76 protein-coding genes, 1 pseudogene and 1 riboswitch (1 of these 78 only partly in view) are annotated in these 105293 nt (G+C 71.8%); of the genes and pseudogenes, 28 read left to right on the top strand and 49 right to left on the bottom strand.

From position 1 onward, the window contains the following. The 8 genes from ACIQV3_RS19500 to ACIQV3_RS19465 form a co-directional block, all read right to left on the bottom strand. The coding region (locus tag ACIQV3_RS19500) for a winged helix-turn-helix domain-containing protein (RefSeq protein ID WP_403713649.1) at nucleotides 1-416 on the bottom strand (416 nt) is incomplete at its 3' end. A 96-nt stretch (nucleotides 417-512) separates the two neighbouring features. Next, nucleotides 513-1022 carry an RHS repeat domain-containing protein gene (locus ACIQV3_RS19495; RefSeq protein ID WP_403713636.1) on the bottom strand — a complete coding sequence of 170 codons (510 nt, stop codon included), beginning with the start codon at nucleotides 1020-1022 and terminating at the stop codon, nucleotides 513-515. A gap of 237 nt (nucleotides 1023-1259) precedes the next feature. Beyond that, nucleotides 1260-1763: a hypothetical protein gene (locus ACIQV3_RS19490; RefSeq protein ID WP_403713635.1), complete on the bottom strand. Its 504-nt coding sequence runs from the start codon at nucleotides 1761-1763 to the stop codon at nucleotides 1260-1262. Further along, nucleotides 1760-6379, bottom strand: a complete 4620-nt coding sequence (locus ACIQV3_RS19485; protein ID WP_403713634.1) for a putative T7SS-secreted protein — start codon at nucleotides 6377-6379, stop codon at nucleotides 1760-1762. The genes ACIQV3_RS19490 and ACIQV3_RS19485 overlap by 4 nt, the downstream gene beginning before the upstream one ends. Then, nucleotides 6380-7024 carry a hypothetical protein gene (locus ACIQV3_RS19480; RefSeq protein ID WP_403713633.1) on the bottom strand — a complete coding sequence of 215 codons (645 nt, stop codon included), beginning with the start codon at nucleotides 7022-7024 and terminating at the stop codon, nucleotides 6380-6382. Further along, nucleotides 7021-7509 carry an SseB family protein gene (locus ACIQV3_RS19475; RefSeq protein WP_403713648.1) on the bottom strand — a complete coding sequence of 163 codons (489 nt, stop codon included), beginning with the start codon at nucleotides 7507-7509 and terminating at the stop codon, nucleotides 7021-7023. Before ACIQV3_RS19475 ends, ACIQV3_RS19480 begins: the two co-directional genes overlap by 4 nt. Before the next feature lie 744 nt (nucleotides 7510-8253). After that, the gene (locus tag ACIQV3_RS19470) at nucleotides 8254-8922 is read right to left on the bottom strand and encodes a hypothetical protein (RefSeq protein WP_403713632.1); all 669 of its coding nucleotides are present in this window, start codon (nucleotides 8920-8922) and stop codon (nucleotides 8254-8256) included. Next, the gene (locus tag ACIQV3_RS19465) at nucleotides 8919-12479 is read right to left on the bottom strand and encodes a CHAT domain-containing protein (RefSeq protein WP_403713631.1); all 3561 of its coding nucleotides are present in this window, start codon (nucleotides 12477-12479) and stop codon (nucleotides 8919-8921) included. The genes ACIQV3_RS19470 and ACIQV3_RS19465 overlap by 4 nt, the downstream gene beginning before the upstream one ends. 143 nt (nucleotides 12480-12622) lie before the next feature. Here ACIQV3_RS19465 and ACIQV3_RS19460 point away from each other — a divergent pair, with 143 nt between their 5' ends. Further along, nucleotides 12623-12973 (top strand): CorA family divalent cation transporter, encoded by a 351-nt coding sequence (locus ACIQV3_RS19460; RefSeq protein WP_403713630.1) that lies wholly within the window; start codon nucleotides 12623-12625, stop codon nucleotides 12971-12973. Nucleotides 12974-13414: 441 nt separating this feature from the next. Here the strand turns inward: ACIQV3_RS19460 and ACIQV3_RS19455 are convergent, their stop codons facing one another. From ACIQV3_RS19455 to ACIQV3_RS19430, 6 genes are read right to left on the bottom strand one after another with little or no spacing between them, the layout of a single operon-like run. Then, a complete protein-coding gene (locus ACIQV3_RS19455) occupies nucleotides 13415-14092 on the bottom strand; it encodes a contact-dependent growth inhibition system immunity protein (RefSeq protein WP_403713629.1) in 678 nt (225 codons plus the stop codon). A 10-nt stretch (nucleotides 14093-14102) separates the two neighbouring features. Continuing rightward, nucleotides 14103-14402 (bottom strand): RNase A-like domain-containing protein, encoded by a 300-nt coding sequence (locus tag ACIQV3_RS19450; protein ID WP_389433350.1) that lies wholly within the window; start codon nucleotides 14400-14402, stop codon nucleotides 14103-14105. A 9-nt stretch (nucleotides 14403-14411) separates the two neighbouring features. Continuing rightward, on the bottom strand, nucleotides 14412-14969 hold the full coding sequence (locus ACIQV3_RS19445) for a hypothetical protein (RefSeq protein WP_403713628.1): 558 nt from the start codon (nucleotides 14967-14969) through the stop codon (nucleotides 14412-14414). 28 nt (nucleotides 14970-14997) lie between these two features. Then, a complete protein-coding gene (locus ACIQV3_RS19440) occupies nucleotides 14998-16674 on the bottom strand; it encodes an RNase A-like domain-containing protein (RefSeq protein ID WP_403713627.1) in 1677 nt (558 codons plus the stop codon). Beyond that, the gene (locus ACIQV3_RS19435) at nucleotides 16674-16979 is read right to left on the bottom strand and encodes a WXG100 family type VII secretion target (RefSeq protein ID WP_403713626.1); all 306 of its coding nucleotides are present in this window, start codon (nucleotides 16977-16979) and stop codon (nucleotides 16674-16676) included. Before ACIQV3_RS19435 ends, ACIQV3_RS19440 begins: the two co-directional genes overlap by 1 nt. A gap of 12 nt (nucleotides 16980-16991) precedes the next feature. Continuing rightward, a complete protein-coding gene (locus ACIQV3_RS19430; protein WP_403713625.1) occupies nucleotides 16992-17393 on the bottom strand; it encodes a WXG100 family type VII secretion target in 402 nt (133 codons plus the stop codon). Between the two features lie 441 nt (nucleotides 17394-17834). Between ACIQV3_RS19430 and ACIQV3_RS19425 the strand changes: the two genes are divergently transcribed. After that, complete coding sequence (locus ACIQV3_RS19425; protein ID WP_403713624.1) at nucleotides 17835-17951, top strand: TerD family protein; 117 nt, start codon at nucleotides 17835-17837, stop codon at nucleotides 17949-17951. A 271-nt stretch (nucleotides 17952-18222) separates the two neighbouring features. Continuing rightward, nucleotides 18223-18465: pseudogene (locus ACIQV3_RS19420) on the top strand (CorA family divalent cation transporter); the annotation flags it as partial. Between the two features lie 510 nt (nucleotides 18466-18975). Here ACIQV3_RS19420 and ACIQV3_RS19415 read toward each other — a convergent pair. From ACIQV3_RS19415 to ACIQV3_RS19405, 3 genes are read right to left on the bottom strand one after another with little or no spacing between them, the layout of a single operon-like run. Then, nucleotides 18976-20022 (bottom strand): ABC transporter ATP-binding protein, encoded by a 1047-nt coding sequence (locus tag ACIQV3_RS19415; protein WP_403713623.1) that lies wholly within the window; start codon nucleotides 20020-20022, stop codon nucleotides 18976-18978. Then, nucleotides 20019-21614 carry an ABC transporter permease gene (locus ACIQV3_RS19410; RefSeq protein WP_403713622.1) on the bottom strand — a complete coding sequence of 532 codons (1596 nt, stop codon included), beginning with the start codon at nucleotides 21612-21614 and terminating at the stop codon, nucleotides 20019-20021. The genes ACIQV3_RS19415 and ACIQV3_RS19410 overlap by 4 nt, the downstream gene beginning before the upstream one ends. Before the next feature lie 6 nt (nucleotides 21615-21620). Further along, the gene (locus ACIQV3_RS19405) at nucleotides 21621-22640 is read right to left on the bottom strand and encodes an iron ABC transporter substrate-binding protein (RefSeq protein ID WP_403713621.1); all 1020 of its coding nucleotides are present in this window, start codon (nucleotides 22638-22640) and stop codon (nucleotides 21621-21623) included. A 216-nt stretch (nucleotides 22641-22856) separates the two neighbouring features. Between ACIQV3_RS19405 and ACIQV3_RS19400 the strand changes: the two genes are divergently transcribed. Beyond that, nucleotides 22857-25412: an AMP-binding protein gene (locus ACIQV3_RS19400; protein ID WP_403713620.1), complete on the top strand. Its 2556-nt coding sequence runs from the start codon at nucleotides 22857-22859 to the stop codon at nucleotides 25410-25412. 168 nt (nucleotides 25413-25580) lie between these two features. On the opposite strand, the gene ACIQV3_RS19395 is transcribed toward ACIQV3_RS19400, so the two are convergent. The 10 genes from ACIQV3_RS19395 to ACIQV3_RS19350 all read right to left on the bottom strand — a co-directional run bounded on the left by ACIQV3_RS19395 (nucleotide 25581) and on the right by ACIQV3_RS19350 (nucleotide 44567). Further along, entirely contained in the window at nucleotides 25581-26345 is a 765-nt protein-coding gene (locus ACIQV3_RS19395) for a thioesterase II family protein (protein WP_403713619.1), read from the bottom strand. 68 nt (nucleotides 26346-26413) lie between these two features. Then, nucleotides 26414-27721: an MFS transporter gene (locus tag ACIQV3_RS19390; protein ID WP_403713618.1), complete on the bottom strand. Its 1308-nt coding sequence runs from the start codon at nucleotides 27719-27721 to the stop codon at nucleotides 26414-26416. Continuing rightward, the gene (locus ACIQV3_RS19385; RefSeq protein ID WP_403713617.1) at nucleotides 27718-28983 is read right to left on the bottom strand and encodes an ATP-grasp domain-containing protein; all 1266 of its coding nucleotides are present in this window, start codon (nucleotides 28981-28983) and stop codon (nucleotides 27718-27720) included. Before ACIQV3_RS19385 ends, ACIQV3_RS19390 begins: the two co-directional genes overlap by 4 nt. Nucleotides 28984-29066: 83 nt before the next feature. Continuing rightward, a complete protein-coding gene (locus tag ACIQV3_RS19380; RefSeq protein ID WP_403713616.1) occupies nucleotides 29067-30320 on the bottom strand; it encodes a cytochrome P450 in 1254 nt (417 codons plus the stop codon). Further along, on the bottom strand, nucleotides 30317-35524 hold the full coding sequence (locus tag ACIQV3_RS19375) for an amino acid adenylation domain-containing protein (protein WP_403713615.1): 5208 nt from the start codon (nucleotides 35522-35524) through the stop codon (nucleotides 30317-30319). The genes ACIQV3_RS19380 and ACIQV3_RS19375 overlap by 4 nt, the downstream gene beginning before the upstream one ends. A 27-nt stretch (nucleotides 35525-35551) precedes the next feature. Then, entirely contained in the window at nucleotides 35552-38698 is a 3147-nt protein-coding gene (locus tag ACIQV3_RS19370; RefSeq protein WP_403713614.1) for an amino acid adenylation domain-containing protein, read from the bottom strand. 29 nt (nucleotides 38699-38727) lie between these two features. Beyond that, a complete protein-coding gene (locus ACIQV3_RS19365) occupies nucleotides 38728-39984 on the bottom strand; it encodes an ATP-grasp domain-containing protein (protein WP_403713613.1) in 1257 nt (418 codons plus the stop codon). Beyond that, the gene (locus ACIQV3_RS19360) at nucleotides 39981-43007 is read right to left on the bottom strand and encodes an amino acid adenylation domain-containing protein (RefSeq protein ID WP_403713612.1); all 3027 of its coding nucleotides are present in this window, start codon (nucleotides 43005-43007) and stop codon (nucleotides 39981-39983) included. The genes ACIQV3_RS19365 and ACIQV3_RS19360 overlap by 4 nt, the downstream gene beginning before the upstream one ends. An 8-nt stretch (nucleotides 43008-43015) precedes the next feature. Then, nucleotides 43016-43840, bottom strand: coding sequence for a mycofactocin-coupled SDR family oxidoreductase (locus tag ACIQV3_RS19355; protein WP_403713610.1), 825 nt, complete (start codon nucleotides 43838-43840; stop codon nucleotides 43016-43018). Nucleotide 43841: 1 nt separating this feature from the next. After that, entirely contained in the window at nucleotides 43842-44567 is a 726-nt protein-coding gene (locus ACIQV3_RS19350; protein WP_403713609.1) for a thioesterase II family protein, read from the bottom strand. 1529 nt (nucleotides 44568-46096) lie between these two features. On the opposite strand from ACIQV3_RS19350, the gene ACIQV3_RS19345 reads away from it, so the two are divergent. From ACIQV3_RS19345 to ACIQV3_RS19335, 3 genes are all read left to right on the top strand, one after another. Then, nucleotides 46097-46738, top strand: coding sequence for an LmbU family transcriptional regulator (locus ACIQV3_RS19345; RefSeq protein ID WP_403713608.1), 642 nt, complete (start codon nucleotides 46097-46099; stop codon nucleotides 46736-46738). A gap of 205 nt (nucleotides 46739-46943) precedes the next feature. After that, entirely contained in the window at nucleotides 46944-47360 is a 417-nt protein-coding gene (locus ACIQV3_RS19340; RefSeq protein ID WP_403713607.1) for a VOC family protein, read from the top strand. A gap of 338 nt (nucleotides 47361-47698) precedes the next feature. Beyond that, nucleotides 47699-48040, top strand: coding sequence for a HopJ type III effector protein (locus tag ACIQV3_RS19335; RefSeq protein ID WP_403713606.1), 342 nt, complete (start codon nucleotides 47699-47701; stop codon nucleotides 48038-48040). A 54-nt stretch (nucleotides 48041-48094) separates the two neighbouring features. Here the strand turns inward: ACIQV3_RS19335 and ACIQV3_RS19330 are convergent, their stop codons facing one another. Both ACIQV3_RS19330 and ACIQV3_RS19325 read right to left on the bottom strand, forming a co-directional pair. After that, the gene (locus tag ACIQV3_RS19330) at nucleotides 48095-48475 is read right to left on the bottom strand and encodes a CPCC family cysteine-rich protein (protein WP_403713605.1); all 381 of its coding nucleotides are present in this window, start codon (nucleotides 48473-48475) and stop codon (nucleotides 48095-48097) included. Between the two features lie 274 nt (nucleotides 48476-48749). Then, entirely contained in the window at nucleotides 48750-49382 is a 633-nt protein-coding gene (locus tag ACIQV3_RS19325) for a hypothetical protein (protein ID WP_403713604.1), read from the bottom strand. Nucleotides 49383-49995: 613 nt separating this feature from the next. On the opposite strand from ACIQV3_RS19325, the gene ACIQV3_RS19320 reads away from it, so the two are divergent. The 7 genes from ACIQV3_RS19320 (at nucleotide 49996) to ACIQV3_RS19290 (ending at nucleotide 56639) form a co-directional block, all read left to right on the top strand. Then, nucleotides 49996-51231, top strand: a complete 1236-nt coding sequence (locus tag ACIQV3_RS19320; protein ID WP_403713603.1) for an ATP-binding protein — start codon at nucleotides 49996-49998, stop codon at nucleotides 51229-51231. Continuing rightward, nucleotides 51228-52088, top strand: a complete 861-nt coding sequence (locus ACIQV3_RS19315) for a roadblock/LC7 domain-containing protein (protein WP_403713602.1) — start codon at nucleotides 51228-51230, stop codon at nucleotides 52086-52088. The genes ACIQV3_RS19320 and ACIQV3_RS19315 overlap by 4 nt, the downstream gene beginning before the upstream one ends. Continuing rightward, nucleotides 52081-52473, top strand: a complete 393-nt coding sequence (locus tag ACIQV3_RS19310; protein ID WP_403713601.1) for a DUF742 domain-containing protein — start codon at nucleotides 52081-52083, stop codon at nucleotides 52471-52473. Before ACIQV3_RS19315 ends, ACIQV3_RS19310 begins: the two co-directional genes overlap by 8 nt. A gap of 3 nt (nucleotides 52474-52476) precedes the next feature. Further along, on the top strand, nucleotides 52477-53037 hold the full coding sequence (locus ACIQV3_RS19305) for a GTP-binding protein (RefSeq protein ID WP_403713600.1): 561 nt from the start codon (nucleotides 52477-52479) through the stop codon (nucleotides 53035-53037). A gap of 10 nt (nucleotides 53038-53047) precedes the next feature. Then, on the top strand, nucleotides 53048-54457 hold the full coding sequence (locus ACIQV3_RS19300) for a cytochrome P450 (protein WP_403713599.1): 1410 nt from the start codon (nucleotides 53048-53050) through the stop codon (nucleotides 54455-54457). 104 nt (nucleotides 54458-54561) lie between these two features. Next, complete coding sequence (locus ACIQV3_RS19295) at nucleotides 54562-55809, top strand: cytochrome P450 (protein WP_403713598.1); 1248 nt, start codon at nucleotides 54562-54564, stop codon at nucleotides 55807-55809. Next, nucleotides 55806-56639, top strand: coding sequence for an enoyl-CoA hydratase/isomerase family protein (locus tag ACIQV3_RS19290; RefSeq protein WP_403713597.1), 834 nt, complete (start codon nucleotides 55806-55808; stop codon nucleotides 56637-56639). The genes ACIQV3_RS19295 and ACIQV3_RS19290 overlap by 4 nt, the downstream gene beginning before the upstream one ends. Before the next feature lie 86 nt (nucleotides 56640-56725). On the opposite strand, the gene ACIQV3_RS19285 is transcribed toward ACIQV3_RS19290, so the two are convergent. Next, nucleotides 56726-61504, bottom strand: coding sequence for a HEAT repeat domain-containing protein (locus ACIQV3_RS19285; protein ID WP_403713596.1), 4779 nt, complete (start codon nucleotides 61502-61504; stop codon nucleotides 56726-56728). A 66-nt stretch (nucleotides 61505-61570) separates the two neighbouring features. Further along, entirely contained in the window at nucleotides 61571-61696 is a 126-nt protein-coding gene (locus ACIQV3_RS19280; protein ID WP_403713595.1) for a hypothetical protein, read from the bottom strand. A gap of 131 nt (nucleotides 61697-61827) precedes the next feature. Here ACIQV3_RS19280 and ACIQV3_RS19275 point away from each other — a divergent pair, with 131 nt between their 5' ends. Then, complete coding sequence (locus tag ACIQV3_RS19275) at nucleotides 61828-63087, top strand: NAD(P)/FAD-dependent oxidoreductase (RefSeq protein ID WP_403713594.1); 1260 nt, start codon at nucleotides 61828-61830, stop codon at nucleotides 63085-63087. Nucleotides 63088-63215: 128 nt separating this feature from the next. Here ACIQV3_RS19275 and ACIQV3_RS19270 read toward each other — a convergent pair whose 3' ends face one another. Beyond that, nucleotides 63216-63353 carry a hypothetical protein gene (locus ACIQV3_RS19270; RefSeq protein WP_403713593.1) on the bottom strand — a complete coding sequence of 46 codons (138 nt, stop codon included), beginning with the start codon at nucleotides 63351-63353 and terminating at the stop codon, nucleotides 63216-63218. 389 nt (nucleotides 63354-63742) lie between these two features. Here ACIQV3_RS19270 and ACIQV3_RS19265 point away from each other — a divergent pair, with 389 nt between their 5' ends. From ACIQV3_RS19265 to ACIQV3_RS19255, 3 genes are read left to right on the top strand one after another with little or no spacing between them, the layout of a single operon-like run. Further along, entirely contained in the window at nucleotides 63743-66130 is a 2388-nt protein-coding gene (locus ACIQV3_RS19265) for a protein kinase (protein ID WP_403713592.1), read from the top strand. Between the two features lie 59 nt (nucleotides 66131-66189). Beyond that, complete coding sequence (locus ACIQV3_RS19260; protein ID WP_403713591.1) at nucleotides 66190-67455, top strand: VWA domain-containing protein; 1266 nt, start codon at nucleotides 66190-66192, stop codon at nucleotides 67453-67455. After that, nucleotides 67455-68276, top strand: coding sequence for a hypothetical protein (locus tag ACIQV3_RS19255; RefSeq protein ID WP_403713590.1), 822 nt, complete (start codon nucleotides 67455-67457; stop codon nucleotides 68274-68276). Before ACIQV3_RS19260 ends, ACIQV3_RS19255 begins: the two co-directional genes overlap by 1 nt. Before the next feature lie 139 nt (nucleotides 68277-68415). Here ACIQV3_RS19255 and ACIQV3_RS19250 read toward each other — a convergent pair whose 3' ends face one another. The 4 genes from ACIQV3_RS19250 to ACIQV3_RS19235 form a co-directional block, all read right to left on the bottom strand. Next, a complete protein-coding gene (locus ACIQV3_RS19250) occupies nucleotides 68416-72096 on the bottom strand; it encodes an SAV_2336 N-terminal domain-related protein (RefSeq protein WP_403713589.1) in 3681 nt (1226 codons plus the stop codon). Beyond that, nucleotides 72093-73211: an AAA family ATPase gene (locus tag ACIQV3_RS19245; RefSeq protein WP_403713588.1), complete on the bottom strand. Its 1119-nt coding sequence runs from the start codon at nucleotides 73209-73211 to the stop codon at nucleotides 72093-72095. The genes ACIQV3_RS19250 and ACIQV3_RS19245 overlap by 4 nt, the downstream gene beginning before the upstream one ends. A 310-nt stretch (nucleotides 73212-73521) precedes the next feature. Beyond that, nucleotides 73522-75750, bottom strand: a complete 2229-nt coding sequence (locus tag ACIQV3_RS19240) for a hypothetical protein (RefSeq protein ID WP_403713587.1) — start codon at nucleotides 75748-75750, stop codon at nucleotides 73522-73524. Continuing rightward, entirely contained in the window at nucleotides 75747-77108 is a 1362-nt protein-coding gene (locus tag ACIQV3_RS19235) for a hypothetical protein (RefSeq protein ID WP_403713586.1), read from the bottom strand. The genes ACIQV3_RS19240 and ACIQV3_RS19235 overlap by 4 nt, the downstream gene beginning before the upstream one ends. Before the next feature lie 207 nt (nucleotides 77109-77315). On the opposite strand from ACIQV3_RS19235, the gene ACIQV3_RS19230 reads away from it, so the two are divergent. Continuing rightward, nucleotides 77316-77456 (top strand): hypothetical protein, encoded by a 141-nt coding sequence (locus tag ACIQV3_RS19230; RefSeq protein ID WP_403713585.1) that lies wholly within the window; start codon nucleotides 77316-77318, stop codon nucleotides 77454-77456. On the opposite strand, the gene ACIQV3_RS19225 is transcribed toward ACIQV3_RS19230, so the two are convergent. The 5 genes from ACIQV3_RS19225 to ACIQV3_RS19205 form a co-directional block, all read right to left on the bottom strand. After that, entirely contained in the window at nucleotides 77453-78622 is a 1170-nt protein-coding gene (locus ACIQV3_RS19225; protein ID WP_403713584.1) for a hypothetical protein, read from the bottom strand. The genes ACIQV3_RS19230 and ACIQV3_RS19225 overlap by 4 nt on opposite strands. A gap of 166 nt (nucleotides 78623-78788) precedes the next feature. After that, nucleotides 78789-79166, bottom strand: a complete 378-nt coding sequence (locus tag ACIQV3_RS19220) for a VOC family protein (RefSeq protein WP_403713583.1) — start codon at nucleotides 79164-79166, stop codon at nucleotides 78789-78791. A gap of 75 nt (nucleotides 79167-79241) precedes the next feature. Beyond that, nucleotides 79242-80759 (bottom strand): NAD(P)/FAD-dependent oxidoreductase, encoded by a 1518-nt coding sequence (locus ACIQV3_RS19215; RefSeq protein WP_403713581.1) that lies wholly within the window; start codon nucleotides 80757-80759, stop codon nucleotides 79242-79244. A gap of 152 nt (nucleotides 80760-80911) precedes the next feature. After that, nucleotides 80912-82588, bottom strand: coding sequence for an esterase/lipase family protein (locus ACIQV3_RS19210; RefSeq protein ID WP_403713580.1), 1677 nt, complete (start codon nucleotides 82586-82588; stop codon nucleotides 80912-80914). A gap of 108 nt (nucleotides 82589-82696) precedes the next feature. Beyond that, nucleotides 82697-83659 carry an oxidoreductase gene (locus tag ACIQV3_RS19205; protein ID WP_403713579.1) on the bottom strand — a complete coding sequence of 321 codons (963 nt, stop codon included), beginning with the start codon at nucleotides 83657-83659 and terminating at the stop codon, nucleotides 82697-82699. A gap of 156 nt (nucleotides 83660-83815) precedes the next feature. Here ACIQV3_RS19205 and cbiE point away from each other — a divergent pair, with 156 nt between their 5' ends. The 4 genes from cbiE to ACIQV3_RS19185 all read left to right on the top strand — a co-directional run bounded on the left by cbiE (nucleotide 83816) and on the right by ACIQV3_RS19185 (nucleotide 87206). Then, entirely contained in the window at nucleotides 83816-85141 is a 1326-nt protein-coding gene (gene cbiE / locus ACIQV3_RS19200; protein ID WP_403713578.1) for a precorrin-6y C5,15-methyltransferase (decarboxylating) subunit CbiE, read from the top strand. Further along, nucleotides 85138-85887, top strand: coding sequence for a precorrin-4 C(11)-methyltransferase (gene cobM, locus ACIQV3_RS19195; RefSeq protein ID WP_266903575.1), 750 nt, complete (start codon nucleotides 85138-85140; stop codon nucleotides 85885-85887). Before cbiE ends, cobM begins: the two co-directional genes overlap by 4 nt. Continuing rightward, nucleotides 85877-86650 (top strand): cobalt-precorrin-6A reductase, encoded by a 774-nt coding sequence (locus ACIQV3_RS19190; protein WP_403713576.1) that lies wholly within the window; start codon nucleotides 85877-85879, stop codon nucleotides 86648-86650. Before cobM ends, ACIQV3_RS19190 begins: the two co-directional genes overlap by 11 nt. A gap of 190 nt (nucleotides 86651-86840) precedes the next feature. After that, entirely contained in the window at nucleotides 86841-87206 is a 366-nt protein-coding gene (locus ACIQV3_RS19185; protein ID WP_403713575.1) for a hypothetical protein, read from the top strand. A 93-nt stretch (nucleotides 87207-87299) separates the two neighbouring features. On the opposite strand, the gene ACIQV3_RS19180 is transcribed toward ACIQV3_RS19185, so the two are convergent. Genes ACIQV3_RS19180 through cobG form a run of 3 tightly spaced genes read right to left on the bottom strand, consistent with a single transcriptional unit; the run spans nucleotide 87300 to nucleotide 90747 of the window. Next, the gene (locus ACIQV3_RS19180; RefSeq protein WP_403713574.1) at nucleotides 87300-88787 is read right to left on the bottom strand and encodes a precorrin-2 C(20)-methyltransferase; all 1488 of its coding nucleotides are present in this window, start codon (nucleotides 88785-88787) and stop codon (nucleotides 87300-87302) included. Continuing rightward, nucleotides 88784-89431 (bottom strand): precorrin-8X methylmutase, encoded by a 648-nt coding sequence (locus tag ACIQV3_RS19175; protein WP_243338785.1) that lies wholly within the window; start codon nucleotides 89429-89431, stop codon nucleotides 88784-88786. The genes ACIQV3_RS19180 and ACIQV3_RS19175 overlap by 4 nt, the downstream gene beginning before the upstream one ends. After that, on the bottom strand, nucleotides 89428-90747 hold the full coding sequence (gene cobG / locus ACIQV3_RS19170) for a precorrin-3B synthase (protein ID WP_403713573.1): 1320 nt from the start codon (nucleotides 90745-90747) through the stop codon (nucleotides 89428-89430). Before cobG ends, ACIQV3_RS19175 begins: the two co-directional genes overlap by 4 nt. 563 nt (nucleotides 90748-91310) lie before the next feature. Further along, a riboswitch (cobalamin riboswitch) is annotated at nucleotides 91311-91392 on the top strand. A gap of 53 nt (nucleotides 91393-91445) precedes the next feature. Here cobG and cobN point away from each other — a divergent pair. Next, nucleotides 91446-95063 carry a cobaltochelatase subunit CobN gene (gene cobN / locus ACIQV3_RS19165; RefSeq protein WP_403713572.1) on the top strand — a complete coding sequence of 1206 codons (3618 nt, stop codon included), beginning with the start codon at nucleotides 91446-91448 and terminating at the stop codon, nucleotides 95061-95063. Between the two features lie 29 nt (nucleotides 95064-95092). Further along, nucleotides 95093-95566, top strand: coding sequence for a hemerythrin domain-containing protein (locus ACIQV3_RS19160; protein WP_403713571.1), 474 nt, complete (start codon nucleotides 95093-95095; stop codon nucleotides 95564-95566). Between the two features lie 22 nt (nucleotides 95567-95588). Here ACIQV3_RS19160 and ACIQV3_RS19155 read toward each other — a convergent pair whose 3' ends face one another. Next, on the bottom strand, nucleotides 95589-95807 hold the full coding sequence (locus ACIQV3_RS19155; protein WP_403713570.1) for a hypothetical protein: 219 nt from the start codon (nucleotides 95805-95807) through the stop codon (nucleotides 95589-95591). A 221-nt stretch (nucleotides 95808-96028) separates the two neighbouring features. Between ACIQV3_RS19155 and aroD the strand changes: the two genes are divergently transcribed. From aroD to ACIQV3_RS19140, 3 genes are all read left to right on the top strand, one after another. Further along, nucleotides 96029-96766, top strand: coding sequence for a type I 3-dehydroquinate dehydratase (gene aroD / locus ACIQV3_RS19150; protein ID WP_403713569.1), 738 nt, complete (start codon nucleotides 96029-96031; stop codon nucleotides 96764-96766). A 444-nt stretch (nucleotides 96767-97210) separates the two neighbouring features. Next, the gene (iscB, locus tag ACIQV3_RS19145) at nucleotides 97211-98602 is read left to right on the top strand and encodes an RNA-guided endonuclease IscB (protein WP_403713568.1); all 1392 of its coding nucleotides are present in this window, start codon (nucleotides 97211-97213) and stop codon (nucleotides 98600-98602) included. 122 nt (nucleotides 98603-98724) lie between these two features. Continuing rightward, a complete protein-coding gene (locus tag ACIQV3_RS19140) occupies nucleotides 98725-100944 on the top strand; it encodes a germacradienol/geosmin synthase (protein ID WP_403713567.1) in 2220 nt (739 codons plus the stop codon). A 46-nt stretch (nucleotides 100945-100990) separates the two neighbouring features. On the opposite strand, the gene ACIQV3_RS19135 is transcribed toward ACIQV3_RS19140, so the two are convergent. The 4 genes from ACIQV3_RS19135 to ACIQV3_RS19120 all read right to left on the bottom strand — a co-directional run. After that, complete coding sequence (locus ACIQV3_RS19135; protein WP_403713566.1) at nucleotides 100991-102229, bottom strand: GNAT family N-acetyltransferase; 1239 nt, start codon at nucleotides 102227-102229, stop codon at nucleotides 100991-100993. Between the two features lie 90 nt (nucleotides 102230-102319). Continuing rightward, the gene (locus ACIQV3_RS19130) at nucleotides 102320-103627 is read right to left on the bottom strand and encodes a YncE family protein (RefSeq protein WP_403713565.1); all 1308 of its coding nucleotides are present in this window, start codon (nucleotides 103625-103627) and stop codon (nucleotides 102320-102322) included. 120 nt (nucleotides 103628-103747) lie between these two features. Beyond that, a complete protein-coding gene (locus ACIQV3_RS19125) occupies nucleotides 103748-104911 on the bottom strand; it encodes an XdhC family protein (protein WP_403713564.1) in 1164 nt (387 codons plus the stop codon). An 83-nt stretch (nucleotides 104912-104994) separates the two neighbouring features. Next, nucleotides 104995-105293, bottom strand: partial view of an NCS2 family permease gene (locus ACIQV3_RS19120; RefSeq protein ID WP_403713563.1) — the 3' portion only. 1165 nt of this gene lie beyond the right edge of the window; the window shows 299 of its 1464 coding nt (coding positions 1166-1464); the start codon falls outside the window, past its right edge — the gene reads right to left on this strand; the stop codon is at nucleotides 104995-104997.

Genomic DNA, 105293 nt, shown 5'->3' with positions numbered 1-105293 from the left:
GTCTCCTCCAGCCACTGGCGTACTGCCTGCGGATCCTGCTCGACCGCGCGTTTGTCGGGCCGCTGGAACGACAGCCCCCAGCGCCGTAGGTACTTGCCCACTCCCGGCTCGGTCAGCCGGACCCGGTAAAGCTTCGCGATCAGAGCGCCGACCTGGCCACGCGTCCACAACTGCCCTGAAAGCCCCAGCTCGCAAGGACGGTGATCGAGTACCGCCTGGCGCAGGGCTGCCTGCTCGGCCTCGGTCAGCACCTGATGCTCGCCCACGCGTTTGCCCCGCGGGCGGGCGGTAAGAGCCTCACGACCGCCGACCAGCCACTTCGCCCACCAGCCGTCCACCGCCTTCAGCGAGACCTTGAACATCGCCGCGACCTCCTCGCGGCCCCGGCCCTCCACCAGCGCGGCCACCGCCCGCAGCCGTAACGCTTCTTGCGCCGACGGCGACAGATGCCGCGCGTCCCCCACCAGATCGCTCACACCACTACAACGACTCAGAACCCGAACCGTTTCGGATCAATAGGTCTGACGGACGACCGAGCCGTCCACGGCGACGATTTTGACCGGGTTGCCGAGCTCGTCGTACTCGGCCCGTGCCTCCCGGCCGTCGGGCCGGAGGTAGGAGAGCAGGCGGCCCACCTCGTCGTAGGCGCTCAACGCAGTCTTGGATACGGCGCGCAGGGTCGGCAGGTCCTCAGCCGGCATCGAGAATCCGTGGCTGCCTGCATGCTCGACGAATTCCGCCGGAAGTTCGATGTTGTACCGCTCGACGTAAGCGGCGAGGTCCACTCGCCAGACGAAACGGCCGTCGGACAGCAGCGACGATCCGCCGGGCACGCGGAAAGCGCCCCCGATGACGTCAATCGTCAACTCCATGATGTCGAAGATCGGATGTCCGGAGTCGAGGTACCGCTTCACCTCCGCCTTCGGATAGGGCGCCTGATCCCGCACCTTGTCCCTGATGGGTTCGCGGAACACGGCATCGTTCTCCGGGTCCATCTCCCGGTGGAAACCGATCGTTTCCATTCAGGTCATCCTCCTTCCAGCATGGGGAGGAATACCCTCCAGTAGCCGCCCTTGCCGATCTCTGCGAAGCACTACCGGCCCTGTCAAGTGCGCTGTCCTGCGGGCCACACCCCGACGGCCCGCAGGACAGCCCGTCCGACAGTCTCCGCTGGGGATCCGAGAAGGATGGAGCCCATTCAAGGCAGTTGGACGCATGGTGATGCGGGCGCAGCAAGACTGCGGCGGCCCCGCGAGCAGTCACCTCGCACGTACCGGCGCCCACAGGCTGACGCTCCAGATGTCCCCGTGCCCTGCGTGGTAACCCCGCTCCTCCTCATCGTCGTCCACGACGATGACGGAGACGTTGGATGCGGCCGCCCGGTATTCGAGGAAGCCGCCCTGGTCGGTCACCTTGAATTCCGGGGCTCCGGGGACGCGGGCAAGCGCGTTCCGCACATCCTCCCAGGCTACGTAGCGGGGGAACTCGACGCCCATGGTCCGGGCCCATTCCTCTCCCATGTCGTAGCCGGACGCGAGCCGGTGCAACTCGATCGACCCGCCGGACATCACCCACTCCTCGCCGGGGTTGAAGTAGAACTCTACGAATCCGAAATCGCGGCGAAGCGATGCGCCACCTTCGTCGACTACGTCGACGAAGCGGTGTGCGATGGCGCGGTCGACCTCGTCGAGGGTGGAGCCGATGCCGATCCCGTGCAGGCGTCCGGCCGCGATGAAGGAAGCGAGGAATTCGATGCCGGTCACGGCCAGTTCTCCAATTTGTCGATCAGGGCTTGCATTTCGGAGGAGCGGTTCTGCGTGTTGCCCCAGTTGTGGTCGTCCATGTGCTCCTTCGCCGACTTGGCCTTGGCCAGAAGGTCCGCGCGCAGCTTCGGATCGTTGTTCACGGCGTCCACGGCCTGCTGGACGCTCTTGTCCGATGCCCAGCCGTCCTCGAGCCTGATGGGGGCACCCTGGATGTTGCCGTCCTTGTCCACGGTGATGCTTACTTCGTGTTCCTTCCCCTTCTTCAGGGGGATGTGGATGTGCGCGCCCTTGGTGGCCCAGTCGGAGGCGACCGGAGAGACCCGGATCTTGCAGGGTTTGAGCCCCAGAGGGTCGGACCAGGTGTGTGGGTTGTGCACGTAGGTCGTCGGATTGGGTGCGGGGTCGAGCCCGAGGGGATCGTTGCTGAGGTACCGGGCCGTCTCGGGGTCGTAGTGGCGGTGGACGTTGTAGTGGAGTCCCGTCTCGGGGTCGAAGTACTGGCCCGGGAAACGCAACGGGGTGTACGACGCGCTCGCGGTCGCCCACGTCGTCGTACCCCACAGCGTGCTGCGGGTCCGCCAGGCAAGGTCCCCCGACTCGTCGACGAGTTCGGTGGGCGCACCGACGAGGTCGGTCACGATGGCGTAGAAGCGTTCATTCACGGTCTCCTGCGGCGCGTCTTTGTCGAGCATGCGTTCGGTCTGCGAGACGGGACGTAGACCCATGTGCTCCCAGGTGAGCGCGATGGGCAGGGGCAGTGCGGCACCGTGGCTGACCTGCTCGCACAGCGTGGCGCCGTCCCAGGTGAAGGTGGTCTCCTCCAGCACGGTACTGCCGTCATCGGCGAGGCGTTGCTTGGCGATGCGGCGGCCGAGGGGATCGTAGAGGTACCGCCACACCGTGCCGTCCGGCGTGACTGTGGACGCCAATCGGTCCTCCGCGTCCCAGGTGAAGCGCCAGGTGTCCGGCTTGTGGGAGAGCCTCGTCTTCTGCCGCAGCACGGTACGGCCTTGCGCATCGTGCTCGTAGCGGACGTTACCGGCCCGCGTGATGTGGGTGCCGGCGAATGCCCGGGGCCCCGTGGCCTCCTGTCCGGGGTGGTTCGCGGGCCAGGCCGCGTCGGTCTGATTGCCCGCCGCGTCGTAGGCGTACGTTTCCGACCATCCCGAGGCGTGTACGGCGGTGACCCGGCCCATCGCATCGAGGTCAAAGCGGCGGGTCCCGGAGAGCTTGTCCTCGACGCCGATCAGGTGGCCGTCCTCGCGGTAGGAGTACGAGCGGCGCTGGAGGTTGCGGCCCCGGCCGGACAGCTGCTGATCGGCAAGGCGTCCGCTCGCATCGAACCGATGGGCGAGACTCACCGTTTCGCCGATCCTGCGGACGAGTTCGCGGCCGGCCGCGTCGCGTTCGAAGGCGATCGTACGGCCAGATGTCGTGAGCTCGACGGGGCGGCCGGCCCCGTCGTACGTCCGGGTGCTGACCGCACCGCTCGGGGTCGTCCGACCGACGAGCCGGCCGAGCCCGTCGTAGTCGTACGCCAGCTCGCGACCGTTCACCGTCTCCGATTTCAGCCGTCCGTAGCGGTCTCGTAGCCGCACCAGTGTGGCGTCGGCGTTCACCGCGACGGCGAGCTCGTCGAAAACGTCGTACTCGTAGGTGGTGACGGCACCCTCGCTGTCCTTGCGGAGGACCTGGCCCAGTTCGTTGCGCTCGAAGCGGATGGTCTGACCGAGACCGTTCACACGCTCGACCAGCCGGCCGGCCGCGTCGTACCGGTACCGCAGGGGCCGGTCGTCAAAGTCGATCTCGGACACGAGCCGGCCCGCGGCGTCGTACTCGTACTCCCAGGTCAGCCCGAGCGGGTTCGTCACACGGGTGAGCTGAAGGTTGATGTTGTGCTGGAACTCGTGCCGCACCCCGTCCGGCCCGGTCCGGGCCACCAGCAGGTCGAAGTCCGTGTACTCGTACCGGGTGGTCTGCCCCAAGGCGTCGGTATGGGTCAGGCAGTTGCCTTCGCCGTCGTACGTCCATGCCTGCCGAGCGCCGTCCGGTTCGGTGCAGACGGCGATCTGGCTCTCTACGGTCCACCCGAAGCGGGTGACCGCCCCCAGCGGGTCGGCGATCGCAAGGGGACGGCCGAAGGCATCGCGCTCGTAGCGTGTGACGGCGTTCAGAGGGTCCGTGACCTCGACCGGCAGCCCCGCGTCGTTGCAACGCAGGAGTGTGGTGGCACCGAGCGCGTCCGTCACGGAGGCGAGGTGTCCCGCTTCGTCGTAGGTGAAGCGCGTGGTCGCCCCGGAAGCGTCGGTGTACGAGGTGCGGTTGCCGTGCTCGTCATAGGTCTGACGGATGACGGTGCCGTCGGCGTGTACCACGCGCTCGGGCAGGCCGAGCTCGTTGTGCTCCGCGTACAGCTGCCGGCCGTCTGGGCGGACGACCTCCCTCAGTCGGCCCCCGTCGTCGTACGTGGAACGGGTGACGTGCCCGAGAGGGTCGGTCCGGGAGAGCAGCCGGTGGTGGCGATCGTACGTGTAGCGGGTGGCCGCTCCTGTCGGATCGATCTCCGCGACGACTTGGACCCGGTCGTTCACGAGGTACCGGGTGGTGTTGCCCAGCCCGTCGGTGATGGACGTCATGCGCAGGCCGGTGGCCGGGTCGGTTTCGTCCCAGGTGAATCGGGATTCCATGTGGCCGTTGGTCCCTGCCTGGGCCGTACAGCGATGCTGGTCGTCGTAGACGTAGTCGAAGCGGCTGCCGTTCGTATCGGTCCACGAAGTGATCAGACCGTCGGCGTCGTAACCGAAACGCAGCGGGCGGCCGGAGGAGTTCGTCACGTGCGTGAGGTGGCCGTCGGTGTATCCGTACCGGAGGATTTCCTGGTCCGTGCCGTCCCGAGCGGCTCCGGCGAGGTGCAGGGCGGTGACACGGCCGTCGGTGGTCGTCAGTTTCAGGTGATAGCCGCCGTGGTGGACGATCGACGCCGGTGCCCCGGCCTCGTCGTAATCGAACGCGATCCAGCGGCCGTGGCGGTCGTCGATCTGCGTCAGGAGCGCCAGTTCGCCGTCACGCTCGGTGAAGTGCCGCACATGGCCGGTCTCGGGATCGGTGACGGTGTAATTGCCTTGATCACGGTCCAGGGGCCAGGGACGACCGTGCGTCGGCAGTACGGGAACACCCGGCGCCGGATGCGGGTACGCGAGCAGGCTGCCGTCCTCGCAGACGAACACGACCCCTTCGGAGTCGATCTCCAGCCGCTGGTCGACGGTCGACGACCAGGACGGGCCGAACCAGCGGCCCGCGCGGTAGGACGACTCGAAGGTGCGCGCGAAGACCAGGGGGAAGGAGCCCGGCAGTGCTATGTCCGTCTGCGGCAGGACCATCCGGCCGGTGGCCATGTCGACGGGGTCTCCGTCACACGTGAGCTGTTTGCACTCCCGCCCCTTGCCGTCGGGATCGTCGTTGTGTCCGCCACGTCCCTTCCCATCCGGCACGTCGTCCAGGTGCTTGACGCGCGCCAGGGCTTTCAGTCCTCCGGCGCCCTTGGTACCGATGAGTTCGGGAACGAGTCTGCCGAGGAACTCGCTCGGGTCTCCCTTGGCCGCTTCCCACGCGCTCTTCAGTGCCCGGTCCGGGTGTGCTGCCGTGGACGCCAGCCCGGCCAGCGTCATGTTGATGTTCTTGTAGTACTCGGCCGGGTGGGTGATGTTGTACGGGTCGAGCGGGTTGACCGCGCGAACGAAGTTGGTGATGCCCACCACGCCTTTGACTACACCGCCGCCCAGGTGCATCATCTCCACCCCCTCGCCCACGCCCCAGTCGGCCAGGTTGAGCTTGGCCCGGTCCGTGGCCGACGGCATCGCCGGTGCGTTCGCGAGCGCGGCAGCCACCGCCTTGTTCGCCGTGTCGGCCGCCTCGTTGCGCTGGCGGCGCGCGTCGTCCAGGACCTCGTGTGCCCGACCCCGGTCGACCCCGCCCGGGTCGGCGAACGGGTCCGGCTGGGGCAGCGGCTTGTCGCCGGTACGCGCCTCGTTGTAGGCGTCGACTTTCTTGTTGTACGCGTCGACCGCGGTTTTGGAAGCTTCCTGGCCCTTCTTGTAGAGGGCGATGGCCTCCTTCGCCCTGCCCTGTGCCCACGTCACCGTCGTGGCGTACGTCTCCAGGGCCTTGGCCGCGTCCTCGAAGGCGTCCGCCGCGTGCAGCCAGTCCGTGGGGAGCGTCTGGAACTTCTCCCGGAACGCGTTGGCCGCCGCGCCCTTCCACTGACTGGGGTCGAGGCCCCTCATCCCCTGGCCCACCGAGTCGAAGGCGCTCTGGAAGTCCCGCAGGTTCTTGACGCTGGCAGTGATGGCACCGACGTTGCCGTGGATCAGCTCGTTGGCCTCCTCGGTCTGCCCGAGCTGCTGTTCCCCGACCTTCGCTCCCAGCGAGGACCCCGTACGGTCGCCCCAGTCCTCGACGGCGTCCGCCCAGCCCTCGGCGCCTACGTGCTCCAGACCGTCCCCGACGACATCCGTGGCCTTGTCGATGCCCTGGCCGACGATCTCCTTGCCGGCGTCCCACCCGTCTTCGATCTTGCCGAGGCCCTTGTCGACGAGCCCCCCGAAATCCACCACTTACCCGCTCCCCCACACTGGCTGCTTCGCCCGGTCCACCGCTTCCTGCGTCGGCTCCAGCGTCTCCCGCAGTTCCTGGTCCATCAGCCCACGCTGCTGCGCGTCGAGCAGGCCCGAGTTCTCCATCGAGTCCAGCAGCCCGTCCTCGACGTCGTAGGCGGTGTCCTGCCAGTTCTGCTTGACCTCCTTGTGGGCCTCGGAGAACGACTCGCCGCTCCAGTCCGCCCCGTCCCACTGGTGCTGGTCCCGGATCTCGTCCCAGTCCTTGGCCTTGACCTCGTCCTCCGTCAGATGCGGGTTGCCGTTCATGCCGTTCACCGCAATCTTGAAGGTGTCCTTGATGTACTGCTCCTGCTCACTGATCGCACCCGCCGACAGACCGACGGCCTTCGCGAAGCCGTTTCCGCGCATCATCAGGCCGCGTACACCCCACTCCCAGCGCTCGCAGAACGCTTTGAACCCCGCCGCCAGCCCCTCGTGGCCCAGCTGCATCCCCGTCAGCGACAGATCCGAGAATCCGCGCCCGGTGGATGCCTCGCCGATCATGCCGAGGTCCTTCAGCTCACCATGCGCCTTGTTGATGCCGCTCGCTATCAACTGCATGGCTGCGGGGGGTGCTTCGAGATCAGGATCCGAACCGCTCATCGCGCACCTCCGAGATCCACCACTGCCGACTCCGGCACGACGCCCTCGACGGGCGGGAACAGCATGCCGTCGTCACCGCCGACGTCCAGCGCCACTCCGGCGGGGACCCGCAGCATCGGCACCATCACGTCGAGCAGTCGCGCACCGAGGACCGTGCGGTACTCCCATTCCCGCTCCGCGTCACCCTGCGCACGCGCGAACCCGGCCAGCGCCTCCTCGTCCGAGAACGCGCAGATCCACCGGACCCCGCCCGACTCCGCCGTCCACAGGCTGCCGTACGGATCTATCGGCACCAGCACCGCCGTACGCCGGAACTCGCCCAGCAGTACCGCGAACGCCCGGCGGCCTGCGGCTTCCCGGTCCTCGACGGAGTCCGTGGCCTTCGCCTCCGCCATGGCGGGCAGCTCAACCGCGTCAGCCAGATCGGCCAGCCGCACGGGTCGCCTGCGCTGCGGGTCCGCTCCCCCCTGGCTCTCCCCGTTCATCGTCACGACAGCGATCATCACATGTTCGCTTTTTCGACTGCAATCTCAGGTCGCGCCCATCGCGGCAACGCACCTGCCGAAGCGGCCGAATTCAGCCTGCTCATCTCGGGCTTCCCTCCCGGGTCCTCCGACCGTCAGGTCCAAACTTCCCGAACAGGAATCGTCCGCTGGGGAGAATCCGGGGAGAAACGACTGGCGGTCGGCGCCTTGTCCGCCGCAACGAGCCCGCCTGGCTCCCGTTCAACGCGCCCTGCAGAGCCCCCGCCCACCCACCCCTGCGGCACATCGCAGAAAGTGACCACCATGCGCTTGCCGTCCCAAAGACAGGACGAAGTCGTACCGTCCAGCACGAGAGCACACCGGGCGGAGTGGCCTCGGGCCTGCCGCAACCACTCGCGGCCCGCGGGGGCAGAACGCCCTGACTTGCGTGGAGGTGCGAGTCGTCCACGACCAGCAGCGCCTGCTTGTCGCCCGCAAGCTGCCCGACCACCGACCGCACTGCGTTCGCTACCGCCTCGTGCTCGGGTGCCGGGCCGTCGCGCCGACCCAGGACCACGGCCAGCGCATCTCCCACGATCGAATCACGCGAGATTCACAGAAGTAGCCTCCACACAGCAGGAGTTGACGCACTCGACCGCGGGTCAGGCGCACGCGCCGTCGAGGATCAGGTCGACCAGGCGCGGGACCAGGGTGCCCTCCAGCGGTTCGCCGGTGATCAGCACCCGGGCTCGCCCCAGGACCGGGTCACTCCGCCAGCACGATGGTGTGCGGTGTCGGCGCGAGCCGTGCGCGGTATCGGCGGACGCCCCAGCTGCGGTGCTCCAGCTCCGCCGCGACCAGTACCTCGGCCGTGTTCATACGGTCGGGCACGAGCTCCACCAGCGCGGCCACCGGGTGATCACCGACCAGCGGGAAACCCTTGACCCGGCGGAACTCCCACTGCGGGTTCGGCTGGGAAGCGCCGTGGCCCCGCACGATCCACTCCTCCCTCGCCGGTCCGGCTCCTGGCGGCTTCTCCACCCCTACATCCAGCACGCCTGTCGTGACCGTGAAGCTCACGCCCGTCCCGAGGCCGGCGACTGGACGGGTGCGCTCGCCCGGGTCGATCAGGCGCGCGACCGGCTGTACATCACGCTCCGGTGTGGACAGTGCGATGCCCAGGGAGGCGTGGCGGAATACGCCTTTGCCCTCCGGTGTCTCGGGGCGGAACGAGCACACCATCAGCAGGTGACGGAACTCCCGGTCGGGTGTGGCCCTGAGGTAGGACAGCCAGCCCGCCGGCGCACCCGCGTGGTCGGCAGGCAGGAGGTCCCAACCGAAGGTGAGCCTGCCGCGCAGTGGTCCGTCGTCCGCCGGGCTGCCAAGCGTACGCTCCGGTACGAGTTCGACGTCGTGCAGCCGGATCTCGGTCATGCGGCGCCTCCCTTGGTCCTGCCGTGCACATAGGTGAACGCTCCCCAGTCACGGTAGTGGGGATACGTGGCACGCGTGGCGAGTTGGGCTCCGCGGAAGGCCTGCTCCGGGTCCGTGCCGCGCGCGACTCCGTGATGCAGGTGGTGGTAGAAGTACGCGGCTGGCTCCGGGCGCACGGGCCACAGGCACCCGACGACGGCATGCGCTCCTGCGGTGATCAGCGCCGAAGGGATGCCGCGAATGTTGTCACCGCGGTCGAATCGACCGAGCGCCGACTCACAAGCGGCGAGCGTGACAAGGCGAACGCCGCGTAGATCGACATCCAGGAAGTCGTAGGCGAATACGCGGCCATCGTCGTCGCCGTCCGGCGTGAGGTAGAGGCAGTGCATCCATGGTGCGTCCTCGTCCAGTGTCCCGTGCACGGCGATGTGGACGATGTCCGCCGTGGACATCTCCGCGCGCAGCCTGCCGCGAGTGGCCGCACGACCGGTGAGGGCTTCAGCGCCCACCGCCTCGGCAACCTTCCGCGCGTGCTCCTCCAGTGCCGGCTCCGCATGCAGACCGAAGGGAGTACCCCCGGCAGCGGAGGCCAGTACAACGGTGCGGCACTCACGCGCAGCGACTTGGACGGGTGCCAGGGCCTCGAGGCCGGCGATCGTGGTGACCGTCCAGTCGTCAGCGATCAGACGGCCTCCCGTTCGGCACAGCGGTAGGGGCAGGTAGTGCAGAGCGCCGTGGGGCCAGGCCAGGATTCGGTCCTTGCCCTGGGCGCGCCAGTTGTCCCACAGTTCGCTGCCGCCGAGCGGCAGGCCGACCGACTCCAGCAGCCGATTGCCCTCCGGTGTCACGTCGCCGAACAGCGGGTCGCGTTCGATCTCCGTCCGGATCGCCTCGACCCGGTCCGCATCCGGGTGCCGGCCGCCGTTCTCTTCCGCGCCCTCGCCGAGGTGCACCACGAGCTCCCGGCCCTGCCTGGTGACCGCGAGCAGCACGGCCGCGCCGCTCACCGCCGCGGGCAGGAACCACGTCAACAGCACCGTTCGATCGTCCAGCAGATCATGCACCTTGGCCCAGATGCGCTGGTCGTCGATAAGCGGTGCCGAACGCCGACGCAGCTCGTCGTCGATGAACGACGAGATGCGCCACCGTAGATTCCGGGCGATCTGCGTGTTGTCGTGGCCGCCAGGACGATGGCGGCCGGCGTCCACCACGTTCAGCAGGTTCGGCAAGGCGCCGCCGGCGGCGGAGGGCTCCTCCCAGTCGCGCAGCTTCCCGAGGAAATGCTGGATGTGCGCAGGCAGCACGAGCGGGCCTTCAATGCGCCACCACGCGCCCAGCTCCGAACCCTTGCCCGCCTGATGCAGACCGAGTATCAGCCCCATCGGCAGCATCTCGCTTTCCGCGGTGAGCTGCCAGACCGCCGAGTGAACGAGGTCGCGCAGTATCGCGCCGAGTTCGGGCGTGCCGCTCGTGTCGAAGTTCGGCGCATCCACGATGATCGCGTACAGCGCGTTCCTGAGTTCGTCGCCGTGGAGGTTGCCCAGCTGCTGGACAAACGGCATCAGGCTCGCCCGCGCCAATTCCTCGAAGCCTAGCGAGGCGTAGGCGAGCGCCGCGTACGTGTAGTAGCCCCATGGGAACGGGACAGGGCTGGAGACCGGCTCGCCTGCCTCCGCCGACTGGTAGTACAGATCGGCCGTGAGCAGCCGGACCTCTTCGTTCCGGTTGTCGCCCGCCTGGCGCAGGAAGGTGAGCCCCAGCGCTGGCTGCCGCCGGTCTCGGGCGTGTGCAGCCGCATGCAGCAGAGCCGTAGATCGCTGCGCCGGAGTCCAGGACTCCGGGAACGACACCGGGAGCACCTGGTCGGGGCGCGGGCACTCGCTCGGGTCGCCGGGCAAGGCGTGGAGCCGGGCCTCGATCAGCTGCCTGCGGTGGGCAGAGGGCCGCGGGATGTCGAGCTGCCCCGCCCAATCCAACACGGTGCGCAGCAGCCGCCGGTCGGCGCGTTCTCGAGCCAGGTTGACACCCTGGCTGATCACCTTCCCGGTCACCGTACTGCCGTGGGCGGCGACGAAATCGGCCAGTGGCGTCCCAAACACCTCCGCGAGCAGCCCGTCGGTCGTCTCCGGGGACACCCCGTCCACCATCCTGAGGAGGAACAGCGCGAGGTCCGGCTCCTCGGCAGCGGACGAGTTGCGCCATGCCGACAGCGCAGCGCTGGCAGCACCACGGTGAACTCCCTCCTCGTCCGCGAGAATCTGCGCCTGTACCGCCAGCAGCCGGGGCCTCTTCAGCCCACCGTCCAGCTCCAGCGCGCGCACCACCAGGTGTCCCGCTTCCGCCACCAGCCGGTGGGACTCCACCTGGAAGGGCTCCTCTTCGGTGAACCACGTGCGGTACAGGTCCGCGGTCAGCCGAGCGGACCATGTGGTCAGCAGCGGCTCGCGAGCGTAGGCGTCGGCGGCCAAGTCTTCCGGTCCCCGGGTCGCCATCCGTAACCGAGCGGCAGCCAGCAGCGCGGCTTCCAAGTCGCGGGAGCCACTCAGTTCGTCGCTCAGCCGAGCCGCCAAGGTTTCGGACTCCTCGAACACCGCGCGGTCGCACCGGTCCGCCACCAGGTGGACGCCCGCCTCGACGGTTTGGAAAGCCGCGACCCGCCAGGCAGCCTCCATCGCGCAGGCGTCGGCGACCTCGGCGACCAGTCGCCAGTAGACGTACATGAACTCCATCAGGCCGCGGTGATCGAGGAACTCGTCCCGGAACAGCAGATCCACCATCGCCGCGGCGGGCATCGCACCGTGCTCCGCCAGGGCCTGTCGCATCTCCTCTACTTCGCGCGCCCGTCGCTTCGCCTCGTCCAGCGACATGATCCGATCGCACACGTACTGCGCCAGCTCCATCAGCACGCCGACGGGGTCGATGACGAAGGTGACTGTCGGCTTGGCGTCCGTCTCGTAAGCAGGGTCACCGAAGCGCACAGAACCGGCGCACACCTTCCCGCTCCGCGTTTCGAAGACCAGCGCGCCGAGCGGATCATCTGTGGCAGGCAGGACGTGGGACACGACCAGCATGACCGAGCCCGAGACCTCCGCCGCCTCCCGCCACCCTGGCGGCCTTTCCAGATCGAGGTCGTGCACGAAGTACGCACCATCAGGGCCGAGGACGGACAGCACACCTTCTTCGTCCTGCGTGACACACCACCGGGGGGCGAGAGGGTGACTGAACGGCAATTCGTCCAGTGAGAGGAGCGCTGGGAGGCCCCGAGCGTACGCGTGGGTGAACAGGCTGCCTCCCGCCCCGCCACCAGTGGTGAACGGGCTGATGCTGGCCAGACCGACGGCCAGTCCGGCATGCCGGACACCCTCCACATCGGCGAGGAACGCCCACCCGGTGACCTCCCTTGACAGTCGCACGCCATCCCCCTTCGTGCCGCCGGTCATCGACAGGTTCAACGGTGGCACAGACAACGGCCGGACCAGCCCGTTTCCCGGGCACGGGACGGTGATCTCAAGGGCGACAACGTGCGCGACGCTGTGCGCTCGTCCTTGCGCGGCCACGACTGTTCCGATTCGTTCATGGAAGCTTCGCCCACGAAAGCCAGAGTCACCGCAACTCCGACTCACTTCCACTGCGTTGTGTAGCCCGTCCCGACAGCTGGATCAGACTCCTGGCCAGCCCTGATCTGCCCTCCCCGGCAGACGTGGCTGGGGAGAATCTGGGGAGAACGAAGCCCCGTTCGGGAGCGGCTGGGGAGGATTGGCCGCATCAACAGGCAGCACGACGAAAGGGCCGGAAAGACGGGTCGCCGCAGGCCAGAGTGCCTATCCAGGCGGTTTCCGCAGGTCAGCGGCGTATGGGTGACGACTTCAAGAAGATCTCCTCGTGGGCCGCCATCCTCTTTGCACCCACACTCGTGGGAACCATCTACGGCATGAACTTCGAGACGATGCCCGAACTCCAGTGGGCGGCGGGCTACCCCTTCGCAATCCTGCTGATGGCAGTGGTCTGCGTGAGCCTGTACGTCATCTTCAAGAAGCGGGACTGGCTGTAGACCGCACATCGGAACCGTTGATCAACTTAGCTCTCACGAACACAAGAAAGCGGCCCGCGCCGGGGACTCCCCCGCTCCTTGGGACTGCCCCTCCCCCACCGCCGGCCACCTTCGGCTGCGCCCGGTTGCGGAGGGTAACGACAACGAGTGGCGGTTCCTCGGGTCCGGGGGAGGGATCGGAGTCGTCGCCCGCGACCTGTGCTACTTCCTGTGGCTCCTGGCCGATGGCTTCGGCCCCTGGGAAGCCGCCACCTCCTACGAGCCCGACTGGAAGGCGCGCCCCAATCCGGAGTTGGCCGCCACCGCCGAAGGATTCGCACCGCACCAGCGCCGGCCAGCGACAGCAGTGATCGAGCTGGCGGCCCAGGAGTTCCCGGACTTCGATGGCAACGGGCTCCAACATTGCCCCGCCGGGCCGCAAAGCCCTCCGGACGGGACTGTTCAGTTCGTGTAGTCGGGCCTGGCCGCCCGGAGATGCTCCGCCACCGTCCTGAGCCAGGCTTCGACCGGGAACGGGGCCGGCGGTTCGACCTCCATGCCGAGTTCAGCGACGCCGACGGCGTAGTCGTGCTCCTCCAGCCCCAGAGCCAGCAGTTCGTGGATCTCGCCGACCAGCCGGGCGGTCAGCTGGGGATCAACCGTTGCCCCGTAGTCGAGGACCGCCGCATCGTGGTCGCCGAACTCGTCGGGCATGTCCTGCGAGAACCAACCGCCGAGGAACTGTCCCAGCTCCCCGAAGCGGGCGTGCCACTCCCAGTGGGTCTGGGGCGCGACCGGCGGAGGCACATCGCCGGACTCGATGCTGCGCTTGATGTGGTCGGCCATCTCGGACAGCCAGCTTTGAGTCCGGGACTCGGACAGCCCGATGTCGGGTACCGAATAGAACTCGCCGAGGCGCAGTCGCAAGCGGCCCGGTGGATTCCGTGCGTATTCCCGGAGTTGTTGTTCGGCGACGGAGAGCGCCCAGGGCCGAGTGTGCCAGGTGTGCCGGAGGTACGCCTGAAGAGCCGGAGGCGCTGTGCCTGCTTCCGGACTGTCGGGTTCCTGTCCGACGAAGGCTGCGACGACGACGTCGAGTTCGCCGTACCGGCGGTCGAACTCAAGCGGCTTCATGGGCACTGCGGCACCTTCAGAGGTAGATCGGGTAAGTGGCGTGCACGACGAAGCCGTGCGGACTCAGCGCTTCACGCCTCAGCGTCACCCGCGCGGCCCGCACATCGACGGGCTCGCGGCCGGCGAGCATCATCGCCTGCAGCAGCACGCGCCCGACGGGCTCCTCACGGGACGGCCAAGCCGCCTCGATGGTGAGCCTCGGTCGTGTGCTCTGAGCCAGCCAGCGATGTACGGCCTGCTCGTTGCGCGTGACGACCTGCTGGGTACACCACTGTGCGGTCGCGCGGTCGGGATAGGTGGCAGAACGGGTACGCACGGGAGATCCTCAGTCGATGGTGAAGCCCCAGAAGATACCGACTTCCGTGGCGGAGACAGCGATTACACCACAATCCATTACGTGGCCGGTGAAGCCCTCATAGGCACCCTCGCGACGGAACATGTCGGCATGGGGATTCCCTCGCGCCGTCACCGCATTGGTGATAAACAGCGCGTCTTCTCCGAATCTTTCCAGGATCATTCTCGCGTGCGAGGTCAGCTCGGCCTCTCGCGCATCGAAATCCGGAATATCCTCTGTTTGGAACCACTCGCCCTGGAGAGTGACCAGGATTTGTTCGGCGCCCCTCCTGGACACAGGGAAGGCCGTGCTGAAGTCCCTTGGCGTGACAGCACTGAACGGGCTGTCCGGGCCGGTGCCATAGTCGCCCCCTCCCGGTGTCGCGGCAACCTTCGACCAGCCACGCGGATCGTCCGTCCGCAGCTGCATGACGTCCAGGGCGTCCAGGCGCCAGTCATCCCGCCGCCGCGCCCCCACGACCGCGAACATGCCCTCCCCGAAAAGAGCCCGCAGGGAACGGCTCCACGAGGTGGCGTCAATCTGGGTCACGGGCTTACCTCAGTTCTCCACGTGCGCACTACGGGTGCTGGGTCTTGTCGGTGGGCATGGAAGTGAGAACGACAAACGGCGGGTGGCTCCCCGGGTTGGGTCTCAGAACGACCCACACATTGGTCACGTCACGCGCGGCGGTGTCGCCCCGGTCCCACGACCTTCCCACGACGTCGTTCGTCGTCAGGAGGAGTGAGCGCGACGAGTTGGGTCCAGGGTTACCCGCGAGCCAATTGTCAATCTTCCTCTGATTACTCGGTTCGTCCAGAGCCGCCTGAGTATACCGCTGCGCGTCTGCAAGGCTCCCGAACGCCGAAACAGCCTCGGGCCGGATGCCGGAAGGCCTGACGATCTGCTGGTCCCTCAGCCTTTGTTCCAGTTGCTCATCCGTCTTGCCCACATGCTTGTCCACAACATGGGACCCGAGAATGCCCTCCTGGTTCGCGAGGTCGATCGGGTATTTGTGATTGCCTTCGTCATCCCCGGCCACCGTGTACAGCGGATCGTTCTTGAAATCGGTCAGAGTTCGGGCGCCGAAGGACTCCGCCCGCGCCGACTCGGCCCGGAACGTGGGAGCACTGAGATATGCCTCATCCAGCGCTTCGTGCAGTTTGTTGAGCTCCTCGACCTGTCGGCGCACGCGGTTGTTGTACGCCTCGACCGCCGCGTTCATCGCCTCCTCGTCCACCTCGAGGGAGAACCCGACCGCCAAACCCCTCCCCATCTTGAGGAGTCCCTTGCCGAAGCTCCTGACGTCCTTCATGTCCAGACCGTCGCTTCTGTCGATGTGCGGCAGGGCCTTCAGCACGGCTTCGTAGTAGAGCCTGCGAAGGTCGTCCCGCACATCCTCCGCGGCGACCGCCCAGGCACGCAGAGCGTCACTCATGACGTCACAGGTCTTGACCATCACGTCCATGACAGGGTGGCTGCCGGCCTGACCGGGCTGCGCGGAGTCGTGTTTCCACCCGTAACCCTCGCGACTCTGGCCCCACGCGCTCGTACCCCAGACAGCGCTGCAGAATTGCCGCATCGCGGCGTTCCACTCGCCGTTGGACCGATCGGTGTAGTTGTGGAGAGCACTGCTGAGGTTTCCGTCCGTGGCGGTGACGGACGTGCTCGCGTAAACCCAGGCGATGGACATGTTGTCCAGACCCAGGTAATCGGGCAACGGCATGATCTCGGCCGCCTTGCCCATGCGGTAGGCGTCCTCCAGGAGGGGCCTGATGATCGCCAGGACTCCGGCCTCCACCGCTTCCAGTGCCATCTGGAAGATGTCCTGGCTCTGGTCGACGTCCGCCCACTTGAGGTCCGTCACGGACCCGTAGTTCGGCGGCGTGTCGATCACGGTCGGCGGTGGCTGGGTCTGGGCCGGGGCCCCCGAGGGGTCCGTGGCGGCGTCCGCAGTCGCGTAGTTGTTCGCGGTCACGGCGAAGCCGACGGCAGCGCCTCCGACGCTCGCCACCGACTTGGCCCACACCTCGATGAAACGGTTGCCGACCTTCTTGTAAGCGGTGGCGAACTCCCACGCGGCGGTTCCATATCCCCCACAGTCCGGATATCGGCCGAGCTCGTTGAGAAGCTGATTGGCCCCCTTGTGTAGTCCGTCCTGGAGATGGGCGACGTAGCCCGCGAGCGCGTGCAGCGCACTGGGGGTGACGTCGATGTCCCCGTTCTTCAAGGGAGGCGGAGGAGGAGGCAAGCTCATCAGGCGGCTCCCCATCCGCGCAGCACCGCGGCATGTGCTGCCGCATAGTTACTCTGACCGGTCGTCACAATGCTGTGAAGCCACGCCTGTGCCGCCTGAAGGTCCCGTGCGGACCGATCCCACTCGTCCAGCTTGTCGATGAACGCCTCGCGGGCCTCGCCCTCCCAGGCGAGAACGACCTTCTCGACGCGGTCGTGCATGGTCTGGACGTTCTCGTTGAGCTCCTTGAGGATCTCTTCCAGCTGGCCGGAGAGAAGCCGCAGAGTGGCGAAGTCGACCGTTATGCTGCCGTCGCTGTCAGTCATGCGTCCCCCTCGTCACAGATCCTGCAAGCGGCTCGTGCGCGGCGCGGAGGGCGGGCTCCCGGTGTTGGGGGTCGAAAGCCCGGCCGCCTCCCTGTCCACGTCCACGGACATCTGGATGCGCCTGAAGGCGGACAGCGTGTCGAGCTCCTGCTCGGTGAAACCGTCTCGGCTCATGCGAACGGCCGCTTCGAGCAGTTTCATGAGCTCACGGATGCGTACCGCTTCCTTGGCGGCATCACTATGCCGCCGTCGGTAGGCCTTGGCCGCGGGCCCCTGCCAGCGGGCTTCGATCGTGTCGACGACCGCGTCCATACGCTTGACCTGCCGGTCCAGATAGCGCTGCATTTCATCGAGGTCGTCGGCCAGCTTGGTCAAGTGCTGGTTGTTCACCAGCAAGTTGGGATCTGTCGCCACGCATCCGCCCCCGTACCCCAATGACCGCTCAACTGCTCAGTTGTTCAGTTGCTCAGTTGCTCAACAGAGCGTTCAACATTTGCACTCTAGCAAGCGTGAACACAGGTTCGGCTTCCGGCACTTCGTACGTAGAAGTCGATGTCCCACCAGTCTTGTGGCCGGTGGGAGAAGGCAGACCAGACGGGCCATGGGGCCAGGGGCAGCCATTGCCGGCGGCGGCTCCGGCTGCCCACCGGCTCCGGACTCCCTGGTCCGGAGAAGGGCGCCGGCCGCCATGTCACCGCCCGCACCCCGCTTCCTCCGCGAGGACGATCGCGATCAACATGGACGTCGACACCGGACTGACATGCGGCTCGCTCACCCACGCAGAGCTGTCCATGGGATGCGCCACTGCATCCTGGACCTTCCACCCACCGACCCACCGACCCGGCCATCCGCGCGATGGTCGTCGCGGAGTTGTACCGGCACAGGTCCGCCGACCATCGGCCGGTGTGGAAACTCCGAGCAGTCGGACAGGGTTGGGCCGACGGACTCGATGGCTTGGCAAGAGCGCACTGAGTTGACGTGGGGTAGCCCATCGTATCGATGCTCGCCAAAGGTGGAAGCCGTCCGCGACTTCAACCCCCTAGCCGCAGCGGACGACGTACGTGAACGCTCCGTAGCGCTCCCTGCGGCCCGCGGCGCCCCGCCGGCCAGCGGTGAACCACCTTCGGAGGGACTCTCTGCTGGAGAGAATCTGGGGAGAATGAAGCCGTGTCGGGGAGCGGCTGGGGAGGATCGGCCGCACAAATAGGCAATGCGGCGAAAGAGCCAGAAAGGCGGATTGCCGCAGATCAGAGCGCACCTCCGGGCTATTTCCGCAGGTCAGCGGTGTGAGGGTGACGACTTCAAGAAGATCTCCTCATGGGCGGCCATCCTCTTCGCACCCACACTCGTGGGAACCATCTACGGAATGAACTTCGAGACCATGCCGGAACTCCAGTGGGCAGCGGGCTACCCCTTCGCCATCCTGCTGATGGCGGTCGTCTGCGTCAGCCTCTACGTCATCTTCAAGAAGCGCGACTGGCTGTAGCCGGCGGCCCGGGTGTGCGGTTGTCGGTTAGGAGTGTGATCGGGCCTCGAGTGATTCAAGCTGTGCGGCGAGGCCGGCTGCGGACCCCTTGTCGCATGACAGGACCACGACGAGTTTGCTGAGCGTGATGCCCTCGGGTCTTTTGGTGGAGGACCACCGCCGGCCGGCGCGCCGTAGGGTTCTGAAAAACTCCTCGCGAGCGGCATCATCCTCGGAAAGGACACCCTCGGCGGCGTCGACAATGAGGATGTGGTGGTCCGTTCCCCGTTCATCGTCACGACGGCGATCATCACATGTTCGGCTTTTCGACTGCGATCCCAGGTCGCGCCCCGCGCGGCAACGTACCAGCCGAAGCGGCGGAGTTCAGCCTGCTCATCTCGGGCCGCCTTCCCGACATCGACCTCGCCAGCGGCGTTCGGACTTCGGCAGGCCGGCGTCGTACCGTCCGGCGCGGGAGCACACCGGACGGCGCCGCCCCGGGCCTGCCGCAACCGCTCGCGGCCCGCGGGGTCAGAGCGTGGAGTGCAGGGTCGCTTCCCCCATCACCTCGATGCCCGTGCGCTCACCGGGGCGGGCGGCGGAGGGAGTGGGGACTCGGACGTCGATGGGCTCGTCGATGCCGTCCACGGCCACGGTGACCATCGCGTCGTGGCCGTAGAAGCGAACGTCGGTCACCGTGCCACTGGCTCCGCCCGCATCCGGGTCGGTCAGTCGGAGCTGCTCGGGCCGGAGGAGCACCACGCCCTCGCGGACCCGGCCGGGCGGGTTCGTGAGCGGGATGCGGCCGAGTGCTGTGGCCGCCGTGTCCTGGTCCGCAGTGCCGGTGACGAGTACCGCGTCACCGACGAAGGCGGCGACCCAGGGGTCGGCGGGACGGCTGTACACCTGGTGCGGCGTGTCGCACTGGGCCACGCGGCCGTCCCGGACGACGGCGACGAGGTCGGCTGTGGAGAGGGCTTCCTGCTGGTCGTGGGTGACGAGCAGGGCCGTGGCTCCGGTGGCGCGCAGGGCCGCGCGTACGTCGGCCCGTACGCCGGTGCGCAGGGCGGCGTCGAGGGCGTTGAACGGCTCGTCGAGGAGGACCAGGGCGGGTTCCGGTGCCAGGGCCCGGGCCAGGGCGATGCGCTGCTGCTGGCCGCCGGACAGCTCGTGCGGCATGCGGTCTCCGTAGCCTGCGAGGCCGACGAGTTCGAGCATCTCCTGCGTGCGGCGTCGGCGGGCGGCCCGGTCGAGGCCCGTCAGGCCGAAGGCCACGTTGCGCGCCACGCTGAGGTGCGGGAAGAGCGCGCCTTCCTGGGGCACGATGCCGATGCGGCGGCGTTCGGGCGGAAGGTGGAGTCCGGGGCCGCTGAGTGCGCGTCCGTCGAGGGTGACGGTGCCCGCGTCGGCGCGCAGAAAGCCCGCGATGATGCGCAGCAGCGTGGTCTTGCCGCAGCCGGAGGGGCCGAGTACGGCGGTCAGCGCGCCGCCGGGGACGGTGAGGTCGAGGCCGTCGAGGACCGGTGCCGCACCGGGGCCGTACGCCTTGGCCAGTCCGGTGATCTGCAGGTCGGTCATGTGCGGTGCCTTCCGAGGAGGTAGGACGGGATGGCGGCCAGCAGGATCAGCGCCGCGGCGTAGGGAGCCGCGGCGGCGAAGGATCCCGTGCCGGTTTCCGTCCAGAGGCGGGTGGCGAGGGTGTCCATGCCGGTGGGGCGCAGCAGGAGGGTGGCGGGGAGTTCCTTCATGCACACGACGAAGGTGAGCGCGGCTCCGGCAGAGACCCCGGGGGCGGCCAGTGGCACGGTCACCTCGCGCAGTACGCGCAGTGGGGAGCGGCCGAGGGAGCGGGCGACGTCCTCCAGGACGGGCGGGGACTGGAGTACGGCCGCGCGGGTGCCGGCGACGGCGACGGGGAGGAAGAGCACGGCGTACGCGCAGACCAGCAGCGGGAGCTCCTGGTAGATCGGTTCGGCGTAGCGGACCGCGAAGAACACCAGGGACAGGGCCACGGTGATGCCAGGGAGCGCGTGCCCGGCATAGGCCGACTGCTCCAGCAGCTGGGCCGTCCGGCCGCGGTACCGCGCGGCGATGACGCCGACCGGCAGGGCGAGCAGGGTGGTGAGGGCCGCGCCCGCCGCGGCGACACCGAGGGTGGTGCCTGCGGTGTCGAGCAGCGTGGCCGGGTCCCAGGTCGCGGAGTTGCCGACGGCGAGCCAGTACCCGAGCGTGCCCAGCGGGGTGAGGACGGCGACGCCGGTGACCGCCGAGCACCAGGCCAGGGCGGGCACCCGCCAACGGCCCAACGGCGCGGGGACGGCGGGGCGCGCGGTGCCGCCGCCCGTCCTCGCATGGCCGGCCCGGCCCCTGGTCCGCGCCTCGGCGGCGACCAGCAGGATCGTCATCACCACGAGGACGACGCTCAGCGCGGCGGCCGGGGTGCGGTCGAAGCTGGCCCGGTAGGAGGTGTAGATGCCGCGGGTGAAGGTGTCGTACCGCATGAGGGACACGGCGCCGAAGTCGGAGAACACGTACAGCGCGACGAGTACGGCTCCCCCGGCGGCCGCGGGCCGCAGCTGCGGCAGCGTCACCCGCAGGAAGGTCTTCAGCGGTCCGTGGCCGAGCGAGCGGGCGACCTCCTCCTGCGCCGGGTCGGTGCCGCGCAGTGCGGCGGTGACGGGCAGGTAGACGTACGGGAAGCTCACCAGCGTCAGCGCGAGGGCCGCGCCGGAGAAGCCGGCCATCTCCGGGAAGGCGGACAGCCAGGCGAACGCGGCGACGTAGCTGGGCACGGCCAGCGGCAGGGTCACGAGCACCGACCAGATCCGGGCTCCGGGCAGGTCGGTGCGCACGGTCAGCCAGGCCAGCGAGACACCGAGGATCAGGCAGGCCGAGACGACCACTGCGGCCAGTCCGAGGCTACGGCCGAGCAGTTGGGCGGTGCGTTCGTCGGCGATGACGTCCCAGGCGAAGGCGGGGCCGCGCTCCAGGGACCGGACGGCGAGGTAGCCGAGGGGCAGCAGCGCGAACACGGCGGCGAGGCTCGCGGGAACGAGGAGGACGGCTGGCGGCCGACGCCCGGCACGCGACCGCCCGGTCGGCGTGGCGGCGCCGGCCGGGCGGTTGGCAGTGGCGGGATCCGTCGGCGTGACGGGATCCGTGGTGGGCATGAGGGGTCAGACCATCCCGGCTTCCTGGAGCATCTTCAGGGTCTCCTGAAGCGATTCCAGCTTCCCGAGGTCGATCTTCGGGGAGTCCAGGGAAGCCAGCGGCGGCAGGCCCTTGACCGTGCTGGTCACACCTGCGGCCAGCGGGTATTCCTTGGTGTCCTCGGCGAAGTACTTCTGGGCCTTCTCCGAGAGCAGGAAGTCAACGGCCTTCTGCGCGGCCGGCGCCTGGTCGCTGCCCTTGACGATGCCGACTCCGGCGGTGTTGACGAGGCCGCCCGGGTCACCACCGGGGAGGAAGTGGATCTTCGCCTTGACCTTGGCCTCGCCCTTCTCGGCGACCTGTTCGTACCAGTAGTAGTGGTTGACCAGGCCGAGCGGGACCTCGCCCTTGCCGACCGCCTCCAGCACCTTGAGGTTGTTCTCGTACACCTTCGGCTCGTTGGCCTTCAGGCCCTTCAGCCAGGTGCGGGTGGCATCGTCGCCCTCCAGGACGCGCATGCCGGTGACGAACGCCTGGAAGGAGGCGTTGGTCGGGACGTAGCCGACCTTCCCCTTCCACTCCGGCTTGACCAGATCGTGGACGGTGTCCGGGACCTTGGAGACCTGTCCCGGGTGGTACGCGAGGACGCGGACGCGCCCGGAGGTGCCCACCCAGTCGCCGGCGCCGCCTCGGAATCCGGGGTCCACCTGGTCGAGGGACGCCTGCGGAAGCTTCTCCAGCATGCCCTTGGTGGACAGGGCCCCGAGGGCGCCGGCGTCCTGGGAGAAGAACAGCCCGGCCTTGGTCTTGCCGCCCTCTTCCTGAATCTGGGCGGCGAGTTCGGCGCTCTCGCCGTAGCGGACGGCGACCGTGGTGCCGACGGCCTTCTCCAGCTCGTCGAGGAGCGGCTTGACCAGCTTCTCGTTTCGGCCCGAGTAGATCACGAGCCCCGCGTCGTCCTCGTCGACGCCGCAGCCTGCGACGGCGGGGAGGAGAAGTGCCGCCGCGAAGAGCGCGGTCAAGCGTCGGACCAAGGGGCGTCGCATGGAAAGCCTTCCTGCAAGGGCAGCGGAGAAATGGGTAACGCCCCATAAGTAAGGTAAAGCTAACCTAAAGGTCAAGAGTGACGCACACAACAATTCGACCACACCGCGACATCGGCGGAGCCGACCCTACCGTCTATTTTCCTGTGGATCTTCAATGAACCATCTGTGACTTTCCTGTGACTATCGGGCGAGGTAAGGCTTTCCTAAGATACGCCCGTGACAGTCCTTCCCGACCTGTTCGCAGGCACCAAGTCGGTCCCGTTCGCCCTCGGCCTCGCCGCCCACGGCCACCGGACCGCCGTCATCACGGCCGACGGCCCGGTCAGCTATGCCGAGTTGGCCGTGCGCGTGGACGCGATGGCCCGCCGCCTGGGCCGGGAACGCCGTCTGGTCCTGCTGGTCGGCGCCAACACCGTCGACGCCCTCGTCGTCCACCTCGCCGCCCTCGCGGCCGGACACCCCGTCCTCCTCGTGCCGGGCGACCACCCCGAAGCCGTCCAGGCCCTGATCGACGCGTACGACCCGGACGTCGTGGCCCATCCCGAGGGCGGGGAATGGCTGCTCGACGAGCGACGCGAAGTCTCGGCGCACGAGCTGCACCCGGACCTCGCCCTGCTGCTGAGCACCTCCGGCTCAACCGGATCGCCCAAGCTCGTCCGGCTCTCGCACGAGAACCTCCAGGCCAACGCGGAGTCCATCGCGCAGTACCTGGACATCCGGGACACCGACCGCGCGGCCACCACCCTGCCCCTGCACTACTGCTACGGCCTGTCCGTCGTCCACAGCCACCTGCTGCGCGGCGCCGGACTGATCCTCACCGACCTGTCGGTGGCCGACGCCTGCTTCTGGGAGCTGTTCCGTACCGGCCGCGGCACGACCTTCGCCGGGGTCCCGTACACCTTCGACCTCCTCGACCGGGTCGGCTTCGCCGCCATGGAACTGCCCCACCTGCGCTACGTCACCCAGGCCGGCGGCCGGCTCACCCCCAATCAGGTCGAGCGGTACGCCGCGCTCGGCCGCGCCGCCGGCTGGCAGCTCTTCGTCATGTACGGCCAGACCGAGGCGACCGCCCGCATGGCCTACCTGCCCCCGCACCTCGCCGAAACCCACCCCACGGCCGCCGGAATCCCCATCCCCGGCGGCTCCTTCCGCCTTCAGCCGCTTCCCGGCCCCGCCGACGAGAACACCGGCGAGCTGGTCTACTCGGGCCCCAACGTCATGCTCGGCTACGCCCGTGCCCCCGAGGACCTCGCGCTGGGCCGGACCGTGGACGAACTCCACACCGGTGACATCGCGCGCCGCACCCCCGAGGGGCTGTACGAGATCGTCGGCCGGAGCAGCCGGTTCGCGAAGATCCTCGGCCTGCGCATCGACCCCGGGCAGGTCGAGGGGATGCTCGCCCGACACGGCGTCACCGCCCTGTGTACGGGTGACGACGAGACCCTCCGTGTCGTGGCCGTCGGCGCCCACGACTCCGAAGCCCGCCGGATAGCCGGACTCGTGGCCAACGACTGCGGTCTGCCGGGCCGTGCGGTCCGGGTCCGCATCCTGGCCGACCTCCCCCGCCTGCCCACCGGCAAGCCCGACTACCGGGCGGTGCGCGAACTGAGCCACCAGGCGCCTGATCCCGCGGCCGGCCCCGAGCCCACCCCGGACAGCGCCCCGGACAGCGCCCCCGAAAGCCTGCGCCTGCTCTATGCGCGGGTCCTCGACACGACCGACGTGACGGACGACAGCTCCTTCGTCAGCCTCGGCGGCGATTCGCTCTCGTACGTCGAGATGTCGATCCAGCTCGAAGAGCGGATCGGCCACCTGCCGGCCGACTGGCACACGACACCGATCCGGAATCTCAGGCCGCCCGAGCAGGCGGAACCCTCCCGCAGGCGGACCTTGGAGACGAGTGTCGCGCTCCGCGCCCTGGCGATCTTCTGCATCGTCGGCTCGCACATCCAGGTGTTCGGCATCAAGGGCGGGGCACACATCCTGCTCGCGGTCGCCGGGTACAACTTCGCCCGCTTCCACCTCACCACTGCCGAACGGCGCGTACGCATACGCCAGGGCTGGACCAGCATCGCCCGCGTCGCGCTGCCGAGCACGGCCTGGATCGGGCTGATCCTGCTGCTCAACGACGACTACACGCTCGCCAATCTCTTCCTGCTCGACAGCGTCATGGGCCCCGCCGGCCGCGAGACCGGGATGCACTTCTGGTTCATCGAGGCTCTCGTCTACATCCTGATCGCCGCCGTCGGCCTCCTGGGCCTGCCCGCGGTGGACCGGTGGGAACGCCGCTTCCCGTACGCCCTGCCCCTGGCTCTCACCGGTCTGGGACTGCTCACCCGCTACGACCTCGTCGGCCTGCCGGACCGCGAGCAAATACCCGACGCCATCACGGTCTTCTGGCTGTTCACGCTCGGCTGGGCGGCGGCGAAGGCCACCACCGTGCGGCAGCGCCTCCTGGTCACCGCCGCGGCCCTGGCCACCGTACCGGGCTTCTTTCCCGGCGACCCGGGACGCGAGGTGATCATCATCGCCGGATTCGCGCTGCTGGTCTGGGTGCCCAGCCTCCCCAGCCGCGAGCGCCTCAACCAACTGGCCGGCCTCCTCGCGACCAGCTCCCTGTACATCTACCTGACCCACTGGCAGATCTTCCCGCTCATCGACGGGTTCTCCCGGCATCTGGCCTTCCTCGCCTCCCTCCTCTTCGGCATCGCCTATGCGGCCGGCGCCGCCCGCCTGATGAGAGGACTGTCGGCGCGCAGGAAGGCCGGCTGAGTCGCCGGCACTGGACCGTCCGCTCCGGCCGCTGAAGCCTGTGGAGCAGTCGGGATACGGGGACCAGGCCACCGTGCGCCACCTGGGTCGGACCGGCCGTTCACCCAGGACATGTGCACGGTGGCCTTCCGGACATGGCCGCCGAAGATCAAGCCTTCGACGCGGGGCTCACGTCACGGAACTCCTGCGGACTCCGGCGACGGGAAGCCTGTCGAGCAGTTCTCCGATCACCCGTTCCGGCTGCTCGGAGAGGTAGAAATGACCACCTGCGAACTCCACCACCTCGCTCGGTCCGGAGGTCCACTCGCCCCACCGGACCGCCCCTTCCCGGGACAGCTCGGCGTCCTCGACGCCGACGAACGCGCTGACCGGGCAGGAGAGCAGGTCGCCCCGGCGCGGCCGGTAGTCGGCCAGCAGTTCGTAGTCGCCCCGGATGACGGGCAGCACCATCTCCCGCAACTCGGGAAGTTCGAGCAGCTCCGGATCGATACCGCCGAGCCCGGCCAGTTCGGCGCACAGGTCGTCGTCCGTCATCACGTGCTGGCCTCGATCGCGGCGCAGGCTCGGAGCCGCGCAGGCCGAGGCGAAGAGCCTCGCCGGGGCGGGGAGCCCCATCCGCTGAACGCGCAGGACCAGTTCATGGCCGACCAGCGCTCCCATGCTGTGGCCGAACACCACCCAGGGGCGGTCCAGCCAGGGAGTCAGTTCGGTCGCGAAATCGGCTGCCAGGTCCGCTATCGAGGCCGGCCAGGGGTCGTCGATCCGGTCGAGCCGCCCCGGCGGGCAGGCGACGATCAGTTCGATCTCGGGCGGAAGCAGCTGCGCCCAGGCCTGGTACAGGCTCTGCGAACCGCCCGCGTGCGGCAGGCACACGAGGCGCATGGCCGCCCCCGGCCGGGGGAACGGTCGGCGCAGAGCCCTGCTCTCAGCCATGATCCGGTCAACTCCTCGTATGACTGATGTGGCGTCACATCTGTTGCTTCGGGCAGCGGTTGAAGCGATCAGGCGGCGGCCGTCGCGGCCGGGTCCGGCTGCGTGTCGGCGTGCAGCGCGGGTCGCTTCTCGGCCGCCTTGGCGAGCGGACCGACGAGCGCGCCGGCGAGCAGGAAGAAGGCGCCGAGCACCACCCAGCCCGTGGTCCCGTTGCCGATCACACCGATGGTGACGATGGTGGGACCGAGCACGAACTGGGCGCTCGTCCCCAGGTTGAAGGTGGCCAGGTACTCGGCCCGCGAGCGGTCCGGGGCCAGTGCGTACGACAGGCCCCAGCCTCCCGCGGACTGGTAGAGCTCGCCCGCGGTCAGCAGGACCAGCCCGAGGACCAGCACGGCGACGACGGCGACGACGGGCAGGTCGAAGCCCGCCAGGGCGAACAGGGCGCAGGAGCCCACCAGGGCCACCGCCGCCTTGTGCATCGCCCGGACGCTGCCGGCGACGTTCTCGGTCCCGGCCGAGGCCCGGACCTGGAAGACGACGGCGAGCACCGTGTTGACCACCAGCAGCAGTCCGACCAGGGCCTTCGGCGCGCTGGTGTGCTCGCTCACCCACAACGGCACGCCGATGCCGAGCAGTGCCATGTGCAGGACCAGCACGCCGTTGACCCCGGAAACCGCCACGTAGCGCAGATCGCGCAGGGCGACCAGCCGCAGGGGCGACTTCTTGGCCTTCTGCTCCGCCGGGGCGGGCGGGTTGCGCAACTGGAGCCTGCTCAGCAGCAGTGCGGCGACGATGAACGACGCCGCGTTGCCCAGGACGATCACGCTGAACGCCGCGCGGGTGCCCACCGCTATGGCGATGCTGGCGAGCAGGCCGCCGAGGGTGAAGCCCACGTTGAAGACGACGCGCATGCGCGCCATCATCGCGACGCGCCCGTCGGCACCCGCCATCTGCTCGGCGAGGGCCTGGTAGATCGGGAACACCGCCTGCTCGCCGACGCCGAGGAAGGCCGCGATGAGCAGGAAGCTGAGGAAGTCGTCGGCGAAGACGTACGCGATGAAGCCGCAGGCCCGGTAGACGTTGAGGATCACCAGGAGTTTGCGCGGGGTCCAGCGGTCCGCCAGCCATCCGATGACCGGCTGGGCGGCGAGTCCCAGGACGCCGGCGACCGAGAGGCCGATGCCCACCTGGGCCACGCTCAGTCCCACGACGGTGGTGAAGAACAGGGCCGAGCCCGCCAGGTACATGCCCGTGCCGATGGCGTCGATCAGCCCGATCGCGAGGAAGGCGACGCCTCCCTTCACGGCGGCCGGGCCGAGCAGCTTCTCGCGCAGGACGCCCGTACGGCTGCCCTGCGTCTGCCCCGCGGTCACAGCGCGGCCCCGGCGTCCACGGTGATGCGGACGGCCCCGGCGGCTTCCTCGGCCGCGGTCCGGGCCTCGGCCGGCCCGGCGGCGAGCACCATGATCTCGCCGACCCTGTCCCAGGAGGAGCGGAGTTCGGCCACGTGGTCGCCCGGTCCCACGGTGACGGCGGCGCGCAGCACGCCGGTGCGCTGCTGTACCTCCTCGATGCCCGTCACCTCCCTGACCGTGCCCGCGGGCGCGGTCAGGAAGCGGATCGCCGCGCCCATCGGGGCGCTGCCGGGCAGCTTCGGGCTGCCGCCCGCCAGGAGTTCCACCAGTGCGCGGATCACGTTGCCGCCGTATGCCGCGTCGAGCAGGAAGGTGATCGAGTCACCGGGCACCCGGCCCGCGCATTCGATGAGGACCGGGCCCTCCTCGCCGAGCATCCATTCGGCGTGCAGGATGCCGGTGTCGTACCCAATGGCCGCGACGAAGAGCGTCATCGCTTCCTCGAAGCCGCGCCGTACGTCCTCCGGAAGGGCGGCCGGCACGACGTGGCCCAGCTCCACCGGGTAGCGGCCGCCGGCGGTGAGCTTGTCGGTGACGTTCAGGAACACGATCCGGCCGCCGCGCACCAGGGCCTCGACGCTGTACTCGTGGCCGTACAGACGGCGTTCGGCCATGTAGCGCCAGGCGAGCTCCCGGTCGGGCAGCATGATGTCGTCGCGGGCGGCGACGGTGAGCTCCCAGGCGGCGGCGATGTCGTCGCCCGGCTCCAGCAGCTGGACGCCCAGCGAGGCGTGCCGGTTCGCGGGCTTGAGGACGACGGGCCCGCCGGCGGCGAACTCCTCGGCGTCCGCGGGCCCGTGCACCTCGGTCCATTCGGGGTTGCGCAGCCCCCCGGCCCGTGCGGCGGCACGGAGCTCCAGCTTGTCCGTGAGCGCGGCGGCGGCCTTGGCGCCGGCGCCGGGCCTCCCCCAGCGCTCGGCGAGGACGGCCGCGCCGTGGACGCCGTACTCCAGGCCGGCGATGACGAGTGCGACGGGCTCTCCCGCCAGGTGCTCCTCGACGGCTTCGGCGAGCGCGAGGTCCTGGTGGTACGGGGCCGCGACGACGGAGCCGACGCAGCGCAGGGTGGCCGCGGCCTCGTGGACGTCGCGCTTGCGGATGATGTCGGGGTCCTCGACCACCACCACGCTGTTCTCCGGCAGGAACTGCTCCATCTGGTTCAGCAGCAGCTTGCCGAAGCCGACCATGATCACCCGGCCGGCGGGGAGTTCCATCTGCATTGGCTCTTCTCTCTATGGGTGGGCGCGGGGACCCCGACGCCCCGGAGCGACCGCTCCGGGGCGTCGGGCTCGGGGGCGTGGGCTCAGGCCGGACGCAGGCGGATGTCGAACCGGTCTATTCCGGAGATGAAGTTCGACGGCCGGCGGATCAGACCGGACAGGGCCTCCACCGACTCCACGCGCGTGAGCAGTTCGGTGAAGAGCGAGCGCATCTCCAGACGGGCCAGTACGGCGCCCAGGCAGAAGTGCGGTCCGATGGTGAAGGACAGGTGGTTGTTGGGGGTGCGGTCGAGGCGGAACTCCTCGGGCGCCTCGAACACCTCCGGATCGCGGTTGGCCGCCGAGAGCCAGACGCAGACCGTGTCCCCTTCCTTCAGCTCCGTTCCGCCGAGCACGGCCGGCCGGGTCACCGTGCGGATGAGGTGCATGGCGGGGGTGTCGAAGCGGAGCATCTCCTCGATCATCGCGGGGATCCGCCCGTGGTCCTCGCGCAGCCACTGCCAGGCGCCCGGCGTGGTGGCGAGCCGGAGCAGGCCCGCCGCCACGGCGTTCTTCGTGGTCTCGTAGCCGCCGATGGCCAGGTTGAGGCAGTTGAGCAGCACCTCGTCCGAGCTCAGGCGCTCGCCGTCCATCTCGATGTCCATCAGGCGCCGGACCATGCCGTTCGGGTCCAGCCGGTGCGGCTCCCCCTCGATGATCTCCACGAAGTACATGAGGAGGTCGTTGTTGCCGGTCTCGCTGAAGCGGCGGCGCTCGGCCAGGGTGGGCGCCGCGGCGCCCGCCGCCTCGGTACCGGTGATGGCCCGGCTGGCCATCGAGGCGACCGCCTCGCGGTCCTCCTCGGGGATGCCGAGGATGGAACCGATGGCGAGCCGCGGCATCGGGGCGGTCAGCGCTCCGACCGCGTCGACCTCGCCCTGCCGTACGGCCGCTTCGGCCAGCCGCCGGGCGTGCTCCTCGATGACCGGGGTGAGCGAATGGACGAACTGCGGGGTGATCGCCCCGGTGACCAGCTTGCGCAGCCGTGCGTGGCGCGGCTTGTCGGTCAGCTCGATCATCAGCCCCGCCGCGGGGTCGCGGACGCCGAGCGTACTGTCCAGCGTCATGCCCCACTCGGAGCTGTAGGTCGCCACGTCGCGCAGGACGGTCCGGGTGTGGTCGTGCCGGGTCACCGAGTAGAAGCCGGGCGCGTCCGGCCGGTCCTGCCACGGGAGTTGCGGCAGGTCCCGCATCGCGGCCCAGACCCGGTAGGGCGGTTCCGGAACGAAGTTCGCCGGGGAGGAGAGGTCCAGGGAAAGGTCCACCGGCGCGGCCGCCGGTGCGTCGGCCGTCGTCATCGCCCCTCACCCTGCGGCTCGGCGGAAGCGGCGAGGGTGTCGAGGACGATCTCGACGACCTTGGCCGGCCGGGTGCGCGTGAAGTAGTGGCCGCCGCCGGGCATCTCCATGAGGCGCGGAACGCCGGTGAAGGGCGCCCAGTCCCGGTAGCGCTCCGCGAAACCGGTGGTGACCGGGTCGTCGGCCGCGTACACGGCCGTCGTCGGTACGGTCACCGGCTGCGCGGCGGTCGTCCCGCCGTCCCCGTACGTGTTCAGGTAGTACGCGTTGGCGCTGGTCGAGTCGTGCCGGAAGGTGCGCACGAGCAGATCGGCGTAGGAGGCTCCGAGCTCGTCGAAGCCCGTGAAGCCGCTCTCCACGATGAGCCAGCGCTTGATGTCCTCGTACGTCATCGAGGAGACGTAGTCGATGGACTCGTGCAGGGCGGCGGCGTCGTACAGCAGCTTGGCGCCGATGAACAGGTGCTCCACCTCGACGTTCCGAGCCGTCAGCAGCCGCGCCACCTCGACGGCCAGCGCGGACCCGACGCAGTGGCCCCACAGGACGATCTTGCCGCGCTCCTGGCGCAGCAGCTCCTCGACCACCAGGCCCGCGATGTCGGCGACCTGCATCAGCTCGTCGGCACCGGACTTGGGGTCGTGGCCGGGCAGCTCGACTCCCAGCACGGCGAAGGAGGAGTCCTTGCGCCGCATCGCGTCGGCGACCGGGCGGAAGTGCACTGCGTGACCGGCGCCGTAGGGGAAGCAGACGAGGGTCGCGGAGGGCCGGTCGTCGGCGGGCGTGAGCCGCACCAGGACACCGGATCCCTCGTCCTGGGTGAGCTTCTCGGCCAGCTCGGCCTGCTCTCCCAGACGCGAGTTGCGCATCACGTCCTTGATCGTCACCAGGCCGTTGAGCATCATCACCGCACGCATGGCCGCCAGCGAGTTGCCGCCGAGCTCGAAGAAGTCGTCGGTGAGCTTGATCGACGTGGGGTCGATGCCGAGGACCTCGCCCCAGACCGCCGCCACGCGCATCGCCGCCGAGGACAGTTCGCCCTCGGCCTCCGGGGCGGCCTCCACCGCCACCGCGGGCTCCTGCGGCTCGTCGGCGCCGTCACCGGCCCGCTCCAGTACGCCGGTGGGCAGCCAGCGGCCCCGGCCGACGACGGATCGGGTGCCGTCCTCGCGCACCAGGGCGATGTCGCCCGGGGCGCCGATCGCCGCGGGCAGGCCCGACGGGTCGAGGACGACGACGGACGCGTCGGACGCGAGGGCCCCGCCGTCGGCCACGGCCGGCTGCGGGCGGGAGCCGAACTCCGCCAGCGAGGCCAGTTCCTCGTCACCGAGCAGCGGCCGGGTGGCGTGGGAGTCCGACGGGTCGGCGGTCATCCGGTCGAGCGCGGCGATGAAGTAGCCGCCGATGCGCACGATGTGATCGTTGTCGAACGCGTCGGTGTGGTAATGCAGGCTGAGCTGCACCTCGTCGGTGTAGAAGTGCCGGGAGAACTCCGAGCGGAAGGGGAACTCCGTGATGGCCACGGCGCGGACGTCCAGCAGCGAGAACTCGGGCAGTTCGCGCAGCTTCTTCAGCGAGTAGAAGTGCGTGAAGTTGAAGACGGTCTCGAAGAGCGGCACCTGGGTCTGCAGGTCCTGCTTCATCTTGGCCATCGGGTAGCGGCGGTGCGGCAGGAACGAGGTCTCGGCGTCGTAGATCTGCCGGATCAGTCCCTCCCAGCTGCCGTCGGCGATTTCCACCCGCAGCGGCACCGAGTTGAGGAAGAGGCCGCACGCCTTCTCCGCGTCCGCGACTTCCGGGCGGCCGCTGTGCTCGTAGCCGGTCATGACGTCCCGCTCGCCGGTGACCACGGCGTGCACCTTCATGTGGGCGGCGAGCAGCACGGTCTTCACCGGGACGCCGAGGCGTCCGGCCAGTGCCACGATCCGGTCGGAGAGCCCGCGCGGGAGCGGCACGTCCTGCAGGATGACGTGGAAGGCCGCTTCCTCGTCCCGCGGACGCAGCCGCGGGATGATCGTCTGCGGCCGGTCCTCCAGACGGTCGAGCCAGTACTGGCGGTCCTCCGGCGAGTTGATCGACTGCTGTTCCAGGCCGATGAAGTTGCGCAGGTGGTTGGGGACCGGCTCACCGGTGAACACGCCGTCGGTGCACAGGGCGTGGTAGATCTCGAACAGCTTGGTGTGCACCAGGTTGATGCTCCAGCCGTCCAGGGCCGAGTTGTGCTGGCTGATGCTGTAGCGGTACAGGTCGTCGCGCAGGACGTGGACGTGCAGCCGGATGAGGCCGGGGTACTCCCAGTCGAAGGCGTGGGCCTTCTCCTCGCGCTCCCACTCCTCGTACCAGACCTCTTGGGCCGCCTCGTCGAGGTGGCGGACGTCGGCGATGAACACCGGAGGCGGGTCCACGGACTTGTGGACGAGCTGCAGGTAGTCGCGGAAGCCGCTCAGCCGGTAGCTCGTACGGAAGATCGGGTTGTGGTCGACCAGGATCCGTACGGCCTCGGTGAAGGCCCCGGCGTTGAAACCACTGTTGATCAGGTAGCCGATGATGTCGTGGTACTGGGAGCTGCCGCGGGTCATCTCGCTCTGGAAGATGGTGCCCGCCGAGAGCATCGACATCGGGTAGGCGTCCTCGACGTCCTCCGGCAGACGGCCCCGCTCCTCCTCGCTGATGAGCTCGAACGGGGCGAACTCGTGGCGCAGTTCCTCCCGGGTGCCGCCTTCGTCCAGTACGGCCGCCAGGGCGGCGACGGTGGGGTTGGCGAAGAGCTGCTGGAAGGTGAAGGCCAGGCCGAGCCCCCGCGCCTTGGCCAGCACGGTGACGAAGTGGATGGAGGTGCCGCCGAGCGCGAAGAAGCTGTCGTGCACGCCGATCCGGTCGCGGCCGAGCACCCCGGCGATCAGGCCCGCCAGCGCCCTCTCGCTCTCGGTACGGGGCTCCACGTGGCCTGCGGCCTCGGTGGCGGGCTCCGGCAGGGCGCCCCGGTCGAGCTTGCCGTTCGGGGACAGCGGGAAGGCGTCCAGCAGGACGACGCGGGCCGGGACCATGTACTCGGGCAGCGTCCCCGCGAGGTGGACGCGCAGCTGCTGCTCCGTCGGCCGGTCCTCGGTGGTCTCGGCGGCCACGGCGTAGCCGACCAGCCGCTGGTGCCCGTCCGAGCCGGTGCGCACCACGACCACCGCGTCGCCGACGCCCTCGTGGTCGAGGAGGCGGCGCTCGATCTCGCCCGGCTCGATGCGGTAGCCGCGGAGCTTGACCTGGGAGTCGTTGCGGCCCAGGTACTCCAGGGATCCGTCCGGGAGGCGCCGGACGAGGTCACCGGTGCGGTAGGCGCGGGACTCGCCCTCGAAGGGGTTCTCCACGAACCGCTCCGCGGTGAGTTCCGCGCGGTGGAGATAGCCGCGGGCCAGGCCGTCGCCGGCGATGTACAGCTCGCCCGGCAAGCCCACCGGCCGCTCGCGGCGCTGCCCGTCGAGCACGTGGAGCCGGATGTTGTCGATGGGCAGACCGATCGGCACCACGGTGTCGTCGGCCGAGGTGCGGTGGTGGCTGACGTCCACGGTCGCCTCGGTGGGCCCGTAGAGGTTCACCAGCTCGGCGTGGCGCAGCAGTTCGGCGAAGCGGCGCACGTGGTGCACGCCCAGGGCCTCGCCGCTGGCGAAGACCCGGCGCAGCGAGGAGAGGCGTCCCTGCGCTCCGGTGGCCGCCACGTAGTCGAGGAACGCGCCGAGCATCGTCGGCACGAAGTGCAGGGTGGTCACCCGGTGGCGCTCGACGGCGGCCACGATGGCCTCCGGCTCGCGCTCGCCGCCCGGTGCCAGCAGGGCGACGCGGGCGCCCTCGATGTGCCACCAGAACAGTTCCCACACCGAGACGTCGAAGGAGACGGGCGTCTTCTGCAGGATCGTGTCCGCCGCGCCGATCGCGTACGCGCGCTGCATCCAGTGGAGCCGGTTGACGACGCTGCGGTGTTCCACCACCACGCCCTTGGGGGCGCCCGTGGAGCCGGAGGTGTAGATGACGTACGCGGCGTCGGTCGCGGACCCCGCCGCCAGGGGCTCGCCGGCGTCCTCGGAGGTGTCCGCGGACAGCTCCAGCACGGTGACGGAGGACGGCACCAGGCCGGCGCGATCGCGCTGCGCCAGGACGATCGCCGCCTTGCTGTCCTCGAGCATGTACGTCATGCGCGCGGCCGGCAGGGAGACGTCGAGGGGCAGGTAGGCGGCTCCGGCCTTCAGGACGGCGAGGATGGCGACGAGCATCTCGACCGACCGCTCGGCGAGGACACCGACGACGGCCTCGCGGCCCACGCCCTGCTCCCGGAGCGTGCGGGCCAGCCGTGTGGTGGCGCGGTCGAGCTCGGCGAAAGTGAGGGAGACCTCGCCGGACACGACGGCGACGGCGTCGGGGGTCGCCGCCACCGTGCGGGCGAAGAGCTCCGGGAGGGTCACGTCGCCGGGGAACGCCACGGTGGTGTCGTTGGCCGCGGCGACCACGGCCGCATCCGCCTCGGTGCTCAGGTCCAGCGCCGAGAGCGCGGTGTCGGGCGCTGCCAGGGCGGCGGTGAGCAGCCGGGCGTAGTGGGCGGCGAGGCGGCCGGCGTTCTGCGGGGAGAACCGTTCCGCCTCGGTCCGTACCTCGATGGCGAAACCGGCCTCGGTGCGCCGTACGTGGAACAGCACGTCGGTGGCGACCGCGTCGACCGCCTCCGCGGCGTGCAGGCCCTCCAGCGCTACGGCCACCTCGACCTCGGCGCCGGTCAGCTCGACCGGGTAGTCCTGGTGGGCGAGCACGTCCAGGGTGGCCTGGCGCAGTCGGCCCAGGAGGGTCTTGAGGGTGTCCTCGGCCAGCAGTTCGAGGCGGGTCGGAAGGACCCGGGCCAGCGGCTGGGGCCCGGTCGGAGGCTGGCCGACCGTCAGGTCGCGCTCACCGGTGTACGCGTTCAGCAGCGCGATCGCGGCCGCGGTGAACAGCGTGTGGAGCGTGGTGTCGTCGCCACGGCTGACGGCGGTCAGCCGCTCGGCCAGAGCGGGATCGAGGTCGAGCACCGCGGCCGGGCGGGTGCGTCCGGTACGGGCGGCGGCGGGGCGGTCGGCCGGGAACCCGGTGGCGCGGGACCCGTCGAGGAAGCCGGCCCAGAACGCCGCCGAGGCGGGCCGCTGCGAGGCGGCGATCTTTCGCTGCCCGACGGTCAGATGAGAACTCATGAAAGGTGGTGCTCCTCGGCGTGTGGATCAGAAGTCGAAAGCGATGCCGGGAAGTTCCGGCGCGGCCGTGGTGTCGGTGGCGCCGGGGCCGGCCGGCCGTCCCAGCGCGGCGACCGTCGTGTCCGGGTGCGCGAGCGCCCGGTCGAGGATGCCGAGGAGGGTGTCGCGGAACGCGGCGACCGTGGCACGGTCGAAGAGCTCCGTCGAGTACTCCCACTCGATGTGCAGGTCGTCCTGCTCCTCGAAAACCTGCATGTTCAGGTCGGCCATGCCCTGTCCGGTGTGCCGGGGCCTCAGCAAGACGCGCTCCCCGAGGAAGTCGGCGGCCTGCAGGGCGCTCGCCTGGAGCGCGAGCAGGGTGTCGAAGAGGGGGTTGCGGCCGGGCGTGGGCTCCCCGGCCTCGCGGACGAGTTCGCCGTACGGGAAGTCCTGGTGGGCGAACGCCTCGCGGGCGGTGGCGGCCGCCTCCTCGACGAGCGCGCCGAACGGCTTGTCCCCCGAGGGCCGCAGCCGCAGGGACACCGTGTTGACGAACATGCCCACCGCGGTGTCGAGGCCGGGGGCGGTACGGCCGGCTGCCGGCACCCCGACGGTGATGTCGTCCTGACCCGTGACCACGGACAGGAAGACCGCGTACGCGGCCGCCAGCGGCGCGAAGAGCGTGACGGAGCGCTGCGCGGCGAAGGTGCGCAGCGCGGCGGTGCGTCCGGTCCCGAGCCCGAACGGCAGCAGGTCGCCCGCGTGGGTCCGCAGGGCGGGCCGGGGGCGGTCGGTGGGCAGCTCGGCCGGGACGGGCCGGCCCCGGAACGTGGAGGTCCAGTACGCGCGCTGCTCCTCGGCGATCCCCTTGCCCTCCCCGGCGGCCGCCCAGTGGGCGTAGTCCCGGTAGGGGTGGGCGACCGGCGGCAGTTCCCGGCCGTGGTACAGGGCGTCGAGGTCGCCGAAGAGGTGTCCCAGGGACAGTCCGTCGACCACCAGGTGGTGCAGGTCCACGAACAGCACGGCCCGGTCGCCGGACCGGTGCAGGCCCGCCCGGGCCAGCGGCGCGGTCTCCAGGTCGAAGGGGCGCACCAGCTCGTCGAGCCGCGGCTCCCCCTCGGTGACGCGCAGCTCCGAGACGACCTCCGCGTGCACCACCTGTACCGGTTCGTCCTTCAGCAGGAACGCGGTGCGCAGGACCTCGTGACGGCGTACCAGTCCGCGCCAGGCCTCCGCGAGCCGTGCCTCGTCCACGTCGGCCGGCAGGTCCAGCAGCAGCGGCACGTTGTACTGGACCGAGGCCTCGTCCCGGCGCTGCGCCACGAACAGCGGGTACTGCTGCGGCGCGAGCGGATAGTGGTCGGCCGGCGGGGCGGCGGGCAGCCCGGCGGGCCCCCGGGCCTCGGGCGCCCGGGTGCCGAGCAGGAGGGCCAGGTCCTCGACGGTCGGGTTGCGGAAGATGTCCGCGACGGTCACGGGAACGCTGAATTCCGTGCCGATGGCGGTCGCGAGACCGGCGGCCATCAGCGAGTCGACGCCGTGGTCGAACGCCGAGTCGAGCACCCCCACGGTGGCGCCGGGCAGCACGCTCTCCCAGATCGCCACCAGCCGCTCCTCGACGGCGTCCCGCGGCGGCACGTGCTCCGCCGGCAGGTCGTGGAGATCGGCCGGATCGGGTAGCGCCGAGCGGTCGACCTTGCCGTGGGCGGTCAACGGGATGGAGTCGAGCAGGACGAGGTGCCCGGGGATCAGGTGGCGCGGCAGCCGGTCCGCCAGGTGCTCGCGCACCTCGCGCACGTCGAGCGGTTCGGTCTCCGTGAAGTAGGCGGCGAGGTAGCGGTCGCTCGCCTCCCCGCCCTCGCGCACCAGCGGTACGACGACGGCCTCGCCGACGGCCGGGTGTCCGCGCAGCACGGACTCGATCTCCCCCGGCTCGATGCGGTAGCCCCGGATCTTCACCTGGCCGTCGGCGCGGCCGAGGAACTCGATGACCCCGTCCGGGCGCTGTCGTGCGAGGTCGCCCGTGCGGTACATGCGTCCGCCGGGCAGGAAGGGGTCGGACAGGAAGACCTGCCCGGTGAGCTCGGGGCGGCCCAGGTAGCCGAGCGCCACGCCGTCGCCGCCGACGTACAGCTCGCCCTCGGTGCCCGGCGCCACCGCAGCGCCCGACGGGTCCAGCACGTAGGCGGTCGAGTGGGCGATGGGCCGCCCGACGGGCAGCGGCCCGCCGGTCTCCTCCGGGCTGATGCGGTGGGTGGTGGAGAAGGTGGTGTTCTCCGTGGGGCCGTAGCCGTTGACGACGCGTATGTCGGGGCAGGCCCCCATGACCGCGGCGACGTGCTCGCCGGCGACCACGTCGCCGCCGACCACGAGGTCGTTCAGCGGGGCGAAGACTGAGGGGTCCTGCCGGGCGATCCGGCTGAAGAGGGGCGAGGTGAGCCACAGCGTGGTGACCCCGTGGTCCCTCAGCGCGGCCCCGAGGCGACCGGCGTCCAGAACGGCGTCCTCCTCGGGCAGCACCAGCGCGCCGCCGTTCAGGAGCGGGCCCCAGAGCTCGAAGGTGCTCGCGTCGAAGGAGACCGCGCCGGTCTGCAGGACCCGCATCCGCTCGGAGAACGTGACGAAGTCCGTACCGCGGACCAGGCGGACCACGTTGCGGTGGCACACCATGACGCCCTTGGGCCGTCCGGTGCTGCCCGAGGTGTACATCACGTACGCGAGGCTCTCGGCCCCGACTCCGTCGGGCTCCCCGGCCCGCGGGGCTGCCGCGTCCGGGGCTGCCGCGTCCGGGGCCAGGTCCTCGCGGATCGCCATCTCGGTCCCGCGGCCGCCGGGCGCCTCGCCCTCGCGGTCTCCGAGCAGCAGCCGCACCCCGCCGTCGTCGAGCAGGTACTCCACCCGCCGGTCGGGCTCGGAGGGGCTGATCGGCAGGTACGCGGCTCCGGCGCGCAGCACGGCCAGGTTGGCGATCACCCACTCGGGGCTCCGCTCGGCGCGTACCGCCACGAGTTCCCCGGGGCGGACCCCGTGCGCGAGGACGCGGGCGGCGAGCCGGGCCGAGCGTTCCGCCAGGTCGCGGTAGGTCAGCGTGCCGCGCTCACCGACCACCGCGGGCGCGTCGGGGGTCGCCGCGGCCTGCCGGAGGAACAGCGCGTGGATCGTCGCGTCGCGCGGGTAGCCCTGCGTAGCTTTCATCGTTCGTTCCATCTCTTCGTGCTCTCGCCTCACGCGCCCGCGCCGGCCGGCGGCGCGAAGACGGGGCGGAAAGTGGCGGTGATCGACTCCGCGACCGTCCGCAGGGCGTCGTGGTCCGGGGCCGAGCCGAAGACCACGCCCAAGTGGCTCTGGGTGCCCTCGCGCCAGTCCACGAGCCGCCCCGGCCCGGCGTTCGCCTCGACGTTGCGCACGCCGGGCAGCCCGGCGAGCTCGGACAGCCCGCTGACCGAGGCGAGCGTGCCCGCCACGGCCGGCGGGGTGAGGAAGTACTGGTAGGTGACGCCCCGGTGGCGGGCCGCCGGGATACGGGGCTCCCCGCCGAGGGCGACGTCCAGCGCGATGCGCACCAGGTTGATCCCGGTGGCCCGGCGCAGGATCTCCGGGACGTATCCGCCCAGTCGGCCGTTGACCTCGATGATGCGGGGGCCGTCCGGGGTCAGCTTGATCTCGGTGTGGGTGATGCCGTGGCGGATGCCCAGGGCCCGCACGGCGGCGGCCTCCAGGGCCAGGACCTCGGCGGCGGCCTCCTGCGACAGCGTGGCCGGCAGCAGCATCCCGGTCTCGCGGAAGGGTTCGGCGAGGGCGAACTTCCCGGTGACGCAGACCTGCCGGGAGGCGGACCCGGTGTGGACGGACTCCACGGAGACGTAGTCCCCCCAGAACCCGCCGGCCACCCGGGGGTCGCCCTCCAGCATCTGCTCGGCGACGAACTCGATGCCGGCCGGGCGGGCGGCCGCCGTGGCGAGGAACTCCTCGGCGGAGTCCACCCGGGTGGTGTGCAGGCTTCCGGCACCGATCCGCGGCTTGATCACGGCCGGCACGCCGACCAGGTCGAGCGCCCGCGCCGGATCGTCACCGATCACCGCGCAGCGGGTGGCCTGGACCCCGGCCTCGGCCAGGATCCGGCGCTGCACCAGCTTGTCCACCAGCGCCGGGATCAGTTCGACCGCGTGGTAGGGCAGCCCGAGACCGTGCGCCATGCGGGCCGTCTCGGCGAGCTGGTACTCGCTGTAGGTCACGACGCCGTCGACCGCGGCTTCCCGGAGCAGGTGGAGCCGCTCCTCGGGATCCCGTCCGGTGACGTCTACGACCTCGCCCAGGGCGAGCATGGACTGCCGGGCGGCGGCGGCCCCGGGCCGGTCGAAGTCCGCGACGAAGACCACCTCGCAGAGCCGGTGGGCGGCGGCCAGGATGTCGTTCGCCGTGGCGGAGCCCAAGTCGTAGACGACCGCGACTCGAGGCGGCTTCCGTATGCCGGCGCTCATGACTGCTCCGCCCCGGCCTCGGCCGACTGACGCGCCGTGAGGTGCTGCACGAGGAGCGCCGCCGTCGGCTGCAGGTAGAGGTCGCGCAGGGGTACGGGCGGCAGGCCTTCCCGGCGCAGCGCCGCGGAAAGCCGTACCGCGAGGAGCGAGTTGCCGCCGAGCTCGAAGAAGTCGTCGTCCGGCTCCACCTCGGGACCGAGAGTGGCCCGCCAGGCGCGCAGGACCACGTCGGCCAGGCTCTCCTGCTCCGCGGGGGCTTCCGCCTCGGTCATGACGGCGGCCTCGGCGTCGGCCTCCACCGCGGGGAGCTGGTCGGGCTTGGGCAGCTTGGCCGCGTCGACCTTGCCGTTCACGGTGAGCGGGATCTCGGACACCGCGGTGAGGGTGGCCGGCACCATGTGCTCCGGGAGGACCTCGCGCAGCCGGCGCCGGACCTCGGTCAGCGAGCCGGAGGGCCGCAGCACCACGTAGGCGTCGAGGCGCACGCCGGCCGCGTCGCCGTCGCCCTGGTTCAGTACGACGGCGCCCGCCGAGACCGTGGGGTCGTCGAGCAGGACGGACCTGACCTCGCCGAGCTCGATGCGGAAGCCCCGTACCTTGACCTGGTCGTCGATCCGGCCCAGGTGGTCGAGCCGTCCGCCCGGACGCAGCCGTCCCAGGTCGCCGCTGCGGTAGACGCGTTCGCCGGTCAGCGGATCGTCGACGAAGCGTTCGGCGGTGAGCTCCGGACGGTTCAGGTAGCGGTCGGCCACGCCCGCGCCACCGACGTAGATCTCGCCGGGGACGCCGAGGGGCTGGACCCGGCCCCGGTCGTCGCGCACGGAGAGGGTCCATCCCGGCAGGGCCGTTCCCACCGAGCGGGACCCGGCGGCCACCTCGACGGGGGTGACCGTCTGGGTGGTGACGTGCACGGTGGTCTCGGTGATGCCGAACATGTTCACCAGCCGGCACCGGTCGTGCGGCTCGCGCCGGAACCACAGCTCGAGGGAGCGCACGTCCAGCGGCTCGCCGCCGAAGACCACGAGCCGCAGGGCGAGCGACTCCTGCTGGTTCAGGTGCACGTCGCGCAGCGACGCGAAAGCGGACGGGGTCTGGCTCAGCACGGTGACCCGGCGCTGGAGGAGCAGCGCGTGGAACTCCTCCGGCGAGCGCGAGACCCAGTACGGGACCACGACGAGGTGGCCGCCGGTGAGCAGGCAGCCCCAGATCTCCCACACGGAGAAGTCGAAGGAGCTGGAGTGGAACAGCGTCCACACGTCGTCCGGGCCCAGCCGCATGTCCCGGGTGGTCGCCGCCATGAGCGCACCGACGTTGCGGTGGGGGACGACCACGCCCTTGGGCTTGCCGGTGGATCCGGAGGTGTAGATGACGTAGGCCGGCGCGTCGGGGTCGTCCGCGGGCTCGGGCGCCGCGGCCGTGGATCCGGCCAGCGCGCTCGGGTGGACCGCGGTGACGCCGTCGATGACGGGGAACTCGCCGAGGGTCGTGACCACGAGGCGCAGCCCCGCGTCCTCGGTGGTGTAGCGCAGCCGCTCGACGGGGTAGCGCGGGTCCATCGGGACGTAGGCGGCCCCGGTCTTGAGCACCGCGAGGAGGGTGACCACCAGGTCGGTGTCGCGGTCCAGGCAGACACCCACGAAGTCGCCCGGCCCGACGCCCCGTTCGCCCAGTGCGGCGGACATCCGCGTGGCCGCCTCGTCGAGCTGCGCGTACGTCAGCTCGCGGTCGGCGTCGGACAGCGCGGTCGCGCCGGGCCGTTCGGCGGCGAGCCGGGTGAAGGCGCTGTGCACGGTGTGCAGGGTGGTGGCGGTGTGCGGGGTGGTGGCGGCGTGCAGCGTGGTGGCCGGCTGCGCGGTCGTGGCGGCCCGCGCGGGGGCGGGCCGCGAGCGTCCGAGGTCCAGCAGGGCCGCGCGCTCCTCCTCGGCGATCAGCTCGACGTCCGCGCCCAGCAGGATCCGGGTGTCGTCCGGCTTGGCACCGATGAGCGCCGCCAGGCGACCGACGTGGCGGGCCAGTTGCTCGGCCACCTCGGGGTGCAGCACCGTCTCGTCGTACTCGAGGCGGCCGCCGAGGAAGCCGTCGCGTCGCGGCTCCCAGGTGAAGGTCACCGGGAACGGCAGCTCCAGGAAGGGCCGGTACGCCTCGTCCTGGCCCGACAGCTCCACGATTCCCACGGCGGGGACGGGCTGGTCGGCACCGACGGGCGTGGCGGAGGCGATGGCGCGCTCGGCCTGCTGGACCAGGTCGGTGACCGGGGTGTTCTCGTCGACGGGCAGGCTCACCGCGGCGAACCGGTCACGGCCCGCGCGGTCGGCGGTGAGCAGGCCGACCGTCCGGCCGCGGTCCGCGTAGCGGGACAGCACCAGGGCGGTGGCGGCGATCAGGACGGGAGTGACGGGCTCCGGGGCGACCTCCACGGGGCCGATCCGCACGACGCCCGTGGCGCCGGCGCGGCGCGCGTCACCCAGGCCCCAGGCCGGGGGTGCGGCGTCCACGGCGTTGTGGCGCGTCGGTTCGCCGGGGCCGGCGAGCCGGGCCGCATCGTCCGCGGCGCCGGACAGGATCCGGCCGACGAGGTCGAGTCCGGCGCTGTCCACGGCGCGGCGGTGGGCCACCAGGACCAGGTCGGCCACGCCGTCGGCGTAGGAGAGCAGGACCATGCGCAGCCGGGCGCCGTGGCCGACCGTCCGGGAACCCTCACGGGCGCGCAGCGCCTCGGAGGCGGGGTCGGCGGCGGCGGTGACCACGTCCTCGACCCACAGCCGGAGGTCCGCGGGCAGCGCGCCGGCCTCCTGGGCGGCGGTCAGCAGCCCGGTGACGCGGTCCGCGGTGAGCCCTTCGGGCATCCGGCGGACGAGGCTGTGGCACGCACGCGCGGGCCGCGCGTCGAAGGCCGTCCCCGCGAAGAACTCGGCAGCGCTGCCCGTGGGTCCGGCCGTCGGGGGCGGGCTGATCCGGGTTGACATGCTGATCTCCTGGCTGGTGCGGGCGGTGGGCGCGGTCGTGCGGTCGGGTCCGCTCATCGGTCCGCTCATCGCGTGCTGAATCCGCCGTCGACGGTGACGACGCTTCCGGTCACCTGTCGGGCGTCGTCACTGGCGAGCCACAGGGCCGTGGAGGAGACGTCCTCGGGGTTGACCAGGGCGTTCATCGGCTGGGACTCCAGGAACGCGGTCTCCTGGTCCTCCGGTGCGACACCGAGCGAGCGGGCGACCTCCGAGAGCATCCGGCCTTCGAGGGCCGGCTCCTCGCGGACCTGTCCGGGACACAGGGCGTTGACGCGGATCTGCAGGGCCGCGTAGTCGAGCGCCGCCGCCTTGGTCAGCCCGATCAGGCCGTGCTTCGCGGCGACGTAGCCGGCGAAGTAGCGGTAGCCCACGAGCCCCGCCGTGGAGGAGATGTTCACGATGCTGCCGGAGCGCTGCTTCGCCATGGAGGGCGCCACGGCCTTGATCATCCGCCAGGCGCCGGACAGGTCGACGTCCAGCATGACGCGCCACTCGTCCTCGGTGATCTCGTGGCTGGCCTTGCCGGAAGGGGACGCGATGCCGGCGTTGTTGACCAGGACGTCGATCCGGCCGAACCGGTCGAGGGCATCGGCGACGGCGGCGTCGATCTCCTTCTGCTGCCGCACGTCCGCCCGGGCGGTCAGCACGGAGGCGCCGCGCTCGCGGCACAGCCGTGCGGTGGCCTCCAACTGGTCCGCCGTGCCGAGCGGGTACGGCACGTCGGCGATGTCCGCGGCCACGTCGAGCAGCGCGAGGTCGGCGCCCTCCTCGGCGAACCTCAGGGCGCAGGCACGGCCGAGGCCGCGGGCCGCGCCGGTGATGAGGACGGTCTTCTGGGAAAGTCGCACGTCAGTTCTCCGTACGCCCGGACCGCAGCCGCGAGGCGATCAGCTCGAGCAGCGACTTGGCATCCGCGTCGAGGTACATGTGGTCACCGGGCACGTCCACGGCGGTGAACGTCGCACTGGTCGCGTCGCGCCAGTGGCCGGCCGCGTCGGCCGAGACGAGGTGGTCGTCGACGCCGCGGATCGAGGTGACGGGCGCCGCGAGCTTGCGCTCGGAGGTGGGCGCGTAGGCCTCGTGCATCTCCACGTCGGCGCGGAGCGTGGGGAGCAGCAGCTCGCGCATCTCCGGGATGTCGAAGGCCGGGTGCGTGTAGCCGGCGAACTCCTGGACCCGGGCGAGGAACGCGTCGTCGTCCAGTCCGGTCGCCCGCTCCGTGCGTCCGTTCCACGGCCCCTGCGATCCGCTCACGAACAGGTGGACCAGCTCATTGGCACCGTGGTCGGCGATCCGGTGGGCCAGCTCGTACGCGAGGATCGCGCCGAGGCTGTGGCCGAAGACGGCCACCGGCCCTTCTCCGGCCGCCGCGAGGGCGGCGTCCAGCAGTCCGTCGGCCGCGGCCTGCACGTTGGTGTAAGGGTCTTGGTCGACCAGGCGCTCACGGCCGGGCAGTTGGATCGGCTTGACCTCGACGCCCTCGACGCCGAGGGAACGCCAGGGCATGTAGAAGCTGGCGCCCGCTCCGGCGAAGGGCAGGCACAGCAGAGGTGTGGCATGAAACATGGGGCTCATGGCTCCGTGAGGGAAGTTCGAACAAAGACGGGATCGGTCCGTCACGAGGGATGTGCGCGGGTTGCTGGTGGAAGCCGCCGGCATTGGTGAATGCCTTAGGACGGCAGGCAGCCCAAACCACAAGGGCAGGAAATTCGACAGAGCGTCAAGTTCGCCTCACACAAAAGAAGACAGCGGCGCCATCACCCAGCCCCCGTGCCGCTCGACGACCGGATCATGCAACAGGCCGCAACGGTTGTCGAGCCGCGAATCCGATGGCCAAGGGACGTGACGGCCCCCTGGCGCAAAGCCGCAGCACCGGGAATCCCTTCGGCCACCGAATCGGGCGGACCGGGCGAAATCAGCCGCATAGCATCGCCGGCACCAAGGCTCCCCGGCGGATTCACGAGGTTTTCAGCCAGTGATGATGTCGGGAATCGGCCACCGAACACCCTTGGAACTGAAGTCGGTTCTGCCTCGCGGGCCCGCCCGCGTGTCCCGCCGGCGGGACACGCGGGCCGCCCGCCGCCTGGTGAGGTGAATCCTTCCGGCCAAAACTGCGAAGGTTTCATGGAGGGCCCGGATCGCACTTGACAGGGGGCACCCCCGCCCACAGGATCTCTCGGAACGGGGCGTGAACGCCGGGGAATTGCCAGGGCGATCACCCAGGGATGAAGAAAAGCCGGAGCCGGCCTTTCGCGGACGCTTTGACGCCCGCCTTGACGCCCGCCTGGAAGCGGTTCTCCGTGCCGAGTTTGCTCATGAGCGTCGCGAGGTTCCGGCGGAACGGGCGAATCGAGACACCGACTCTCGCGCGCGATCGCCTCGTCCCGCACCCCGGCCGGCATCAGCCGGAAGGGCACGGATCCCGGGAGCCGGATCTCCACGCCGAGTTCGGCCGGTTCGCGCAGGCGCTCGGCCCCGTTGGGCGATCTGAAGAACGACTCCGCGTAGACGCCGCGCACGGCGACGCCCCGCGAACGCACGCAGCCCGTACGCGCCACTTCCACGCGACGAGCAAGGTCTCCCCCCACCAGCCCGGTCTTCAGATCACCTGGACCATCGTCCTGTTTGCGGCAGGTTCCATCGCGGGATGGGCGATTGCCCGAAAGCACCAGGGCTGCACCCTTTGATGCGGGTACCACCCGCCCTCAGCCTCGGCATCCTGCTGCCGGGCTGATTAATGCCGGTCGATTGATCTGGACCACGGCCCGAACGCGATGCCAGACTCCCTGGTGACCAGTGCAGTTGCTCGCCGCCCGGGAAGCGGTAGATCCACGTGAACTCCACATATCAGCCAACCGTGCTTCAGGACTCGGCGTGGCCGACGGCCATCAGTCGTCGAACCGACGACGCTTTCACGCCAAAATGCCTCGCTCGGCGCGTCGACCCCCGCGCCCGCGCCACAACGGCCCTTCGTCCCCAAGGCCACGGCACTGAACCGCGTTCGACGATGCGTTACGGGGAAGAGCGGCCGGCACACCAACAGCCCGCCTCCGGCTTCATCGACCTTCCGTCCACCGACCGACCTGACCAGAGAAGCGATCAGCATGGAGACGTCCGTCAGTACGACCACCCTGCGCACCGCGCCCCGATCCTCTCCCGGTGCGGCGGCCCTCACACGCCGCACAGGCCTGTCCCTGCCACCGGACTTCCCCCTGGCCGAGTGGAAGCGGTTCGGCAAGCACCTCTACCTGATAGCCGACTCTTCGAGCTGGTGGCTCGGCGACTGGCTCATTTTCGGCCAGGACATGTACCCCGGACGCTATCGACAGGCCATGGAAGAAACAGGCCTGGACTACAAGACCTTGCGGAACTACGCCTGGATCGCCAGGCGGTTCCCGGCCGCCGAACGGCACCCGAAGGTCAGCTTCCAGCACCATGCCGAGGTCGCCTCGCTGGAGCCCGCGAAGCGTGCGATGTGGCTGGAACGCGCCGCTCAGGAGGGCTGGTCCCGCAACACGCTCCGACAGCACGTGCGGCATGCGGCCCTGGCGGGATCGGTCGACGTGGCCGACGTGGACGACGAGCGACGCAAGGGCAAGCAGGTTCAACTTCAGGTGCGCACGACCGCGGAGCGGGAGACCCTGTGGGCGGGCGCCGCCGAGCGCGACGGCCGCGATCTGGCCGAGTGGATCATCAGCAGCCTCGACCGTGCCGCGGAGCGGGAGACGGATCCTGCGCGCGGTTAGCCCGATCTTCAACGTTCGACGCCGAGGGGGGCGACGGCGGAGCGCGGAGCACCGGGCGACGGGTGTGTTCGGGCGCCTTGACCGGCCCGCCTCTACGGGGCGTGCGTGCGACACGAGGTGGGCGGGCGGACCGGGGGAACCCTCCGTACGCAGGCCGCACCCCTAGGCTGCCCGCACTGACCATTCGCCACAAAAGGGAGTGAACGTGCCCTCTCGGCTGAACCCGTACATCAGCTTCGCCGGCGACGCGAAGCAGGCCATGGAGTTCTACAAGGCGGTGTTCGGCGGCGAGCTGGCCGTCCACACCTACGCCGGATTCGGCGCCGAGGCGCCCCCCGGCTACTCCGACAAGATCATGCACGGCATGCTCGAGACGCCCAGCGGGTTCACCCTCATGGGCGCCGACAATCCGCCCGGGGCGGAGCACGAGCCGGGGAACAACATCGCGGTGAGCCTGAGCGGCGACGACCTGGACGAGCTGCGGGGCTACTGGAACGAGCTGTCCGACGGCGGCACGGTGTCCGTCCCCCTGGAGAAGCAGATGTGGGGCGACACCTTCGGCATGTGCACGGACAAGTTCGGCATCACGTGGATGGTCAACGTCAGCGAACAACAGGGCTGATCCGCCGCACCCGGCCCCCTCTGACCTCGAACGGCTGCTTCTCGTAACGCAGTTGGGCGCCCCACCGCCGGGGCGGGGCGGGGCGTCCGGGCGTAGCGGCGACACGTTGAGTGACCTCTTCCACGCACGGCGTCATCTCTCCAGGGCGGAGCACCGTGCCCGGGGAGCCGGCGGATCACAGAACCGGCTCCCGGCGGGGCGTGCGGACCCATGGCGTGACCTGCGGAGATGGCGTTCGTTCGGTCGTGTCGCGCGATTCTTACGGCCGGGCGCCAGGGGTTAATGTCGTCCGGTCACGGACGGCGAACGGATCGTCTGTGCAACCGAGGGGAGCCACCATGACCGATCTGAACTCGCTGCGGGTAAGCCTTGCGTCCGGTGAGCACGCGTTCGCCGACACCTTGGCCTTCGTCACCGCGCACTACGAGTACCAGCCGCAGGCGTTCCACAACGGGGAAGCGGAAAATGCCGCGGGTGAGAACGAGGGCTCCTGCAAGACCCTGGGACTGGCCCTGCTGGAAGGGCTGAGCGACCAGGAAGCGCTGCTGGCCTTCGGGGAGCACTACCGCAGCGTGCTGGCCACGCCGAGCGGCACCGATCACAGCAACATTCGCAACCTCATGGCCCATGGCCTGGCAGGGGTGAAGTTCGCCGGGCAGCCGTTGGCCCGCAAGAACTGACGACCAGTCGACCGGAGGCGCGTGCGGCAGCGGGCCGGTCTTCGGGTACGTACGTCAGCGCCAGAAGGTGGGGAGCCACCAGCAGAGCACCGAGCGGTCGTCCGGCCACGGGGCGGGCTCGTCCGCGTCCCGGTCTTCGAAGGAGTCGCGGGTCGGGTCGATGGGGCGCCAGGCGGGGTCGAGCGGCTCGTTCTCGTTCGCGGGGCGGACAAGGTCCCGGACACGTCGCTTGCAGGCGCCGAAGTCCTGGTAGTTCCGCTGGGCCTCGATCAGGGAGACCTTGTTCGCTCCGCCGTCCATGGTCGGCCAGCGGAACTGGACGCCGTCGTCCTCCCAGAAGCACACGGGGCAGATTTCGTAGGAGCCGGGCATGTGGTCCAGCACGCGGTGACCGCAGCAGGGGCAGGGGTGGGGGGCGGGGTGGGGGTCGCTCACCCGCGCAGTCTCGTGCAGGCGGCGTCGCTGTGCCACGGATTTCGCTGTCGTGGCGCACCCCGCCGGCAGCGGGCCCGCCCGAGGGGAGTCCATAGGGGCCGGGATTGCTCCGCGCGGGGTTCCGCTTCGCTGTCCGACGGGCCCGGCTCTGACCCACGGATATCGCCCTCGGGTAATTGAATTGCGAAAGAATTCCGGAACTCCGGTGAGTGGACGGCTATCACTTCGCTCCGCTCCGCGATTCCGCGGCCGGGCAGGATCCGAAACAAACGGTTTAGGCCAGGTGGTCCAGCAGCCAGGAGGCTTGCGCGGTGGGGATCAGCAGGCCTCCCGGGTCGGCGGGGGCGGTGGTGCTGTCGTCGAAGTCCTCGTCGCTCAGCCCGCCGGTGACGTCACCGGCAAGGTCACCGACGACCAGTTTGACCTTCTTCGGCAGCCGCGGCCAACCGCCCCGTGCGTCCAGCTCTGCGTGCTCCTGCGGGGAGGGAGCCGTTCCGTTGAACGAGAAGTACCGCCGGGCCCGGTGGTCCTCCTGCCGGTACTCCATCGCGGCGAGGGCGTAGCGGACGGCCAGGGCTCCCCTGCCGATGCCGCCCACGGCGAGCGGGGCGCTGCCGGTCTGTTCGGCCGCCGTCCGCCGGAGGGCGTCCACGACGGTGTCGGCCAGGTCGGGCAGGGGGGCGGCTCCGTCGTTGAAGCCGATGAGGATCAGGTCGTGGCCGCGGGCGCGCACCGCGTCGCCGAACGCGTCGGCGCCGGAGCAGAGGCGGGCCCGGAGCGCGGCCAGGTCGGTCTCCCCCGGTCCCGCCTTGCTGGCCAGAACGAGCGGCTTGACGATGCCCCCGTCGCTCGCGGGAAGGATCCACGCGGTTCCGGCGTCGAGCTTCCACTCCTGGTCCGATGCCATGAGTCCTCCAGGGGACGGGTGTTGGCGATGGCGTCGCCACGTCGACGCACGAGCCAAGGGAAGCGGCAGCCGCACGGCGCGCGAAAGAGCGAAATCACGCCGCCGGGCCGAGAGTCGATCACGGAGGCGGCGCCCCCTCGGGCGTGCGGATACCTGTTGCCGCGTCAGGAACAAGCGGACATAAGCGCGCCCGCGACATCCGCGAACGGAGCACCGGCACATCGGGCCCGCCAAGCCCCTCCGTGGTTCGGTTGGCGCCGTGCGGCGGATAGTTGTGAGAGATCGCCGCCCCTCACGTGAAGAACTGCTTAACGGAGCGGTGTCGCGAGGGGGTGGCCGACGGTGGATGCGAAGGGCCGAAAGGCCATGTCAACCCACAACCCTGACAGTCTGGTTGGGGGATCGGGCGCCATAGCGGGCGTCCGGAGGGCCGATGATCCGGTGATAACATCCCGGCATCTGTGATCTTGATTCATTTAGACGCAGATGCTGATTTGGATCGGCGGCATGCTTCCCGCGTAACAGCAGGTGAACCGTGCCGATCAGCTGTGTTGCGGGGCCTCGCGAGGTGTATCTGCAGCCGTCCGCATGGCACGCGCCGGGAAAGGTTTCCATGAATCGAGACGCACTTGTGTGGTGCCTGGTCGCGGTGACGGCGATAGCCGTCGTCGCGATCGTGGCACTCGTCGCCCGCACCAGAGCGCTGGGGGCGAAGAAGGCACACACCGAGGCCGAACTGAGGCACCAGCTGCTCGCGACGGACAGCCACCTGCACGCGTCGCGCGCCGAGTTGCTGAGGTTCCAGAGCGAGCAGGACGCCACGCTCCGCGCGGCCAAGGAAGCCGCGGAGGAGAACACCAAGGCCGTCCTCAAGGGTGCCGCGAGCCTCCTGCAGAGCCTGGCCGCCGAGCAGACGACGCTCCTAGACGGCATCCAGCGCAAGTACGGCGGACACACCGTCCTGAGCGACCTGTTGGACGTCAACCACGCCAACGCCCAGATGGCGCGCAAGGCTCAGGGCATCGCCGTCATGTGCGGTGCGCCGCTCGGCCGCCGCAACCGGCCCGCCAGCGTCTACGACGTCGTGCGCAGCGCCCAGGGGCAGATCCGCAACTTCCACCGGGTCGCCATCATGCAGCAGACCAGTCTCGCCCTGAAGGCGTCCGCGGTCGCGCCCGTCGCCCTCGCCGTGGCGGAGCTGCTCGACAACGCCGCCAGCTTCTCGCAGCACGACGCACCGATCGAGGTGACGTTCCAGCGGGTCCAGAACAACCTCTGCATCGTCATCGACGACGCCGGCGTCAGCATGAACGACGAGGAGCGGCAGCGGGCGACCGGGCTGCTCTCCGGAGAGATCGCCCCGCGCCTGTCGCAGCTCGGTACCCAGCCCAAGTTCGGCTTCCCGGTGATCGGCCTGATCGCGCGTCAGCACGGTTTCAAGGTCGATGTCACCGGAGTCTCCCGGTACGGCGGCGTCCGGGCCGTCGTCCTCTTGCCCGAGGAGCTGTGGACCATGGAGGAGATCCGGCCCGTCCAGGAGGCTCCGGGCAGCGGCGCTCCGGGCAGCGAGGCTCCGGTCAGCGAGGCTCCGGTCAGCGAGTTCCGGCGCGCCGCCGAGAGCCGGCCCGCCCAGAGCACGACGGCGCGGACCATGCACGGTCTGCCCAAGCGCGGCGCGCGTCAGGCCCCCATCGCGAGCGTTCCCGACCCCGACGCCACCGCGCCCGCGCCACGGACCCCGGGGGACTCGGGCCGCACGTCCGGGCGCGGCCTGGGGGCCTTCCAGCGCGGCACCCTCTCCGGCCGCAACCTTGACGCCACCTCGTTCGAAGGGCCCGAAGAGGCATGACCGCAGACCTCTCGTGGATGCTCGAGGACATCGTGCACAACGTGCCCCGCGCACGGCACGCCGTCCTGCTGTCGGCCGACGGCCTTCCTCGCGGCGCGACCGAAGGCCTGGCCGAGAAGGACGTGCGCACCATCTCGGCGGCCATGGCCGGGATGCAGTCGCTCAGCCGGGCCACGGCCCACTTCGCCGGGACGCAGGAGGACCGGCGGTGGAACCAGACCATCATCGAGTTCTCGCACGGCTGGAGCTTCCTGATCGGGGCGGGGCAGGGTTCCTACCTCGCCGCCGCGGCCGCGCCCGATGTGGACATGCAGCAGATCTCCTTCCGCATGCACCGCCTCGTCGCCCGGCTGGGCACCAACCTCACCTCGCCCCCGCGGGTGACCACCGAGGACGCCGGAGGTCCGCGCGGGGGCGTCCCACGGCAGCAGGGCCCCGGTGACTCGGGTTTCGTCCTGGGCGAGCTCGACCGGGTGATGTCCGAAGTCAAGGGTGCCCGGCACGCCGTACTGCTGGGGTCGGACGGTCTTCCCCGCGGGGCGACCCACGGGATGAGCCGCGACCTCGCGGACACGATCTCCGCGGCCATGACGGGCATCCACGCCTACAGCCGGGTCACCTCCCAGTTCGCCGGGGCCGTCGAGAACGCGGAGTGGCGCCAGACGGTCATCGAGTTCCAGCACGGCTGGATCTTCCTGATGGCCGCCGGGCCCGATGCCTTCCTGGCCGCCGCCGCCGAACACGACTGCGACATCGAGCAGTTCACCACGCGTCTGCACGAGGTGGTGCCCCGGCTGACGGCGACGGGGACGGCGACGGCTGCATCGACACCGGGGAAGGGGACCAGCCATGCCTGAGGGGCTCGACCGGGACGAAGAGCTGGAACTGACCTCTCCATTAGTCCCCCTCTTCGTGATCACGAACGGACGTGCACTGCCCCCGGACCACGAGTACGAGCACACGACGCTCGTGACCGCGGCGGCGGAACACGGACAGGTGGCGGCGCGCACGCTGTCCCCGGAAGCGGGGCGGGTCATGGACCTGGTCGCGGACGGATTCCTGTCCGTGGCCGAGGTGGCGGGGCACACGCACCTGCCCCTGGGTGTCGTCCGCATCCTGCTGGCGCAGCTGGAGGAGGACGAGCTCATCCTCGCGAGGACACCGATCCCGCGCGCCGAACGTGTCGACAGAGAGCTGGTCAGCGCCGTGCTCGAAGGCCTGAAGAATCGATTCGGAGCGTAACGCGTGTACCTGGATCCAGATGTCTCCCACGCGGTGAAGATTCTCATCGTGGGGCATTTCGGGGTCGGCAAGACCACCTGTATCGGCAGTCTCTCCGAGATCGAGCCCTTGCGGACCGAGGAGGAGATCACCGAAGCCAGCGTGGGTTTCGATGACCTGTCGGGCACGCCCGACAAGACGACCACCACCGTCGCGATGGACTTCGGCCGGCTCACCCTGAGCGACACCCTGGTGCTCTACCTCTTCGGAACGCCGGGCCAGGAGCGCTTCAAGGAGATGTGGGAGGAGCTCTCCCGGGGCGCTCTGGGGGCGCTGGTCCTCGTCGACCCGGAGCGACTGCACGAGTCCTTCCCCATCCTGGACCTCGTCGAACGCTTCGGCCTGACCTACGCCATCGCCGTGAACCATTTCGAGGGCGCCACCCACTACCCGCTCGACGAGGTGCACGAGGCCCTGAACCTCACCCCCGAGACCCCTGTCGTCGAGTGCGACGTACGGGACGAGAACTCCTCCGCGCGGGCCCTCATCACCCTCGTGAAACACCTCATGTCCCAACTCGGCTAGGAGCGCAGGAATGCAACAGCCACGTGACCCGCACGAGATACCTCCCGGCTGCCCCGCGCACGGGAACGTCCAGATGTACGGCCCGTCGTTCGGCGCCGACCCGGACAGCCACTACGCGCAGCTGCGTTCCTACGGTCCCAGCGCGCCCGTGGACATCGCCCCCGACGTACAGGTCGAGCTCGTCACGAGCTACGACGCCGCGCTGTACGTCCTGCAGAACCCGGCCTCCTTCGTACGCGACTCCCGGCGCTGGAACGCGCTGGCCGAAGGCCGCGTCCCGGCCGACAGCCCGGCCCTGCCGATGATGGGCTACCGCCCCAACGCGCTCTTCAGCGACGGCGCCGCACACGCCCGGCTGCGGCGGGCCGTGACGGACAGCCTCGCCACCGTCAACGAGCACCAGCTCATCCGGCAGACCCAGCAGTCCGCGCACTACCTGATCAGCCAGTTCAGTACCGACATCCGCGGCCACGCCGAGCTGATGGCCGAGTACGCCCAGCCGCTGCCCCTGCTGGTCTTCAGCGAGCTCTTCGGCTGCCCGCCCGAGATCGGCGACCGGGTGATCGCCGGGATCAGCGGAATCTTCGAGGGAACCCCCGGCTCCGACGAGGTGCTGGGCGGGGCGCTCACCGAGCTGATCGCCCTCAAGCGGCGTCGCCCGACGGACGATCTGACGACGCGCCTGATGGAGCACCCGGCCGAGCTGAGCGACGAGGAGGTGCTGCACCAGCTGGTCACCCTGCTCTCCGGAGGCACGGCGCCGCTGGCGGCGGCCATCGGCACCAGCAGCGCCCTGTACCTCGGCGAGGAATGGCAGCTCGCCCTCCCCGTCGAGGACGCGGTTTCCCAGACCCTCTGGAACTACGCCCCCATTTCCAACTACGCGGCGCACTACCCGACTCACGACGTCGAGATCGGCGGCAGGGTGATCCGGGCGAACGACCCGATCCTCGTCTCGTTCGCCGCGGCCAACACCGACCCGAAGCTGACCGAGCACCGGGAACAGCTCAGCGCGAAGGCGCACTTGGCCTTCGGAGCGGGCCCGCACGCCTGCCCCGCCAAGGACCCGGCTTTCATGATCGCCGTGACGGCCGTCGAGACGCTGCTCAACCAGCTGCACGATGTCGAGCTGCGCGTCCCCTTCAAGTCGCTGACCTGGGCGCCCAGTCCGTGGAGCCGCTCGCTGGTCACCCTCCCGATCCGCTTCACCCCGAAGGCCGCTGCCCAGGGAGCCGGGTCGGCCGCGTCCACCGGGGCCGCCTGGCCGGCGGGTTCGAACGTGGGCCAGACGCCCCAACAGCATGCGGGCGCACCCTCGTCCACGCAGGCCGGCCCCGCGGGCTCCCATGCCGCCACTGGAGCGCAGCAGCCCAAGGGCGGCCTGTTCAGCCGCTTCCTCGCGTGGACCAGAGGCGAATGAGGAATCTGTGATTCAGGTAACACCCTGAGTACTCGGCGGTAGTGGATGCCCTAACGATCTTGAGGGTATGCATGGCGGCTGGTTCTCGGAAAGGAGCCGCCATCATGGGCGTTGCCACAACCGCGGCGTACGACCGCCGGGCGTCCGCCTCCCTCTTCTCCCGTCTGCGGACGGCAAGAGGGCAGGCCGACCCCTTCCCCATCTACACGGAACTCCTCGCACGCGGCGAGGTGGTGCCCGCCCCCTGGGGCGGGTTCGCGGTGACCGGCTTCGCCGCCTGTGACCAGGTCCTGCGCAGCCGTCAATGGCTGGAGCCCGACAAGGAATGGCGCGAGCGGCAGGGGCCCGGCACCCGGTGGAACGCGCCCTCCTCCCGCGAGATGGGCAACACGCTCGCCGCACTCAACCCACCGGACCACACCAAGGTCCGCCGGGCGGCGGGCACCTTCGACCGGGGCACCGTGGAGCGCATCGGCCATACCGTGAAGCGGAGCGCGGATCAACTCCTCGACGCGTTCACGGAGCGAATACGCACCGGCGAGGCCGACTTCTCCGAGCTCGTCTGCGAGGAGCTGCCGGTGGCCACCATAGGCGAATGGCTCGGGCTGCCCCGGGCCGACTGGCCCAGGCTCCGCGAGTTGACGCACGATCAGGTCTTCACCCAGGAACTGCTGCCGTCGGCCAGCCAGCTGGCACTGTCCGACGCGGCCACCGCCGAACTGCGCACCTACTTCACGGAGCTGGTCCGCGATCGGCGCTCCCGCCCCGGGGACGATCCCGTCACCCGGTGGATCCAGACGTGGGACGCGATCGAGCCCGACCGGGACAAGGCCGACGAGGCGGTCTACCACCTGGTGCTGTTCGTCCTGCTGGCAGCGCTGGAAACCACCGCGACCCTGCTCTCGACCATGACGCTCCGGCTCGTCGAGAGCCCGGACCGCTGGGCCAGGGTCGCCGACAACCCGGATCTCGTGCCCGGGTTCGTCGAGGAGACGCTCCGCTACGACCCGCCCACCCACGTGATCAGCAGGATCGCATCGCAGGACTCCGTGCTCGGAGGCTTCGAGATCCGCCGCGACGAGATGGTCCACCTCATGATCGGCGCGGCGCACCGGGACCCGGCCAAGCACAAGGACCCGGACGTCTTCGACCCCGAACGCCACACCGACCACCTCGCGTTCAGCGGCGGCATCCACTACTGCCTCGGAGCACCGCTGGCCCGCATCGAAGCCCAGACGCTGCTCCACCAGTTGGTCCGGCGCCTCCCCCGCCTCACGCTCGTACGCCCCCCGTCGATGGCGCCCCGTGTGGCGTTCCGGCGACTCCTGAACCTGGACGTAGCAGTCGCATGACCGAACCGACCCCCCTTCTCGCCGCACTCCCCGCACAGGCACAGGCACAGGCGCAGGCACCTGTACACGCACTCGGCAGGACCGCGGCCAAGGCGGTACTCGTCGAACAGGAAGGACCCGTCCTGCACGTCCGCCTCAACCCCTGGGGGCAGGACGACACGTTGAACGCCGCCGTCCTCGACGATCTCATCGCCCTGCTCGACGAGCTCCACGAGAGACCCGACGTCCGGATCCTGACGCTCTCGTCATTGGGTACGGACTTCTGCCTGGGCGCCGACCGGGGCGAGTACCAGGAGGCCGTGGCCGCCGATCCCTCCGGCGTGGGCCTGCGGCGGATCGCCGACAAGGCGCACCGCCTGTGCCAGGCCCTGGAGAACACCCACGCGGTCACCATCGCCCGGCTGCACGGCCGGGTCGTCGGCGCGGGCCTCGCCCTGGCCGCCTTCTGTGATCTGCGGGCCGGCGCCGACACCAGCCGCTTCCGCATGCCGGAGGTCGGCATCGGGCTGCCGCCGGCGTGGGGCGGGGCGATGGGCCGGCTGGTCTCCGAGGCCGGCGCCTCCAGGATCCGCGAGCTCATGCTCACCTGCGACGCCTTCGACGCCGGCACCGCGCACCGGATCGGTCTGCTGCACCGGACCGCGCCGCTGGAGCAGTTGGACAAGGTGATCGATTCCTGGACGAGGCCCCTGGTCCGGCGCTCACCCGAGGCGCTCGTCCTGACCAAGCGGATGCTGGCCGGCTACGCGCGGGCGGACAGGACGGCGGACGTCTCCCTGCTCGACTCCCACCTGCTGGCCGCCTCGCTCCACCAGCACGCGAGGGGCTGAGCTCTCCCGGGCCGGCCGATCCGGCCGGCCCGGCCGCCGCGGACCGGCCGGTCATCAGTCACCGGTCACCGGTCACCGGTCACCAGTCAGACGGCCGCCTGGCCGGCCGTGATCTGTTCGAGGACCTCGGCGTAGAGGGACCGCCGGTCCGGACGGGCGCGTACGGCGGCTCGTCTGAGGGCCGGGACCGCGCGCGTGCCCATGGCCACGAGTCCCTCGGCCGCGGCCCTGCGCACGACGGGATGGGGGTGCTCCAGGAGTCCGGTGACCGCGGGGACGGCGGGTGTCCAGCCCGCGTGGCAGAGCGTCCGGATCGCCGTGCGCACCAGGTCCGGCTGGGGGTCGTCCAGCAGGAGCGAGGTGTGGTGGAGGTGGGTCCGACGGTCCAGCACGGCCCGCGAGGTCCGGTGGGCGTGCAGCCGGACCTTGGGCTTCGGGTGCCGCAGCAGCGCGCCGAGCAGGTCCCGCAGGGCGGGGTCCCCGTCCGCGTCCGGGCCGACGTGGTCCTCGGCCAGCCGGGTCAGCGCGTGGCGTATCCGTACCGGGTCGCCCGTACGGGCCAGTTCCAGCAGCTCCTGCCGGGACGGGGGCGCCGATGCCCCTGCCGGGGCCGCCGGGTCGCGCTCGCGGAGCGCGGCCAGGGCGGCGGCGTCCTGCCGCACGGTGTCCGGCCGGCGCAGCGGACCCTCCACGAGGAGCAGGGTGTCCGCGAGGTCGTCGCGCCCTTCGGCGCGCAGCCGCCGGCAGGTCCGCGTCAGCGCGGGGGTGCGCAGGAGGGAACGCCCGCCGAGCAGGTCGAGGAACCCCCAGGCGCCGGCTTCGAGGCGGTCCCCGAGGTGCTCCGCCAGCACGTCGGCGGGGACCCTGCGCAGGGCCCGCCCGACCTCGGAGCCGCCGGACGCGGGGGCTTGCTCCCACCATTCCAGCAGCAGCGGGACCAGCGTCTCCAGTTCCGGCGGGTCGAGCTCGCTCGCCACGAGAGCGACCCGGTCGCGCAGGACGCCGTCCGCGCGCAGTTCGCTCTCGTCGAGCACGCTCAGCGCGCCGGCCAGGCCCGCGCCGACGGGTACGTCGACGCGGCCCCGCAGGAACGCCCGGAGCACGGGAGGCGCGCACTCGGGGTCGGGCCACTTCAGGAGCGCGAGGGCCGCGGTGTGCCTACGGTCCGGAGCGGATGCCCGCAACATGGCCAGCAGGCGGTCCCGCAACGCGGTCGAGCGGGGCTGGTCGAGGTCGTCGGCTTGCACGGTCCTCGGTCGGGGCTCCTGCGCGCGGGCGCGGGTACGGGCACGGGCGGTCTCGGCGAGCGTCCAGGGTGGTGCGTCGAGGGGCTGGATCTCCGTCATCCAGTCGATGAGGGCGGCGCGCACCCCGGGGCCGGCCGTGGCGTGGGCATCGATCAGCGCGGCCAGGCGGACCCGGGAGCCCGGGACACCGCCCACGGCGTCCACGGCGTCCACGGCGTCCACACTGTCCATGGCGTCCACGCCGTCCCGCTGCCGGCAGAGCAGGCGGAACTCCTCCAGGGCGCCCGGCGTGCGGACCGCGGCGTCCAGCGCGGCCCGCCACGCCTCGGCTCCGGCCTGCGCGGAGGCCGCGGGGTCCTGCGGGGCGGCGAACGCCTCCCGGAGGGCCGCGGTCTCGGCCCGCCACGGACTGGCGCCCAACCGGGCCGAATCCAGGGCCTGTTCGAGGTCGGCGCGGACCAGTACCGCGCCGAGGGCGCGGAGCAGCGTCAGGGTGGAGGGGCCGTCCGAGGGGGCGCTGGGCAGGGCGCGTACCGCCTCGGCGACGGCCTGCTTCTCGATCGCCGGCAGGGTCGGCGCGACCGCTTCGAGCACCGCCATGAGGTCGTGCCGGTCCGCCGCCGGGGTCTCGGCGAGCCCGGCGAGCAGGACCTTGACGGACCGGGCGAACTCCGTGATTTCCCCGCTCGTCCACGGTGCGGGACAGAGCCCGAGCGTAAGCCGCAGGACGCCGACCCGTTCGGCGGGTTGGGAGGCGGCCAGGCGCAGCAAGTCCGGCAGCAGGGGCCGGAGCTGCCGCAGCCGGGTGGGGCGGGGCAACTCGCACCGCGCGGCGAGGCGGAGCGCGACCGGAGCGTGCCAGCCCGCCGCCACCAGCGCGTCGGCGTCGAGGTCCGCTCCGGAGTCCCCGGCCGACCGCGGTGCGCCGGGCGGGGTGATCCCGTGTCCGGCCATGGCCGTCGCCAGGTCCTCGACCCTCCCGGAGGCGAGTCCGACCCGCCCGGACGCCACCAGGGCGAGCAGGGTCGGCGCCACCCGTGACCCCTGGCCGTCCAGTGCGAGGACCGAGCGCGCCGCGAGCGCGCCGTCAAGGCCCGCGAGGAGCAGTCCGCGGGCCCGGTCGTCTTCGCTCTGTTCGGCGGCGGCGAGCACGGTGGCCGGGTACGCGTTCGCGAGGATCGCGCGCAGCGCCGCGACGAGGGCGTCGCGCAGACCGGGATTGCCGTGGTGCCCGAGCTGGAAGAGCAACGCCGGTACGGCCGCGGGCGTGCCCGCGGCGACCAGGACCCGGGCGGCGGTCTTCCTGACGTTCATGTTCGGATGGCCGAGACGGGCGGCGATCGCGGTGGAGGCCCAGCCGGCCCGCGCGTGACCGAGGGCGAGCAGCGCCTGCCGCACGGTCTGGATGTCCTGGGAGGCGGTCAGCGCGATCAGCGTCGCTGACAGCGCCTGCGCGTCGTCCCCGGTGGCCTCGCGGGCGAGCAGCGCGATCACGTGCTTGCGCACGTGCCGGTCGCGGTGGCGCAGCAGGCGGTGCACCCGCGCACGGGTGCCCTCGTAGGGAGCCCTGAGGAGGAGTTCGAGCAGGATCGCCTGTTCGCCGTCCGACAGCCCGGGGCGGTCCAGCAGGTCCAGCGCCATGGTCGCGACGAGTGCGTGCCCCGCCTCTCGCGGGTTCGCCGCGTCGAGCAGGCAGGCCGGTCTGATCCGTCCCCGCAGGTGGAGCCGGTGTCCCAGGCCGTGTACGGCGTCCAGGACCCCCTGCGGTACCGCCGGCTCCCCGGCCGGCTGTCCTGCCGGTTGTCCTGCCGGTTGTCCTGCCGGCTCCCCGGCCGGGGAGCCGGTGTCGGGTCCCGGGGCGGCCGCGCCCGGATCCCGGGAGGCCGCCAGGTCCGCCACGACGCGCAGGAGCAGGTCCGCGATGACCGGCAGCGTGCCGGCGCCGCCGTGGGCGGCCAGTCGGCACAGCGCCGCCACCGGCCGGTCCGGGTCCAGATGGGAACTCAGGAGCGCCAGTTCCCGCTCGTCGGGCCCGCCGAGATCCGAGGCGATGCGCGTCGGCAGATCGGCGGGATCGAGCCGGACGAGGAGGGCTTGCCGCTGTGCCGGATCGTCGGTCAGGTGCCACAGCACCTCCAGGGCACGGTTGCGCACCGCGCGGAGGTGCGGCGCGATCCCTCCCCCGCCCGCCTGCGCGGCGAGACCGAGCCCTTCCCTCAGGGCCGTCCTCGTCCGGTGCCCGCCGATGGCCTCCAGGGCGTCCAGCGCCGCCGCGGGCGCCGAGGGCAGGAGGGTGATCACGGCGTCCTCGGCGTCCGCGTGGCGCAGCGCACCGATCGCGTCGAGGAACGGTGCCGGTGCGGGGGCCGAGGGAAGGACCCGTGCGATCGCCTCCCCGATCGGGAGCTCCCCCGCCCCCTGCCCGGCCAGGGCGACCAGCAGCGCGAGCCGCCGCGGCCAGGTCGGATCGCCGGCGTCCGTGTCCACCAGGACGCGGAGCGTCTCGTGGCGGCAGGTGAACAGGATCGTCGCGACCTCCTGGGGCGCGACCGAGTGATCGGCCAGTGCCAGGCCGATGACGGCCGGGACGTGCGGACCGTCCGGGAAGTGCCCGCGCCGATGGAGCCCGCGCAGGCAGGTCACGGCCGGCCCGGCGAACAGCAGCGGGTCCCGTGCGGCGACGGCGGTCAGTGCGCCGATGTCACCGCGGTCCGCCAGTTCACCGAGCAGTTCCATCGCGCGCCGGCGAAGTACCGGCGGCAGGTCCGGATCGTCGACGACCCGCCACAGCGGGCCGTCGTGTCCGTGGTGGGCCGCGGCCCTGAGTGCGGCGGCGGCCGCGTCCGGCCGCGCGATCACCGAATCGGCAGCGAGGAACGGCGCCAGCAGAACCGGCGACAGGGGTTCCAACGCCGCCCAGGGTTCGGCGAGTTCGTCCAGTGCGGCGGCCACGACGTCGGCGCCGCCGGCGCCGAGCAGGCTGATCACGTGCGCGCGGACCCGTACGGGGGCCAGCAGGCCGGCGTGCAGCCCCTCCCGGGCCAGCCGCAGCGCATCGGCCTGCAGCACCGGGTCACCGCTGTCCACCAGTTCGTGCACGAGCCGCTCGGGCCGGTGCGCCGCGGTGGCGGTCGCTTCCCGCACCGCCTGGTACAGCAGCTCGCCCCGCGGCTCCTTGCGGATCGCCGTCGGCTCGTTCAGGAGCTCGGCGCGCAGCCAGGCGATCTGGACCCGTACGGGCAGCTCGGCCGTCCGCCACGCGGGCCGGCCCGGACCCCGCAGGCCCGGACCCCGCAGGCCCGGACCCCGGAGGTACGGTCCCAGTCGTTCGTGGAGCCGGGCCAGGACGAGCGCCTCCTCCGGCGCTCCCGCCACGGGCTCGGGCAGCAGCCCCGCGATCTCGGCCAGCTCCGGCTCGCCGCCGGTACGGTCCGACCCGACGCGCTCGGCCAGCAGGACCAGCCCCAGGTACCGCAGCCGGGGGTCCTCGTGCCGGACGAGGATCCCGAAGGTGGCCGGCGGACAGTGCAGCGCGTCGAGGCGGCCGGCCAACAGGTCGACGTCGGCTCGACGTACCGCATCGCGGAAGGATGTGTCCGTCGGCATCGTCATCGTCATCGTCGGATGCTAACCGGGCCCTTCCGGGCCCCTCCAGGCAATATGTCCGGCGGCGGCGTGCGGCCGCTACACCGTCCGCGCCCCCGCCGACGGCTCCGCCGCCGCGTCGGCGCCGCTGTCCGGCCGGCCCGATCCGTACCAGTGGCCGGCGGCGGCGGTGCGGAACAGCCCGGCGATCAAAGGCGACCGCACCGGCCCGGCGGGCCTCCGCGCGGCGCGATCTTGACAAGTTTTCATGGGCATGACACTCGTTGACGCCTGTGGGTGCTGCACCACTCCCACTCCCGTCAGCGGCACCGGACCCCGGAGGGGGCGATCAGGGCATGCCCATGCCTGAGAGCGTGGAACAGAGCAGGGAACACGACTACGACGTCGTCATCAGCGGGGCCGGCCTCGCCGGCAGCGCCGCGGCGATCCTGCTCGCCCGCCGCGGCGTCCGCGTCGCCCTGCTGGAACGCCGCTCGGACCCCGCGGCGTACAAGGTGCTGTGCACCCACTCCCTCACCGCCAACGCCCATCCGGTACTGGAGGAGCTCGGCCTCGTCCCCGCCCTGGAGAAGGCCGGAGCCATGCGCAACACGGCTCGCTGGTACACCCGTTGGGGCTGGATCGAGCCGAAGCCAGCGCCCGGCAAACCCGAGTTGCCGTACGCGTACAACGTCCGGCGCAGCGTCCTCGACCCGCTGATCAGGTCCCGTGCGGGGCGTACCCCCGGCGTCGAGCTGCTGCTCGGCCACCGGGTGACCGGGCTGGTCCGGGAAGCCGGACGGACCGTGGGGGTCCGCGCATCGACTCCGGACGGCGAGCGCGAGATCCGGGCGCGCCTGGTGGTCGGCGCCGACGGCAAGGACTCGGCGGTGGCACAGCTCGCCGGGATGCGCGCCCGGACGTACGAGAACACCCGGTTCGGCTACCTCGCGCACTATCGCGGCCTCCCGCTGCCCGGCGGGATCGGCCAGACCTGGTTCCTCGAACCCGACATGGCGTACGCGTTTCCGAACGACGACGGAGTGACGGTCCTCGCGGTGCTCCCGGACAAGAAGCACCTCCCGGCCTTCCGGGAAGACCTCGAGGCGGCCTTCTCCGCCTTCGTCCGCGCCCTGCCCGAGGCGCCGCCCATCGACTCCGCCGAACGCGTCTCGAAGATCATCGGCACGGTCGACCACCCGCTGCACAGCAGGAAGCCGACCGCGCCGGGCGTGGCGCTCATCGGCGACGCCGCCCTCACCGGTGACCCCCTGTGGGGCGTGGGATGCGGATGGGCCCTGCAGTCCGCGCAGTGGCTGGAGCGTGCCGTCGCGCCGGCCGCGGCCGGCCGCGGCAGCCTCGACCGATCGCTCGCACGGTACGCGCGCACCCACCGGTGGGCGCTCCGCGGCCACCAGCGCGTGGCAGCCGACTTCGCCAGGGCCCGTCCGTTCAACCCCGTGGAGCGGCTGGTGTTCTCGGCGGCGGCCCGCGACGCGTCGACGGCCCGGCACATGCACCGGTTCGCATCCCGCCTGATCGGCCCGGCGCGCTTCCTGAACCCCCTGGCACTGGCCAAGGCCGCGGCCGTCAACATCAGACATCGCGGGGCCTGATCCGCATCAGACATCGCGGGGCCCGATCCGGATCAGACATCGCGGGGCTGATCCGCCCGGCACCGGCGGCGCCCACCCGGCCGGATCGATCCTGCGGGGCCGCACCTGCGACCCGCACGTCTGCCCCATCAACTCCTGGGCACCGCAGCCCTGTCGGCGGGCGACGGGTCGGGGAGCGGCGGCTCCGGGGCTGCCGCGGCCTGGGTGATGAGGTCGCGGTTGGCCTCGATGAGCTGGCGCGAGCTGAGCCAGTTCAGCACCAGCACCCCGCATCGAGCACCGCGAAGACGGCCGTGGTCACCAGGGTCAGCCGGCCCAGCAGCGGCAGCCGGCCGGGGCCGGGGCGGCTCACAGCCGGTATCCGCAGCCGGTGTCGTGACGATCAGCGGCGGATCGCCGATCGTGCGGCGCAGCGCGTGCACGGTGCCCCGTACCGCCGTGGAGGCCGGGTCGAGCCCCGTGTCCATGGTCGCGGTGAGCCGCGCTCGCCGGGCTCCATCCCGCGCCGCGGGCCGCCCGGGCCTCCCCCACGGACGCCGTGCGTTCGGCATGTCGGCCACGGATCCGCACGGGCCGGCGGAGGCCTTCGCCGTACGAGTGCGCAGGTCCGGGATAGGGTGCCGCCGACGGACGGACACGGTGGGCGGGGCGGTACATGACACTGCGGGACGGGGATCCGCGGGCGATCGGCGGGTATGTCCTGATCGCCCGGCTGGGTTCCGGCGGGATGGGGACGGTGTACTCGGGGCGGGCCGCTTCGGGGCGGCTCGTCGCGGTCAAGCTGGTGCACCAGCAGTTCGCCGGCGACCCGGAGTTCCGGACCCGGTTCCGGCAGGAGGTGGCTGCCGCCCGGCGGGTGAGCGGCGCCTTCACCGCCGCGGTGGTGGATGCCGACCCGGACGCGGAGCGCCCCTGGATGGCCACCCAGCTGGTGCCGGGTCGGACCCTGGGCGCACGGGTGAAGTCGGACGGGCCGCTGCGCGGGAGCGCGCTCCGCGTCCTCGCGCTGGGACTGGTGGAGGCGCTGCGCGAGCTGCACACCACCGGGGTGATCCACCGCGACCTGAAGCCGGACAACGTCATGCTGACGGACGACGGGCCGCGGGTCATCGACTTCGGGATCTCGCGGGCGGCGGGTCAGCAGACGCTGACCTCGACCGGGCAGATCCTGGGGACGCCGCCGTACATGTCGCCGGAGCAGTTGTCGGCTCCGGCGCGGGTGCGGCCTTCGTCGGACGTGTTCTCGCTGGGGTCGGTGCTGGTGTTCGCCGCGACCGGACGGGGGCCCTTCGACGCGGAGTCGCACTACATGACGGCCTACCGCGTGGTGTCGGACGCGCCGGACATCACGGGTCTGGCCGATGCCCTGCGGGACGTGGTCGGGGCGTGCCTCTCCAAGGAGGCGGCCGCCCGGCCGGGACCGGACGAGCTGCTGGCCGTGCTGGCGCGGATCCCGGCGGCCGACTGGGAGAACCCGCTCCGCGAGGAGGGCGACCCGGGCGAGGAGGTCCGTGAGCCGGTCGAGGATGGGGCCGGGGCGCTCACCCGGCAGTCCGGGCCGCCGACCGGCCCCGTCGGGGACGCGGCGGCGGCCGTGCGGCCCCTGCGGCCGCGCGGGCTCCGTAGGCCCCGTAGGCCCCGTAGGCCCCGTAGGCGCGTCCTCCTCGCCGCGGCCCTCGCGGCTTCGCTGCTGACGGGCGGCGGGGTCTACCTGCGGCTCTCCCCGCCGGCCGGCGGTTCGCTGGAGAACGCGAAGGCCCCCGAGAGCTCCGCCGGGCCTTCCGGGAAGCCCGGCGGGAGCACGCGTACGCCCTCCCCGCCCACGGCCACCGGGACCCTCGCCCCGTACGTGGCCACCGAGGGCGGCAGCCCGGGTGGCGGCCGCGCCTACGCGGACGCGCCCGCCCGGCGCCCCGCCGGATGGCGGGCCTGGAACGGCGGCGCCTCCATGGGGTCCTGCGTGTACGCGGAATCCTCGCTGGTGTGCACCTCGCCCCGGCCGGAGAAGGATCTGCCGGGCGACGGGCTCAACCGGTTCGACGCGGCGACCGGCAAGCTGCTGTGGGGTCGGATGCTGGAGGGCTTCACCGACGGCCAGGCCCCGGTGGTGGCCCCGGGGCCGGTCACCGGAACCCACACGGTGATCGCGCTCGACAGCAGGGGGTTCACCGCGCTGGACCTCGCCGCGGGCACCCCCCGGTGGGAGTTCCCCACGAAGGAGAAGCTGCGGCGGCCGGTGCTCGACGCGGACGGCGGCCGGGTGTACGCGGTCTCCGCGTCCGGCACGGTCACCGCGCTGGAGACCCGGTACGGGAAGGTCCTGTGGCAGCAGGAGGTGTCCGGGTCGGACGACGGCTATCCCGCGCTGCGCGCCGACGGTGACCGGGTGTACGTACAGGGGCGCACCCAGAACGCCGACGACATGAGGTTCGAGAGCTTCGTGACCGCCCTCGACGGGGCCACGGGGAAGAAGCTGCCGTCCGGGACCTCCCAGGGCGGCACCCGTTTCACGATGCCCGGGAGCTGCGAGACGCGCGGGCTGACGCTGGGCCGGGACGAGAACGGGGCGACCGTCTTCCTGTGCAACAAGGAGAACGGGGCCGGGGTGCTGCGCGGTGAGCCGGCGCGGCGGCGCAGCGCGGACCTCCCGTACGCCGGCACCACCCTGTCCGGACCGGCCGTGGCCGGGGACAAGGTGTACCTGATGGCGACCGCCTCGGGCGGCGAACCGGGGTTCATGGAGCTCAACCAGGAGTCCGGCGGCGCCGCTTGGCGGGTTCCGCTGGCGCAGGAGTGCACGGACCCGGAGCGCCCGGAGGCCGCGAACGCGGTGGTGGTGACCGACGGGCTGGCGTACGTACGGTGCCGGACCTCGGGGGTGGTCATCGACCTGGTCTCCCGCGAGCAGACCGGCCGGTTCGCCGTCCCGGGCGGCGGCGTCCGCTCGGGGGCCGACGACCCGTTCGGCTTCCTGGTGGTGGGCGGGATCGTCTTCACCCCGACCGCCAGGGGCTGGTCCTCCGTGGAACCCTCCCCGGTGTAGGGAGGGCACGGGAACGAGACCGGTTTGGCTGGTGCGGGGAATCTCAATACGATCCGGCGATGATCACTAGAAGATGGGTGAGGGCCAGTGCGTGCGGCCTGTTCGTCACCCTCGCTGCCGGGTTGTTCCCGGCAGGTGCCGCCGCCGGTGAGCCGGTTGCGAAGGAAGCGCCCAAGGTCGAGTTGGTGCTGGACGTCAGCGGCTCGATGCGGGCTCGGGACATCGACGGGCAGACCCGGATGTCCGCCGCGAAACAGGCGTTCAACGAGGTGCTGGACGCGGTGCCCGAGGAAGTGCAGCTCGGCATACGGACCTTGGGCGCCAACTACCCCGGCCCCGACAGGAACCTCGGCTGCAAGGACACCAAGCAGCTCTACCCCGTCGGCCCCCTGGACCGGACCGAGGCCAAGACGGCGGTGGCCACGCTGGCCCCCACCGGCTGGACGCCCATCGGGCCGGCGCTGCTCGGAGCCGCCGAGGACCTGAAGGGCGGCGACGCCACCCGGCGGATCGTGCTCATCACCGACGGCGAGGACACCTGCGCGCCGCTCGACCCCTGCGAAGTGGCCCGGAGCATCGCGGCCCAGGGGATCCACCTGGTCATCGACACGCTCGGGCTCGTCCCCGACGCCAAGACCCGCGACCAGCTGATCTGCATCGCCGAAGCCACCGGCGGCACTTACACCTCCGTGCAGCACACCGCCGAACTGTCGGGCAGAGTCAAACAGTTGGTGGGACGCGCGGCCACACCGGTGGTCAATCCGGTGGCCACCGAGGGCGCCAAGCAGTGTGCGGCGGCACCGGAGTTGCAGCCCGGCCTCTACAGCGACCGCGAGAGCTTCGGCGAGCACCGCTGGTACCGGGTCTCCGTACCGCCGGGCAAGGAGCTGCGCGCCTCGGTGAGCATCGGGGCCGACCGCGCCGTGAACAACGACTACGGAGTACTGCTGCGCGCCACGACGCGCGGCGGCCGGGAGATCGTACGCGGCCAGGAAGCCGGTGACGGGCGGACCGACCTGATCTCGTCCGGGCTGCGCTATCCCAAGGCCGGGAGCGCGGACGACGAGGAGCCGGCCGAGACCGTGTGCCTCCAGGTCAGCAACTCCTTCTCGGCCCCCGCCACGGTCAAGACCACCCCGGGCATGCCGGTCGAGCTGACCATCGACGTGGTGGACGGCCCGGACGGGGCCTCCGACGTGGCCTCCTTCGGCCTCGGACGCGGCTGGTGGCTGCTCGGCGCACTGGCGCTCACCGGCCTCCTCGCCGGACTGGTGTGGGGCTGGGTCTCCCGCTGGCGTATCACGGTCTGGAGGACCAACAACTGATGAGTGCCGTGAGACGTGAACGAAACGACGACGGATCCCGGGCCGGGCGGCCGGCCGGCCCGCGCGTGCGCCGCGCGCTGACCGCCGCCCTGCTCGTGGGCGGCGGCCTGCTCGGAGTGGCGGCCTCGCCGTCGCCGAGCCCGAGCGGCGGCGCGGAGGCGCCGACCGAGGCCGGCACGGCCTTCCGTACCGCCACCCCGGTCCAGCTGGGCCAGGAGGCCACGGCCGACGCCTCCACCGGCGACTACCTCTACTGGGTGCTCCCCCTGGACTCGGGGCAGCGCGCCACCGTCCGGGCCTCGGTCACCCTGCCCGCCGCGGCGGGCCGGCACTCCGCCTCCACCTGGCAGCTCGACGTGTACGACGGCCTGCGCCGCCGCCAGCCGTGCATGTACGGCACGCAGACCGGCACGGCCGCCAAGGACGCGGCGACCGTCGACCTGTCCTGCACCCTGCGCCCGGTCCGCTCGGGCGCCGACCAGTGGGCCAACGACCCGCTGCCGGGGGCCTATTACCTCCGGCTCACGGTCACCGACCTCGCGCCGGAGGACCTCGGCCAGCCCGTACGGGCCCGCGTGCGGGCGCAGGCCCAGGACGTCGGCGGCGCCTACGCGGCCGACAACGCCCTGGCCGTGCCGCTCGTCCCCGCCGCCGGCACGGCGTCCGGCATCGCGCCGGCCGACGGCTGGTCGGGCACCTGGTGGTCGGACCGCTGGCTCTGGACGGCCGCCGGCGGCCTGCTCGCCGCCCTCGCGGGCATCGGCGGCTACCGCCTGACCCGCGGCGCGGGCCGCCCGGGACGGGTACCGCCCACCGCCTGAGCGCGCACCCGGGTGCGGGACCGACAGGCCCCGCACCCGGGAATCCGCCCGGAACCGGGCCCCGCCCTGCGCGAGATCGCGCGCGTGCCGAAGCCCGTTGGCCGCGCCCTGATCGAGGTGGCCGACTCCGCGCACACGTTCAGGGCGCCGGTGCCCCGGAGCCGCCGTCGGCGCCGTCGGCGCCGCCCAGGCTGAACGTCGCGGCGCCCGAGGGCGGCAGGAGCGGCCGCCACGCGTCGGGAAGCCCCGAGGGATCGGCGAAGGTCACGTTCACGAAGTCCCCGGACCCCGCGAAGTCGGCCCGGTCGAAGGTCGCCCGGTCCGCGAAGACGGTGTCGAAGAAGGCCGTCAGGGTGGCGAAGGTGGCGTGGTCGAAGGCGACCGGCCCCTCGAAGCGGGCCTCCTCGAAGCGCAGATCGGCCCCCCACACCGTGGCCTCGAAGGAGGCGGGCCCCTGGAAGACCGTCCGCCTCAGTTTGCAGCGGCCGCGGAAGACCGTGCGCGCGAACTCGGCCGTCCCCCGCACCCTCATCCCGCTCATCCGCGCCTCCTCCCACAGTTCGGCGCCGCCCATGTCGAGGCCCTGGGCGAACACGGAGTCCGCGAACGTGGCGTTGCCGCCGAAGTCGGCCCTGACGAACCGCGCTTCACGGTCGAACACGGTCGCGGCGAAGTCCGCGCCCCGCCGGAAGTCGGTCCGCCCGAAGGAGACGCCCCCCTTGAAGTGGACCGCGTCGAAACCGGCCCGGCCTTCGAAGACGGCCCGATCGAAGGAGGCGCGGCCCTCGAACTCGCTTCCCGGCACGTCCCAGTCACCGGTGAACCGGGCCCGTTCGAAGAACGCGCGCCCCATCCTCACCTGTCCCGACCCGGGCTCACGCAGCGCGAACAGCAGGTGGCCGAGCAGATCGTCACTGAAGGTGGTGCCCCGCAGGTCCACGTCCGAGCCAGGTCGCAGCACGTTGAGGTACTCGGCCCTCTCCACCGCCGCCACGTGGGCGAGACAGCGAAGGCGGCCCGGCAGGCGCACACCGATGCACCCCCCCGGATCCGTCCGCGCGCCACCGTGCTGACAGCGCGCCCAGCCGACACCGGGGTCGTCGGTCCTGAGGTCGGCGTCGATCAGTGCCCGCCCCACTTCGGCGGTGCGGGCGGACCAGACCCACCCGCGCGGCTCCGTCCCCGTGGTCGCCAGCGGCTCGGCCGCGAGAGAGTCCAGCCCACCGGCATCGAGCAGCGATTCGCCCTTCACGAGGACGATCGTCAACGGTCCCCGGTATCCGGCGAGTTCCGTACGCCCGATCAGTGCCCGGGCCTCGTCCGCCGCCGGACCTCCCCGCCGATCGGTCGTGAGCCGTCCTCTGGCCAAGGCCACCGTCAGGGAGATCTCCCATTCGGCGGAGCCCCCGCGCAGCCGCTCCAGTTCGCCGGGGAGTGCGGCCAGCGTCATCCCTGCCTTCCCGAGAGCGCCCGGCTCCGCCAAGCGCACCAACAGAACCCCGTCGCCCTCGTCCTGCACGACGCCGGCCTCGCCGATGTCCGCCTGCGCCCGCAGGAGGACATCGGCGACCACCTCCTGCGCCGACCGGTCGACCGGCCCCAGGTCCACATGGATCCGTACCGCCAGACAGACACCCGAGCGCTCGTTCCGGGCGCCCTCGTCCACCGCGAACGCCACACGGAATCCGCGCTGCTCCATCAGCGCCTGCCCCGTCAGGAACACCATCCGGTCCCGCCACACCGTGTGCACGATGCCCACCAGCACTCCGTCGCGGGAGACCGGGGAGCCCAAGTAGTGGGTCCAGACCTCCGGTTCGGCGGAGAGTCGGACCAGCTCTCCGTTGCGCTCCCCGTCGTACGGGAGGACTTCGCCGGTCAGCGCCACCGCCTCGCCCTGGTCGGTGGAACCGTCCACGACCAGGTGCTCCCCGGGAACCGCGAACCCCTCCGCCCAGGCCGGACGCGTCCAGTCCACCGGGTCCACGAGGTCCACCTCGGAGCTGAGCAGGAGCACTTGGGGCACTCCCCCGTCTCCCCATGTGCGTTGGCAGAGGACGTCCTGCCCGTCCGCACGCACCCACGCAGAGGTGGACGGCCCACCCGTCTGCGCATCGCCGACCGTCAGGACCAGTCGGGGCGACAGCAGGACCCCCACCGCCTGCGGCTCCCCCTGCGGCTCGAACCGGACCCGCACCACCCGGTCGGCCAGCCCCGACACCGGCCCCCCGGTGACGGCGAACGGCATGGCGTCCGGCGCCAGTTCGCGGCGTCCGACGCCCCGCTGGCCGAGGCGGAACGCCGTGAAGTCCCGGCCGGTACCGCGGTTGCGGGACAGGTAGTCCCCGACGCGCCGCCGGACCAGTTCCCGTACCGCGGCCACGTCTCCGCGCAGCTGCGAACCGAGCAGGGCCTCCCGTACGCCCGGCAGGAACTCGAACTCCACTTCATCGGAAGCCTGTTCGCCGTCCCAGGGGGCGAGCAGTCCGCCCAGGGCCACTTCCGCGAGGTGGCCGTGCTCGGACTCCCGCAGCAGGGAGCGGCGTACGAGGGTCATCACGGGCAGGGTGAGCGGTACGGCGGCCAGGTGGTCGGCGAGGCGCTGGGCCGTCGGCGAGGCGCTCGCGCGGAAGCGCTCCACCGCCTCCAGGGGGTCCGGGAAGAACTTCGGAGCCCCGGGTGCCGCGTACGAGGCCTCGCGCGCGGGTTCCCCGTCCAGGCGCAGGCACGCGAGGCGCCGCCAGCGGCCGTCGCCGGACACCACCCGCACCAGCCGGGCCAGGCTCCCGGAGGCGATGCCTACCACCGGGATCATGGCCCCGCCGCCGCGGGCCCGCCGGGTCATCGGGACCCGCTGCCAGGAGCGGGTGGCCGCCGCGGGCCGGTCCGCGCGGACGGCGAAGGGGACCGGCTGGACCGCCCCGCGCGTCCAGAGCCGTTCGGGCAGGACGTTGAGCACGGCCACGGCGTTGTGCGCCGACCACTGCCGCAGCACCGTGCGCAGGGGGGCTTCGCGCCAGCCGCCGGCCACCGTGTCGGAGAGCACCAGGATCAGCCGCCGGCCCGCCGGGTCGACCAGCTCGAGGGGGTTGCGGGGCGGGCTGTCGCGATGGTGCGCGACCCTGGGCGCGCCGCCGGGGCCGGTGCCCGTGAGCCGCCAGGTCCGTACGTCGCGGAAGACCCCGCTGCGGGTGAGGAGCCCGCGGACCTCCTCCACCAGGTCGGCCCAGAGCAGCATCGAGTGGTGGGAGTCGACGACCAGGGCCACGTCCAGCCAGCGGCTTTCGGCGGGGCGCAGGACCGGGGTGAGCACCATCCGCTCGATGCTGCGCTCGACGGTGAGCTGTTCGTCCAGCTCCTCCCCCGGCCCGCCGATGCCCCGGCGGCCGATCGGGCGCAGGGCGCGCATCAGGGCCAGCGGGTCGTCGAGGGTGGCGGCGCGCGGCAGCCTCACCGCGCTGCCCCGGCGCCGGGCCGGCGCGGGCGCCCCGCCGGGGGACCCTTCCGGGGCCGGCGCGGCGGCGGGGTCCGCGGGGCCGCCGGGGGCGCGGGCGGGCCCGGCGGGCCCGACGGGCGGAAAGTACTGGACTCCGGGTCCGCCGGAGCCACCGCGTGCCGGGACGGGGGGCTCCGTCCCGTTCGCGGCGGGTTCGGGTCCGGCCGCCGGGGGCGTCCCGCCGGGCTCCGGGCGCGGGGCCGCGTCCACCCGGGTCGCGAGCCACAGGATGTCCGCGATCTCCTCCGCCCCGAGCCCGGGGCGCGGGCCGCCGTCCCCGGCGCCCTCCGCGCCTTCGGCCAGGGCGGCGAGGAGCTGCTCGATCACGCGGAGGGCCCGGTGAGGTGGTGCATGACGGTGTCGAGGAAGCGCTGGCGGTCGCCGGGGGCGGACCAGGCGCCGGCCAGGCGCAGTTGGATGGCGTTGAGGAGCTGGTCGGTGGCGAGGTCGCCGTCCTCGGCACGCTCCAGGAAGCTCCGCACGAGGTCCCGGTACTCGTCGCTGTTCTCGATGTCGACCCCGAGCCGGCCGCGCACGATGCGGGCGAGCTTGTCGGGTCCCGGCGGGTCCAGGTGGAGCCGTACGCAGCGGCGCAGGAAGGCGGGCGGGAAATCGCGTTCGCCGTTGCTGGTGAGGACGACGATGGGGAAGTACCGGCACTGGACGCGGCCTTGGGAGATCCGGACGGCCTCCTCCGTGTCGTCGTCGGTGCCGATGGCGACGGTGGGGGCCTCCTTGGCGAGCCGGGCGAGCTCGGGGATGACGAAGCCGCCGTCCTCGAAGACGGTGAGGAGGTCTCCGGGGAGGTCGATGTCGCTCTTGTCGATCTCGTCCACGAGCAGGACGCGGGGCCGGTCCTGGGGCAGGAGCGCCGTACCGAGCGGGCCGAGACGCAGGTATCGGGCGATGGACGGGCCGCCCTCGAAGGGAGCCGGGGCGGGGGCCGAAGCGGGGGCCGAAGCGGCGGACCGGGTCCGGGCGCGGGCCGCGGGCGGTTCGGCGCCGGGGGTGCGCAGCTGCTCCAGCCCGGCCTCCTGAAGCCGGCCGATCGCGTCGTACAGGTACAGGCCGTCGCGCAGGACGGTCCTGCTCGTGACCGGCCAGTGCAGTACGGGGCCCAGGCCGAGGTCGGCGGCGATGCTGGAGGCGAGCGTGGACTTGCCGACACCCGGTTTGCCGGTGATCAGGAGCGGCCGGCGCAGGTGCAGGGCCGTGTTGACCACGTCCTTCTCCGGCTCGTCGGGGACGTAGCCCTCGCCGCGCCGCCAGGTCCGCTCCCAGGCCGGCCCCTCGCAGCCGGGCGGTGCGTATCCCGGGTCGGGGACGCCCTTGAAGTCCCGCCAGGGCGGTGGCGGTCCGGCCTCCAGCCTGGCCCGGCGCTCGGCGGCCTCGCCGGTCCCTTGGTACAGCCACCAGTCCTTCACCACAGCCTCTGCCTCCATCGTGGGTGTCGCGGGCCGTCGCCGCGAGCGGTCATCGGGATCGGTGCGGATACGAAGTCGGGGGCGGGAGCCGGCCCAGGCCGGGGGCTGGCCCCCGGGTCGGGGCCTGCCCACGGGTCGGGGTCGGCCCACGGCCCGAGGCCGGACCACGGCCCGAGGCCGGACCACGGCCCGAGGCCGGACCACGGATCGGGGCCGGACCACGGATCGGGGCCGGACCACGGGTCGGGCCCGGGACCCGGGACGGGCCCGGGACCCGGGACGGGCCCGGGACCCGGGACGGGGGGCAGGGTCGGCGGCGGCATCGGGTTCAAGCCAGGGACCGGAGGGTGAGGGTGTCGTCGGGATCGTCCCACAGGAGGACCAACCGGTCTCCCCCCAAAAGCTGTCGGCGATCGCCGCCGGGTGCGCCCGCAGCCGCGACGGCCGCCGCCCTGCGCACCGCGCGCACGCGGGCGGGCAGCGCGAGCACGTCGAGTGCGCCGGGGTCGGGCGGCCGCCCGTCCTCGCCGGGCGGTGCCAGCAGACCGAGCAGGTCGCCCGCGGACCCGTCGGGGCCGGCGCCCCCGGCGCCCCCCGTCCGCCCCGCCCCGGCGTGCGCGAAGCCGCCCGGAGCCGCCTGCGCGGCCCCCGGCTCCGCGTCCCGGCCGGAGCCGCCACGCGCCGACCAGGTCCGCTCCGTTCCCGCGGACACGGACGCGGACGCGGGGCCGCGGTGCCAGAGGGCCACCGGCACACCGCCCTCCAGCACCGCCTCCACCACCGCCGAGGTCCGCGCCCCGGCCCGGGTGTGCGCCAGTACGCACGCGGGCGCCGGTCCCGCGCCCAGTTCCATGCCGAGCCCGTCGCCCGCGTCCGCGTCGGCCACCACGCGGACCGCGTCCGGGTGCCGGCCGCCCTGGGACCACAGCCAGCGCCATTTGCCCCGCCACTCGGCGCCGGTGTCCTCGCGTTCCTGCGGGCAGCGCACCACCACCTGGTAGAGCGCCCCCAGGGGCCGGGTCCGCCTGCCCGGGCCGCGCGGGACCGGCCACTGGTCGAAGTCCAGGGCCAGCAGCTCGTACGGCACGTGGAACTCGATCCGCTCCACCGCCCCGGACAGCCGCCCGGCCGCCGCGTCGGCGCCCAACACCTTGCCGGCCGCAGCGAGTTGCCGCACGAGCGCGTCCCGCACCGCTTCCAGCCGGACCGGCTCCCCCTCCGATTCCCAGATGTGCTCGGTCGCCTCCCGCCGCAGCCACATCCGGGCGCGGAACCCGTCCTCCCCGCCCGCCGGCGTCTCCAGGCGCACGTGCAGGACCGTCTTGCGCGGCGGCGGGGGCGGGGGCGGCAGCGCGGGCAGGCCGAGGCGTTCGCGGGTGGCGCGCACCCAGTCGCGCACCCGGGCCGCCCACCGCTCGTCTCCCGCCGCCCCCTGTTCCGCGAGGAACCGTACGAAGGGCACCACGAGCGGCATTCCGCCCGGCCCCCCGTGGCGTTCGTCGAGGTCTTGGGCCACCTCCAGCAGGGTGTCTCCGGGCAGGCCGCCCCGGACGGGGGCCGCGCAGCCGGCCGCCCGGAACGCCCACAGGTACGCCTCGTACGCGCAGCGCGGCAGGTCGCGGTCCTCGAAGAGCTCACCCAGCCCGTCCCAGGCGCTCTGGTCGAGGCGGCCCGCGCGCGGCGGCGCCGGCCCGGGCGCTTCGTCAGCGGGGAAGTCGAGGAAGGAGGAGGCGTCCCAGTCGCGGTCCACGACGAACTGCGGGAGCTGCCAGCCTTCGCCGCGTTCACGCAGGCCCAGGAAGGTGTGGTGGATGGAGCGGGCGGTGTCGGAGAGGCCGGAGACGGCCTCGCGCACCGTGCGTTCGGCGAGTTCGGCGAGGAGCTCCTCGGTGAAGCGGCCGGCGCCGCGCTCGGCGTCGTTCTTGGCGGCCTCGCCCTCGCGGGAGGCGTACAGCCGGAACTGGCGCCGCCCGGGGACGGTCGCGCCGCCGCCGTAGTCGCTGGTCCCGAAGTTCCATCGGGCGTCGCGGGGCGCGTCGACCCGGCAGGCGTCCACCAAGGCGGCCTGGTACCGGAAGAGCTCGCGCTTGACGAGATTGGTGCGCCACCAGCGCAGCGCGGAGTCGAGGTTGAGGTGGCGGATCTGGCCGGGCCGGGCGTCCGTGGAGGGCAGCATCAGTTCGCCGCGGCGCGGTTCCGTATAGCCGTGCCCGGCCCAGAAGACGAGGAGCAAGTCCCCCTCGCAGGCGGGGAGTTCCTCGAACAGTACCGATTTCACGTTCGCCTCGGTCGCCGGGCGGTGCGTGCCGCGCAGGGCCGCCAGCCCGGCCGAACCGGACCAGTCGAGCGCGTCCGGGTCGTCGAGCGCGGACAGCAGCAGCCGTACGTGAGCCGGCGGCACCCCTCCCGGGCCGGTGAGCCAGCGGGCGAACCGCAGGGCGTCGCGGGCCGGGCCGCGCAGGTTCCAGTGACGGCTGATCTCGTACCTCTCGACCCCGGCGACGAGCGCGAAGGTGCGCGGTCCCAGGTCGGGGGGCAGGAGGTCGAGGGGGTTCACCCGATCTCCGCTTCGGCCACCGCCCGTTCGATGCACGCATAGAGCGAGTCCTGTTTCCAGTAGGCGCTGTGGCAGGCCGGGAAGGGCTGGCGGCTGCCGATCTCCTGGTCGCTCACGCGCGGGTCGCCGGGGAAGACGGGCTCGGCGAGGTAGGAGAGCACGTCCTGGCGGTCGTAGACGTTGAGCCAGCGCGGGAAGGCGTACGGGAGCTTGCTGCCCGGTACGACCCCGGCCAGCGCCCCGAGTTCGTGGAGGAAGGGCGCCTGCGAGCCGACGGTGACGAGCAGTTCGACCCCGGGCACGGGCTCGCCGCGGGCGGCGGCGAGGGCGAGGAGGTCCACCAGGGCGATGCCGCCGAGGCTGTGGCCGATGAGTACGGTCGGCCCCGGCTCGGCGGTGATCCGCTCGTGCAGGAACGTGCGGAGGTCGGCGCCCCGGGCCTGGTAGCGCAGGATGTCGCCGAGCGCGGGGGTGGCCCCGACGGTGAGGGAGCCGCGCCAGGCGTTGAGCAGCGGCTGGGTGGTGACGCGCATCGCGAGCCGGCCGAGGACGGCGGCGGCCCGGGCGCCGGGAACCCGGGCGTCGCCACCGAGGCGGGCGGTGATCAGCTCGACGAGGCGGTCGCGTTCGGTTCCGGTGCAGTCGGCCTCGGCTCCGGCCGAGGCGAGGGCGGCAGCGGTCACCGCGCGGGCCAGGACCTTGGCCAGCTCGCGGGCCTGCGGCTCGGCGGTGGCCCGGCCACCGGCGCGGGCGGCCTCGGCGGAGCGGGAAACGGCCTCCAGGGCGGCGGGGAATCCGGCGGCGAGCCCGGTGCCGAGCAGCAGTGCGGCCTGTTCGCCGCCGCCCTGGACCCCGGGGACTTCGGCGAGCAGCTCCAGCACGCGCTCGCCCGCGGACCGCACGCCGGGCATGGCGAAGGCGTCATCGCCCAGGTCACCGCCGAACCCTCCGCTGGAGTCTCCGTCGAAGTCACCGCTGGAGTCTCCGCCGGGTTCGCGGCCGAAGTCGCCTTCGGGATCGCCCCAGGGGCCACCGCCGGACCCGCCGTCGGAGCCGCCGCCGGCCCCGGTGTCCCAGCCGGCTTCCGCCAGGACCCGCAGCTCGCAGAGCGGGTCGGCGACCAGCAGCCCCCACTCGGCGACCTCCTCGTCGTCGGCTCCGGAGACCGCGCCGGGGGCGCCCAGTCCGGGCACCGACCGCCCGTGGGCGCTCAGGGTGGCCCCGTACCGCTCGCCCCAGAAGCAGGAGTCGACGACCGCGCCGGGGAACCGGGCGGTCAGCCGGTCCCGGATCAGGGCGAAGAGCGTGTCGTGCCGCTCGCGCCGCACCCCCGTGCCGTGCACCAACAGAAATCGCATCGCGGCTCCGCCCCCTCGCACCGTCGTCCCCGCTCGGCACGATAGCGCCGCGCGGCGAACGGGGCCCCTGGAACGTGCAGTTCGGAAGATCCGGCCCGGTGGGCGAGGCGTTCACATCTGTTCCGGACCGGAATTCCCAGAAGTACAGCCGGGAGCGGTCGGGCGACGGGCGGAGCAGGGCGCGAACGGCTGGGCGGCGGCCAAGCGGTGACGCAGCGCAGGCCATACGGGCAGCACCCGCGCGCGCTTCGTGGAGAACCGCGCTACACCGGCTACGGCAGCCTGCTGGGGACGGGCACGTACAACTTCAGCTTCACCGGAGACAAGGTGGAGTTCTACCGTTCCTAGCGATGTCGGCCGCTATCGGCCGAGTCGCTGTAAACCGGGCTGGCCGGTTGTCCTCCCGAACGGTTTTGGGGGATGGGGAACAGTGCGAGCTGGTCGCTTCGGTCCCGGCAGGTCTTGCCACCCGGGTTGGGTGTGCCTGTGGTCCTTGGCGGTCTCGTGTTCCCTCGCGCCCTCGGTACGGTGACGGTCTGGCCGGTAGCTCTCCGTACGACGATCCTCTGGTCGTGTGCGGTCACACCTGGCCGACGCCGCGTCCCGTGTCCGAGGGCGCGTCTGCCGATCGCCACCGAGGCCGCATGATGCCCGGTGACGGTCGTCTTCGATTGCTGTTGAAGCGGCTGCTTCCAGTGCTGGGCTCCCCAGCGGCTGGTGTAGGCGGGGTCGACGGCGATGACGACGAGGCCGGCGTGGTGGGCCATGCCGGATAGCCGATCGCGGAATCTCGCAGTCGGCAGGCCTGAGACGGTGCGGCGGAACGTCTTGCCGCGCGTGCCCCGGCCCATCGTCTCGCGGCCGGTGGCGCGGGCGTCGGCGAAGCCAAGGTTTTCGATCGCCATGCCGGCGCGGCCCTGTTGGTGGGCGAGGTGAATGAGTTCACTGATCGCGGCGCGCAGCCGCCCGTCGCGCTGAGACGTGGGGCCGGCCAGGTTAGTGGGCACAGTGATTGGCTGCCCGACGGGGTTGCCGTGGGCGTCGACGACGCAGGCGGCGAGGTGCCCGGCGTTGAGGTCCACGGCCAGGAGCCGGATACCGGTTGCGGCCAGCTCGACAAGGGTCGGGACAGGCTCTGTCGGGGTGGACCACGAGGCGTCGAGGTACCAGCGCCCGCGTTCGGGATCGCACACGATGTCGTAGCGCACGGCCCGGTTGGCAGTGACCCGGTCCAGCCATTCGCCTTGGCGGTGATTGAAGGTGACCGTGCAGGCGAGCCGGTATCGGCCGCGCGGTGCGTTGGCGAGGTGCCTGAGCGGTTCGGGCAGGACGATCACGACCGTCCCGTCAGCCGGATCGGCGCTGATCGTGTAGTTCCCGTACGGCGCTCTGGACTCCCCGTCAGCGGTCAGGAACAAGCGCTGCGCGTCCCACCGCTCCCGCCACTCGGTGTCCCTGAGTCCGGCGTCGGCGAGGTTGTGCCGGATCTTGGCGAGCCTTCGGCCGCCGACCACGATTGCTGGAACGCGGGACTGCCGCAGCTCGGGGTCAAGGTGCCGGACACCGGGACCCGGATCTCGGTGGTGAAGGAGGCCGCGGCGGGGCCCTGACGACGGTGCGGCTCAGCCCGTCGAAGTGACCTCCCGAGGCTGAGCGGGGGGGGGTGGCGGAGACCGCCGGTCAGTGGCGCACCAGGCAGAACGGGTGCCCGGCCGGATCGGCGTAGACCCGCCACCCCTCCCCCGCCCGGTCCCCGTCCAGCAGGGCGGCGCCGCAGGACATGACCTCCGCATGGGCCGCGTCCAGGTCCGCGACGGCGAAGTCGAGGTGGATCTGCTGGGGCCGGGCCGGGTCCGGCCAGCGGGGCGGCCGGTGGTCCTCCGCGTACTGGAAGGCGAGGACCGCACCGGCGGGGAGGTGCAGGGTCGCCCAGGTGGCGTCGGTCGCCCAGCGCCGGTCGGGACGGTTGACCTCGCCGCCGGCCAGGCACTGGTAGAACGCGGCCAGCGCCGCCGGGTCGGGGCAGTCCAGCACCACGCACTGCAGCTCGGCGATCATGGGGCCGATCCTAGCCCTCCACTCCTTCCCCTCCCCCGCAGGTTTCCCTGCCCCGCAGGTTCCCCTCCCCCCCTCCTACGCGCTCCGGCGCGCGCCCCGCTCCGCCGACGGGCCCCGGCGGACCGGCGGGCCGTGATGGGCCGGGTAGGCGGTGGTGTGGGGGCTCGCCGGAAGGTGCCGCCTGGACAGGACGCGGACCATCGTGACGGGGTCGAGCAGGGTGCCCGGCGGCCGGGTCAGCGACAGCACCCCGAAGAACCGGGAGGCGATCGCCTGGTCGGTGTTGGCTCCGGCCATCACGCGGGACATGTAGCGCTGCAGGATCCGCGTGGCCCGGTCCGGCGCCGGTCCCTCCGTCACCGGATAGCGCATGTCCTCGCTGGTGGCGATCTGCCAGGGCACGGCGGCCGTCGCGAGGGTCCGGCGCTGGATCCGGCGGGAGGCCGCGGCGATCTCCGCCGGGTTCAGGGTGCGGATCTCCTTGGCCAGGGCTTCGGCGGCGAGCGCGGCGGCCGTCATTCCGTGCCCGTACACGGGGTTGACCCGGCAGGCGGCGTCGCCGAGCACCAGGAACCCGGCCGGCCAGCGCTCCAGGCGCTCGTAATGGCGCCATTCGTTCGCCGTGTTCCGGAAGGCGGTGGGCGAGGACAGCGGGACCGCGCTCCGGATCGCGTCGTACAGGGCCGGACTGCGCAGGCTCCGGGCGAAGGGGAGGAACTCCTCGTCCCGTACGGACGGGGCGTGTTCGCCGTTGCCGACGAGGGTCACCAGCCAGCGGTCCCCGTCCAGCGGCACCAGCACGCCGCCGCGCGGGAGCTCGGGCCGGCCCTGGACGTACATGCCCTGCCAGCGCCGGCCCGGATCGTCCGGGATCTCGAAGTAGCGGCTGGAGTAACCGAGATGGGAGTCGTAGCGGGTGACCGCGGGAGCGGGGTGGCCGAGCGCCGCGAGCCAGGCGGGGGCCTTGGAGGAGCGTCCGGTCGCGTCGACGACGAGGCGTGCGTCCAGCCGTTCGCCGCCGCGCAGTTCCACCCCGCTCACGGTGCGGCCGTCCGGCCCGGCGACGAGTCCGGTGGCGGCCGCACCGGCCCGGATCCGGACGCGTGGGTTGCGGAGCACCTCCGCCCGTACCGTCGTGTCGAGCAACTCCCGGCTGGCGAGCAGCACTCTGGACCCGGACACGGGCCCGAACCAGTCGGCCGGGCTGAGCCAGAGGAAATCACGCGGCGAGTCGAAGAGGCCGGCCCCCGCCGCCACCAGCTTGCCGGTGACGCCCGGCAGCATCAGCTCGATCAGCTCCGCACCCCGGGACCACAGCACGTGCACGTGCCGGGACTGGGGTATCCCGGGCCTGAAGACCGCTTCTCCCAGCGGCAGTTCGTCTCGCTCGATCAGGGTGACCCGGGAGAACCGCATCGCGAGCACGCGTGCGGCCAGCAGCCCGGCCATACCCGCGCCGAGGACCACGGCATGGTCCCCGGCTCGGTCCCCCGCGTGGTGCCTGGCGCGGTCCCCCGCATGGTGCTCGGCCTGGCGCTCGGCATGCGGGCCGGTGGTGGTACGTAGGTGGTTGTCCGTCGCGTCGTCGTCCATGCCGCCGAGTGTGGGCGCCGACGGGGCGGCCTGGTCAGGGCCCGGACGGGGCGCCCGGAGGCTCGACGGGGGCGGACGGGCTCATACCGGGGCGCGCCCCGGCCGGGACCGCCGCCGGAAACGCCGCGGACCCCCGCCGGACCTCCCCCGCATCAGGGGCAGAGGACGGTCCAGGTGACCTTCACGTGCCCTCCGTCGTCCCCGCGGAACTCGCTGGTACGGGTCCCCGGCTGATCGGTGTACGGATCCCACGCCACCGTGCCCCGGGCGAGCAGGTCGTCGGCCGAGGAGGCGTCGTAGTCCCAGAGGAAGACGCCGATCTCGAACGGCCCGGGCCCGTACGTGGCCCCCGAGCCGACGCGCTGGTAGAAGTACGGGTCGGGGTCGGTGCGGTCGCCCCGGTTGGGGAAGGTCGACGGGTCCGAGCCGGAGCGCGACCACACGGCGGTGCGCGCGCCGTCGCCGGTCCGGACCGCGATGTCCCCGTAGAGCGCGGGGCGGGTCGTACCGTCGTCGAAGTAGGTCAGCTCCGCCTGGTCCACGCGGACCCGGCAGGCGGGGACGCCCTGCGCCGGGGTGACGGTGTAGGTGACGGAGGCTTCGCCGCCGTCCACACCTGCCATCCGGGCGGTGAACCGGCCGAAGCCGAGGGACGGGTCCCAGTGCACGCGGCCGGCGGCCATCACGTCGTCGTTGTTCCCGGCGCTGTGGTCCGCGTCGGTGAGGTAGGCGGTGACGGTGGCCCGGCCGCTGAAGACCTGGCTGCGGGTGCTGTCGTCGAGCCCGAACCAGGGATCGTGATCCGGGAACGCGGTCGCGCCGGACCGGTCCCGGCGCCACAGGGAGCGGGCGGTCCCGTCGGTGGTCAGGGTGAGGCCGTCGTACAGCTCGGGTCCGTCCTCCCCGCCGGAGGTGAAGCGCGCCGAGTCCACGGTGATCCGGAACGGCCCCGTCTTCAGCTCCACTTCGCTCACCGGGTCCTTGGAGAACTCCGCGACGAGCTGCCGGCGGACCCAGTCGTTGCCGAGCAGTCCGTAGTGCGAGGGACAGCCGCTGTCGCCCACCGGCAGGACGTGGTTGACGGCTCCCGCCAGCTCGGTGGAGCGCGGGGCGCGACCGTCGCCGGGCGGGATCTGCTGGTCGCAGGTGGAGCTGATGGTGGTGTAGCGGGTGGCTCCCGGGGTTTCGTCGCCCGCGTTGAGGGCGGTCAGGAAGGGGCTGCCGGGGGTCATGTCCGCGAGCGAGGCCGCGTGGATGTCGCAGAAGGCGGCGAAGGGCCCGCAGGGCGCGGCGTCCCCCGCTCCGTGGTTGGGCCCGCCGAGCGAGACCCAGGCGCGGAGCCGGGAACTCCCGCCGTCCTTCAGGTACTTGCGGGTGAGCAACGAGCCCATGCTGTGGGCGACCACGTCGACCGGACGGTCGCCGAACCGTTCGGTCAGGAAGGCGCCGAAGCGGGCGGCGTTGGAGTCGTTGGTGGCGGCCCAGTCGTAGCCGAATTCGGCGAGGTCGCCGGCGAGCCACCCCTGGGCGAGCAGATGGTCCTCCAGCCCGTCGAGGGAGGCCGCGGTGTCCCCGAACCCGTGCACGAGGACGACCGGTGTGCGCCGCTGCGCACGGAAGGCGCTCTCCTCGTCGTGCGCGGCCCGCGCGGCCGGGGCGGTGAGCAGGGTGGCGACGAGCGCCGCGACGAGCGCCGCGACGAAGGCCGCGACGAAGGCCGCGGCCAGGCGCGGCACCAGGCGCCGCGGGCCCGGCGAGATCCGAAAGAGACGGCCTGGAACCAGGAGCATCGGGAACCACCGGGGCGCGGGCAGGGCGGATCTGCGCATGGCTCTCCCAGGGACGCGGCGTGACACGACCGGGCTGGAGGCCGAAGCCCGGAGCTCGAACTCGGCAGCCCGAAGTGACTGGCGAGTAGCAAGCTAACCCCCGGGGATTCAGTGCGATAGAGCCGCGTACGAGACTCCGGTGAGCTTTTCCGAAGCGCGCCAGAGGCGTTCGCCGGACTTGTCGTCCAGGGTCCATTTCGCCCGCCAGGAGCGGTGCGGCGCGCCGCGAACGCTGAACCGCGGTCCGATGAACTCGTCCGGCCGGACCCCGGGGGCGGTGGCCGCGTACAGGGTGGGCTGCGCGCCGGAGGCCGCGGACTGGGCGATGACCCCGTTGCCGATGGCGATGCCGATGCCGTTGGCGGCGACCGCCAGCCGTGACGTGAGGGTGGTGCCGGCCTGCGGGGCCGCCGCGACGTGCAGGTTGGTGGAGGCGTAGCCGGGGTGGGCGGCGGCCGCGACGATCCCGGATCCGGCGGTCGCCAGGCGCCGGGCGAGCTCGTGGGTGAAGAGCAGGTTCGCGGTCTTGGAACGGCCGTAGGCGATCCAGCGCCGGTAGTTCCGCTCACTGCCCAGGTCCTCGTGGTCCACGTCCCCGAAGACGTGGAAGCCGCTGGAGACGTTGACGATCCGGGCTCCGGGCGGGGCGTCGAGGAGCCGGGGCAGCAGAAGTCCGGTGAGGGCGAAGTGCCCGAGGTGGTTGACCCCGAACTGTGTCTCGAACCCGTCGGCGGTGCGGCCGTACGGCAGCGCCATCACGCCGGCGTTGTTGACGAGGAGGTCGAGGGTGCCCGGGCCCCGGCGCCGCCCGTACGCGGCCGCGAACTCCCGCACGGAGGACAGGTCGGCGAGGTCCAGCGCCATGAACTCCACCTCGGCGCCCGGAACTTCCGCGCGCAGCGCGACTTCGGCGGCCCGCCCCCGGGCCGCACTCCGGCAGGCCAGCACCACCGAGGCGCCGCGGCGAGCGAGTTCCCTGGCGGCGGCGAAGCCGATCCCGCTGTTGCCTCCGGTGACGACGGCCGTACGTCCGCTCTGGTCCGGGATCCCGGTGGCCTTCCAGCCCGCCATGGCAACTCCTCCCTCCCGGCGGTCCCACGACCCACCGGACCCCGCACCCTACTCCCGGGTCCGGTGGTGCTCGCCGGAGAGCCCGGCCGCCAGGCGGGCAGGGCGGGCCCAGTAGGCTGCGGGTCCACCCGCTTCCCGTACCCAGAGGTCCACCCAGTGAGCTCCGCACCGCCCCCCGTACCCGTGTCGGTCATCGGCCTCGGCGCAGACGGCTGGGACGGGCTGACCGCTCCCGCCCGGGCCGCGCTGGCCGGGGCCGAGGTGCTGATCGGCGGCCCCCGGCAGCTGGACCTGCTCCCGCCCGGGGAGTGCGGCGGCGCCCGTGTGGCGTGGCCCAGCCCGTTGCGCCCGGCCGTGCCGAAGCTGATGGCGGAGCACGCCGGCCGCCGCATCGCGGTGCTGGCCAGCGGCGACCCGATGTTCTACGGGATCGGCCGGGCCCTCTCCGAGGAGCTCGGTCCGGGCGCCCTGCACGTCCTGCCGCACCCCTCCTCCGTGTCCTACGCCTGTGCCCGCCTCGGCTGGCCGGTGGAGGACACCGAGGTGGTCACCGTGGTCGGCCGCCCGGTGGCCCGCCTCGCGGCCGCGCTGTACGAGGGTCGCCGGGTGCTGGTGCTGAGCGCCGGAGCACTGACCGCAAACGAGATCGCCGCTCTGCTTCGAGAGCGGGGCTTCGGCCCCAGCCGGATGCGCGTCCTGGAACAGCTCGGCTCCGAGCAGGAGGACGCGTACGAGGGCCTCGCCCAGACCTGGGACCACCCGCCCGGCGACCCCCTCAACGTGGTCGCCGTCGACTGCCACCGCGACCCCCGCGCCGAAGCCCCCCGGCTCGGCGCGACCCCCGGTCTGCCCGACGCCGCCTACGAGCACGACGGCCAGCTCACCAAGCGCCACGTCCGCGCCGCCACCCTGTGCGCCCTCGCCCCCGCCCCCGGCGAACTGCTGTGGGACATCGGCGGCGGCTCCGGCTCCATCGGCATCGAGTGGATGCGCACGCACCCCTCCTGCCGGGCGGTGACCGTGGAGCGGGTGACGGAGCGGGCCGCGCGGATCACCCGTAACGCGGCCGCGCTCGGCGTGCCCGCCCTGCGCGTGGTCACCGGCTCCGCACCCGGCGCCCTCGCCGGGCTGCCCGCCCCAGACGCGGTGTTCATCGGCGGCGGCCTGACCGCGCCGGGCCTGCTCGACGCGGCCTGGGAGGCCCTGGCCCCCGGTGGCCGGCTCGTGGTCAACACCGTCACCCTGGAGTCGGAGGCGGTCCTCACCGACCGCTACCGCCGCCACGGCGGCGAACTGGTCAAACTGGCCGTCGCGCACGCCGTACCGGTCGGCGGTTTCACCGGCTGGCGCCAGGCGATGCCCGTCACCCAGTGGACGGTCACCAAGCCGCACCCGTCCGCCCCGCCTCACCCGCATGCCCAGCCCCACCCGCCCCACCCGCACGCCCAGCCCGACCCCGAAATGGTGGATCAGACGATATGACCGTGTACTTCATCGGTGCGGGCCCCGGCGCCGCCGACCTGATCACGGTGCGCGGCGCCCGGACGCTGGCCGCCGCCCCCGTCTGCCTGTACGCGGGCAGCCTGGTCCCGCGCGAACTGCTCGCCGAATGCCCGCCGGACGCCCGCCTGATCGACACCGCGCAGCTGAACCTGGACGAGATCATCGCCGAGTGCGTACGCGCGCACGCGGCGGGCCAGGACGTGGCCCGGCTCCACTCCGGCGACCCGTCCGTCTTCAGCGCCGTCGCGGAGCAGATGCGGCGCCTCGACGCGGCCGGCATCCCCTACGAGGTCGTCCCCGGCGTCCCCGCCTTCGCCGCGGCGGCCGCCGCGCTGAAGCGGGAACTGACCGTCCCCACCGTCGGCCAGACCGTGATCCTGACCCGGATCTCCCAGCAGGCCACGCCGATGCCGCCCGGCGAGGACCTCGCCACGCTGGGCCGCAGCGGAGCCCTGCTGGTGCTGCACCTGGCCACCCGCTACGTGGACCGGGTCGTGGACGAACTCCTGCCGCACTACGGGGCCGAGTGCCCGGCGGCGGTGGTGGCGATGGCCAGCCGCCCCGACGAGCTGATCCTGCGCGGGACGCTGGCCGACATCGCCGCCCAGGTGAAGGAGGCCGGGCTGGTCCGCACGGCCGTCATCCTGGTGGGCCGCACCCTGGGAGCCGAGCAGTTCCGCGACAGCCACCTGTACTCCGCCGAGCGCGACCGGCATGCGTGTTGATCCCGGTGGCCCCGGCGCCGGCCCGCTGCCGCACGTCCTGATCCTCGGCGGCACCACCGAGGCGAGGCGCCTGGCGGAGTCACTGACCGCCGGCCCGGACTCCGCCCGGGTGACCACCTCGCTGGCCGGCCGGGTCGCCGCCCCGGTGCTCCCGCCCGGCGAAACCCGGATCGGCGGCTTCGGCGGTCCCGACGGGCTGGCGGCCTGGATCACCGCGCACGGGGTCACGCACCTGGTCGACGCCACCCACCCCTTCGCGGAGCGGATGAGCTTCAACGCGGCCGGGGCGGCCGCCCTTTCGGGCGTTCCGCTGCTCGCGCTGCGCCGTCCCGGCTGGACCCCGGGCCCCGGGGACGACTGGCACGTCGCGGACTCCCTCACCGAGGCGGCCGCCCTGCTCCCGGACCTCGGCGCCCGCGTCTTCCTGACCACCGGCCGGATGGGACTGCACAGCTTCGCGCACCTCACCGAGCCCTGGTTCCTGGTGCGTTCGGTGGATCCGCCGGCCGCGCCCGCACCGCCGCGCCTCGAAGTGCTGCTCGCCCGCGGCCCGTTCACCCTCGCCGACGAGCGGGAGCTGCTGTCCCGCCACCGCATCGACCTGCTGGTCACCAAGGACAGCGGCGGCTCGGCCACCGCCCCCAAGCTCACCGCCGCGCGCGAGGCCGGCGTCCCGGTCCTGCTGGTGCGCCGCCCGCCGGTGCCGCAGGGCGTCCCGCAGACCGGCTCGGTGGACGAGGTCCGGCGCTGGCTGTCCCGCTGAGGGGCGGGGCCGGACAGCGCGGGGCCGGACGCCGCGGAGCCGGACGCCGCGGAGCCCGACAGCGCGGGGCCGGACGGCGCGGAGCCGGACACGCCGAGGGATCACGGAGGATCGATTCGCCGCCCGGAGCCCTCCTAGGGTCGTGCCCGCAACGCCCGACCCGCCCCCACGGAAACGGATCCACTCCCTCATGAAGCTCCGCACCGCCGCCACCACCGCCGGCGCCGCCATGGCGGCCTTCGCCCTGATCCTGTCCCTGCCCGGTTCGGCACTCGCCGCCGAAGGCTACTTCCACTACAAGTACGTCGACGCGTACGCGCAGGAGCAGCACGTCACCCTGCACGACCCGCACAGCGGCAAGTGCGTCAACCTCTACGCGGTCGGCGACGACGAGGTCCAGCCCGGCTACGGCCCGCACAACGACACGGACTCCGCCGTGATCGTCTACACGGGAGCCAACTGCCAGGGCTCGGAGTGGAGGCTGCGCGCGCACGGAAACCCGGCCCGCGACGACCTCCTGGTCCGCTCCGTGCGCTTCGCGGTCAACCCCGGCTAGCGGCGCCGGAGCACGGCGAAACCGGCCCCGCCGAGCCGATGCTCGACGGGGCCGGTGCTCAGCGGACCGGGCGGCTCCGGCTCCGGCTCCGGATCACCCGTACCGGCGCGGGGTCCAGGTCACCCGCGACCCGTCGAGCCGCTCGGTCACCTGGGTCTGCGAGGAGCCGATCAGCAGGATCGTCCGCATGTCCACCTCGGACGGCTCCAGTTCGGCCAGCGTGACGATCCGGACCGACTGCTCCGGCCCGCCCACGTCGCGCGCGACGACCACCGGCGTCTGCGGTGCGCGCAGCTCCAGCAGCAGTTCGCGAGCCTGAGCCACCTGCCAGTTCCGGCTGCGCGAGCCCGGGTTGTACAGGGCCAGGACGAGATCGGCCGCGGCGGCCGCGCGCAGCCGCTCCGCGATGACCTCCCAGGGCTTGAGCCGGTCGGAGAGGGAAATGGTGGCGTAGTCGTGGCCGAGCGGGGCTCCGGCCGCGGCGGCGGCCGCGTTGGCGGCCGTCACCCCGGGCAGCACCCGTACGGGCACGTCCTCGTACTCCGCCTGCCCCGCGACCTCCAGGACCGCGGTGGCCATGGCGAAGACCCCGGGGTCGCCGCCGGAGACCACGGCGACCCGCTTGCCGCGCCGGGCGAGGTCGAGCGCGAACTCGGCGCGCTCGGACTCGACCTTGTTGTCCGAGCCGTGCCGGATCTGGCCCGGCTTGACCGGGACCCGGTCCAGGTACGTCGTGTACCCGACCAGCACCTCCGCGTCGGCCAGCACCCGCCGCGTCTCGGCGGTCAGCCACAGCGGCCCGGCCGGGCCGGTGCCGACGACGGCGACCTCGCCGGGGCCGGACGGCACGCTGCCCGGGTTCCCGATCCGGCTGGGCACCACGGCGACGGCGAAGTAGGGGACGGAGCCGGGGTCGGTGTCCGCCAGGACGCCCGTCCGCTCCCCCTCCATCGTCGCGCGCTCCACGTAGCGCGCCTCGGCGAGCCGGCCGCTGTTCTCCATGGCCCGCCGGATGGCGGGGAAGGTGCGGCCGAGCTTCATCACGACCGCCGAGTCGGTGGCGGCGAGGCGGGCCGTGAGCTCCTCCTCGGAGAGGGTGCCGGGCAGGATCGTCAGCACCTCCTCGCCCTCCACGAGCGGGGTGCCGAGCCGGGCGGCCGCGGCGCTCACCGAGGTCACCCCGGGGATCACCTCGGTCTCGTACCGGCCGGAGAGCCGCTTGTGCATGTGCATGTACGAGCTGTAGAAGAGCGGGTCGCCCTCCGCGAGCACGGCGACGGTGCGGCCCGCGTCCAGGTGGACGGCGAGCCGGGCGGCGGAGGCCTCGTAGAACTCCTCCATCGCGCCCTGGTAGCCGCCGGGGTGGTCGGTGGTCTCGGTGGTGACCGGGTAGACCAGCGGCTCCTCGATGTGGTCCGCGCGCAGGTGCTTCGCGGCGATGGAGCGGGCGATCGAGCGGCCGTGGCGGGCGGAGTGGTACGCGACCACGTCGGCCTCCGCGATCACCTCGACGGCGCGCAGCGTCATCAGCGAGGGGTCGCCGGGCCCGAGCCCGACCCCGTAGAGCCGTCCGGTGCTCATTCGGCCACGCTCGCGATGGCGTTGACGGCGGCCGCGGCCATGGCGCTGCCGCCGCGGCGGCCACGGACGATCAAGTGGTCCAGTGCGGAGGGGTGTTCGGCGAGGGCGTCCTTGGACTCGGCGGCGCCGATGAATCCGACGGGGACCCCGATGACCGCGGCGGGGCGCGGGGCACCCTCCTCGATCATCTCCAGCAGCCGGAAGAGCGCGGTCGGCGCGTTCCCGACGGCGATCACCGAACCCTCCAACAGGCCCCGGTCCCGCCAGACTTCGAGGGCAGCGGCGCTGCGCGTCGTGCCCATCTTCGCGGCGAGCTCGGGCACGGCCGGGTCGGAGAGGGTGCAGATCACCTGGTTGTCGGCGGGCAGCCGCTTGCGGGTGACCCCGCTGGCGACCATCTGCACGTCGCACAGGATCGGCGCGCCGGCCTCCAGGGCGGCGCGCGCCCGCAGGACGACCTCGGGCGAGTAGCCCAGGTCCCGGGTCAGGTCGGTCATCCCGCAGGCGTGAATCATGCGCACCGCGACCTGGGCGACCGAGGCGGGCAGCCCGGAAAGGTCCGCCTCGGCGCGGATCGTGGCAAAGGACTGGCGGTAGATCTCGGCGCCGTCCTTCTCGTACTCGAACACGGTGTACTCGCTCATTTCTTCACTGCGTCTTCGGACACTCGGGGTTGGCGGCGCGCGTCGGCGACGGCCTGGGCAAGTTCGTGGGACGGCACCGGGCGGCCGTCGAGCAGGTACCCGTCGGGGGTGGCGACGAGGTCGACCCAGGCGGCGCCGCGCGGATGCCCGCAGCGGCGCTCGCACCCGGACCAGTGGACGGGCGCGCCGGCGGGCCCGGCCGGAGCCTCGCCGGCGTCCACCACGGCCCGCGCGTCGGCGCGTACGTCGGACAGCGCCTTGGCGCAACCCGGCCGCCCCGTACAGGCGGTGACGGACTCCCAGGGGCCGTCGGGGGCGACGGACAGGCCCGCGGCCACGAGCCGCGCGTAGCCGTCGAGCGGCCGCCGGGTGCTCGCACCGGGCAGGACGATGCTCCGCCACGGGGTGACCCGCAGCTCGCCGTCGCCTTCCCCGCCGGCCGCGACGCCCACCAGCACCCGCCACTGGTCGGCGGTGAGCCGGCCGAGCGGGGGCAGGACGCACAGCGGCGTCCGGTCACCGGTACCGGGGCCCCAGGGCCTGGGCGACGGCGCGTAGGGCCAGGCCACCTGGGGAAGAACGTCCGCCGCGATGCCGGCCGACCCGAGCCGCAGCGCGAACTCCCCTTCCTCCGGGGCGTGCGCGGCGGGCAGTTCGGACACCTGCCAGGCGCGGGTGCCGGCGGCGTCCGCGGAGTCGAGGAAGTACTCGGCCGCGAGCAGCGCCGCCCGCGGCGCGTCGGCGGCGTCCACCTCCACGGCGCCCCGGGCCGCGCCGAGCCGGACCAGCGCCCGGCCCCGCGGTCCGCCGAGCAGGGTGACATCGGGGTCGAGCGCGGCGACGTCGCCGCGCCCGTCGTCGATGGCGAACAGGAACCGTCCGGACAGGGCCGTCGCACGGGTGCTCGCGCACAGCAGCCGGTCCAACTCCCCGACCCAGGGGGTCACATGGGGCCGCCCGGAACTCCCGATCCCGGACAGCGGGGTCGCCACGATGTTCCGTACCCGCTCGTGGCCGGGCGCGGGCAGCAGCCCGGCCCCGTCCAGCAGCTCCGCCAGCCCCGTGCCGCATCCTCCGGCGAGCCCGCGCAGCTGCACGTTCCCGCGCGAGGTGAGCTCCAGGTGCCCGTCCCCGAAGCGGTCGGCGGCCAGCGCCAGCGCCGAGGCCTGCCGGCTGGTCAGCAGACCCCCCGGGATCCGGACCCGCGCCAGGTACCCGTCGTCGGCGGCGTGCAGGCGCAGCGCGCCGGGGCAGGCGTCGCCGCGATCCCGTATGACGGGTTCGTCCCGCGGGGTGGCGGAGGGGGGCGTGGGCATGGCGGCGAGCATACCCACGATTCCGCGCCCACCCCCTGTGTCGATCACCACCCCGAACCGCCCCCTCCCGACCACTCCCCGCCACTCCAAACGCTCCGAACGCTCCCGGCCACTCCCGCCGCTCCAAACGCTCCCGGCCACTCCCACCCCTCCGACCGCTCCCCGCCGCTCCGAACGCTCCCGCCGCCCCGAACGCTCCCGGCCGCTCCCACCCCTCCGACCGTTCTCGCCGCTCCCGCCGCTCCCGCCGCTCCCGCCGCTCCCGCCACACTCGATCCCTCCGCCCCTCGGCGCATCCATCCCCACCGGTCCGCCCGCCCACCGGCCCACCGGCCCACCGGCCCACCGGCGCCGGCCGAATCCAGCCCCGCCGGCGTTTGAGGCGCGGGGCCCGGGGCAGAGCCCCGGCAGCGGCGCCGCACCCGACCACACCCCCCTGCCATCGGGCCCGGGCCCCGCCCCCCGCACCGACCCACGACCCAGCGTCACCGCAGGTGACCCACCCCCCTAAGATGAGTCCCAGGCGGCCAACAGGCCCGCCATCGCCGAGGACGGCGACATGGGAGGAAGCCCGGTGCGAATCCGGCGCGGTCCCGCCACTGTGAATCCGCGCGGCCCAACCCGCACCGGATGAGTCAGGAACTCCCGCCGTCCTCACTGCCCGGGGCGCGGAAACCCCGAGGAAGGCCTGCCGCCGCATGATCCTGCTGCTGTCGACGTCCGACACCGATCTGCTCAGCGCCCGCGCGGCGAACGCGGGGGACGCTCCCGTCCCGTACCGGTTCGCCAACCCCTCCCGCCTTCCCCTCGACGACCTCCCCGGTCTCCTCGACGGCGTCTCCCTGGTCGTCGTACGCCTCCTCGGCGGCCTGCGCGCCTGGCAGGAAGGCCTCGACCTGCTCCTGGCCCCCGGCCAGAACCGCCCGGTGGTCGTGCTGACCGGCGAACAGGCCCCCGACGCCCAGCTGATGGAAGCCTCGACCGTCCCGATCGGCATCGCCGCCGAGGCGCACGGCTACCTCGCCCACGGCGGCCCGGCCAACCTGGACCAGCTGGCGCGCTTCCTCTCCGACACCGTGCTGCTGACCGGCCACGGCTTCGAGCCCCCGGCGGCCTCCGCCACGTGGGGCCCGCTGGAGCGCACCCCGCAGCGCACCGAAGGTCCCCGGATCGCGGTGCTCTACTACCGCGCGCACCAGATGAGCGGCAACACCGCCTTCGTGCACACCCTCTCCGAGGCCATCGAGGCCCACGGCGCCCAGGCGCTCCCCCTCTACGTTTCCTCCCTCCGCTCCCCGGAGCCGGAGCTGATCGCGCAGCTGGCGTCCGCCGACGCGATCGTCACCACGGTCCTGGCCGCCGGCGGCACCAAGCCGGCCACCGCCTCGGCCGGCGGTGACGACGAGTCCTGGGACGCCGGCGCCCTGGCCGCCCTCGGCGTACCGATCCTGCAGGCCCTGTGCCTGACCGGCTCCCGGGCCGCCTGGGAGGCGAACGACGAGGGCCTGTCCCCGCTCGACGCCGCCACCCAGGTCGCCGTCCCGGAGTTCGACGGCCGCCTGATCACCGTCCCGTTCTCCTTCAAGGAGCTGGACGAGGACGGGCTGCCCGCCTACGTCGCCGACCCCGAGCGGGCCGCCCGCGTGGCCGGCATCGCAGTGCGCCACGCGCGCCTGCGCCACATCGACCGCCGCGACAAGAAGATCGCCCTGGTCCTGTCCGCGTACCCCACCAAGCACTCCCGCATCGGCAACGCGGTCGGCCTGGACACCCCGGCCAGCGCCGTGGAACTGCTGCGCACCCTCATCGCGGGCGGGTACGACTTCGGCCCCGTCGAGGACGTCCCGGGCCTGGTCTCCGGCGACGGCGACGAGCTGATCCGCGCCCTGATCGCGGCCGGCGGCCACGACCAGGACTGGCTCACCGAGGAGCAGCTCGCCCGCAACCCGGTCCGGATCCCGGCGGCCGACTACAAGCGCTGGTTCGCCGAGCTCCCCGCCGAGCTGCGCGAAAGCGTCGAGCGGCATTGGGGCGAGGCCCCGGGCAACATGTTCGTGGACCGCTCCGCGAACCCCGAGGGCGACATCGTGCTGGCCGCGCTGCGCCGCGCCAACCTCCTCATCCTCATCCAGCCGCCGCGCGGCTTCGGCGAGAACCCGATCGCGATCTACCACGACCCGGACCTGCCGCCCTCGCACCACTACCTGGCCGCGTACCGCTGGATCCAGGCCCGCGCCGAGGACGGCGGCTTCGGCGCCGACGCGATGATCCACCTGGGCAAGCACGGCAACCTCGAATGGCTGCCGGGCAAGAACGCCGGCCTGTCGGCGGCCTGCGCCCCCGACGCCGCGCTCGGCGACCTGCCCCTGATCTATCCGTTCCTGGTCAACGACCCGGGCGAGGGCACCCAGGCCAAGCGCCGCGTGCACGCCACCCTGGTCGACCACCTGGTGCCGCCGATGGCGCGCGCGGAGTCGTACGGCGACATCGCGCGCCTGGAGCAGCACCTCGACGAGTACGCCCAGATCTCCGCGATGGACCCGGCGAAGCTGCCGGCCATCCGCGCCCAGATCTGGACCCTGATCCAGGCCGCGAAGCTGGACCACGACCTGGGTCTGGAGCAGCGTCCCGACGACGACGGCTTCGACGACTTCCTCCTGCACGTCGACGGCTGGCTGTGCGAGATCAAGGACGCCCAGATCCGCGACGGTCTGCACGTCCTGGGCGGCGCCCCGACGGGCGATGCCCGCGTCAACCTGGTCCTCGCCATCCTGCGCGCCCGCCAGATCTGGGGCGGTACGACGGCCCTGCCCGGTCTGCGCGAAGCGCTCGGCCTGGACGAGTCCGCGGCCACCCGCACCACCGCCGACGAGGCGGAGGAGACGGCCCGCGCGCTGGTCCAGGCGATGGAGGACGCGAACTGGGCGCCGGAGGCGGTGACTTCGGTCGCCGCCGGACACTCGGCGGACGTGGCGGCCGTACTGGACTTCGCGGCCCGCGAGGTCGTCCCGCGCCTGGCCGGCACCACCGACGAGATCGCCCACGTGGTCCGCGCCCTGGACGGCGGATTCGTCCCGGCGGGCCCTTCCGGCTCCCCGCTGCGCGGTCTGGTCAACGTGCTGCCGACCGGCCGCAACTTCTACTCGGTGGACCCGAAGGCCGTACCCTCGCGCCTCGCGTGGGAGACCGGCCAGGCGCTCGCCGATTCCCTCCTGACCCGCTACCGCACGGACAACGGCGAATGGCCCGCCTCCGTCGGTCTGTCCCTGTGGGGCACGAGCGCGATGCGCACCTCGGGCGACGACGTGGCCGAGGCCATGGCGCTGCTCGGTGTCCGCCCGGTCTGGGACGAGGCCTCGCGCCGCGTCACCGGCCTGGAGCCGATCCCGCTCGCGGAGCTCGGCCGGCCGCGGATCGACGTGACCCTGCGCATCTCCGGCTTCTTCCGCGACGCGTTCCCGCACGTCATCGGCCTGCTGGACGACGCGGTACGGCTGGCCGCCTCGCTGGAGGAGCCCGCGGAGGACAACTTCGTACGGGCCCACGCGCAGGCCGACCTGGCGGTGCACGGGGACGAGCGGCGGGCCACCACCCGCATCTTCGGCTCGCGCCCGGGCACGTACGGCGCGGGCATCCTGCAGCTGATCGACTCCCGCGACTGGCGCACCGACGCCGACCTCGCGGAGGTCTACACGGTGTGGGGCGGGTACGCGTACGGCCGGGGCCTGGAAGGGCGCGCGGCGCGCGAGGAGATGGAGACCGCCTACAAGCGGATCACGGTCGCGGCGAAGAACACCGACACCCGTGAGCACGACATCGCCGACTCCGACGACTACTTCCAGTACCACGGCGGCATGGTGGCCACCGTCCGCGCCCTGCGCGGCACGGCCCCCGAGGCGTACATCGGGGACTCGACCCGGCCCGAGACGGTCAAGACGCGCACGCTGGTCGAGGAGACCTCCCGCGTCTTCCGGGCCCGCGTCGTGAACCCGAAGTGGATCGAGGCGATGCGCCGCCACGGTTACAAGGGGGCCTTCGAGCTGGCCGCCACCGTCGACTACCTCTTCGGCTACGACGCCACGACCGGCGTGGTGGCCGACTGGATGTACGACAAGCTGACCGAGACGTACGTCCTGGACCCGGAGAACCGCGCCTTCCTGGAGGAGGCCAACCCCTGGGCTCTGCACGGGATCGCGGAGCGGCTGCTGGAGGCGGAGTCCCGCGGCATGTGGGAGAAGCCGGACCCGCAGGTCCTGGAGGCGCTGCGCCAGGTGTACCTGGACACGGAGGGCAACCTCGAAGGCGAAAGCGACTAACCGGACACCGACTGGACCAGACTGGCCGCATGTGCCACTACTGCGGCTGCCGTGAGATCCCCCTGATCAAGGAGTTCATCGCCGAGCACGAGGCGGTGGCGAACGCCGGGGGCGACGCGCTGCGCGCCCTGGACGCCGGGGACCTCGGCCGGGCCCGCGCCCTCGTGACGGAGATGACGGCCGTCCTGCTCGCCCACTGGAAGGGCGAGGAGGACGGCCTGTTCACCGTGATGGAGCAGGACCCGGAGTACGCCCCGCACATCGCGGCGCTGGTCGCGGAACACCGCGAACTGGCGGCGTTCCTCGCCGGCGCCGACCTGGCGGACCCGGCGGACGCCGCGGCCCTGCGCCGGGCGGTGGAGGAGCTCCACCACCACATCGCGAAAGAGGAGGACGGCCTCTTTCCCGCTTCCCTCACCGCCCTGACGGGCGACGACTGGGACCTGTCCATCAAGGCCTGGCGCGCGGCCCACCCCGACGGGGAGTTGAGGCCCGCCGGGTAGCCCGTGCGCCCCGCCGGTCCCGCTACTTCGTGGTCTGGTTCAGCGCCACCAACGCCTGGGCCCAGCCCGCGTACTTCAGCTGGCCGAAGTCGGCGACGGTCTTCACGCCGAAGGCCTCCAGCAGCAGCTCGCCGTCCTTGTCGGTGACGCCCTTGAGCGCGGCCACCGGCGCCGCGAGCACCTCCGCGAGCGGCTTGTCGGCCCACGCCTTGTCCAGCACCTTGTCGAGGTCGATCGCCATGAGTCTCTCTCCCGGAACTCGAAAGTATGAACTGATGGGACAAACCTAGAACAATCAGACAAGCATGTCGGGGTGCGACACCAGCGCCTTGGGCGCGCCGGGCATCCTCCCCGCCAAGGGGTGGGCGGCCACCCTCCCCCTTACCGATTCCACGTATAATCCGCCCCGTTCACCTTGTACTTCGCGTCGGATATCGGAATCGAAAAGGCTGTGACCACGAAATGAATTCACTGCGGGCGCTTCTCGACGGCGGGATTCCGCTGGTGGCCGTCAGCTTCGACGACAGCGAGACCGAGCCGCGCGCACACGCCGCGAAGAGCGCCGGCGTCGACGTGGCCGAACTGCGCGTCGACCGGTACGCGGTGACCGACACGGCGCACGTCCTGGCGCAGGTGGACGCGTTCAAGTCACTGCCCGTACTGGCCACCATCCGCTCGGCCCGCGAGGGCGGCGACTGGAAAGGCACGGAGGCGCGGCGACTCGAACTGTTCCGGGCGCTCGCCCCTCAGGTCCAGGCCGTGGACATCGAGCTCTCCTCCGGGGAAATCCTGTCCGAGGTGATCGAGGCCGCCCACCGGCACGACACCGTGGCGCTCGTCTCGTACCACAATTTCGAATTCACCCCGGCCACCGAGGAACTCCAGAGCGTCATCGACGACGCGAAGGGCGCCGGCGCCGATGTGGTCAAGGTGTCCACCATGGTGCGGTCCGAGGACGACGTCCGGCGGCTGGCCTCGCTCCTGCTGCGCGCCGGAGCCGAGGACACCCGGCTGATCGTCATCGCCATGGGCGAGGCCGGAGCGGTCTCGCGCGTCTTCTTCCCCGCCCTCGGATCGCGGATCACGTACTCCTTCTTCGGTGCCAGCTCCGCCCCGGGCCAGCTCGACTTCCCCGAGACCTTCGGCCTGCTGCGCAAGTTCTACCCGGCGTTCGACGAGCGGAAGTCCGCGGAGGTCTGAGCCCTGCGCCGACGAACGGGCGGGGGAGGCCAGGGAGGAACACGCCGCCTCACCCGTCCCCCTACCGGTCGCCAGCACCATCCGCCACAGAACGACACGCACGTCACCTGATGAAGTGAACTCCCCCTTATCTCACCGGCAACACGGGTAGTTCCCTGCTGATCTCGTGAGGAACCAACGAGACAGTCAGGTAACGGGATCCCCCTCCTGAAGGAGGGGGCTTTCGGCCCTACGGGCTGAGGGCCGCCGTTACCAGCACCAGCCAACACACGTGTGCGGAGGTGAACGAAGTTGGCTACGTATCGCGTAGGGCAGAAGACCCACCCACCTGTGCTTCCTCAGCAGGTGGCCCTGGAATTCGAGTCAGCAGACACCCCCCGGATCGGGGACGAAACGGGACTCGAACGCCGCAAGGCACCCGTCGCGGTACATGTGCGAGGGGAGATGCCCGACGCTCCACCTGGCGCCGGGCGCGTCACCCCCAACCATCAGGTTGGGGAGAAGGCCCGTGAGGGCCACCCTGCCGTCTTCGTCCTCGACAAGCACGGCACGCCGCTCCAACCCGCCAGCCCCGCGAGAGCCCGCAAGCTCCTCAAGCAGGGCCGGGCCGTCGTGGCCCGGCACACCCCGTTCGTGATCCGGCTCAAGGAGCGCATGGTCTCGGAATCGCAGGTGGACGGTGTGCAACTCGGGATCGACCCCGGCTCCAAGCACACCGGTATCGCGGTCTTCACCGCGAAGGACGGTGAACGCCGTGGCCTGTACGCGGTCGAACTCGCCCACCGGGGCAGCGTCATCCGGGACAAGCTGACCGCTCGTGCCGCCTACCGGCGCGGCAGGCGCACCCGCAACCTGCGCTACCGTGCACCCCGGTTCTCCAACCGCACCCGCCCCAAGGGGTGGCTGGCCCCGTCGCTGCGTCACCGCGTCGACACCACCATGTCGTGGACCACACGGCTGGCGCGCTGGGCACCCGTCCGCGCGGTACATGTGGAACGGGTCACGTTCGACACCCACGCCATGTCCCACGGCGGACCTCTGGAGGGGGCCGAGTACCAGCACGGCACCCTGCACGGTACGGAAGTCCGCGAATACCTTTTGGCCAAGTGGGGCAGGACCTGCGCCTACTGCGGCACCACAGGTGTCCCCCTCAACATCGACCACATCCACCCCCGCTCACGCGGCGGAAGCGACCGCATCTCCAACCTGTGCACCGCCTGCATCCCCTGCAACCAGAAGAAAGACAACACGCCGGTCGAAGAGTTCCTGGCCACATCCCCCAAGCGGTTGGCCCGCATCCTCGCCCAGGCCAAAACTCCATTGCGGGACGCGGCAGCCGTCAACGCCACCCGATGGGCCCTGTGGCGCGCCCTCGACACCGCATTCCCCACGGTTCACACCGCATCGGGGGGCCGCACCAAGTGGAACCGGCAGCGGACCGGCACTCCGAAGACCCACACGTTGGACGCCCTGTGCGTCGGACGCCTGGACACAATCACCCGGACCCCGGCCCGCGTCCTCGCCGTCGCCGCGACCGGGCGCGGCACCTACACCCGTACCCGTACCGACAAGTACGGCTTCCCCCGGCTACGTCTGCCCAGACAGAAGACGTTCTTCGGCTACCAGACCGGAGACCTCGCCCGCGCCGTCGTCCCCACCGGCAAGAAGACCGGCACCCACTCCGGACGAATCGCCGTCCGCGCCACCGGCAGCTTCAACATCAAAACCGCACACGGCCTCATCCAGGGCATCCGCCACAAACACTTCAGCCTCCTCCAACGAGCCGACGGCTACGCCTACACCACCCGACCCGAAGGACCCGCGGGCGCCGCGTGACCGCCTCCGGCACCGCGAAGCGACCTCTGGCGCTCCGCGCCTCGCCCCCAAGGATTCGTTTCCTCCCCCAGCTAAAGCAGCTGGTATCCACGCAAGAAGTCCGACGAAAGGCCCACCCTGCCGTGACGCAGCCGTTTCAACTGCCGGATTTCTATGTGCCTTATCCGGCGCGACTGAACCCCCACCTGGAGGACGCCAGGGTCCACACCAAGAAGTGGGCCCGCGGCTTCGGGATGCTGGAAGGTTCCGGCGTCTGGGAGGAGAGCGACCTCGACTCGCACGACTACGCCCTGCTGTGCTCGTACACCCACCCCGACTGCGGCAGCGAGGCGCTGTCCCTGGTCACCGACTGGTACGTGTGGGTGTTCTTCTTCGACGACCACTTCCTGGAGATGTTCAAGCGCTCCCAGGACCGTGCGGGAGCCAAGGCCTACCTCGACCGGCTCGGCGCCTTCATGCCGATGGACCTGGCGGACGGCTTCCCCGAGGCGACCAACCCCGTCGAGGCCGGACTCGCCGACCTGTGGGCCCGTACCGTCCCGGCCATGTCGATGGACTGGCGGGAACGCTTCTCCCTGTCCACCAAGAACCTGCTCGACGAGTCGATGTGGGAACTCGCCAACATCAACATCGGGCGGGTCTCCAACCCCCTCGAATACATCGAGATGCGCCGCAAGGTCGGCGGCGCACCCTGGTCGGCCGGGCTCATCGAGTACGTGTCCGCGGAGGTTCCGGCCCGCGTCGCGCACTCCCGCCCGCTCGGCGTGCTGCGCGATTCCTTCTCCGACGCCGTGCACATCAGGAACGACATCTTCTCCTACCAGCGCGAGGTCTCCGAGGAGGGCGAACTCTCCAACGCGATCCTGGTGCTGGAGACCTTCCTCGGCTGCACCACCCAGGAGGCCGCCGAAGCCTCCAACGACCTCCTCACCTCCCGGCTCCAGCAGTTCGAGCAGACCGCCCTCGCCGAACTCCCCCAGCTCTTCGCCGACCACGCCATGAACCCGGCGGAGATCGCCGCCGTCCTCGCCTACGCCAAGGGGCTCCAGGACTGGCAGTCCGGCGGCCACGAGTGGCACATGGTCTCCAGCCGCTACATGAACAAGGAAGCCCGGGCCACCGCCCCGCTCACCCTCCCGTTCATGCCCACGGGCCTCGGCACCACCGCCCTCGACCTGCGCTCCATCCTCGCCCCCCGCGCCCTGGAACTGCGCCGGCGCTCCTTCACCCACGTCCCCTTCGAGCGCACCGGCCCGTCCGTCGTCCCGGACGTCTACATGCCGTTCCCGCTCACCCTCAGCCCCCACCACGCCCGCGCCCGCGAGGAATCCGTCGCCTGGGCCAGGCAGATGGGCCTGATCGATCCGCAGCCCGGCGACCCCGGCTCGGCGATCTGGAACGAGGAGAAACTGCGCGGCTACGACTTCGCGCTCTGCTCGGCCGCCATCGACCCCGACGCGACCCCCGAGGCGCTGACCCTCAACGCCTGCTGGCTGACCTGGGGCACGTACGGGGACGACTACTACCCGGTGGTCTTCGCCCAGTCCAAGAACCTCTCCGCCGCCAAGGCCACCACCGCGCGGCTCGTCGCCATGATCCCGGTGGACCACGCCGAGCAGCCGGTGGCACTGACCGCGATGGAGCGGTCCCTCGGCGACCTGTGGGTGCGCACCAGCAAGGACATGACCCCCGAGATCCGGGGCGAGTTCCGGGCCACCCTCGTGAGCATGCTGCACAGCTGGCTGTGGGAGATGGAGAACCAGATCCAGAACCGCATCCCCGACCCGGTGGACTACGCGGAGATGCGCCGGCACACCTTCGGCTCGCACCTCACGATGTACCTGTGCCGGCTGGGCCAGGCGGGCCGGGGCATCCCCGACGACATCTACGCCTCGGGCACCATCCGTTCCCTGGAGAACGCGGCCGCCGACTCCGCGTGCCTGATGAACGACATCTTCTCGTACCAGAAGGAGGTGGAGGTCGAGGGCGAGGTGCACAACTACGTGCTCGTCACCCGCAACTTCTTCGACATCGGCTACGAGGAGGCGCTGCACATCTGTCACTCGCTGATGACCCAGCGCACCGAGGAGTTCGAGCACATCGTCGCGAACCAGCTGCCCCTGCTCTACGACGACTGGAAGCTCGGCGCCGAGGCCCGGGCCGGACTCGACGCGTACGTCGGTGAGTTGAAGGACTGGCTGGCGGGAATCCTGAACTGGCACGAGAAGACGGTCCGTTACCGCGAGGAGCACCTGCACCGCCTGGGTGACGGGATCTCCATCGGGGTGCTGAGCTCAGACTTCGGCATGTCGGCGGCCCGGATCTCCCTGCCCGCCCGCTGATCCGGGTCCGCGGCGTGGGGGCCGTCCTCCCCCCGCCGCGGATCCTTCAGAACTCGTCCGCCGTGTGCGGGAGCAGCGCGGTGCGCAGCCCCGCGTCCAGGGCCGCCGCCGCGCCGGGGGTGTGCTCCACCAGCAGGCCGGACGCGGCCAGTTCGACGGCCCGGGTCCCGCCGAGGTAGCAGGCCGCGAGTTCCCGTACGTCCAGGGTCAGGTCCGGGGCCCGGCCCGCGGCGGCGGGCTCGTACGCCGCCCCGTCCGGCCCGGCCTTCAGCAGGAACCGTCCCGCGTTCGCGGGCAGCCGTACGTCGGTCAGGTCCAGTACGAGTTCCACGGGCGCGGCCCAGGACCGGCCGGTCAGCGCGGCCGCCACGTCGACCAGCCGGAGCCAGAGCGCCGGGAACACGGCGGTGACCCGGACCTGGTCCCGGTCGGCGGCGAAGTGCAGCAGCGGGTCGTCGGCCGGCCGGCCCCACGCGGTGACCCGGCCGGTGAGGTCGAGGGAGGCCACGCACTCCCACAGGGCGGCGGCGGCCCGAGGGGTGTCGGCCTCCAGTTCGTCGACCCGGACCAGGCCCGGGGTCCGCACGCCCCCGGTGTTCTCCTCGGGCTTCGTTCGGTAGAGGACGTAGCCCGCGATCGGTTCGCCCGGCTCCCCCAGGACGATGATCCGGGGCGGGCTGAGCTCCTCGTCCTCCTCGTCCTGCTCGATGAGCCACTCCTCGGTCCAGCGCCGCTCGCTGCGGGTGGGCCGCCCGGCCCGGACCGCGCGGGCCGCCTCGTGGTACGGGCCCACGACGGCGACCGCCTCCTCGGGGGCGACCAGCCGCAGCGGCCTGCGGTCCGCCTCGATGCGCAGGGCCAGCGGCCGGGTGGAGTCGATCTCGATGGTGGCGCCCTGGGTGGCGCTGCCGTAGCCGAAGCGCCCGTAGATGGCCGCCTCGGAGGCCCACAGGGCGGCGACGGGACTGCCGGCCGCCCCCGCGCGGCGCAGCATGTCGCCCATCAGCGCGGTCAGCACGCCGCGCCGGCGGTGGGTGGGGGCGACGGAGACGAAGGTGAGCCCGGGACAGGGCAGGTCGGCCCCGGGCACCGAGAGCCGGAACGCGTGCGCGGCCATGAACCCGACCATCGCGTCGCCGTCGTAGGCCCCGATCCGCAGGCAGGGGCGGAGCAGCTCGTGGTGCCGCTCGCGCCCCTCCTTCTCGGGGCGGTCGTGGAAGACCAGGTACGCGAGCTCCAGGGCACGGTCGATGTCGGACTCGGGCACCTCGCGGATCTCCACCATGATCCGGAGACTAATCGGTCATGGTGGACCAGTCACTTCATAAGGGCTGATTCTCGATGAGGGCCGGCTCCCGCCCCACCCGGTGGCGGGTCAGCGCGCGGCGGGCCCCGTCCAGTCCGCCGGGACGCGCCCGAGCCGGATCCGCTGCGGGTGGTCGCCGACGGGTACGGAGACGCGCTTGGTGCCGGTGGCGAAGTCGATGGCGGTGACCTGGTCCGCGCCGCTCTCGGAGATCACGCAGCCGGAGCCGTCCCCGTCCACGGTGGCCCAGTAGGGCTTGACGGCGGGGACGAGGGGGCCCTGCTCCAGGGTGGCCCGGTCCACCACGGTCGCGTAGTCGTCCATGGTCCCCGCGACGCACAGCTTGGACCCGTCCGGGCTCATGGACATGCCGTGGTGCCGGGAGTCGTTGACCCAGGTGGTGCGGTCGGTGCTGGTGGCGGGGTTCACCGGGAGGGTCTTGATCCGGGTGATCCGGTCGGCGGCCACGTCGTACTCGACGAAGCCGTTGAAGAAGGACACCTGGAAGTACATCTTCGACTCGTCCGGGGTGAAGGACATGGGCCGCACCGCGTCCGACAGGTCGGAGCGCCCGAAGGCGTCGAGGCGGGCCCGCATGTCGATCGTCCGGACCGGACGGAGGGTCTGCGCGTCGGCGACCGTGATCCTGCGGTCGCCCTTCGTCCAGTCCAGCCAGGGCGCGTCGAGGGCGGAGGTCACGTCGCCGATGGAGCTGTTCCACAGGAAGCGGCCGTCCCGGGTGAAGGTGTTCTCGTGCGGTTTGTCGCCGGTGCTGAAGGAGCCGGCCTGCCGGCCGCTCGCGATGTCGAGGACGTGCACGGTGTTGGCGGTGGAGGCCGAGACCGCCACGCGGGTGCCGTCCGGGGAGACCGCCATGTGGTCGGCCCGGTAACCGGCCACGGGGAAGCGCCAGTTGACCCGGCCGGTGCGGACGTCGATGGAGACGACGTCGGCGAAGCTGGGGCGGGAGGCGACGACGGCGGAGCCGTCCGGGGTGGTGTACATATCGTCCACGAACTGGTCGTGGCCCTCGCCCGCGGTGGCCCGTACGCCCAGGAAGTAGGCGAGTTTCACCGGGTTGAGGTAGATCTCCCGGAGCCGCTCCTCCTTGTCCGGAATCATGTCGATCCGGCCCACCTTGGCCAGGTCCCCGGTGGAGGCGAGAACGTCGGCGGTGCCCTCCCAGTTGTTGCCCACGAACAGAACCTCGCGCGGGCCCGTACCGGCGGGTCCGGCGCCCGCCGCGGACCCCGCGCCCGCCGCGAATCCGGCCCCCGCCGCGGGCGCCGGACCCGCCCCGAGGGCGGCCAGCGCCAGCGCGGCCACGGCCGCCAGGGCGGGCAGGGAACGACGGTTGCTCGATCGGCTGGCAGACATCCGGTCAACTCCGTTACGGGGAGACGCTGTTACCGGCCGGTAAGATAGGCGGAACAACGGAAGGGCGCAACCCCCGCGGGGTCGCGCCCTTTGCACACCGTGCTAAAGCCCGTCACCTCTTCAAGCGACGGAACCGATCCTGCTGATCACCGTGTTCGCGACGTCCGGGTGGATCGGGATGTGCGCGCCGGTCAGGGCCGCGCCGGTGCCGCCGCGCCGGTTGGCGACGATCTCGGCGGCGATGGACAGCGCGGTCTCCTCCGGCGAGCGGGCCCCGAGGTCCAGGCCGATCGGGGAGCGCAGCCGGGCCAGCTCGAGGTCGGTCACGCCGACCTCCCGGAGCCGCTTGTTGCGGTCCTCGTGGGTGCGGCGGGAGCCCATGGCGCCGACGTAGGCGACGGGAAGTTTGAGGGCCAGTTCGAGGAGCGGGACATCGAACTTGGCATCGTGCGTGAGGACGCACAGGACCGTCCGGCCGTCGATCTCGCCGGCGGAGGACTGCTCCTCCAGGTAGCGGTGCGGCCAGTCGACCACGATCTCGTCCGCTTCGGGGAAACGCTTCTTCGTGGCGAACACGGGCCGGGCGTCGCACAGCGTCACCCGGTAGCCGAGGAACTTGCCGATCCGCACCAGGGCGGAGGCGAAGTCGATGGCCCCGAAGACGACCATCCGGGGCGGCGGGACGCTGGACTCGACCAGCACCTTGAGCGGCTCTCCGCAGAGCCGGCCGTCGGCGCCGATCTCCAGCACGCCGGTCTTGCCGGCGTCGAGCATGGCCCGGGCCTCTTCGGCGATGGCCCGGTCCAGCTCGGGGTGTCCACCGAACCCGCCCTCGTAGGAACCTTCGCCCCTGACGAGTACGGCGCGGCCCATGAGCTCGGCCGGGCCTTCGGCGATCCGCGCGACCGCCGCCGCCTCCCCGCGAGCGGCGGCGGCCAGCGAAGCCGCGAACACCTCCCGGGAGGGAGAGCCCACGGGGACCGGGGTCACCAGGATGTCGATGATTCCGCCGCAGGTCAGACCGACGGCGAAGGCATCGTCATCGCTGTAGCCGAAGCGCTCCTGGACGGTCTCGCCGTCCTCCAGCGCCTGCTGGCACAGCTCGTACACCGCACCCTCCACGCATCCACCGGAGACCGAACCGATGGCCGTGCCGTCACTGTCGACGGCGAGGGCCGCTCCGGGCTGCCGGGGTGCGCTCCCGCCGACCGCCACGACCGTGGCGACGGCGAAGTCACGTCCCTGCTCGACCCACCGGTTCAGTTCTTCGGCGATATCCAGCATGGGGGGCCTCCTCGGAGGGGTTCAGATTCCAGTATCGGATACGTGGAGGGCGCGGCTTTTGGTACGGATCAGATCCGCCCGGGTCAGCTGACCCCGAGCCAGCCCTCGATCGGGTGCAGCGCGAAGAAGACCAGGAAGATTCCGGTCAGCACCCACATGAAGGCACCGATCTCGCGCGTCTTGCCCTGCGCCAGCTTGATGACGACGTAGGAGATGACACCGGCGGCGACGCCGGCCGTGATCGAGTACGTGAACGGCATGATCACGATGGTGAGGAAGACCGGGATCGCGGTGGCGCTGTCGGCCCAGTCCACGTGGCGGGCGTTCTGCATCATCATCCCGCCGATGACCACGAGGGCCGCGGAGGCGACCTCACCCGGGA

This window comes from Streptomyces sp. NPDC099050, from assembly GCF_044759865.1.
In the GTDB taxonomy this organism is placed as follows: Bacteria; Actinomycetota; Actinomycetes; order Streptomycetales; family Streptomycetaceae; genus Streptomyces.
Note: the sequence above shows the minus strand (reverse complement) of the source record. Positions and strands in the feature narration are given on the sequence as shown.

Bases quoted from the DNA above. Each gene is read 5' to 3' on its own strand.
- ACIQV3_RS19335 (WP_403713606.1), top strand. From the start codon at position 47,699: ATGACCGATCTGAACTCGCTGCGGGTAAGCCTTGCGTCCGGTGAGCAC.
- ACIQV3_RS19175 (WP_243338785.1), bottom strand. From the start codon at position 89,431: ATGAGCGAGTACACCGTGTTCGAGTACGAGAAGGACGGCGCCGAGATC.
- ACIQV3_RS19160 (WP_403713571.1), top strand. From the start codon at position 95,093: ATGTGCCACTACTGCGGCTGCCGTGAGATCCCCCTGATCAAGGAGTTC.
- ACIQV3_RS19205 (WP_403713579.1), bottom strand. From the start codon at position 83,659: ATGGCGGGCTGGAAGGCCACCGGGATCCCGGACCAGAGCGGACGTACG.
- ACIQV3_RS19365 (WP_403713613.1), bottom strand. From the start codon at position 39,984: ATGAGCGCCGGCATACGGAAGCCGCCTCGAGTCGCGGTCGTCTACGAC.
- ACIQV3_RS19440 (WP_403713627.1), bottom strand. From the start codon at position 16,674: ATGAGCTTGCCTCCTCCTCCGCCTCCCTTGAAGAACGGGGACATCGAC.
- ACIQV3_RS19210 (WP_403713580.1), bottom strand. From the start codon at position 82,588: ATGCGCAGATCCGCCCTGCCCGCGCCCCGGTGGTTCCCGATGCTCCTG.
- ACIQV3_RS19295 (WP_403713598.1), top strand. From the start codon at position 54,562: ATGGGCGTTGCCACAACCGCGGCGTACGACCGCCGGGCGTCCGCCTCC.
- ACIQV3_RS19350 (WP_403713609.1), bottom strand. From the start codon at position 44,567: ATGAGCCCCATGTTTCATGCCACACCTCTGCTGTGCCTGCCCTTCGCC.
- cobN (WP_403713572.1), top strand. From the start codon at position 91,446: ATGATCCTGCTGCTGTCGACGTCCGACACCGATCTGCTCAGCGCCCGC.
- ACIQV3_RS19370 (WP_403713614.1), bottom strand. From the start codon at position 38,698: ATGAAAGCTACGCAGGGCTACCCGCGCGACGCGACGATCCACGCGCTG.
- ACIQV3_RS19470 (WP_403713632.1), bottom strand. From the start codon at position 8,922: ATGACCGAGATCCGGCTGCACGACGTCGAACTCGTACCGGAGCGTACG.
- ACIQV3_RS19265 (WP_403713592.1), top strand. From the start codon at position 63,743: ATGACACTGCGGGACGGGGATCCGCGGGCGATCGGCGGGTATGTCCTG.
- cobM (WP_266903575.1), top strand. From the start codon at position 85,138: ATGACCGTGTACTTCATCGGTGCGGGCCCCGGCGCCGCCGACCTGATC.
- ACIQV3_RS19410 (WP_403713622.1), bottom strand. From the start codon at position 21,614: ATGCCCACCACGGATCCCGTCACGCCGACGGATCCCGCCACTGCCAAC.
- ACIQV3_RS19395 (WP_403713619.1), bottom strand. From the start codon at position 26,345: ATGGCTGAGAGCAGGGCTCTGCGCCGACCGTTCCCCCGGCCGGGGGCG.
- ACIQV3_RS19260 (WP_403713591.1), top strand. From the start codon at position 66,190: ATGATCACTAGAAGATGGGTGAGGGCCAGTGCGTGCGGCCTGTTCGTC.
- ACIQV3_RS19345 (WP_403713608.1), top strand. From the start codon at position 46,097: ATGGAGACGTCCGTCAGTACGACCACCCTGCGCACCGCGCCCCGATCC.
- ACIQV3_RS19425 (WP_403713624.1), top strand. From the start codon at position 17,835: ATGGTCGTCGCGGAGTTGTACCGGCACAGGTCCGCCGACCATCGGCCG.
- cobG (WP_403713573.1), bottom strand. From the start codon at position 90,747: ATGCCCACGCCCCCCTCCGCCACCCCGCGGGACGAACCCGTCATACGG.
- ACIQV3_RS19415 (WP_403713623.1), bottom strand. From the start codon at position 20,022: ATGACCGACCTGCAGATCACCGGACTGGCCAAGGCGTACGGCCCCGGT.
- ACIQV3_RS19255 (WP_403713590.1), top strand. From the start codon at position 67,455: ATGAGTGCCGTGAGACGTGAACGAAACGACGACGGATCCCGGGCCGGG.
- ACIQV3_RS19480 (WP_403713633.1), bottom strand. From the start codon at position 7,024: ATGAGCGGTTCGGATCCTGATCTCGAAGCACCCCCCGCAGCCATGCAG.
- ACIQV3_RS19310 (WP_403713601.1), top strand. From the start codon at position 52,081: ATGCCTGAGGGGCTCGACCGGGACGAAGAGCTGGAACTGACCTCTCCA.
- ACIQV3_RS19190 (WP_403713576.1), top strand. From the start codon at position 85,877: ATGCGTGTTGATCCCGGTGGCCCCGGCGCCGGCCCGCTGCCGCACGTC.
- ACIQV3_RS19135 (WP_403713566.1), bottom strand. From the start codon at position 102,229: ATGGTGGAGATCCGCGAGGTGCCCGAGTCCGACATCGACCGTGCCCTG.
- iscB (WP_403713568.1), top strand. From the start codon at position 97,211: ATGCCCGACGCTCCACCTGGCGCCGGGCGCGTCACCCCCAACCATCAG.
- ACIQV3_RS19380 (WP_403713616.1), bottom strand. From the start codon at position 30,320: ATGACGACGGCCGACGCACCGGCGGCCGCGCCGGTGGACCTTTCCCTG.
- ACIQV3_RS19320 (WP_403713603.1), top strand. From the start codon at position 49,996: ATGAATCGAGACGCACTTGTGTGGTGCCTGGTCGCGGTGACGGCGATA.
- ACIQV3_RS19275 (WP_403713594.1), top strand. From the start codon at position 61,828: ATGCCCATGCCTGAGAGCGTGGAACAGAGCAGGGAACACGACTACGAC.
- ACIQV3_RS19285 (WP_403713596.1), bottom strand. From the start codon at position 61,504: ATGACGATGACGATGCCGACGGACACATCCTTCCGCGATGCGGTACGT.
- ACIQV3_RS19385 (WP_403713617.1), bottom strand. From the start codon at position 28,983: ATGCAGATGGAACTCCCCGCCGGCCGGGTGATCATGGTCGGCTTCGGC.
- ACIQV3_RS19475 (WP_403713648.1), bottom strand. From the start codon at position 7,509: ATGAACGGGGAGAGCCAGGGGGGAGCGGACCCGCAGCGCAGGCGACCC.
- ACIQV3_RS19185 (WP_403713575.1), top strand. From the start codon at position 86,841: ATGAAGCTCCGCACCGCCGCCACCACCGCCGGCGCCGCCATGGCGGCC.
- ACIQV3_RS19375 (WP_403713615.1), bottom strand. From the start codon at position 35,524: ATGAGTTCTCATCTGACCGTCGGGCAGCGAAAGATCGCCGCCTCGCAG.
- ACIQV3_RS19180 (WP_403713574.1), bottom strand. From the start codon at position 88,787: ATGAGCACCGGACGGCTCTACGGGGTCGGGCTCGGGCCCGGCGACCCC.
- ACIQV3_RS19290 (WP_403713597.1), top strand. From the start codon at position 55,806: ATGACCGAACCGACCCCCCTTCTCGCCGCACTCCCCGCACAGGCACAG.
- ACIQV3_RS19435 (WP_403713626.1), bottom strand. From the start codon at position 16,979: ATGACTGACAGCGACGGCAGCATAACGGTCGACTTCGCCACTCTGCGG.
- ACIQV3_RS19220 (WP_403713583.1), bottom strand. From the start codon at position 79,166: ATGATCGCCGAGCTGCAGTGCGTGGTGCTGGACTGCCCCGACCCGGCG.
- ACIQV3_RS19235 (WP_403713586.1), bottom strand. From the start codon at position 77,108: ATGCGATTTCTGTTGGTGCACGGCACGGGGGTGCGGCGCGAGCGGCAC.
- ACIQV3_RS19495 (WP_403713636.1), bottom strand. From the start codon at position 1,022: ATGGAAACGATCGGTTTCCACCGGGAGATGGACCCGGAGAACGATGCC.
- ACIQV3_RS19245 (WP_403713588.1), bottom strand. From the start codon at position 73,211: ATGGAGGCAGAGGCTGTGGTGAAGGACTGGTGGCTGTACCAAGGGACC.
- ACIQV3_RS19155 (WP_403713570.1), bottom strand. From the start codon at position 95,807: ATGGCGATCGACCTCGACAAGGTGCTGGACAAGGCGTGGGCCGACAAG.
- ACIQV3_RS19325 (WP_403713604.1), bottom strand. From the start codon at position 49,382: ATGGCATCGGACCAGGAGTGGAAGCTCGACGCCGGAACCGCGTGGATC.
- ACIQV3_RS19300 (WP_403713599.1), top strand. From the start codon at position 53,048: ATGCAACAGCCACGTGACCCGCACGAGATACCTCCCGGCTGCCCCGCG.
- aroD (WP_403713569.1), top strand. From the start codon at position 96,029: ATGAATTCACTGCGGGCGCTTCTCGACGGCGGGATTCCGCTGGTGGCC.
- ACIQV3_RS19125 (WP_403713564.1), bottom strand. From the start codon at position 104,911: ATGCTGGATATCGCCGAAGAACTGAACCGGTGGGTCGAGCAGGGACGT.
- ACIQV3_RS19360 (WP_403713612.1), bottom strand. From the start codon at position 43,007: ATGAGCGGACCCGACCGCACGACCGCGCCCACCGCCCGCACCAGCCAG.
- ACIQV3_RS19130 (WP_403713565.1), bottom strand. From the start codon at position 103,627: ATGTCTGCCAGCCGATCGAGCAACCGTCGTTCCCTGCCCGCCCTGGCG.
- ACIQV3_RS19405 (WP_403713621.1), bottom strand. From the start codon at position 22,640: ATGCGACGCCCCTTGGTCCGACGCTTGACCGCGCTCTTCGCGGCGGCA.
- ACIQV3_RS19215 (WP_403713581.1), bottom strand. From the start codon at position 80,759: ATGGACGACGACGCGACGGACAACCACCTACGTACCACCACCGGCCCG.
- ACIQV3_RS19315 (WP_403713602.1), top strand. From the start codon at position 51,228: ATGACCGCAGACCTCTCGTGGATGCTCGAGGACATCGTGCACAACGTG.